General features: G+C 69.1%; 117 protein-coding genes, 3 tRNA genes and 1 other RNA gene (2 of these 121 only partly in view). 48 read left to right on the top strand and 73 right to left on the bottom strand.

Translation table 11 applies throughout. The annotated features are described in order from the left end of the window. On the bottom strand, window positions 1–494 hold the 5' portion of the coding sequence (locus EPL03_RS15120) for a BGTF surface domain-containing protein (protein ID WP_135830172.1). Its footprint begins 1,036 nt before the window's first position; 494 of the gene's 1,530 nt are visible here — the first part of the coding sequence; the start codon lies at window positions 492–494; the stop codon falls past the left edge of the window. A gap of 99 nt (window positions 495–593) precedes the next feature. Then, window positions 594–1,220 carry a J domain-containing protein gene (locus tag EPL03_RS15115; protein WP_135830171.1) on the bottom strand — a complete coding sequence of 209 codons (627 nt, stop codon included), beginning with the start codon at window positions 1,218–1,220 and terminating at the stop codon, window positions 594–596. Between the two features lie 518 nt (window positions 1,221–1,738). Between EPL03_RS15115 and EPL03_RS15110 the strand changes: the two genes are divergently transcribed. From EPL03_RS15110 to EPL03_RS15100, 3 genes are all read left to right on the top strand, one after another. After that, window positions 1,739–3,427 (top strand): DUF255 domain-containing protein, encoded by a 1,689-nt coding sequence (locus tag EPL03_RS15110; protein ID WP_135830170.1) that lies wholly within the window; start codon window positions 1,739–1,741, stop codon window positions 3,425–3,427. Between the two features lie 249 nt (window positions 3,428–3,676). Further along, complete coding sequence (locus tag EPL03_RS15105) at window positions 3,677–4,741, top strand: M23 family metallopeptidase (RefSeq protein ID WP_135830169.1); 1,065 nt, start codon at window positions 3,677–3,679, stop codon at window positions 4,739–4,741. Window positions 4,742–4,849: 108 nt separating this feature from the next. Then, window positions 4,850–5,662, top strand: coding sequence for a TrmB family transcriptional regulator (locus tag EPL03_RS15100; protein ID WP_135830168.1), 813 nt, complete (start codon window positions 4,850–4,852; stop codon window positions 5,660–5,662). 88 nt (window positions 5,663–5,750) lie between these two features. Here EPL03_RS15100 and EPL03_RS15095 read toward each other — a convergent pair whose 3' ends face one another. The 3 genes from EPL03_RS15095 to EPL03_RS15085 form a co-directional block, all read right to left on the bottom strand. Next, window positions 5,751–6,236: a hypothetical protein gene (locus EPL03_RS15095; RefSeq protein WP_210425012.1), complete on the bottom strand. Its 486-nt coding sequence runs from the start codon at window positions 6,234–6,236 to the stop codon at window positions 5,751–5,753. Between the two features lie 148 nt (window positions 6,237–6,384). Next, window positions 6,385–8,622: an amino acid permease gene (locus EPL03_RS15090; RefSeq protein ID WP_135830167.1), complete on the bottom strand. Its 2,238-nt coding sequence runs from the start codon at window positions 8,620–8,622 to the stop codon at window positions 6,385–6,387. Further along, window positions 8,619–9,053, bottom strand: a complete 435-nt coding sequence (locus EPL03_RS15085) for a universal stress protein (RefSeq protein WP_135830166.1) — start codon at window positions 9,051–9,053, stop codon at window positions 8,619–8,621. The genes EPL03_RS15090 and EPL03_RS15085 overlap by 4 nt, the downstream gene beginning before the upstream one ends. Window positions 9,054–9,307: 254 nt before the next feature. Here EPL03_RS15085 and EPL03_RS15080 point away from each other — a divergent pair, with 254 nt between their 5' ends. The 7 genes from EPL03_RS15080 to EPL03_RS15050 all read left to right on the top strand — a co-directional run bounded on the left by EPL03_RS15080 (window position 9,308) and on the right by EPL03_RS15050 (window position 16,938). Next, window positions 9,308–9,802, top strand: coding sequence for an NUDIX hydrolase (locus EPL03_RS15080; protein WP_135830165.1), 495 nt, complete (start codon window positions 9,308–9,310; stop codon window positions 9,800–9,802). Window positions 9,803–9,937: 135 nt separating this feature from the next. Then, window positions 9,938–10,381: a hypothetical protein gene (locus EPL03_RS15075; protein WP_135830164.1), complete on the top strand. Its 444-nt coding sequence runs from the start codon at window positions 9,938–9,940 to the stop codon at window positions 10,379–10,381. A 121-nt stretch (window positions 10,382–10,502) separates the two neighbouring features. Beyond that, window positions 10,503–11,768, top strand: coding sequence for an MgtC/SapB family protein (locus EPL03_RS15070; RefSeq protein ID WP_135830163.1), 1,266 nt, complete (start codon window positions 10,503–10,505; stop codon window positions 11,766–11,768). A gap of 120 nt (window positions 11,769–11,888) precedes the next feature. Continuing rightward, window positions 11,889–13,220 (top strand): aminotransferase class III-fold pyridoxal phosphate-dependent enzyme, encoded by a 1,332-nt coding sequence (locus EPL03_RS15065; protein WP_135830162.1) that lies wholly within the window; start codon window positions 11,889–11,891, stop codon window positions 13,218–13,220. 644 nt (window positions 13,221–13,864) lie between these two features. Then, a complete protein-coding gene (locus EPL03_RS15060) occupies window positions 13,865–15,067 on the top strand; it encodes an alanyl-tRNA editing protein (RefSeq protein ID WP_135830161.1) in 1,203 nt (400 codons plus the stop codon). Between the two features lie 87 nt (window positions 15,068–15,154). Beyond that, window positions 15,155–16,282, top strand: a complete 1,128-nt coding sequence (locus EPL03_RS15055; protein WP_135830160.1) for an acyl-CoA dehydrogenase family protein — start codon at window positions 15,155–15,157, stop codon at window positions 16,280–16,282. 119 nt (window positions 16,283–16,401) lie between these two features. Further along, window positions 16,402–16,938, top strand: a complete 537-nt coding sequence (locus tag EPL03_RS15050; RefSeq protein ID WP_135830159.1) for an HAD family hydrolase — start codon at window positions 16,402–16,404, stop codon at window positions 16,936–16,938. A gap of 95 nt (window positions 16,939–17,033) precedes the next feature. Here the strand turns inward: EPL03_RS15050 and EPL03_RS15045 are convergent, their stop codons facing one another. From EPL03_RS15045 to dacZ, 6 genes are all read right to left on the bottom strand, one after another. Beyond that, complete coding sequence (locus EPL03_RS15045; RefSeq protein ID WP_135830158.1) at window positions 17,034–17,297, bottom strand: hypothetical protein; 264 nt, start codon at window positions 17,295–17,297, stop codon at window positions 17,034–17,036. A gap of 461 nt (window positions 17,298–17,758) precedes the next feature. Beyond that, complete coding sequence (locus EPL03_RS15040; RefSeq protein WP_135830157.1) at window positions 17,759–18,412, bottom strand: YIP1 family protein; 654 nt, start codon at window positions 18,410–18,412, stop codon at window positions 17,759–17,761. A 7-nt stretch (window positions 18,413–18,419) separates the two neighbouring features. Then, complete coding sequence (locus EPL03_RS15035; RefSeq protein ID WP_135830156.1) at window positions 18,420–19,004, bottom strand: thymidine kinase; 585 nt, start codon at window positions 19,002–19,004, stop codon at window positions 18,420–18,422. Between the two features lie 80 nt (window positions 19,005–19,084). Then, window positions 19,085–19,603 (bottom strand): hypothetical protein, encoded by a 519-nt coding sequence (locus EPL03_RS15030; protein WP_135830155.1) that lies wholly within the window; start codon window positions 19,601–19,603, stop codon window positions 19,085–19,087. Window positions 19,604–19,607: 4 nt separating this feature from the next. Beyond that, on the bottom strand, window positions 19,608–20,384 hold the full coding sequence (locus EPL03_RS15025) for a mechanosensitive ion channel domain-containing protein (protein WP_135830342.1): 777 nt from the start codon (window positions 20,382–20,384) through the stop codon (window positions 19,608–19,610). A gap of 8 nt (window positions 20,385–20,392) precedes the next feature. Then, window positions 20,393–21,202 (bottom strand): diadenylate cyclase DacZ, encoded by an 810-nt coding sequence (gene dacZ, locus EPL03_RS15020; protein WP_135830154.1) that lies wholly within the window; start codon window positions 21,200–21,202, stop codon window positions 20,393–20,395. A gap of 185 nt (window positions 21,203–21,387) precedes the next feature. On the opposite strand from dacZ, the gene EPL03_RS15015 reads away from it, so the two are divergent. Then, entirely contained in the window at window positions 21,388–22,680 is a 1,293-nt protein-coding gene (locus tag EPL03_RS15015; protein WP_135830153.1) for an arylsulfotransferase family protein, read from the top strand. Window positions 22,681–22,769: 89 nt separating this feature from the next. On the opposite strand, the gene EPL03_RS15010 is transcribed toward EPL03_RS15015, so the two are convergent. Beyond that, a complete protein-coding gene (locus tag EPL03_RS15010) occupies window positions 22,770–24,011 on the bottom strand; it encodes a right-handed parallel beta-helix repeat-containing protein (RefSeq protein WP_135830152.1) in 1,242 nt (413 codons plus the stop codon). A gap of 189 nt (window positions 24,012–24,200) precedes the next feature. On the opposite strand from EPL03_RS15010, the gene EPL03_RS15005 reads away from it, so the two are divergent. Next, window positions 24,201–25,385 carry a type I restriction enzyme HsdR N-terminal domain-containing protein gene (locus EPL03_RS15005; protein WP_135830151.1) on the top strand — a complete coding sequence of 395 codons (1,185 nt, stop codon included), beginning with the start codon at window positions 24,201–24,203 and terminating at the stop codon, window positions 25,383–25,385. A gap of 192 nt (window positions 25,386–25,577) precedes the next feature. On the opposite strand, the gene EPL03_RS15000 is transcribed toward EPL03_RS15005, so the two are convergent. Then, window positions 25,578–25,662, bottom strand: a tRNA-Leu gene (locus tag EPL03_RS15000). A gap of 91 nt (window positions 25,663–25,753) precedes the next feature. Between EPL03_RS15000 and EPL03_RS14995 the strand changes: the two genes are divergently transcribed. Together EPL03_RS14995 and EPL03_RS14990 are read left to right on the top strand one after the other, a co-directional pair. Beyond that, the gene (locus EPL03_RS14995) at window positions 25,754–26,083 is read left to right on the top strand and encodes a cyclin family protein (protein WP_135830150.1); all 330 of its coding nucleotides are present in this window, start codon (window positions 25,754–25,756) and stop codon (window positions 26,081–26,083) included. A gap of 94 nt (window positions 26,084–26,177) precedes the next feature. After that, the gene (locus EPL03_RS14990; protein ID WP_135830149.1) at window positions 26,178–26,483 is read left to right on the top strand and encodes a putative quinol monooxygenase; all 306 of its coding nucleotides are present in this window, start codon (window positions 26,178–26,180) and stop codon (window positions 26,481–26,483) included. A gap of 7 nt (window positions 26,484–26,490) precedes the next feature. On the opposite strand, the gene EPL03_RS14985 is transcribed toward EPL03_RS14990, so the two are convergent. The 5 genes from EPL03_RS14985 to EPL03_RS14965 all read right to left on the bottom strand — a co-directional run bounded on the left by EPL03_RS14985 (window position 26,491) and on the right by EPL03_RS14965 (window position 30,570). Next, the gene (locus tag EPL03_RS14985; protein WP_135830148.1) at window positions 26,491–26,979 is read right to left on the bottom strand and encodes a phosphopantetheine adenylyltransferase; all 489 of its coding nucleotides are present in this window, start codon (window positions 26,977–26,979) and stop codon (window positions 26,491–26,493) included. A gap of 51 nt (window positions 26,980–27,030) precedes the next feature. Next, complete coding sequence (locus tag EPL03_RS14980; RefSeq protein WP_244605290.1) at window positions 27,031–27,543, bottom strand: winged helix-turn-helix domain-containing protein; 513 nt, start codon at window positions 27,541–27,543, stop codon at window positions 27,031–27,033. A 339-nt stretch (window positions 27,544–27,882) separates the two neighbouring features. Continuing rightward, window positions 27,883–28,968 (bottom strand): glutamate--cysteine ligase, encoded by a 1,086-nt coding sequence (locus EPL03_RS14975; protein ID WP_135830146.1) that lies wholly within the window; start codon window positions 28,966–28,968, stop codon window positions 27,883–27,885. Window positions 28,969–29,056: 88 nt separating this feature from the next. Next, entirely contained in the window at window positions 29,057–29,692 is a 636-nt protein-coding gene (locus EPL03_RS14970; RefSeq protein ID WP_135830145.1) for a fibrillarin-like rRNA/tRNA 2'-O-methyltransferase, read from the bottom strand. Then, the gene (locus EPL03_RS14965; protein ID WP_135830144.1) at window positions 29,689–30,570 is read right to left on the bottom strand and encodes an NOP5/NOP56 family protein; all 882 of its coding nucleotides are present in this window, start codon (window positions 30,568–30,570) and stop codon (window positions 29,689–29,691) included. Before EPL03_RS14965 ends, EPL03_RS14970 begins: the two co-directional genes overlap by 4 nt. Before the next feature lie 680 nt (window positions 30,571–31,250). Between EPL03_RS14965 and EPL03_RS14960 the strand changes: the two genes are divergently transcribed. Further along, entirely contained in the window at window positions 31,251–31,682 is a 432-nt protein-coding gene (locus EPL03_RS14960) for a methylated-DNA--[protein]-cysteine S-methyltransferase (protein ID WP_135830143.1), read from the top strand. 222 nt (window positions 31,683–31,904) lie between these two features. On the opposite strand, the gene paaE is transcribed toward EPL03_RS14960, so the two are convergent. From paaE to paaA, 5 genes are read right to left on the bottom strand one after another with little or no spacing between them, the layout of a single operon-like run. Further along, window positions 31,905–32,072, bottom strand: a complete 168-nt coding sequence (gene paaE / locus EPL03_RS20135) for a 1,2-phenylacetyl-CoA epoxidase subunit PaaE (protein WP_303646407.1) — start codon at window positions 32,070–32,072, stop codon at window positions 31,905–31,907. Between the two features lie 2 nt (window positions 32,073–32,074). Next, the gene (gene paaD, locus EPL03_RS14955; protein ID WP_135830142.1) at window positions 32,075–32,593 is read right to left on the bottom strand and encodes a 1,2-phenylacetyl-CoA epoxidase subunit PaaD; all 519 of its coding nucleotides are present in this window, start codon (window positions 32,591–32,593) and stop codon (window positions 32,075–32,077) included. Further along, window positions 32,586–33,458, bottom strand: coding sequence for a 1,2-phenylacetyl-CoA epoxidase subunit PaaC (gene paaC, locus EPL03_RS14950; RefSeq protein ID WP_135830141.1), 873 nt, complete (start codon window positions 33,456–33,458; stop codon window positions 32,586–32,588). Before paaC ends, paaD begins: the two co-directional genes overlap by 8 nt. Next, complete coding sequence (gene paaB / locus EPL03_RS14945) at window positions 33,458–33,787, bottom strand: 1,2-phenylacetyl-CoA epoxidase subunit PaaB (RefSeq protein WP_135830140.1); 330 nt, start codon at window positions 33,785–33,787, stop codon at window positions 33,458–33,460. Before paaB ends, paaC begins: the two co-directional genes overlap by 1 nt. A 2-nt stretch (window positions 33,788–33,789) precedes the next feature. Then, window positions 33,790–34,731 carry a 1,2-phenylacetyl-CoA epoxidase subunit PaaA gene (paaA, locus tag EPL03_RS14940; protein ID WP_135830341.1) on the bottom strand — a complete coding sequence of 314 codons (942 nt, stop codon included), beginning with the start codon at window positions 34,729–34,731 and terminating at the stop codon, window positions 33,790–33,792. Between the two features lie 477 nt (window positions 34,732–35,208). On the opposite strand from paaA, the gene EPL03_RS14935 reads away from it, so the two are divergent. Then, complete coding sequence (locus EPL03_RS14935) at window positions 35,209–35,847, top strand: helix-turn-helix domain-containing protein (RefSeq protein ID WP_135830139.1); 639 nt, start codon at window positions 35,209–35,211, stop codon at window positions 35,845–35,847. A 109-nt stretch (window positions 35,848–35,956) separates the two neighbouring features. Then, a complete protein-coding gene (locus EPL03_RS14930) occupies window positions 35,957–36,208 on the top strand; it encodes a hypothetical protein (RefSeq protein ID WP_135830138.1) in 252 nt (83 codons plus the stop codon). A gap of 9 nt (window positions 36,209–36,217) precedes the next feature. Here EPL03_RS14930 and EPL03_RS14925 read toward each other — a convergent pair whose 3' ends face one another. Continuing rightward, complete coding sequence (locus tag EPL03_RS14925) at window positions 36,218–36,646, bottom strand: PaaI family thioesterase (protein ID WP_135830137.1); 429 nt, start codon at window positions 36,644–36,646, stop codon at window positions 36,218–36,220. Between the two features lie 53 nt (window positions 36,647–36,699). Then, window positions 36,700–37,008 carry a hypothetical protein gene (locus tag EPL03_RS14920; RefSeq protein ID WP_135830136.1) on the bottom strand — a complete coding sequence of 103 codons (309 nt, stop codon included), beginning with the start codon at window positions 37,006–37,008 and terminating at the stop codon, window positions 36,700–36,702. A 137-nt stretch (window positions 37,009–37,145) separates the two neighbouring features. Between EPL03_RS14920 and EPL03_RS14915 the strand changes: the two genes are divergently transcribed. Together EPL03_RS14915 and EPL03_RS14910 are read left to right on the top strand one after the other, a co-directional pair. Further along, entirely contained in the window at window positions 37,146–37,907 is a 762-nt protein-coding gene (locus EPL03_RS14915) for an enoyl-CoA hydratase/isomerase family protein (RefSeq protein ID WP_135830135.1), read from the top strand. Between the two features lie 93 nt (window positions 37,908–38,000). Further along, window positions 38,001–38,339 (top strand): hypothetical protein, encoded by a 339-nt coding sequence (locus EPL03_RS14910; protein ID WP_135830134.1) that lies wholly within the window; start codon window positions 38,001–38,003, stop codon window positions 38,337–38,339. Window positions 38,340–38,524: 185 nt separating this feature from the next. Here EPL03_RS14910 and EPL03_RS14905 read toward each other — a convergent pair whose 3' ends face one another. Further along, window positions 38,525–39,406 (bottom strand): amidohydrolase family protein, encoded by an 882-nt coding sequence (locus tag EPL03_RS14905; RefSeq protein WP_135830133.1) that lies wholly within the window; start codon window positions 39,404–39,406, stop codon window positions 38,525–38,527. Between the two features lie 461 nt (window positions 39,407–39,867). Between EPL03_RS14905 and EPL03_RS14900 the strand changes: the two genes are divergently transcribed. Further along, a complete protein-coding gene (locus tag EPL03_RS14900; protein ID WP_135830132.1) occupies window positions 39,868–40,755 on the top strand; it encodes a CPBP family intramembrane glutamic endopeptidase in 888 nt (295 codons plus the stop codon). A gap of 571 nt (window positions 40,756–41,326) precedes the next feature. Here the strand turns inward: EPL03_RS14900 and EPL03_RS14895 are convergent. Next, window positions 41,327–41,797 carry a MaoC/PaaZ C-terminal domain-containing protein gene (locus EPL03_RS14895; RefSeq protein WP_135830131.1) on the bottom strand — a complete coding sequence of 157 codons (471 nt, stop codon included), beginning with the start codon at window positions 41,795–41,797 and terminating at the stop codon, window positions 41,327–41,329. Between the two features lie 169 nt (window positions 41,798–41,966). Between EPL03_RS14895 and EPL03_RS14890 the strand changes: the two genes are divergently transcribed. Further along, entirely contained in the window at window positions 41,967–43,037 is a 1,071-nt protein-coding gene (locus EPL03_RS14890) for a M20/M25/M40 family metallo-hydrolase (protein ID WP_135830130.1), read from the top strand. Between the two features lie 250 nt (window positions 43,038–43,287). Next, complete coding sequence (locus EPL03_RS14885; protein WP_135830129.1) at window positions 43,288–44,616, top strand: methyl-accepting chemotaxis protein; 1,329 nt, start codon at window positions 43,288–43,290, stop codon at window positions 44,614–44,616. Window positions 44,617–44,909: 293 nt separating this feature from the next. Here the strand turns inward: EPL03_RS14885 and EPL03_RS14880 are convergent, their stop codons facing one another. From EPL03_RS14880 to EPL03_RS14860, 5 genes are all read right to left on the bottom strand, one after another. Next, window positions 44,910–45,686: a helix-turn-helix transcriptional regulator gene (locus tag EPL03_RS14880; RefSeq protein WP_135830128.1), complete on the bottom strand. Its 777-nt coding sequence runs from the start codon at window positions 45,684–45,686 to the stop codon at window positions 44,910–44,912. Window positions 45,687–45,756: 70 nt separating this feature from the next. After that, window positions 45,757–48,513 carry an ATP-dependent helicase gene (locus EPL03_RS14875; RefSeq protein WP_135830127.1) on the bottom strand — a complete coding sequence of 919 codons (2,757 nt, stop codon included), beginning with the start codon at window positions 48,511–48,513 and terminating at the stop codon, window positions 45,757–45,759. 692 nt (window positions 48,514–49,205) lie between these two features. Then, window positions 49,206–49,877: an alpha/beta hydrolase gene (locus EPL03_RS14870; protein WP_135830126.1), complete on the bottom strand. Its 672-nt coding sequence runs from the start codon at window positions 49,875–49,877 to the stop codon at window positions 49,206–49,208. A gap of 157 nt (window positions 49,878–50,034) precedes the next feature. Further along, entirely contained in the window at window positions 50,035–50,874 is an 840-nt protein-coding gene (locus EPL03_RS14865) for a beta-keto acid cleavage family enzyme (RefSeq protein WP_135830125.1), read from the bottom strand. Beyond that, window positions 50,871–51,086, bottom strand: a complete 216-nt coding sequence (locus EPL03_RS14860; RefSeq protein WP_135830124.1) for a hypothetical protein — start codon at window positions 51,084–51,086, stop codon at window positions 50,871–50,873. Before EPL03_RS14860 ends, EPL03_RS14865 begins: the two co-directional genes overlap by 4 nt. A gap of 159 nt (window positions 51,087–51,245) precedes the next feature. On the opposite strand from EPL03_RS14860, the gene EPL03_RS14855 reads away from it, so the two are divergent. Continuing rightward, window positions 51,246–52,853 (top strand): glycoside hydrolase 5 family protein, encoded by a 1,608-nt coding sequence (locus tag EPL03_RS14855; RefSeq protein WP_135830123.1) that lies wholly within the window; start codon window positions 51,246–51,248, stop codon window positions 52,851–52,853. 23 nt (window positions 52,854–52,876) lie between these two features. Here EPL03_RS14855 and EPL03_RS14850 read toward each other — a convergent pair whose 3' ends face one another. Both EPL03_RS14850 and EPL03_RS14845 read right to left on the bottom strand, forming a co-directional pair. Then, complete coding sequence (locus EPL03_RS14850) at window positions 52,877–53,620, bottom strand: MBL fold metallo-hydrolase (protein WP_135830122.1); 744 nt, start codon at window positions 53,618–53,620, stop codon at window positions 52,877–52,879. Window positions 53,621–54,214: 594 nt separating this feature from the next. Next, the gene (locus EPL03_RS14845) at window positions 54,215–55,282 is read right to left on the bottom strand and encodes an mRNA surveillance protein pelota (protein ID WP_135830121.1); all 1,068 of its coding nucleotides are present in this window, start codon (window positions 55,280–55,282) and stop codon (window positions 54,215–54,217) included. Between the two features lie 137 nt (window positions 55,283–55,419). Between EPL03_RS14845 and EPL03_RS14840 the strand changes: the two genes are divergently transcribed. Further along, the gene (locus EPL03_RS14840) at window positions 55,420–56,118 is read left to right on the top strand and encodes a DUF4013 domain-containing protein (RefSeq protein ID WP_135830120.1); all 699 of its coding nucleotides are present in this window, start codon (window positions 55,420–55,422) and stop codon (window positions 56,116–56,118) included. 113 nt (window positions 56,119–56,231) lie between these two features. Continuing rightward, window positions 56,232–57,218, top strand: coding sequence for an extracellular catalytic domain type 1 short-chain-length polyhydroxyalkanoate depolymerase (locus tag EPL03_RS14835; protein ID WP_135830119.1), 987 nt, complete (start codon window positions 56,232–56,234; stop codon window positions 57,216–57,218). 39 nt (window positions 57,219–57,257) lie between these two features. On the opposite strand, the gene EPL03_RS14830 is transcribed toward EPL03_RS14835, so the two are convergent. Beyond that, window positions 57,258–57,794, bottom strand: coding sequence for a hypothetical protein (locus EPL03_RS14830; protein ID WP_135830118.1), 537 nt, complete (start codon window positions 57,792–57,794; stop codon window positions 57,258–57,260). Between the two features lie 70 nt (window positions 57,795–57,864). After that, a complete protein-coding gene (locus EPL03_RS14825) occupies window positions 57,865–58,101 on the bottom strand; it encodes a DUF5816 domain-containing protein (protein ID WP_135830117.1) in 237 nt (78 codons plus the stop codon). 87 nt (window positions 58,102–58,188) lie between these two features. Between EPL03_RS14825 and EPL03_RS14820 the strand changes: the two genes are divergently transcribed. Further along, window positions 58,189–59,565: a bifunctional metallophosphatase/5'-nucleotidase gene (locus EPL03_RS14820; RefSeq protein WP_135830116.1), complete on the top strand. Its 1,377-nt coding sequence runs from the start codon at window positions 58,189–58,191 to the stop codon at window positions 59,563–59,565. Window positions 59,566–59,656: 91 nt separating this feature from the next. Further along, window positions 59,657–60,061, top strand: a complete 405-nt coding sequence (locus EPL03_RS14815) for a universal stress protein (RefSeq protein ID WP_135830115.1) — start codon at window positions 59,657–59,659, stop codon at window positions 60,059–60,061. On the opposite strand, the gene EPL03_RS14810 is transcribed toward EPL03_RS14815, so the two are convergent. Next, window positions 60,058–61,008 carry a mechanosensitive ion channel family protein gene (locus tag EPL03_RS14810; protein WP_135830114.1) on the bottom strand — a complete coding sequence of 317 codons (951 nt, stop codon included), beginning with the start codon at window positions 61,006–61,008 and terminating at the stop codon, window positions 60,058–60,060. The genes EPL03_RS14815 and EPL03_RS14810 overlap by 4 nt on opposite strands. 160 nt (window positions 61,009–61,168) lie before the next feature. Between EPL03_RS14810 and trmB the strand changes: the two genes are divergently transcribed. From trmB to EPL03_RS14795, 3 genes are all read left to right on the top strand, one after another. Beyond that, the gene (gene trmB / locus EPL03_RS14805) at window positions 61,169–62,224 is read left to right on the top strand and encodes an HTH-type sugar sensing transcriptional regulator TrmB (protein ID WP_135830113.1); all 1,056 of its coding nucleotides are present in this window, start codon (window positions 61,169–61,171) and stop codon (window positions 62,222–62,224) included. A 183-nt stretch (window positions 62,225–62,407) separates the two neighbouring features. Continuing rightward, window positions 62,408–62,818, top strand: a complete 411-nt coding sequence (locus EPL03_RS14800) for a CoA-binding protein (RefSeq protein ID WP_135830112.1) — start codon at window positions 62,408–62,410, stop codon at window positions 62,816–62,818. Window positions 62,819–62,884: 66 nt separating this feature from the next. After that, window positions 62,885–63,568, top strand: a complete 684-nt coding sequence (locus EPL03_RS14795) for an HAD family hydrolase (RefSeq protein WP_135830111.1) — start codon at window positions 62,885–62,887, stop codon at window positions 63,566–63,568. A gap of 507 nt (window positions 63,569–64,075) precedes the next feature. On the opposite strand, the gene EPL03_RS14790 is transcribed toward EPL03_RS14795, so the two are convergent. Together EPL03_RS14790 and EPL03_RS14785 are read right to left on the bottom strand one after the other, a co-directional pair. Next, complete coding sequence (locus tag EPL03_RS14790) at window positions 64,076–65,056, bottom strand: PLP-dependent cysteine synthase family protein (RefSeq protein ID WP_135830110.1); 981 nt, start codon at window positions 65,054–65,056, stop codon at window positions 64,076–64,078. A 102-nt stretch (window positions 65,057–65,158) separates the two neighbouring features. Then, entirely contained in the window at window positions 65,159–65,437 is a 279-nt protein-coding gene (locus EPL03_RS14785; protein ID WP_135830109.1) for a DUF5798 family protein, read from the bottom strand. Between the two features lie 81 nt (window positions 65,438–65,518). Here EPL03_RS14785 and EPL03_RS14780 point away from each other — a divergent pair, with 81 nt between their 5' ends. From EPL03_RS14780 to ffs, 3 genes are all read left to right on the top strand, one after another. Further along, window positions 65,519–65,938, top strand: coding sequence for a DUF7548 family protein (locus EPL03_RS14780; protein WP_135830108.1), 420 nt, complete (start codon window positions 65,519–65,521; stop codon window positions 65,936–65,938). A 94-nt stretch (window positions 65,939–66,032) separates the two neighbouring features. Further along, on the top strand, window positions 66,033–66,452 hold the full coding sequence (locus tag EPL03_RS20505; RefSeq protein WP_244605281.1) for a DUF5658 family protein: 420 nt from the start codon (window positions 66,033–66,035) through the stop codon (window positions 66,450–66,452). Window positions 66,453–66,543: 91 nt separating this feature from the next. Continuing rightward, window positions 66,544–66,856: signal recognition particle sRNA (gene ffs, locus EPL03_RS14770), an RNA gene on the top strand. Between the two features lie 137 nt (window positions 66,857–66,993). On the opposite strand, the gene EPL03_RS14765 is transcribed toward ffs, so the two are convergent. The 3 genes from EPL03_RS14765 to EPL03_RS14755 all read right to left on the bottom strand — a co-directional run bounded on the left by EPL03_RS14765 (window position 66,994) and on the right by EPL03_RS14755 (window position 68,585). Continuing rightward, entirely contained in the window at window positions 66,994–67,875 is an 882-nt protein-coding gene (locus EPL03_RS14765) for a mechanosensitive ion channel family protein (RefSeq protein WP_135830107.1), read from the bottom strand. A 98-nt stretch (window positions 67,876–67,973) separates the two neighbouring features. Further along, on the bottom strand, window positions 67,974–68,219 hold the full coding sequence (locus EPL03_RS14760; RefSeq protein WP_135830106.1) for a YhbY family RNA-binding protein: 246 nt from the start codon (window positions 68,217–68,219) through the stop codon (window positions 67,974–67,976). An 87-nt stretch (window positions 68,220–68,306) separates the two neighbouring features. Next, the gene (locus EPL03_RS14755; protein WP_135830105.1) at window positions 68,307–68,585 is read right to left on the bottom strand and encodes a ribonuclease P protein component 4; all 279 of its coding nucleotides are present in this window, start codon (window positions 68,583–68,585) and stop codon (window positions 68,307–68,309) included. Between the two features lie 307 nt (window positions 68,586–68,892). On the opposite strand from EPL03_RS14755, the gene EPL03_RS14750 reads away from it, so the two are divergent. From EPL03_RS14750 to EPL03_RS14740, 3 genes are all read left to right on the top strand, one after another. Then, window positions 68,893–69,897 carry a glycosyltransferase family 4 protein gene (locus EPL03_RS14750; protein WP_135830104.1) on the top strand — a complete coding sequence of 335 codons (1,005 nt, stop codon included), beginning with the start codon at window positions 68,893–68,895 and terminating at the stop codon, window positions 69,895–69,897. Between the two features lie 99 nt (window positions 69,898–69,996). After that, the gene (locus tag EPL03_RS14745; protein WP_135830103.1) at window positions 69,997–71,100 is read left to right on the top strand and encodes a glycosyltransferase; all 1,104 of its coding nucleotides are present in this window, start codon (window positions 69,997–69,999) and stop codon (window positions 71,098–71,100) included. A gap of 58 nt (window positions 71,101–71,158) precedes the next feature. Continuing rightward, complete coding sequence (locus EPL03_RS14740; protein WP_135830102.1) at window positions 71,159–72,208, top strand: ATP-binding protein; 1,050 nt, start codon at window positions 71,159–71,161, stop codon at window positions 72,206–72,208. Here EPL03_RS14740 and EPL03_RS14735 read toward each other — a convergent pair. Next, the gene (locus EPL03_RS14735; protein ID WP_135830101.1) at window positions 72,205–73,035 is read right to left on the bottom strand and encodes an HD domain-containing protein; all 831 of its coding nucleotides are present in this window, start codon (window positions 73,033–73,035) and stop codon (window positions 72,205–72,207) included. The genes EPL03_RS14740 and EPL03_RS14735 overlap by 4 nt on opposite strands. Window positions 73,036–73,544: 509 nt before the next feature. Between EPL03_RS14735 and EPL03_RS14730 the strand changes: the two genes are divergently transcribed. Both EPL03_RS14730 and EPL03_RS14725 read left to right on the top strand, forming a co-directional pair. Then, window positions 73,545–73,841 (top strand): twin-arginine translocase TatA/TatE family subunit, encoded by a 297-nt coding sequence (locus EPL03_RS14730; RefSeq protein ID WP_210425010.1) that lies wholly within the window; start codon window positions 73,545–73,547, stop codon window positions 73,839–73,841. 18 nt (window positions 73,842–73,859) lie between these two features. Continuing rightward, window positions 73,860–73,932: transfer RNA gene (locus EPL03_RS14725), tRNA-Arg, on the top strand. A gap of 299 nt (window positions 73,933–74,231) precedes the next feature. On the opposite strand, the gene EPL03_RS14720 is transcribed toward EPL03_RS14725, so the two are convergent. The 12 genes from EPL03_RS14720 to EPL03_RS14665 form a co-directional block, all read right to left on the bottom strand. Further along, on the bottom strand, window positions 74,232–75,014 hold the full coding sequence (locus tag EPL03_RS14720; RefSeq protein ID WP_135830100.1) for a nucleoside phosphorylase: 783 nt from the start codon (window positions 75,012–75,014) through the stop codon (window positions 74,232–74,234). A gap of 239 nt (window positions 75,015–75,253) precedes the next feature. After that, the gene (gene hpt, locus EPL03_RS14715; RefSeq protein ID WP_135830099.1) at window positions 75,254–75,820 is read right to left on the bottom strand and encodes a hypoxanthine/guanine phosphoribosyltransferase; all 567 of its coding nucleotides are present in this window, start codon (window positions 75,818–75,820) and stop codon (window positions 75,254–75,256) included. A gap of 55 nt (window positions 75,821–75,875) precedes the next feature. Further along, window positions 75,876–77,639 carry a Na(+)/H(+) antiporter subunit D gene (locus EPL03_RS14710; RefSeq protein WP_135830098.1) on the bottom strand — a complete coding sequence of 588 codons (1,764 nt, stop codon included), beginning with the start codon at window positions 77,637–77,639 and terminating at the stop codon, window positions 75,876–75,878. Then, window positions 77,639–79,387 carry a cation:proton antiporter gene (locus tag EPL03_RS14705; RefSeq protein WP_135830097.1) on the bottom strand — a complete coding sequence of 583 codons (1,749 nt, stop codon included), beginning with the start codon at window positions 79,385–79,387 and terminating at the stop codon, window positions 77,639–77,641. Before EPL03_RS14705 ends, EPL03_RS14710 begins: the two co-directional genes overlap by 1 nt. 3 nt (window positions 79,388–79,390) lie before the next feature. Beyond that, a complete protein-coding gene (locus tag EPL03_RS14700; RefSeq protein ID WP_135830096.1) occupies window positions 79,391–80,941 on the bottom strand; it encodes a monovalent cation/H+ antiporter subunit D family protein in 1,551 nt (516 codons plus the stop codon). Next, window positions 80,934–81,290 carry a cation:proton antiporter subunit C gene (locus tag EPL03_RS14695; RefSeq protein WP_135830095.1) on the bottom strand — a complete coding sequence of 119 codons (357 nt, stop codon included), beginning with the start codon at window positions 81,288–81,290 and terminating at the stop codon, window positions 80,934–80,936. The genes EPL03_RS14700 and EPL03_RS14695 overlap by 8 nt, the downstream gene beginning before the upstream one ends. Then, window positions 81,287–81,823: an MnhB domain-containing protein gene (locus EPL03_RS14690; protein ID WP_135830094.1), complete on the bottom strand. Its 537-nt coding sequence runs from the start codon at window positions 81,821–81,823 to the stop codon at window positions 81,287–81,289. Before EPL03_RS14690 ends, EPL03_RS14695 begins: the two co-directional genes overlap by 4 nt. Continuing rightward, the gene (locus EPL03_RS14685) at window positions 81,820–82,353 is read right to left on the bottom strand and encodes a DUF4040 domain-containing protein (protein ID WP_135830093.1); all 534 of its coding nucleotides are present in this window, start codon (window positions 82,351–82,353) and stop codon (window positions 81,820–81,822) included. The genes EPL03_RS14690 and EPL03_RS14685 overlap by 4 nt, the downstream gene beginning before the upstream one ends. After that, a complete protein-coding gene (mnhG, locus tag EPL03_RS14680) occupies window positions 82,350–82,664 on the bottom strand; it encodes a monovalent cation/H(+) antiporter subunit G (RefSeq protein WP_135830092.1) in 315 nt (104 codons plus the stop codon). The genes EPL03_RS14685 and mnhG overlap by 4 nt, the downstream gene beginning before the upstream one ends. Then, window positions 82,661–82,936, bottom strand: coding sequence for a cation:proton antiporter (locus tag EPL03_RS14675; RefSeq protein ID WP_135830091.1), 276 nt, complete (start codon window positions 82,934–82,936; stop codon window positions 82,661–82,663). Before EPL03_RS14675 ends, mnhG begins: the two co-directional genes overlap by 4 nt. Further along, a complete protein-coding gene (locus EPL03_RS14670) occupies window positions 82,933–84,051 on the bottom strand; it encodes a monovalent cation/H+ antiporter subunit E (RefSeq protein WP_135830090.1) in 1,119 nt (372 codons plus the stop codon). Before EPL03_RS14670 ends, EPL03_RS14675 begins: the two co-directional genes overlap by 4 nt. A 193-nt stretch (window positions 84,052–84,244) precedes the next feature. Continuing rightward, window positions 84,245–84,964: a hypothetical protein gene (locus EPL03_RS14665; protein ID WP_135830089.1), complete on the bottom strand. Its 720-nt coding sequence runs from the start codon at window positions 84,962–84,964 to the stop codon at window positions 84,245–84,247. 253 nt (window positions 84,965–85,217) lie between these two features. Here EPL03_RS14665 and EPL03_RS14660 point away from each other — a divergent pair, with 253 nt between their 5' ends. Further along, window positions 85,218–86,204 carry an ABC transporter ATP-binding protein gene (locus tag EPL03_RS14660; protein WP_135830088.1) on the top strand — a complete coding sequence of 329 codons (987 nt, stop codon included), beginning with the start codon at window positions 85,218–85,220 and terminating at the stop codon, window positions 86,202–86,204. After that, a complete protein-coding gene (locus EPL03_RS14655; protein ID WP_135830087.1) occupies window positions 86,201–87,088 on the top strand; it encodes an ABC transporter permease in 888 nt (295 codons plus the stop codon). The genes EPL03_RS14660 and EPL03_RS14655 overlap by 4 nt, the downstream gene beginning before the upstream one ends. Window positions 87,089–87,149: 61 nt before the next feature. On the opposite strand, the gene coaBC is transcribed toward EPL03_RS14655, so the two are convergent. Then, window positions 87,150–88,307, bottom strand: coding sequence for a bifunctional phosphopantothenoylcysteine decarboxylase/phosphopantothenate--cysteine ligase CoaBC (gene coaBC / locus EPL03_RS14650; protein ID WP_135830086.1), 1,158 nt, complete (start codon window positions 88,305–88,307; stop codon window positions 87,150–87,152). Between the two features lie 200 nt (window positions 88,308–88,507). Between coaBC and EPL03_RS14645 the strand changes: the two genes are divergently transcribed. After that, window positions 88,508–88,885, top strand: coding sequence for a DUF7344 domain-containing protein (locus tag EPL03_RS14645; RefSeq protein ID WP_135830085.1), 378 nt, complete (start codon window positions 88,508–88,510; stop codon window positions 88,883–88,885). A gap of 29 nt (window positions 88,886–88,914) precedes the next feature. On the opposite strand, the gene EPL03_RS14640 is transcribed toward EPL03_RS14645, so the two are convergent. From EPL03_RS14640 to EPL03_RS14610, 7 genes are all read right to left on the bottom strand, one after another. Then, window positions 88,915–90,810 carry an ABC transporter ATP-binding protein gene (locus tag EPL03_RS14640; RefSeq protein WP_135830084.1) on the bottom strand — a complete coding sequence of 632 codons (1,896 nt, stop codon included), beginning with the start codon at window positions 90,808–90,810 and terminating at the stop codon, window positions 88,915–88,917. A 54-nt stretch (window positions 90,811–90,864) separates the two neighbouring features. Continuing rightward, complete coding sequence (locus EPL03_RS14635) at window positions 90,865–91,623, bottom strand: FAD-dependent oxidoreductase (protein ID WP_135830083.1); 759 nt, start codon at window positions 91,621–91,623, stop codon at window positions 90,865–90,867. Window positions 91,624–92,037: 414 nt separating this feature from the next. Beyond that, window positions 92,038–92,253: a hypothetical protein gene (locus EPL03_RS14630; RefSeq protein WP_135830082.1), complete on the bottom strand. Its 216-nt coding sequence runs from the start codon at window positions 92,251–92,253 to the stop codon at window positions 92,038–92,040. Between the two features lie 79 nt (window positions 92,254–92,332). Then, window positions 92,333–92,653, bottom strand: a complete 321-nt coding sequence (locus EPL03_RS14625; protein WP_135830081.1) for a DUF7126 family protein — start codon at window positions 92,651–92,653, stop codon at window positions 92,333–92,335. 2 nt (window positions 92,654–92,655) lie between these two features. Next, window positions 92,656–93,573 carry a glutamine-hydrolyzing GMP synthase gene (gene guaA, locus EPL03_RS14620; RefSeq protein WP_135830080.1) on the bottom strand — a complete coding sequence of 306 codons (918 nt, stop codon included), beginning with the start codon at window positions 93,571–93,573 and terminating at the stop codon, window positions 92,656–92,658. Next, window positions 93,573–95,225, bottom strand: a complete 1,653-nt coding sequence (pyrG, locus tag EPL03_RS14615) for a glutamine hydrolyzing CTP synthase (RefSeq protein ID WP_135830079.1) — start codon at window positions 95,223–95,225, stop codon at window positions 93,573–93,575. The genes guaA and pyrG overlap by 1 nt, the downstream gene beginning before the upstream one ends. An 88-nt stretch (window positions 95,226–95,313) precedes the next feature. Next, window positions 95,314–95,925, bottom strand: a complete 612-nt coding sequence (locus EPL03_RS14610; protein WP_135830078.1) for an alpha/beta hydrolase — start codon at window positions 95,923–95,925, stop codon at window positions 95,314–95,316. Between the two features lie 53 nt (window positions 95,926–95,978). Between EPL03_RS14610 and EPL03_RS14605 the strand changes: the two genes are divergently transcribed. Further along, entirely contained in the window at window positions 95,979–96,839 is an 861-nt protein-coding gene (locus EPL03_RS14605; RefSeq protein WP_135830077.1) for a PspA/IM30 family protein, read from the top strand. A gap of 20 nt (window positions 96,840–96,859) precedes the next feature. Further along, window positions 96,860–97,318, top strand: coding sequence for a desampylase (locus EPL03_RS14600; RefSeq protein WP_244605280.1), 459 nt, complete (start codon window positions 96,860–96,862; stop codon window positions 97,316–97,318). A 34-nt stretch (window positions 97,319–97,352) separates the two neighbouring features. On the opposite strand, the gene EPL03_RS20355 is transcribed toward EPL03_RS14600, so the two are convergent. Both EPL03_RS20355 and EPL03_RS14590 read right to left on the bottom strand, forming a co-directional pair. Then, window positions 97,353–98,045: a hypothetical protein gene (locus EPL03_RS20355; protein ID WP_210425009.1), complete on the bottom strand. Its 693-nt coding sequence runs from the start codon at window positions 98,043–98,045 to the stop codon at window positions 97,353–97,355. After that, entirely contained in the window at window positions 98,042–98,974 is a 933-nt protein-coding gene (locus EPL03_RS14590; protein ID WP_135830076.1) for an Mce/MlaD family protein, read from the bottom strand. The genes EPL03_RS20355 and EPL03_RS14590 overlap by 4 nt, the downstream gene beginning before the upstream one ends. Window positions 98,975–99,147: 173 nt before the next feature. Here EPL03_RS14590 and EPL03_RS14585 point away from each other — a divergent pair, with 173 nt between their 5' ends. From EPL03_RS14585 to EPL03_RS14570, 4 genes are all read left to right on the top strand, one after another. Further along, window positions 99,148–99,564, top strand: a complete 417-nt coding sequence (locus EPL03_RS14585; RefSeq protein ID WP_135830075.1) for a hypothetical protein — start codon at window positions 99,148–99,150, stop codon at window positions 99,562–99,564. A 70-nt stretch (window positions 99,565–99,634) separates the two neighbouring features. Beyond that, window positions 99,635–100,312, top strand: a complete 678-nt coding sequence (locus EPL03_RS14580; RefSeq protein ID WP_135830074.1) for an HAD family hydrolase — start codon at window positions 99,635–99,637, stop codon at window positions 100,310–100,312. A 100-nt stretch (window positions 100,313–100,412) separates the two neighbouring features. Beyond that, a complete protein-coding gene (locus EPL03_RS14575; protein ID WP_135830073.1) occupies window positions 100,413–100,796 on the top strand; it encodes a MarR family transcriptional regulator in 384 nt (127 codons plus the stop codon). Next, window positions 100,793–101,146, top strand: a complete 354-nt coding sequence (locus EPL03_RS14570) for a type II toxin-antitoxin system PemK/MazF family toxin (protein ID WP_210425008.1) — start codon at window positions 100,793–100,795, stop codon at window positions 101,144–101,146. The genes EPL03_RS14575 and EPL03_RS14570 overlap by 4 nt, the downstream gene beginning before the upstream one ends. Window positions 101,147–101,171: 25 nt before the next feature. Here the strand turns inward: EPL03_RS14570 and EPL03_RS14565 are convergent, their stop codons facing one another. The 4 genes from EPL03_RS14565 to EPL03_RS14550 all read right to left on the bottom strand — a co-directional run bounded on the left by EPL03_RS14565 (window position 101,172) and on the right by EPL03_RS14550 (window position 105,461). Then, the gene (locus tag EPL03_RS14565) at window positions 101,172–101,492 is read right to left on the bottom strand and encodes a hypothetical protein (RefSeq protein ID WP_135830072.1); all 321 of its coding nucleotides are present in this window, start codon (window positions 101,490–101,492) and stop codon (window positions 101,172–101,174) included. 38 nt (window positions 101,493–101,530) lie between these two features. Then, entirely contained in the window at window positions 101,531–103,165 is a 1,635-nt protein-coding gene (locus EPL03_RS14560) for a GTPBP1 family GTP-binding protein (protein WP_135830071.1), read from the bottom strand. Window positions 103,166–103,440: 275 nt separating this feature from the next. Then, entirely contained in the window at window positions 103,441–104,430 is a 990-nt protein-coding gene (locus tag EPL03_RS14555; RefSeq protein ID WP_135830070.1) for a beta-ribofuranosylaminobenzene 5'-phosphate synthase family protein, read from the bottom strand. Between the two features lie 68 nt (window positions 104,431–104,498). Continuing rightward, window positions 104,499–105,461: a glycosyltransferase gene (locus EPL03_RS14550; protein ID WP_135830069.1), complete on the bottom strand. Its 963-nt coding sequence runs from the start codon at window positions 105,459–105,461 to the stop codon at window positions 104,499–104,501. A 218-nt stretch (window positions 105,462–105,679) separates the two neighbouring features. Between EPL03_RS14550 and ilvD the strand changes: the two genes are divergently transcribed. Continuing rightward, window positions 105,680–107,404, top strand: a complete 1,725-nt coding sequence (ilvD, locus tag EPL03_RS14545; protein ID WP_135830068.1) for a dihydroxy-acid dehydratase — start codon at window positions 105,680–105,682, stop codon at window positions 107,402–107,404. Window positions 107,405–107,675: 271 nt separating this feature from the next. On the opposite strand, the gene EPL03_RS14540 is transcribed toward ilvD, so the two are convergent. The 4 genes from EPL03_RS14540 to EPL03_RS14530 form a co-directional block, all read right to left on the bottom strand. Further along, window positions 107,676–108,389 carry a class I SAM-dependent methyltransferase gene (locus EPL03_RS14540; protein ID WP_135830067.1) on the bottom strand — a complete coding sequence of 238 codons (714 nt, stop codon included), beginning with the start codon at window positions 108,387–108,389 and terminating at the stop codon, window positions 107,676–107,678. A 31-nt stretch (window positions 108,390–108,420) separates the two neighbouring features. After that, window positions 108,421–108,558 (bottom strand): hypothetical protein, encoded by a 138-nt coding sequence (locus EPL03_RS20130; protein WP_168216277.1) that lies wholly within the window; start codon window positions 108,556–108,558, stop codon window positions 108,421–108,423. Window positions 108,559–108,673: 115 nt separating this feature from the next. Then, window positions 108,674–108,744: transfer RNA gene (locus tag EPL03_RS14535), tRNA-Pro, on the bottom strand. A 69-nt stretch (window positions 108,745–108,813) separates the two neighbouring features. After that, window positions 108,814–109,733: the 3' portion of a succinylglutamate desuccinylase/aspartoacylase family protein gene (locus EPL03_RS14530; RefSeq protein ID WP_135830066.1), read on the bottom strand. 202 nt of this gene lie beyond the right edge of the window; 920 of the gene's 1,122 nt are visible here — the last part of the coding sequence; the start codon falls outside the window, past its right edge; it ends in the stop codon at window positions 108,814–108,816.

The raw sequence follows: 109,733 nt of genomic DNA, 5'->3' as shown, positions 1-109,733 counted from the left end.
GACCGTGGCGCGATGCGGGCCGTGATGCCGGTGGTCGCCCGCTCCCGAATCGCGAGGTTGGCGAGGTCCTGCTCGACGCCGCCGACCGTCACGTTCAGGTCGTACTGAGCGACGTCGAGCGGCGCGTCGATGGAGTCCGAGAGCAGCGTACGGCTCCTGACCGAGCCGTCGGCCGCCCACACCATCTCGCCGAGCGAGTAGTTGCTCGCCTCCCCGGCCTTGTAGGTGTTGAGCCGCAGCTTCGTGGTGCCCGAGCCCACGCCGACCCGGAGGACGAACGCGCCGTTTCGGGACTTGATGTTCACGGTCGCGGCCGAGTCGGCGTCGACGGTGATGTTTGCGACGTCGCCGCGCTCCTCGTAGAACACGCCCTCCTGGAACGAGGCACCCGACTGGGCTGCGGCCGGGCTCGTGGCGACCCACGGCGCGACTGCCGCCGCGAGCACGACCGCGGCGAGGGCGACGACACACCACTGCCGGAGGTTCGCTGACATGGCGGGGTGAAAGTAATCGGGGTTTGTGAGCCATCCGTAATAAATCCGTCTGGTGACGGATGCGCCCGAGCGCGGTCGGACGACGAGCCCCGGCGCGGTTCACCCGCGCTCGCGGAGGACCTCGTAGGCCTCGTTCACGCGCTTGAACTCGTCCTCGTCGCCGCCCTCGCGGTCGGGGTGGACCGACTTGACCCGCTCGCGGTAGGCCCGCCGCACGGCGTCGGCGTCGGCGTCCGGGTCGAGGCCGAGCCGTCGGTAGGCCTCGGTCGGGCTCGGACCGTCCTCCCGCCGGACGCCGGGCGCGCGTCCCGAACGCCCAGCCCTACCTCGGCTCTCGGTCGCGCCCGCCCCCGCGGTGGGTCCGCCGGCGGTCCGCCGCCGCTCGCGCCCGTCGACCCCCGACCGTGCGCGGGCACCGAACCCCCGGTCGGGACCGCCCGCGAACCGGGAGCGAGCGTCGGCGTCGTCGCGCTCGCGCGGACCGTCGTCGCGGGGGCCGGAAGCGAGCCCGCCGAGCCCGAGCCCGCGATACGCGCTCGCGTCGCCCCGCTCGGCGCGCTCGCGGAGCCGCCCGCTGGCCTGATACCAGAGGAAGTAGGCCGCCGCCCCGAACGGCACCGCTACCGCGAGCAGCGCCGGGCTGTAGACGAACGCGAGGACGAACTCGACGGTGGCGAGTCCGGCGAACACCGCCGCCAGTCCGAACAGGATCGTTTCCTGCTTCACACTCCCACGTCGCGTTCCGGGACCGTAAGCGTCCCGCTATCGGTGATGCGGTCACGGTTTCGGCGGTGACGTTTGCGGTGGTGAGTGCGGTCGCGGTGGCGGCTCTCACTGGCTCAAGGATAGATGCGGTCGCCGTTGTGGTTGCTGTCGCGGTAGCGGTCCGGAGCAGTGCCGCGCGGTGCTGTGCAGTTCTCCTCGGCTCAAGCAGGAGCTAGCTTCGCCGTCTTCCAGCTGGGAAACTGCATCGCGAAGCGAGCTTCTGCCTCGACGACGTACTGGCACTCGTAGCGTGAGAAGCGCTCGATGCACCGGAGGCTAGCTTCTGCCTCGACCGATGAGGGACCGCACGGCGTAAGCCTCACGCCTCCCCAGCCTCGGGGCGCATGAACGCGCCCCTCCCTCGCGCGCGTTACTCGCGCGCGCCGAGAACTCGGGTAACAGATAATCCCACTCCGATGCCGGCCGCGTCCCCCGACATAGCAAGACCCATCCCGTCGTACCTCCAATCCGGACGTATCATGGACGAGAGCGCCGAGGAGACCAAAGTCGAGTGGCGCGAGTGGGGCGAGGCCGCTTTCGAGGAGGCCCGAGCCGAGGACAAACCCGTCCTGCTCTCGCTGTCGGCGACGTGGTGTGCGTGGTGTCACGAGATGGACCGCGAGGCGTACAGCAACCCGATGGTGGCCGCGAACGTCAACGACTCGTTCGTCCCCGTCCGGGTCGACGTCGACCGCCAGCCCCGCGTCCGCGAGCGGTACAACGTCGGCGGGTTCCCCTCGACCGTGTTCTGCACGCCCGACGGCGACCTCCTGACCGGCGCGACCTACCTCGGCGTCGACGGGATGCGGCAGGTCGTCCAGCGGGTGCGGGACCTCTGGAGCCACAAGGGCGAGGACGCCGCCCGAATCCCGCGAAGCCTCCGCGAGGACCCGCCGGCCGGCGAGCTCTCGCCCGAAATCGAGCGGCTCGTCGCGGGCCAACTCGACGACAAGTTCGACGACAGCTACGGCGGGTGGGGCGACAGCGAGAAGTTCCCGCTGCCCCGGACCGTGGAGTTCGCGCTCAAGCGCGAGCAGGCGCTGGCCACGCTGTCGGCGGTCAGCCAGCACCTGTTCGACACCTACGAGGGCGGGTTCTTCCGGTTCGCCGACGGACGCGACTGGAGCGGCGTCCACCACGAGAAGCTGCTCTCGACCAACGCCGGGCTGGTCCGGGCGTTCGCCAACGCCTACCTCCACACCGGCGACGAGACGTATCGGGAGCCCGCCGAGCGGACCGTCGAGTACCTGACCACGACGCTGTGGCGTAGCGCGAGCGACAGTTCGGACGCGCCGAACGCCTTCGCGGGGAGTCAGGCCCCCGGCGCGAGCGACGACGACCCGGACGTCAGCGACTACTACTCGCTCGACCCCAGCGACCGCGAGGCCGCCGACCCGCCCGCCGTCGACCCCACGGCGTTCGCCGACGGCAACGCGATGGCGGTCGACGCGCTCCTGACCTTCCACGCGTACACCGACGGCGAGCGCGCCCGCACCTACGCCGAGCGCGCGCTCGAGTACCTGCTGTCCGAACTGGTCGAAGACGGCCACGTCTGCCACTTCGCCGGGGACGCCGCGGAGACCGACCTGCTGGCCGACCACGCACACCTCCTCTCGGCGCTGACGACCGCGTATCAGGTGCTGGGCGACGACGCCTCCCTCGACGCCGCGCGCGGGGTGGCCGACGTCGCGCTCGACGAACTGCGGACGGGCGACCCCGACGGGGCCGAGCCATCGCCGTTCGTGGACGGTCCCCGCGAGGGGCCGGGCCTGCTCGACCGGCCGCTTCGACCGCTCGACCACAACGCCGAGATGGCCGACGCGCTGGTCGACCTCGCGCTGTTGACCGGCGAGGACCGCTACCGCGAGGCCGCCGAGCGCGCGGTCGCGGCGTTCGCCGACGCTGCCGACCGGTTCGGCGTGCAGGTCGCGGCCTACGCCACCGCCGCCGCGCGACTCTGCCGGGACCCGCTCGTGGTCGAGGTGGCCGACGAGGCCGGGTCGGACCTCCACCGGGCCGCGCTCCGGGTGGCCGACCACGAGAAGGTCGTCGTGCCGGACGCCGACCTCGAACCGGGGACCGCCGCCCTGCTCGTCGAGGGCGAGCGCTCCGACCCTGCCGCGACGCCCGAGGAGCTGAACGAGCGCGTCGCCGAGCGCTGGGACTGAGCCGGTCGACGCGCTCGCCGGACCGTCCGCCACGACGGGGGCGGTCGGGGCCATCGTGGGATGCGTGCGGCCCCACGTATCAAAAATAATATTACCGAACGGCCGACAGTATCTCCCGATGGACCCACGGACAGCCTCGCGCGACGACGTTGCGGGCCGAACCGGCCGACGAACCGGGGACCGGCGCTCTCCGGACCGACTGCGACGGGCGGACGCGCGCGCCGCCGAGTCGCAGTCTTCCCAACGGCCATGACCGAGCAGGTCGCCCACCCGTTCGGGAGGGCCTACTCGAGGAGCGAGCGGGTCGTCGAGCGCGTGAACCGCGCCAGCAATCGGCTGGGTCTGCTCGGGTTCTTCGGCTCGCTGGAGCACCTGCGGTTCGTCTCGCCCGTCTTCGAGCTCGCACAGCTGTTCTACCTGTTCTTCCCGCTCCTTTTCGTCCCGTTCGTTCTCGGCGCGGTCCGGTTTTTCGCGACCCGAGTGCGAACGGCGGTCTCGGGCGGCGAGTCCCCGGACGACGACTCCCACGAGCGCCCCGAAGGGTGGGTCGAGTCGGGGTACGAACGGAGCATCTTCAAGCGACTCCAGTTCCTGTGGCTGCTCGTCCACCCCAACATCGCCGTCCGCGGACTGTTCCAACTCCTCGGCAACCTGCTGATCCTGCTCCGGCGTCGGGGCGACGTCGTCGACGCCGACGGCTACGAGAGCGACGTCGACTACCGGCTCCCGTTCGACGGCGACTGGACGGTACTCAACGGGAGCCCCGACCCGCAGTACTCACACTCATGGTCGCTCCTCCAGCAGCGGTACGCCTACGACTTCGTCAAGACCAACGAGCAGGGACGCACCCACGACGGGAGCGGCGGCGTCGAGTCGTTCTACTGCTTCGACGAGCCCGTACTGGCTCCGGCCGACGGCACCGTCGTCACCGTCAGGGACGGTCATCGCGATTACCACCGCACGTCCGGCTGGTTCGACCCGTTACAGTACCGACTCGTGGGCAACTGCGTCGTCATCCGACACGCCACCGACGAGTACAGCGTCCTGGCGCACCTCAAGAACGGCAGCGTCCGCGTCTCGGAGGGCGACACCGTCGAGCGCGGGGAACAAATCGGACGCTGTGGCCATTCGGGCAACTCGACCGAGCCACACCTCCACTTCCAGGTGCAGGACCGTGCGAACCTCTACCTCGGGATGGGACTGCCCGTCGCGTTCTCCCGCGTCACGACCGACCACCCCGACGGCGAGCGGACCCGTCACGACCGGACGTACGTCCACAACGGGCAGGTCGTGTCCCACGACACCGAGGCGTGAGGCCGGTACGGTCGTCGGCTCGTGCGCGCGACGCTCGCCCGACCCCGCGTTCGCGCCGCCGGATACAACGGTCCGAGAGTTTATAGTTCCCGAGCGTCATGCCCGCACATGGCCAGTCTACGAGACCTCGGACTCTCCGAGTACGAGGCGCGAGCGTACCGGTCGCTTCTCGACGCGGGTCCGACAACCGCAAAGGAGTTGTCGCGGGCCAGCGACGTGCCGATGGGCCGCATCTACGACGTGCTGAGCAGTCTGGAGACCCACAGCCTCGCTCGCTCCCAGAGCGCGAGCCGACCCAAGAAGTACGTCGCGGTCGAACCCGACACCGCCCTCAACCGCCTGCTGGACGACAAGCTCTCCGAACTGGAGGAGCAGGCCGAGCAGTACGAGAGCATCGTCGGCGACCTCACCGACGAACTCGACGCGGCCGAGCCGGTCGAGGAGGGGTTCTGGACCGCGGCGGTCGGCTCCGAGGAGTCGGTCGATTTGCTGGTCGAGCGCCTCGACGCCGCGGACGACCGCATCGTGATGGTCGCCACCGATTCGACCGCCCAGTTCGACATCGGCGACGTGGGCGACCTCGTGGCCCGTCACCTCGAGGCCGCGCTCGACCGCGGCGTCGAGGTCTCGCTGCTGATGTCGCCCCACCTCGTCGACACCCTCCCGCCGAGCGTGGGGGAGCGTTACATCGACACCATGGCCGGCCACCCCGCCTTCGCGGTCCGGACGGCCGACGACCTCCGGGGAACGTTCAACCTCATCGACGACGCGGAGGTGTGCATCGAGGTGGCCCACCCGCTCGACCCCGACGAGGCCTTCGCCATGATAGACATGAAAGACCCCGAGTTCGCGGCCGACGTCCGCGAGGAGTTCGAACCCCGGTGGGAGGCGGCCGAGCCGCTGTCCATCGGCCGGCCGTAGGAGGGGCGTCGGCGGCGCGCTCGGTAATTCGGCTTCGCTATCGGAAGCGCGTAACGGTATGCGACTTTATCGAACGTCGGTCGTCGAGCTATATCGAAGCTGTGACAGCGATGAAGAGCACGAGCAGGACGAACGGGGCGACGAGTGCGCTTACGACGGTTCGTCGGGGGCGTTCACGCCGGAACTTCCCGGCGACACCGTAGGGGAGACCCAGCCCGAGCGCAACCGAAACGAACATCGCGATATTCCGGAGGAGTTCGACTCCAGCACCCGGATAGCTGCCGGGCGTGTCCATCGTCGCCAGAAATCCGACGAAGGCCGTAGCGGCGATACCGAGCACTCCCCAGACGGCTAACAGGGCGACCTCCCACCGGACGAGCGGTTCTGCGAATCGGACGTACGCAACCAGCGAGATCACGAGCGGGAGCGCGAAGATAGTGAACAGCTCGAGGGTTCCGCTCCGAAGTGGGGAACGAGGTATATTTGCGACCAGGAGAACGATTCCGAGGACCGAGAGCCCGACGATGACACCCGAAAGCGTCCGGGCGTCACGCGTTCGCGTGGAAGCGGCCATGTCGACGTGTAACCTTCGTGTCAGCAAGTATCTTCCGGTGCCCCGCTCCCCACTGAATTATCGAACCGCCCGATTCGATTTCGCGTCAATCCCCGATACCGAGTCCGTGCTGCTATCGAGTGGCGGGGAAGCGATGTGCGAGCGGCCGCTACCGACCGAACAGCCGGTCCCGGAGCGACCGGGTCCGGGACCGCTCGGCGAGCAGCACCGAGGCGTCGAGCGCGTCCACCGCGTCGAGGGCCGGCGACCCCCGGACCAGCCGCGAGAGCATCCCGCGCTCGGTCGCGCCCAGCACGACCAGCGAGTTCTCGCGCGCGCCGACCCGGATGGCGTCCTCGACGTCGCCGGTCTCGACTCGGAGGGTCGCGTCGCCGAGTCCGTGGTCGTCGGCCCACTCGCGGAGGAAGCGCTCGGCGGCGTCCCGGTCGCCGTCGGTCGCGACGTGGAGCAGCGTGACCGCCGAGCCGTACTCCGCCCGGAGGTCGGTCGCGATCTCGGCGCTGAGCTCGGAGTCCGGGCCGCCGGCGGTCGGCACCAGAATCCTGTCGGGGTCGAAGTCCCGGTCTCGCAACACGAGGAAGTCACACGGGAGGTCGGCGGTGAGTTCGTCGAGCCGCCCCTCGATGCGGCCGGGTACGCCGTGGGAGTCGGGACCCCAGCCCATGACCACGAGGTCGGCGTCGTGAGTCCCGGCCACGTCGAATATCTTCTCGAAGCTCTCGTGGGAGACGACGGCGTGGGTCTCGACGGGGACGCCGAACGTCTCGGCGTCCGCCCGGGCGTCGGCCAGGAGTTGTTCGGAGTCGGCGTCGATGTCGTCGAGGTGTTGGGCCCCGTACTCCAGCGTGGTCTGGTCGGGGACTTTCACCACGTGGACCGCGTCGACCCGCCCGCCGCGCTGCTTGGCGATGGCGCTGGCCAGCGTGATGAGCCCCCGTTCGTGTTCGGGGTTCGCCAGCGGCACCAGCACCCGGAACGAGCCGCCGTCGGGCGCGACGGTCTCGGCGGCCGACACCGCGCTGTCGGGCAGCCGCTCGGAGCGCCGGAGGACGTACTGGCTCAGGACGCCCTGCTTGTCCGTTCGCGACCGGGCGTAGACGAAGTACCACACCACCGCGCCGGCCACCAGCGCGAAGCTCAGCCCGATGATGACCTCGCTGATGAACGCGATGAGCGCGAACGAGGTCACCATCCCCGCGATGGGCGTGAGCGGGTAGAGGGGGACGCGGTAGTCCGGGTCGTAGTCGGCCACGTCGGCCTCGCGCATCACGATGAGCGCGACGTTCAGCAGGCCGTAGATGACGAGGTGGAGGACGCTTCCCATCGTCGACAGCGTCTCGATTCCGCCGACGGCGATGAACGCCAGGATGAGCCCGCCCGTGACCGCGATGGAGCGATAGGGCGTCGAGAACCGGGGGTGTATCTTGTTGAGGTCGGGCGTGACGATGTTGTCCCGGCCCATGGCGAAGTTGATGCGTGAGGACGCCAGAATCGAGGCGTTCGCGCTCGACGCGGTGGCGAGCAGGCCGCCGAACAGCATCGCGATCGCGCCGGCGGGACCGAGAATGAGTCGGGCCACCTCGACGACCGCGATCTGGTCGGTGCCGAGCGCGTCGATGTACCCCGGCTCGACGACCGCGCTCATCACGAACAACACGAGCGCGTAGATAACCGTCACGAGCAGGACGCTCCCGATGACCGCTCGGGGCAGGTTCTTGCCGGGGTCCTTTATCTCCTCGGCGACGCTGGTTATCTGGACGAACCCGAGGTAGGAGACGAAGATGATGCCGGTCGTGTTGAACATCGCGCCGAAGCCCTTGCTTTCGGGGAGGTTGGTCGGGTCGGCCTGTAGCCCGCCGACGACCGTGAACACGCCGAGGATGGCCACGAGGACGACGACGATGATGTTCTGCAGGCGGCCGGTCTCCTTCGCGCCGACGTAGTTGACCACGACGAACAGCGCCGCGCCCGCGAGCGCGACCAGTTTGACCGACGAGAGCGTAATCGGTCCGAGCACGAACCCGTCGGGCAGCGAGAGGATGTTGGCGACGTACTGGCCGAACCCGACCATGTAGAACGCCGAGGCGAACGCCAGCCCGAGCCAGTTCGACCAGCCGGCGATAGAGCCGAACAGCGGCCCGAGCGCGTGGTTGACGTAGTAGTACGCCCCGCCGGACTTGGGCATCGCGGTGCCGAGTTCGCTGGCCGACAGCGCGGTCAACAGCGCGATGCCGCCGCCGACCAGAAACGCGCCGACCGCCAGCGACCCGGCCTTAGAGATGGCCTGCCGGGGCAACACGAAGATGCCCGCGCCGATCATCGTCCCCACGCCGATGGTGAGCGCCGCCAGCGGGCCGAGGTCCTTGGCGAGTTCCTCGTCGGTCATCCACCTACCTCCGGGGTCGGGAGCGACACCACGGGACGGTCGCTGTCGGTGGCCAGCGACAGCGCCACGTCGCCGGTCAGGAACCGGGCGAGCCGGCCTCCCTCCCGCGGGACGAACACGATGGCGTCGGCGTCGACGTCGGCCGCGACCCCCCGGATGCCGTCGGCGACGTCCGTGGCGTAGGTGATCTCGGTCCCCACCTCGACGCCCGTGAGTTCGGCGCGAGCGGCCTCGAACGCGTCTTCGGCGACCGCCTCGCGCTGCTCGACGCCCGCCTTGTCGGGGACGCCGCCGGCCTTCTCGACGACGAACGCGAACGTCACGTCGGTCCCCGAGAGGTCGAAGTGCTCGCGGAGCGCGCGAGCGGTCGTTCGGGCGTCGTCGGACGATGCGACCGGGACGAGTATCGCGTCGAACGTGGGCGTAGACATGGGAGCGTTAGGTTCGGCGTCGGTTACGACTGTGGCGTCCGCGAACGGTCGCTCGGCTCTCCAACGATTCCGCAAACGAAGTTGGTCATCGTTCGGGGAGACCGAACGAACGGACTTAGTTCGTTCGGAACCCGGAACGAGGCGTCCGCGCGGCCGCGACGGGCCGAATCGGGGAGTACGACGCCGACACCTTAGCCTCCTTAATATTCCTTCCAGAAAGCGTTTTACCGGACGGCGTCGTCGAACGTGGAACGATGAGCACGGAACCGGCCACGACCGTCGACGAGACGACCTACGTCCCCAAGGCGTGCGCGTACATCACCCGCGACGGGAGCGACAGTCGGGGCGACGCCGGCGGACCCCGGACGGACGGGGGCGACGCCCGGAGCGGCCGCGAGCTCCTCGTGTTCGAGGGGCCGGGCCACGACGGCCTCCAGATACCGAAGGGAACCATCGAACCCGGCGAACGCCCCCGCGAGGCGGTGTTCCGGGAGGTCGTCGAGGAGAGCGGACTCGGCGCGCTGGGCGACGCCCGGCACCTCACGACCGACGTGTGGACCCGACGGCGGGCCCGCCGGTACGTCCGGCACTTCTTCCACGCGACGGTCCACGACCCGCGCGACCGCTGGACCCACACCGTGACCGGCGAGGGCGAGGAGGTCGGCGCTGAGTTCGAGTTCTCGTGGGTCGACCTGCCGCCGAGCCGGGAGTTCGCGCTGTCGCTCGACGACTACGTCCACCTGCTCTGATTCCCCGATATCACTCGCCGGCAATGCGCTCGCGGCGCGAGACGGGGGCCGACGCGCCCGGGCCGCGCCGCGGGGCGACTGACGCGCCGTGGCCGACGGACGGGGTTTTTAAGGGTACAGCGAAACGGTGCCGGCATGTCCCTCTCGCCGCAGCGATTCGTCGTGGAGACCGTCCCCGTCGTCGTGATACTGCTGTTCTGGAACCTGCTGGCGTGGGCCGCCGCCTTCCAGAACGTCGGCAGCCCCGTCCGCACGGCCGGGTTCGTGATGGCCGCGCTCTACGTCGCGGTCCGGGGGGTCTCGCTCTCGGCGACGGTGTCACCGCCCGCGACCCTCGACGTGGCGTCGATTCTCCGCGAGAACGCCCGAATCGCGGTCCCCGCCGGCGCGTGGTTCGTCGCCGCGATGGCGGTCTCGCTGGTCGGGTCGTACGTCGTCGAACTGCCGCGCGTACTCGCTCCCGTCGCGGAGTCGCTGGCGGGCGCGGGACTCGGCGTCGTCGGTCTGTACGCGGTGGCGGCCGGCACGACGGCGGTCCGGGGCCGAGCGCGGACGGACGACACGACCGCCGACCGCTGACCGACGCGCGTCTCGAACGGTTCGACAGTCGGTCCCCACGCCCCCGAACTGTCGAGTCATCTGAAGGTCCCCGCCCGAACAGGGGAGAGATATTTATACCTACATAGTAATAGGTAGAAGAGTGCCGAGCATCGTCGACGCCCTCGCGCAAGCGCCGCTGAACAGTGACGTCGTCCGAGTCGCGCTCGCCGCCGCGCTCGGGTTGTTCCTCGGGCTGGAGCGCGAGTGGTCACACAAGGCCGCGGGCATCCGCACGTTCACGCTCATCAGCCTGCTGGGAGCCGTGTTCACCCTGCTCGACCACGAGGTGTTGCTGTTGCTGGGCGGGTTGCTCGTCATCGTGCAGGGGCTCATGCTGGGCGTGCGCGGGCTGCTGGCCGACGACGAGGCCGACGAGGGGCTGTCGCTGACGACCTCCGTGACGATGCTGGTCGCGTTCGGCGTCGGCGCGCTCGTGATGGACGGGTTCATCCTCGTCGGCATCACGGTGGCCGTGCTGTCGTCGCTGCTGCTCGTGCTCAAGCGCGAACTCCACAGTTTCGCGTGGGGGATGTCCCGCGAGGAACTGCGGTCGGCGGTCGAGTTCGCCATCCTCGCGTTCGTCATCTATCCGCTCCTCCCCAACGAGGAGTTCGCGTACGGCATCCAGCCCCGGACCGTGTGGCTGATGGTGGTCACGGTGGCCGCCATCGGCATCGTCAACTACGCGGTCGTGAAGACCTACGGCGGCCGGGGTATCGCGGTCACGGGCTTTTTCGGCGGGCTGGCGTCCTCGACCGCCGTGGTCGGCACCATGCTCGACCACGTCAAACAGCGCCCCGAGGCGGCCTCCTACGGCGTGGCGGCCATCCTGCTGGCCGACGCCGCGATGGCGGTTCGGAACCTCGCCATCGCGCTGGCGTTCACGGTCGGGGGCGACGCGCCCGTCCTCTACGGGGCGGTGTTGCCCCTCGGGGCGGTCATCCTCGGGAGCGTCGCCATCGCGGCCTACACGGCCGACTGGTCCGAGCAGGTCGACATCGACCTCGAGAGCCCGTTCTCGCTCCGGAACGCGCTGAGCTTCGGGGCCATCTTCCTGCTGGTCATCGTGGCCGGCGCGGTCGCCCAACAGCAGTTCGGCTCGGCCGGGTTCTACGTGACCGCGCTCCTCTCCGGGCTGGTCTCCAGCGCTGGCGTGACCTCCTCGGCGGTCCTGCTGTACATCGGGGGCAACCTCGCCCACGAGACCGCCGTGTTCGGCATCCTGCTGGCGACCGCCTCCTCCATCGCGGTCAAGGCCGCGCTCACCCTCGCCGCGCCCGACAGGTCGTTCGCCTACCGGGTCACGGCGTGGAGCGGCGTCCTGCTCGCGGCGTCGGCGGTCGCGGCGGTGGTGGCGACGCTCTGAGTTGGGTCGCGGCGGTGGTGGCGTCCGTCGACGGGGGGAGGACACGAACTCGAGGACGACTCGTCGGGAATGGCGCTTTACCTCGCAATAATTAAAAGCCGGCTGGCCATATCCCGTGCCATGGACCGAGAGGCCGCGGAGCCGACCGTCGAGGAGATGCCCGGCAAACGGGCCGAGGAGTGGGCCGACTACCACCACCAGTTCTCGGCTCCGAGCACGTACGTCTACGACTTCGTCTGGGACTTCACCGAGGACGCCGAGGGACCGTTCTGCACCGACGTCGACGGCAACGTCCTGCTGGACTTCACGTCCCACGTCGCGTCAGCGCCGCTGGGGTACAACAACCCGAAGGTGATGGAGAAGTTCGACGAGTTCGGCCTGATAGACCCGACCAAGATCGCCGGCCAGGACTTCTACGCCGCCGGCGGCTGGCCGCCCGAGGAGCCCGAGTTCCCCGGTCCGACCCAGTTGATGGAGCGAATCACCGACCTCACGAGCCACTACGACATGGATACCGTCTTCCTGTCGAACTCGGGCGCGGAGGCGGTCGAGAACGCCATCAAAATCTGCTACGCGCAGGGCGGCCACCGCGCGTTCACGTTCGACGGCGCGTTCCACGGTCGGACGCTCGGTGCGCTCTCGCTCAACCGCTCGAAGCGCAACCACCGCAAGGGCTACCCCGAGGTCGGCGGCGTGATGTCGGTGCCCTACCCCGCGACCGACGAGGAGTACGAGCGCGCGTGGCTGACCGACGGCCCCGGCGGCAACGTCGTCGCCGACAAACTCCACGCCGAGCGGGGCGTCGTCGACCCCGCAGAGGTCGCCTACCTCATCCTCGAACCCGTGCAGGGCGAGGGCGGCTATCGAGTGCCCCACGAGGGGTTCGTCGCCGACCTCGCGGCCATCCGCGAGGAGTTCGGCGTCCGCATCATCGCCGACGAGATTCAGTCCGGGCTGGGTCGGACGGGCGAGATGTGGGGCGTCGACCACCTCGACCTCGAACCCGACGTCATCACCTCGGCGAAGGGGCTGCGCGCCGGCGCGACGGTGGCCAACCGCGACCTGTTCCCCGACGAGAAGGCGCGGCTCTCCTCGACGTGGGGCGCGGGCAAGATAGTCGACGCGATGCAGGGCGTGTTCACCGTCGACGCCATCGAGGAGTACGACCTGCTCGACAACGTCACCGAGCGGGGCCGCCAGCTGCGGGAACTCCTCGAAGACGCCGACCTGCCCAATGCGGTCGACGTGCGCGGGCGCGGCCTGATGCTCGCGGTCGAGTTCGACACCAAAGAGCGCCGCGAGGCGGTCGTCGAGGCGGCGCTCAAGCGCGGCCTGCTGGTCCTGGGCTGTGGGTACAAGACGGTCCGCATCCTGCCGCCGCTCGACGTGACCGAGCGCGAGATCGAACTCGGCTTCGACGTGTTCCGCGAGTCGGTCGAAGCGGTGGCCTGACCGGGCGAAGGTCGTTTTCGATTACTAGTTCGCGGGCGTTCTCGACTACTTTAACCTCGACTACTGTACCTTCGTCGGCGCGCGCTGGTGGGGTCCTCGTGAGCGCGCCCAAGCGCGCGAGGTCCTCGTGAGCGGACGCGAGCGAGGGCTCGTCAGCGCTCGCCTCTGACGGTGGCGGGGCGCGTTCGTGCGCCCCGAGGCTGGGGAGGTGTGAGGCTCCCGCTGTGCGGTCGCGGTGCGGGGCGGTTGGAGTTGCGGTCACTCATTTGTCGAGGCAGTAGCTAGCTCGGATGCACTTGGGCCGGAGTACGATGCGGTCGGGAAGCGAGCTACTGCTCGAGCCTCTGAGTACCGCACCGCAACCGCAACCACACAGCACCGCAACCGCGACGGCGGACCTCACGCCGCCCAGCCTCGGGGCGCACGAACGCGCACCGCCGCCGTCAGCGCCGAGCGCTGGCGAGCCTTGCCTCGCTCAGGAAAGCGCCACCGCGCGCCGAGTCGTCCGGTCGCCGGAGCGTCACGTCATCGACCAACGCGGGCAATCGTTGAATCGAATCGAACCGAAAGAACGCCATCGAGTACCGCGACGCGAGACACTCGGTAACGTGACCCTTTAGTCGCCCGGCCGACTCTCCCCGCGTATGAGCCAACTCGCGGCGCGCGACCCCGCCGTGCGGAGCTTCGAGGCGACCGTCGAATCGGTCGACGGCCGGCGGGTCACGCTCGACCGAACGTACTTCTACGCCGAGAGCGGCGGCCAGCCCGCCGACCGGGGCACCGTCGGCGGCGCGGTCGTCGAGGACGTCCAGCGGGACGGCGACCGAGTCGTCCACCGCCTCGGCGACGACCCCGACTTCGAGGCGGGCGAGACCGTGCAGGCCGAGGTCGACGACGAGTTCCGGACCTACTGCGAGCGCGCCCACACCGCGAGCCACGTCCTCTACGGCGCGGGCCGCCGCCTGCTCGACGACCTCGGCTACGGCGGGTTCGACATCGGCCAGCGCAAGATTCGGGTCGACTTCACCACCAGCACCGACGTCGACGACGAGGTGCTGGCCGAGCTAGAGCGACTCACGAACCGCGCGGTCTGGGACTCCCTGCCCGTCTCGTGGGCCGAGATTCCCCAGCAGGAGGCCCGCGAGCGCGACGACGTGGCGTTCAACACCAAGACCGAGGAGGGCGTGATGAGCGACGCCGACACCGTCCGCGTCGTGACCGTCGCCGAGTGGGACTGGGCGGCCTGCGGCGGCACGCACGTCTCGAACACCCGCGAAATCGGCCCCGTGACCGTCCTCGACCGCTCGAACCCCGGCGAGGGGCTGACCCGCGTGGAGTTCGCGGTCGGCCCGACCGCCATCCGCGAGCGCGCCGAGAGCGTCCGGGCCGCCCGCGAGGCCGCCCGAAGCCTCGACGTGGGCGTGGCCGACCTGCCCGAGGCCGCCCAGCGAGTCAGCCGCGAGGTCGAGACGCTGGAGGCCGACCTGCGCCACGCCAGAGAAGAACTGCTGGCGGCCCGCCTCGACGACCTGCGCGAGGACGCAATCGAGCGCGACGGCGGCGAGTGGGTGGTGGGAACGGTCCCGGAGTTCGGTCCGAACGAGGTCGCCGACCGCGCGAAGGAACTGGCCGGCGAGAGCGCGGACGCGCCGGACGCGGTGGTGCTGTCGGGCGCGGACGGCGCGACCTTCGTCGTGGCCGCGACCGGCGGCGACCCCGACGCGGGCGACGTGGTCGACGAAGTGACCGCGGCGTTCGGCGGCGGTGGCGGCGGCGGCCCGACGTTCGCGCAGGGCGGCGGTCTCGACGCGACTCCCGAGGAGGTCGCAGCGTTCGTGCGCGAGTGATCGCGGGCGGTCCGCGCGGTCGTCGCGGCGTCGGGGCTCGAACCCCGAACAGGCAACTTTTTCCACGCACCGTCCGTCACTCCGGGTATGAACCTCTCCGAGGAACAGCGGGCGATGCGCGACGTGGTGCGGGAGTTCGCGGTCGAGGAGATTCGACCGGTCGCGCGCGAGTCCGACGAGAACCAGACGTTCCCCGAGGACGTGTGGGACGGGCTCGCCGACCTCGACATGACCAGCCTCACCGTCCCCGAGGCGTACGGCGGTCTCGACGTGGACCGGCTCACGTACAGCGTCGTCAACGAGGAAGTCGCGTACGGAATGCTGTCGGTCGCGACCGCGCTGTCGGTCCACTCGCTGGCGACCTCCTGCATCGCGGAGTTCGGCGACGACGACCAGAAGGAGCGCTGGCTGCCCGACATGGCCGAGGGCCGACCCGTGGGGGCGTTCGCGCTCTCGGAGCCACAGGCCGGCTCGAACCCGGCCGAGATGACGACCGAGGCCAGACGCGAGGGCGACGAGTACGTGATAAACGGCAAGAAGCAGTGGATAACCAACGGCGAGCGCAGCGGCGTGGTCGTGTTGTTCGCCAAGACCGACCGCGAGGACCCCCGGTCGGTGACCCAGTTCGTCGTGCCGAAGGACGCCGACGGACTGGCGGTCGGCAAGAAGGAGGACAAACTCGGCCTCCGGGCGAGCGACACCACCTCGCTCGTCTTCGACGACGTGCGGATTCCCGCCGAGAACCGTCTGACAGAGGAGGGGAAGGGTCTGTCGGCGGCGTTCCACATCCTCACGGGCGGACGCATCGGCATCGCGAGCCAGTCGGTCGGGCTGGCCCAGTCGGCCCTCGACGAGGCCGTGGCGTACGCCACCGAGCGCGAGCAGTTCGACCGGCCCATCGCCGACATCCAGACCATCCGGCACAAGCTCGCGGACATGAAGACCCAACTGGAGGCCGCCCGCCTGCTCACCCGCGACGCCGCCCGGCGCGAGGACGCGGGCGAGAACGTCGAACTGGCGGCGAGCATGGCCAAGTACTTCGCCAGCGAGGCGGCGGTCGACGTGACCAACGAGGCGGTCCAGATACACGGCGGCTACGGCTACACCACCGACTTCGACGTCGAGCGCCTCTACCGGGACTCGAAGATAACCACCATCTACGAGGGGACCAGCGAGATACAGAAGAAGGTCATCGCCCGCAACCTGCTGGACTGACCGACCGCCGCCTGCCGACCGGGACCGGCGGTCCCGGTCCGACGCACCGAATCGCGACGACCCGACGGACGACCCGGACGACCGATACCTCTTTTTCGGTGCTGGGCCTACCGCGTGGCGTGCCCCGAAACGACGCCGGTCCCGACCCCCGAGCGGTAGTGTACGACCTCGACGGCACGCTGGTCCGGCTCGCGGTCGACTGGGAGCGAGTCGAGCGCGAGGTGAGCGAGCTGCTCGAACGCGAGGGCGTCGACGCCGAGCCGCTGAGCGCGTGGACGCTGCTCGACGCCGCCGAGGACGCGGGCGTCGGCGCGGCGGCCGACGAACTCATCGCGGCGGCCGAGCGCGAGGGCGCGCGGGCCTCCCGACGACTCGCGCTCGCCGACGAACTGGTCGACCGCGAGATACCGGTCGGGGTCTGCTCGCTCAACCACCACGAGGCGGTCCGGCTCGCGCTCGCCGAACACGACCTCGCCGAACACGTCGATTCGGTCGTGGGCAGGGGGACCGTCCCCGAGCGGAAACCGCATCCGAGGCCGCTGCTGGCCGCGGTCGAGGAACTGGACGTGCCCCCCGAATCGGTGCTGTTCGTCGGCGACTCGGCCAGCGACGGGGAGACCGCCGAGCGCGCCGGAACGATGTTCCAGCGGGTGTGAACCGCCGCGGTCCCGGGACGCGCTCGGCGACTCGCGAGGGGGGTTTCGGAACTGCCCGTTGTGGCGGTTCCCCGGCGGCCCCGACGAGTCCCCGGCTACTCGAACACCGGACTGTCGTCCTCCAGCGCCTCGATGTCGTCGGCTATCTCGCGGACCTGCTCGGGGAACAGCGCGACCTGGACCTCGTTGCCGTCGTCGTCCTCGCAGACGACCTTCACGCGCTTGTCGCCGAACTCCCGGGCTTCGGCCGACTCGACGTCGAACAGCTTCGCGGTGCCGGACTTGTTCGAGGGACCGACGTTCCGGATGGTTCCGTCCGTGAGTTCGACCATGAAATCGTCGAGTATCAGGTTGAGCACGGACTCGGGTTCGGCGCGGACGGTCTTATAAGTGAGCGGGTCGGGGGGAACACCGGCACGTCGAAAACGGAATCGGCTGTGAACCGTAGGGAACGGAGTCGACAGCGAGACGCGGAGGACGAGCCGGCGACGAGACGCTAGCGACTGCTAGCGCCAACGAGTCACCGCAACGGCACCGCCACCGCGACTGCGACGCCACTGGTACCGCACGGCACCGCCATCGCGCAGCGAGAGCCTCACGCCTCCCCAGCCTCCTCGTTCGCTTCGCACAGTCGTCGCTCGCGCCAATGATGGCGCGACACGAAGCCGCGTCGCGGGAGCCACGCGGCCACGAGCCGTGCCTCGCGTCGTTCGGCAAGACGCCAGTGTGCGCCGAGTGAGAAAGATGGGTAGCGTACGCACCGCGAAAAGGGCGAGTTATCGCACGCAAACCCCGACGCTCGAATCGACGGACTCGACGGTCATCCGACCGTGAAACAGACGGTGGCGTCGAGTTCCACGAGTCGGATACACACCTCGTCCGCGTGCGCGACGACCAGTTCGTCCAGCGCCGCGAACCCCCGGAAGGCGTAGCCGAACACCAGCGCGGCCGGGACGGCCCCCGCGACCAGCGCTCGGAGCGTCGAAGTGCCGTGGACCGTCCGGAGCCCGACCACGAACAGCACTGCGCCGTAGGTGGCACAGAGCGCCCGCAGGGTCGGGCTCGGAATCCCCGCGAGCGCGCACGGCGCGGTGGCGTACGCGACGGTCTGGACCGTCTCGCTGATACCGGCCCGGTCGGGGACCGCTACCATCAGGACGAGCGTCTGGACGGCGGCGATGAGGTGGAGCGCGGCGGGCGCGACGAACAGCGCGGCCACCGCGACCCCGAACGCTGCCGAGAGGCCGGGTCGCCCGCCGAGCGTCGGGGCCGCGCCGGGGACCAGCGCGAACCGGGTGGCCTCCTCGACGACCACGACGGCTATCACGAACACCAGCCCCGGAGCCTGGTCGCCGGGCGCGACCCCGCGCTCGAAGAACCGCCGAGGCCGGACCAGCACCTCGACCCACGCGCGGGCCAGCGCCGCGGGACCGCGCTCGCGTCCGCCCGAGGGATTCTCGACCCACTGCGTCACGGCTGGACTAGTCGGCCCGAAGGATATGACAGTTCCGACATCGGGCCTCGTAGGACTCCTCGGCTCCGACGAGGACGGTCGGGTCGTCGACGTGGGCCGGTTGGCCGTCGATGAGCCGCTGGGTTCGGGTCGCGGGCTCGCCACACGCCGCGCAGATGGCGCGGTACTTGTCGACGTACTCGGCCAGCGATATCAGTTCGGGCACCGGCTCGAACGGTTCGGCCCGGAACGTCTGGTCGAGTCCGGAGACGACGACCCGGCGGTCCCGGTCCGCGAGGTGCTCGCAGACGTCGACGAGTTCGGTCGAGAAGAAGTTGGCCTCGTCTATCGCCACCACGTCCTCGCCGTCGAGTTCGTCGACGACCTCCCAGACGCCCTCGTCGGGGTCGACCACGGTGGCGTCCCACTGGCGACCGTCGTGCGAGCCCACGGTCTCCTCGCCGTAGCGGTCGTCGACCGACGGCTTGAACGCCGCCACGTCCTGCCCGGCGATCTCGGCCCGCCGGAGCCGCCGGAGCAGCTCCTCGGTCTTGCCCGAGAACATGCAGCCGGTGACCACCTCTATCCACCCGCTGTTGGTTATCTTGTGCACGTCCCGAGTCCGCGCAAGCGACCGGCAAAAGGGTTGCCGATTCCGGGTCGTGGCCGGGACCGAGTCGGGCGGCCGGCGAGTCAGACACCGCCCAGCACGTACCGCCGGACGCCGAACTCCGCGAGCGCGAGGACGCAGGTCCCGGCCGCGACAGCCGGCCCGAAAAACAGCGCGTAGAGCGCGAGCGGGTCGGACTCGCCCCGAACGCCGAGGAACGCGACCAGCACGAGGACGGTCGCGCCGAACAGCGCCGCCAGCGGGACGACGAGTCCCCAGCGCGCGTAGCAGTAGTACGGAACGGCTGCCTGCGCGCCGAGCGCGAGGACGCCCGCCAGCGTCCACCCGACGAGAGTGAGCGGGTCCGCGACCATGCCCGAAACGAACGCGTCGGCGGCGAGTCGCGCGCCGGCCCACGCGCCGACGCAGACCAGCGCGTACGCCAGTCCGCCGCCGACCGCTACCAGTTCCGGCCGGTGGGTCGAGTCGCCGAGCGCCCGCGACAGGACGACCGGCGCGAGCGCGGCGGCGAGGCCGACCACGCCCGCGACGCCGAACGTGAGGAGCCTGCTGCCGAGGACTGGGTCGGGCGTTCCCGGCATCGAATCACTTCCGGATGCGGACCACGCCGTCCTCGAACACCCGGCTGTTCGGGACGATGTACTCCTCGTCGTTGCTCTCGATGCGCGTGACGAACACGTCGACCTCCTGGACGACGCCCCGGTCGTCGCCCACCCGGACCTCGTCGCCGATGCCGTAGGGCTGGTTCAACAGGAGGTAGACCCCGGCCGCGCTCGACCGCAGGAGGTCCCGGAACGCGACGGCCGCGAACAGGATGGCCGCGAACGCGTACGCCGCCAGCAGGATGAGCAACGCGCCGACCGCGACGCCGATCTGGGCGAACGCGACCAGCGCCGCGAGGAAGACGATGGTGTACTTGACGAGCCGCGGGAGGAGACCGACCTCCGGGAGCTTGACCGACCGGAGGCGCTCGCCCACCACGAGTTCGGCCTTGTCGGCCACGACGAACCCGGCGATGAACACGAGGATGGCGATGAACAGGTCCGGGATGAAGGTGAGCACGCCGCTCCAGAACAGCTGGGCGTTCAGCAGGTCGGCGACGTTGAGCGCGATGAGCACCACCACGCCGTAGATGAACCACGAGCTCAGCCTGGCGACCAGCGTGACCGTGTCGGTGCCCAGACTCTGGGCCGTGCGCTCGAACGGCGTCCGCTCGACCGCCTCGGGGACGCCGGCGGCGGTCAGCAGCCGCTCGTTGAGCTGGCCGATGACGTACCCGGCGAGGCTCCCCACGAACAGGATGAGCACCGCGAGCACGTACTGGAACTCCTCGCGGAGGAGTACGGTCCACTCGGGCTGCATCGGCGTCATCAGTACGCCTCCGGGTCGAGTTCGAGTATCAGGTCACCGCCCTTGAACGCTCGAACGAGGCCGTCGCTCTCGCTGAGTACGATGGCGGTGGCGTTGGTCTCGCGGGTGACGCCGGCGGCCGCCATGTGGCGAGTGCCCAGCCCCTTCGGGATGTCGACGCCCTCGGCGGATGGTTCGAGGTAGCGGTACGCCGAGACGATTTTGCCCGCGTCCGAGATGACGAAGGCCCCGTCGAGCCGCGAGAACTCCTTGAGCATCACGTTCACGATGGGGTCGCCGACGTGGACGTGGGACTTCTCGAAGGGGTTGTAGGATAGCGGGCGGGACTTGTTCATGACCTTGCCGGCGTCGCCGACGACGAACAGCGCGCCCACGGGCTCGCCCTTCTGACCCTTCCGGCCGAGTTCGATGGCCACCTCGAAGACGTCCCGGATGACCCCAGAGTCGGCCCGCGAGTTGGCGAACAGGTCGTAGACCCCCGAGTGCATCGAGTCGCTGGCCCGCGCCCGGGTCACGGTGTCGGTCTCGCCGTCGAAGACGCTCAGCGCGCAGACGACCACGTCGCCGTCGTCGACCAGCCCCTGTTCCAATCCGCCCTCGATGCCGAACTCCACGCGTTCGCGGACGTCGTCGAACGACAGCGGCAGTTCGACGAACGCCTCGGCTCCCACCGCGTTCTCGGGCGCGACCACGACCAGTTCGGCGTCGAGTTCGGTACAGCGTTCGTAGTAGGACCCGCTTGGCGAAAACAGGAAGAGCGCGTCGGCATCGTCGGTGACGTCCGTCAGGAGTTCGTCCACGTCGGCCATTGGGCGAAACCACTCAGCGGCCGGAGAAAAGGTTTGTGGGGGAGCGGACCGGTCGATTCGCTGTCCAGTCACCTCGTCGAGTCGACTCGGCGTGTCGATTCGAGGCTCTGTCCGTAGTCGCTCGGACGCCGGCGTGCGTCGTGACTTCGAAGCCTTTTCACTCGGACCACCGCCACCGATTCCGCATGGATAGACGGACGCTCGGTACGGTGTTTGCGGTTCTCGGGGTCGCCCTCCTCGCCTCGACGCTCACGGTCAGCGCGCTCGTCGCGCCCGACCGGAGCGTCGACGCCGGGAGTGAGAACCAGACGCGCGAGACGCTCGTCGGCGTGCAGGGCGGCGGTCCGGGGTGGCACGACCACGGCAGCGTCGAACTCTTCGAGGGCGACGACGTGGCGTGGCGCGCCGGCGACACCGACAGCTACTTCGACGTGACGATGCTCGACAACGGGAGCGTGATGGCCGGGTTCATGCAGGGCGGCTACGAGGACTGCGGTCCCTACGAGTCGCCGTGTACCCGGACCGGGTTCCGCGTCATCGACCCCGAACCCTCGCCCGAGGTCGTCACCGAGCGCTCGTTTCCCGTGAGGTCCCCGACGAACAGCGAGGTCCACGACGTCGAGCGGGTCGGCGACGGCCAGTTCCTGATGACCGACATGGAGAACGAGCGAATCGCCATAATCGAGGACGGCGAGACAGTCTGGGAGTGGCGCGGCGAGTCGTTCTACGACGCGCCCGACGACCCCACGACCACGGACTGGCTTCACATCAACGACGTCGACGCCATCGACGAGGGCCGGTATCTCGTCTCGGTTCGCAACGCCAACCAGATTCTCGTGGTCGAGCGCGGCGAGGGCGTCGTCGAGGTCGTCAACGAGGACGACGGCGACGACTCCTCGTGCACCCAGAGCAACCAGTTGCGTGACGCCGACGGCGACGGCGACGTGCGGTGTGGCGACCCCGACGTGCTGTACCACCAGCACAACCCCCAGTGGCTCGGCGACGGCGCGATTCTGGTCGCGGACAGCGACAACAACCGCGTGGTCGAACTCCACCGCAACGCGAGCACCGACGAGTGGGAGGTCGCGTGGGAACTCGACTCGGCCGGCGGCATCCCGTTCGACTGGCCCCGCGACGCCGACCGGCTCGCGAACGGCCACACCCTCGTCACCGACACGCTGAACAAGCGCCTCGTCGAGGTCGACGAAAACGGGACGGTCCTCTGGAGCGCGCCCGTCGACCGGATTCCCTACGAGGCCGAGCGGCTCCCCGAGGGCGAGCGACCAACCGGCGAGCGCTACGGCGAGGTCAACACCGCGACGGCCGCCCGGCTTCCCGTGCTGGACCCCGCGGTGAGCCTCGCACGCGGCGCGGTGCCCGGGCTGCCCTACTGGTTCGCCGGCCTGCAACTGGGACTGTCGCTGGTCGCGGTCGCGTTGGTCGGCGGGGGAGGGTACCTCCGGCGGACGGCGGAGTAGTCGCGTTCGATTCGGCGGGCGGCGGAGTAGTCGCGTTCGATTCGGCGGGCGGCGGAGTAGTCGCGTGCGCTCGGATGGCCGTTCGCGAGCTACCGACCCGCGGTGTGGCCGATGCCGGCGGCGTCCGCGTCGGCCCCCTCGCACTCGCCGGTCGCGTACGCGTACTCGTCGGCGTCCACGCCGACGAGGCGGTTGTCACAGAGGAGCCGCTGGGCCTCGGGGGTGGTGTCGTGAAACGCGAACGCGTCCCGGGAGACGCCCTGGAGACGGTTGGTGTAGACGTCGTTGTTCCGGGCCCAGTCGGCGGCGTCGGCCATCTCGGTCGGCGACCACGCGCCCAGCGAGATGCCGTACCGGCAGTCGCCGACGTCGTTGCCCCTGACCACGCAGTTGTTCCCGCCGAGGTCGACCGCGGGCACGTGGTTCTGGCCGCTGGTCTCGTTGCCGGAGTTGCGGTCGGTGCAGTACTCGACCGTGACGTTCTCCGAGCCGACGCGGACGGACGCGAACGTCGAGTGGTGATAGCCCGCGCTGTTGTCGACGTGGTGGATGCGGACGTCCCGAGTCCTGTCCAGCGAGTCCCACGGCTTGTACTCCTCGATGGTCGGCGGCGACGTCCCGACGTAGAAGACGTGCGAGGAGTGGGCCTCGTCGGGGTCGTCCATCTCCGGGTGGAAGCTCGCGCCGGCGGGGCCGACCACCTCGAAGTCGCCCAGCGAGGCGTTCCGCGTGCGCTCGATCTGGACCAGATTGCCGGCGGCGTTGCCGACCGCGTGGGGCTCGAACACCACGTCTTCGAGGTAATCGACGCCCTCGTCCTCGTAGCGCGGCCCCGGCGAGACGACGACGATGTCCGACGCCCACGCGCTCGCGTCGCTCCACTTGCGCTCGGGGTCGGCCAGCCCGTCGAAGGTCAGCCCCGTGACGTGGACGTGGCTGTGGATGATGCCCAGCAGCGTCGACCCGCCCTCGGCCGCCCGGACGACGGCGTCGGGCGGGCCGGTCAGCGTGATGGGGTCGCCGGGGTCGCCCCCGCCGGTCGTGTTGACGTTCGCGCGGTACTCGCCCGACTGCAGGCGAACCACGCTCCCCGGTTCGGCGACCGCGAGCGCGTGCTGGAGGTCCCGGAACGGGTTCGACTCGGTGCCCTCGCCGAACTCGCCGTCGTCCGGCCCGACCCAGATGACGTTCTCGGCCGACGCGTCCCCGGAGCGGCCGTCCGTCCCGCTCGACGACGCTCCTGCCGTCGTCGTACTGCCGTTGCCCGTCCCCTCCCCGGCGGTCAGCCGGAGGCACCCGGAGACCGAGCCGGCCGCGAGTGCAGAGATCATGGTACGCCGTCGCATCGCTCGTGGGGTTGCTAACGAGGTCAATTAGTTCTTCCCATAAAGGATTCGACGTGATACGTCGGACGAAAGCTTCGTCGGCGTTCGTGCTCGAACTCGGACCCCGAGATAGCGTGGTCGGGATTCCGCTCTTTCAGCATGATATATGTGTCCTGGTTTCTCAATATTTCCCTAATGGACCGAAACGGGGTTAACGAATACGTCAAGCGGTGTCAACAACTCATCGAGTCGTCACCGCAGATGGACGAGGAAAACACGAAAGTCAAACTCGTCCAACCGTTTCTCGAACTGCTGGGTTGGGATCTCTACTCGACCGAAGTTTCTTTGGAATACACCGTCCCAATGGCCTCCGGCAGTACCCATGTCGATTACGCACTACTCGTAGGGGACGCTCCCGTCGTATTTGTGGAGGTCAAACCCGTTCGCTCCACACTCACTGATGGAGAAGTCAAGCAGTTACAGAGTTACATGAGACAGGAACTCGACGTGGATTGGGGGATTCTAACCAATGGAAAATCGTTCGAAGTACTGACAAAGAGCCGCCATCAGAATAGCGGTGAGGAAGTATCCGTCGTTCAGTTCGATCTCGATGATCTCGCAGAGAATCCGGATATGCTGGAATTACTCTCTAAAGAGTCTATACGCTCGGGGAGGTCCGACGAGATAGCTGAGCAGGTTGCAGAGACGAATCAAGCTATTCAGCACCTTCAGGAGAACGAGGACAGCGTCACCGAGTCCGTCACCGAAGCGGTGGGAAATGAAATCGGGGAAGTCACGATTGACCTCGAAGAACAGTCCCGCGAGTTCGTTCAGAACCTCGTCTCGGTGCTCCGCGAACAGCGCCAGTTCGTCAGCGAGGATTCATCTAGAAAGGTAGAAGATGAGGAAAAAGCGGAAACAGATAATCCCCCCGATGAGATTGAACCCCTTAAGAACTGCGTAGTGGATAGGATTTCCCGGCAAGAAATTGAAGGTGATGCAAACGCTCGCGTAGCCGTCTTCCCAACCAAAGAGTCTGGGCTTCCGTTCCTTAAGGAGAACGAAGCGTGGGGATTCGTCCGCGTCGGAAGCGAGTTTGACTACGTAGCGATGTACGTCACCGGTGATGTTCGAGAGGTGAAATACTTCGCGAAGGTGAGCGATGTAGTTGAGCCCGACGAGGCGGAGTTGATGCGCGAACCGTTGGATTACAAAGACAGGGCGAAAATCGCTGATGGAAAGAAAGTGATCGAATTTGAGCCGGAATCACTCTACGAACTTGAAGACCCCGTCGCTTACGAGTCGAAGTACCCGCAAGGATTAAGATACACTACTCTCGGCGAGTTACGTAACGCGAAGACGACAGATGATATGCTCTGACTCGGTATCTGGCGTAGAGCATTTCAAGGAAGGCACCGCTCGTGGTACGGTGGAATAAAGCGTAATTCGCAGGACCGGATTCGAACCGGAGCCAGAGGTTCCTGCTCGCTCCGCTGTGCGGGCTGCCTCTGGCAGGGTTCAATCCGTCCTGCTCCGTCACTCGTTTCTCGCTTCGCTCGAAAACTCGGTCAGTGCGCGGGACCGGATTCGAACCGGCGGACCCCTACGGGATAGCGTCCTAAGCGCTACGCCGTTGGCCTGGCTTGGCAACCCGCGCGCACTCCCCAGTTCCGGCGAGGGCGACAAGAACCTGTCGCTCCCCGCGAGTTCCCGCGAGGTTTAAGCCGGCCCCGTCGCAAGGAATCGGCGTGTACCGAGCGCGCGACCACGTCGAGAACGAGCGCTGGCTGGCCGAGCTCCAGCAGGCGGCCGACCGACTGGAACTGGGCACCGCCGCGCGGTCGCGGGCGACCGACCTCTTCCTCTCGACCGTCTCGGAGTGGGACGACCCCAGCGACAGGGACGCCGACTCCCGGCAGGCGGTGGTCGCGGCCAGCCTCTACGCCGGCGCGCTCATCGAGAGCGACCAGCGCTCCCAGAGCGAGGTCGCCGAGGCCGCCGGCGTCGCTCGGCTGACCGTCCAGCAACGCTGGAAGGACCTGCTCGACGAGGCGGGGCTCGAACCGCCGACGTGGTAACGGGACGGTCGCGCCACCGACGACGGGCCGCCGGCCGGAACGTCTCGCCGGAGAACGTACGCTTACGTGGGTCCCGCACGACCGACGAGACGCCATGCTAGTCGTCCACGCGAGCTTCCCGATCGCCCCCGAGCGACGCGAGGAGGCCCTCGAACTCGTCGACGACCTCGTCGACCAGTCCCAGCAGGAGGACGGCACCATCGAGTACCGCGCGACGACAGACGTGCAGAACCCGAACGTCGTCCGCTTTCTCGAGCGCTACGAGGACGAAGCGGCGTTCGAGTCCCACACGCGGACTGACCACTTCCAGGAGTTCGATGCGGCGCTGGCCGAACTACTGGACGGCGAGCCCGAGATTCTCCGGTTCGAAGTCGACGACGCGACGGAACTCGACCACTGAGTCGGCCTCACTGCTCGGCGTCCCGGCCGTCGCGCTCGGGGGTCAGCCGGCCGTGCTCGTCTATCTCGCCCCGGACGATGCGGGTGCTCGAGATGATGTCGTCGTCCTCGGCCTCGACGTGGGGGACGACCGCGACTTCGAGCGGGTCGAGCCCGCGCTCGGCGCGAATCTCGTTGATGCGGTCGGCACCGTCCCTGGTCTCGGGCGAGACGACCAGTACGTCGAACCCCGGCTCGGTGGCGATGCCGGTCGGCTCGTGGAGCGTCCGGACCTCGAACTCGCGGTCGTGCTCGTCGGCGAGCCCCGCCAGTTCCTCGGCCAGGTCGGCCTTCCGCTCCGCGAACGGGCGGACGTACCGGTCCTCGTGGCGCGTCTTCGGCGCGAGGTCGTCGCTCGTCAGCCCGACCGTCACGTCGCCGAGTTCGAACGCGCGCTCGAACAGCGCGCGGTGGCCGTCGTGGACCGGGTCGAACGTCCCGCCCAGCGCAACCTCCATACCCCCGCGAATGGGTCCCCGTGGCTTAGTGGCTTCGGAATGGCGACCGCGTCACTCGTCGTCGTCGGTCGCGTCGCCGGCCCCCGATTCGACGTCCCCGGTTCGGTCGTCGTCGGTCGCTCCGTCGTCGGACCCGTCCTCGACTCGGATGCGAACCGGCTCGCTGTCCCCGTCGACCGTCTCGGTGTCGAGGTGGTCGTCGAGGTTGAACACCGTGTTGAGTTCGTCCTGAATCTGGCCGACGACGCCCGAGACCAGGTCGCTGGGCGCGATGGCGGTGTACTCGTAGGGGTTGTTGCCCGCGCCCTCGCTCTGGCGCTTGCGGCGCTCGACCGTCCCTTCCTCGTGGAGTTCGGCCAGCGACTCCCGGACCGTACTCGGGTACAGCCCGGTCCCCTCGGCGATCTCCTCGCTGGTGCTGTGGGGTTGCTGGCGGAGGTAGACGTAGATGCGGGCCCGAGTCTCGGTGTCGAGCACCCACGACAGCAGGTCCACGATGCCCTCGTCGAACTGGTCGACCGCCCTGTCGGCCTCCTCTTCGAGGCGCTCGCGGCCCGTGGCGATGCGCTCGCGGCCCGTCTGCTCGTCGGCCGCCGCCTCGCTCGCGACCTCCTCCTCGAACGCGACCGTCTCCTCGCCGGTCGCCTCGTCCTCGACGGTCACCTCCTCGGTGACGTCGCCCTCCTCGTCGACGTCCAGTTCCTCCTCGACCGTCGCGTCGTCGGCGACGTCGTCTATTTCGGCTTCCTCGACTGTGTCGTCCTCGACGCTGACGTCTTCTGGGTCGTCTGTGTTCTCCCCGGACATGTCCTCTCACCGAGGACAAAAGCCGCCGACGCGTAAAAACCTTGCTTACGGGCGGTCGCACCTCCGATTCGGGCCCGCGTTCGGCGTCGGGCGTCCTCACGCTCGGCCGCCGAGGACCAGCGACTCGAAGAGCGCCTCGACGTCCCCGGCCTCGCGGAGTCGGCGCTGTCGGGCCGCGCCGCTCTCGGAGTCGTACAGCTCTCGGATGCCCGAGACGCCGAGGCGGTCGCACTCGCGGTCGACCACCTCGCCGAGCCCGACCTCGCCGTCGCCGTCCCGGCCGATGAACGCCGCGTCGTGGCCGTACCGCATCGCGCGCCACTTGTTCTCGTCGAGCAGTTCCCGGCGGTGGCGGAAGCCCGATTCCCCGTCCTCGTACCTCGCGGCGAGGTCCTCAACCAGCGCGTGGACGTACTCCACGAACGCAAGCACCCGGTCGGGGTCGGCCTGCCCGTCGGGAGTCCGGACCTCGACCGTGCCGTGGCCGGTGTGGGGTCGGACGTCGTACCAGAGTTCGCCCCGGTCGTTGATGGACTCGGTCCGCAACATCGTCTCCTCGAACCGAGCGAAGTCGTCGTAGGAGTCGAAGTCGGTGGGCATCCCGGTGTTGGGCAGCGCCTCGAATATCCTCGCGCGGGCCGACTGGAGGCCGGTGTCGAAGCCGTTCCAGTACGGCGAGTTGGCAGACAGCGCGAGCATCACGGGCAGGTACCAGCGTATCTCGTTGGCGACCCAGACCGCCTTGTCGGCGTCGTCGACCCCGACGTGGACGTGGAGCCCGGCGGTGGTGTTGCGGTGTTGCGGGTACTGGATGCGGTCGAGTTGCGCGCGGTAGCGCTCCTTCTCGGCGTGTTCGAGTTCCCGCCACCTGGCTCCGGGGTGGAGCCCCGCGGCCGCGACGCGATACCCGCCGGCCTCGGCGTGGTCGACCAGCGCCGACCGGACCGCGAGCAACTGGTCGCGAGCGTCGGCGAGGTCGTCTATCTTCGGGGTCTGGGTCTCGATGACGCACTTGAACAGCTCGTGGTCGAGCCGTCCGTCGAGTATCTCGGGCGGGTCGCGCTCGTAGACGAGGGCGTCGGTGCCCGAGGTCGGGCGGCCCCGGTCGTCGACGACGTAGAACTCCTCCTCGACGCCAAGCGTCCCCATCTCCGCGAAGCTCTCGGCAGACCCGGAGTCCATTTTTCGGGGCTTCGGAAGCCGACGTATAAACAGTTCCGAACCCGGCGAGTCCGGGCGGTGGCCGGACCGGCGAGGAGCGAAGCCGGCTCTACCGTGGTCTGGCCACCACGCCGAGGTGGTCGTCGTGGTACGGCTCCAGCCGCGCGGTCCCCACCACCTCGTAGGCCTCCCTGAGGTCGGCGAGCGCGTCCTCGAACACGTCCTCGGGGTCGCGGGTCACGTCCTCGCTCCGGGCCTTGATGGCCGCGAGCAACCGGCCGTCGTCCGCGAGGAACCTGCGGTTCTCGACCGCGACCCGGGCCTGTCCGCGCGTCGCCACGTCCTGTACGAGTGCGTCGACGTCAGACTCCACGACGTGGGCGTACGTCTCGGGCTCGCGGGCGTCCTTCAGCAGCGGGACGAGGTTCGCCCGAGCCTCGGCGACGCCCACGAGGTCCCGGACCGGTCGGGGCGCGAACTCCACGGCGTAGGTCGGGCCGGCGAAGTCGGCGACGTGGCTGGCCGTCGTCCCGCTGGCCGCGCCGAGATACAGCACCGTCTCGCCGCCCGCCAGCCCGGTCGACAGTCCGGCCGCCATCATCGCGGCGAGCTTCGACCGGCCGGCGTCCCACAGCCGCCAGCCCTCGTCGGTGGGTTCGCCGTACACCGGCTGGCCGCGAGTCGCCAGTCGGGGGTCGCCGTCGAAGGAGCGGCGGTCGACGCCCTCGGGGAGCGGCTCGCTCATTCGCTCTCACCGCCCGCCCGCCCTCGGATGCGCTCGATTCGCTCGCGGAGTTCGGCGTCGAGTTCGGGCCGGCGCTCGCCCGAGTAGTGGTCGACCCGGGCGGCGATGGCGAGTTTGCCGGCGAGCGCACGCGCCGCCGACCCCCGCTCGTCCCGGTCAGTTCCCCGGACGTACTCGTGGGTGAAGATGGCCCCGTGTTTGGGCGAGGACGCCCGGCCCCGGAGGTGAGCGAACAGCGCGTCCTCCGCGCCCAGCACCTGCACGGTTCCGGCGGGTTTCTTCGCCAGCGGTTCGAGCCCGCCCGCCAGCGATATCAGCCGGGCCGCCAGCGCCGGGCCGGCCATCGACGCGAGGTTGGGCGCGACCTCGGGGGTCTCGCGCTCGATGAACGCCCGGAGCCGGTCGGCCTCGTCGGCGAGGCCGGCGGTCCGGCCCGCGAGCGCGACGAGTCGCTCGTCGGTCGGCGATTCGGGCTCGCGCTCGGCGAGTTCGCGGGCGTAGTCGACCCCGGTGCCGGCGTCGGGGTAGCGACTCCCGGCCCACTCGGCCACGCGCTCGGCCAACTCGTTGGCCTGCTCGGTCGCGTCGTCCATCGCCCGGACCGCGTGGACGAGTTGCTGGTCGTCGGCGCGCTCGCGCTCGCTGGCCGCCTCGCGGGCGGCCCTGACGGCGGCGTCGTGGAGCGTCGCGTAGTAGTCGGCCTCGTCGTCGGCGAAGCCCGATTCGACTGCTCGTCCGGGCCAGTCGTCGGGCGCGTCGGCCCGCCCCGCGCGAATCCGGGCCGCGCCGGCCGCCGGGTCGTCCCGGTCGACCCCCTCGAACCAGCCGCCAGCACCCTCGGCCGACGCGTCGGCCGGCCGGGTTCCGTCGTCGGTCATACCCGGTGGTTGCGCGCCATCGCGTTTAAACCTACGTCACTGGCGTCGGCGAGCGAACGCGACGAACGTTCCGGCGTTCGCTATTGACCCTTTCCGACGTGGCGTGCTGATGGTAACTGCTGATGGTAACGTTCCAAGTTGGCGCGTGCTGGCGCGACCCGAAAGTGGTCGCGCCAAAACGCGCGAGGGACGACCGAACGCAGTGAGGGAGGAGGCTGGGGAGGCGTGAGGCTCTCGCGATGCGGTGGCGGTGCGGATGCGGTGGCGGTGCAGTGGCGGTGCGGATGCGGTCGCGGTGCAGTGGCGGTGCGGATGCGGTCGCGGTGCTGGGCGGTCGCGGTGCAGTGCCGTGCAGGTGCTGTGCGGTCTCTCATCGGTCGAGGCAGCAGCTAGCTCGGACTCCGCACGACGAACCATGACGGTAACGAGAAGCTAGCTCGGACCCCTACGACGAACGATGACGATAGCGAGAAGCTAGCTGCTGCCGATACAAATGAGAACCGCGACCGCACAGCACTGCGACTGCATCCGCACCGCGACCGCCCAGCACCGCGACCACCCAGCACCGCGACCGCATCCGTACCACGACCGCCCAGCACCGCAACCACACGCCTCCCTAGAGTCGAAACCGCCAAGCCCCCGCAGCCCGTCGTCAGACCGATGAACGTTGAGGCAGACGGATGAACGTCGACGTGTTCGGCCGACCGATGGAACTCGACGCGGCGCGAATCGACGCCTCCGAGGACGACATTCGCGGCCAAATCGCCGAGTACGCGGCGGGCCAGCGCCGGGCGTTCGACCTCGCGGTCGACTGTCCGGAGGGGTTCACCGGCGACGTGATGGCCGCGATGCGCGACATTCCCTACGGCGAGACCCGGACGTACGGCGACCTCGCGGCCGCGCTCGACACCGCGCCGGTGGCGGTCGGGAGCGCGTGCGGGACGAATCCGGTGCCGCTGGTCGTCCCCTGTCACCGGGTCGTGGGGCGCGACTCGCTGGGCGGTTACTCGGCCGGCGACGGGACCGCGCTGAAAGAGCGACTGCTCGCGCTGGAGGGCGCACCGCGCGTCGAGGACGATTCGGGGCGTCGGCGAGAACAGTCCACTTCGTGACCTGTCCGCGTTCGGCCACAATTCCTAAGCTGGTACTGTGAGACGGACGAAACGCCGTCGCGTCGGTTGCGCCGTGGCTGCCGTGACCACGCCGCCCGGCCCCGCTGGCGTCGAGGCGCTGGCCGCGACTCGGCGCAGTCGGGTTACCCTCCGTTTCGACGCTCGCCCGAGCCACTGGTGGGACTCGGACCGCGCGAGCGAAAGCGAGCCGAAACGACCGGCTCACTCGAACTTCTCGAACGGTTGTTCGCACGCGTTGCAAAAGTGCATCGACCGGCACAGCGACGGCCCCTTCGGGTGTTCGCGCTCGGTGTCGGTCGACCCGCAGTAGGGGCACTCCGCGCCCTCGGTCTCGCCGGTCGTGTCCACGCTGGGGTCGAGTCCTCGCATGGTCACACGCTCAGTCCGAACTCGCGCAGGTCGTCTTTTCCGTCGTCGGTCACCATCTCGATGGACCACTCCGGGCTCCAGACCAGTCGGAGGTCGACCGACTCGACGCCCGCGACGCCGACGACCGCTTGCTCGACCTCGTCGGTCAGCATGTTCCGGGCGGGACAGCCGGTGTAGGTCAGGGTCATCCGGACCTCGGCGTGGACGCCCTCGTCGACCCGCTCGGTCACGTCGACGCCGTATATCAGCCCAAGGTCCACGATGGAGACGGGCATCTCGGGGTCCTCGACCCCGTAGAGGGCGTCCCACACCTCGGCTTCGACGCCGGTCGCGCCCTCGCCGGTCGCCGGCAGGTCCTCGGGGTCCGCGCCGCCCGCGGCGTAGTCGGTGTACGCGCAGGCCGTAGGCTCGGCCCCGACCCCGGCGGGGTCCTCACAGACCGCGGGGTCCGGGTCGCTCGCGTCGAGGTCGGCGTCGACGTCGTACTCCGCGACGTCGAACTCCTCGGGGTCGCTACTCATCGGCCTCGTCCGGGTCGGGCATAATCTGGTGGGCCTCGTCGCGGCCCAACTCCCGGTACGTGTGGGTCATCTCCTCGTGGAGCGCGGGCCAGTCGTCGGTGTGGTCGCCGTCCCGACCCACGTGGTCGGGCAGGAACGACTCGGGGTCCTCGCGGATGCCCTCGGGCGTGTCGAGGCCCAGCGACCGGAGGAACGGCAACACGGTGTCGAACCACTGCTCGCGCATCTCGTCGAGCGAGTCGGTCCGGACGCCGAGGTCGTCGATGCGCGCTTCGATTTCGTCGTCGACCGGCTCCCAGAGGGTCAGCGCGGCCGGGAGCAGTCGGTCGACCGCGTCCTGTAGCCGCGACAGGCTCTCCTCGTCGGCGGCCAGTCGCTCCAGCCAGTTGCGGGCGTGTTCGCGGTGGTAGTCCTCCTCGCTGACGACCTTGCCCACGCGGTCGGCGATGCGGGGGTAGGCGGTGTCGGCCAGCGCCTCCAGTCGGAGCGCCTCGGCCTCGTCGTAGAGGTACGTCCGCACGACGGCGTCTGCCCAGTCGCCGTCCTCGAACGGTCGTTCCACGAGCGCGGCGTGGCGGAAGTCGCCGGGGTCGCGCTCGAAGATGAGGTCGGCCTCGGTCGCGCCGAAGTCCTCCAGCAGGTCGTACCAGAGGCGGGCGTGGCCGAGTTCGTCCTGCGCGATGTTGGCGAGCGCGAGGTCGGATTCGAGCGTTGGCGACCGGACCTGCCACTCGGTGTAGCGCTCGGCGGCGACGAGTTCGTCGTCGGCGAGCCGGGAGAGCAGGGCCTCGACCGCCTCGCGCTCCTCGTCGCGCAGGTCGGCGGGCGCGCCGAGACCGGACCGCTCGGCTTCCTCTGCGGCCATCAGTCGTCACCTCCCGCGCGCTTGGCGCGGTCGGCGTCCTCCTGCTCGCTCTGGGACTCGGCGACCTCCTCGGCGTACGCCGCGTCGAGGTCCTTGTACCCCATCACCCACCGGTAGGACTTGTCGGTCGTGCCGCCGAACTCGGCCTCCTCGGCGTCGACCTCGCCGATTTCCTCTTTCGGAGCGACCCAGAGGCTGTTGGTCGGCTTCCGACGACCGTGCTGAATCTGGGCGAACAGCTTCGCCATCTCGCGGTCGGGCGCGTGGACGTTGCCACAGTGGGTGTGATACTCCCCGGACTCCTCCTGTCGGAACACTTCCCAAATCATGGTTAGTCGGCCGCCTGCGGGGCGGCGTTGTTGGCTCCCGCTTCCCAGTCGTCGAGCGATTCGCGGACCCACTCGACCGCCTCCTGGGTGCGGCTGCGCTTGCCGATCTGTTCGTGGCTACCCTCCGAGTCGTTCTTGGCGATGGTGAAGAACTCCTCCCAGTCGAGGTCGTCCTCGACGACCTCGTAGGTGCCGTCGCCGTTGTCCCGGATGCGGGGCTCGTCGGGGATTTCGAGGCCGTACTTCTCGGCCTTCGGCACGTAGGCGTTGAGGAAGGCGTTGCGGAGTTCGTCGTTGGTCATCGTCTTCAGCCCCACGTCGGCCGAGAAGTCGTGGTGGGTCGACTTGTCGTCGGTCGGGCCGAAGAACTGGATGATGCGGGGCCACCACTCGTCGAAGGCGTCCTGCAGCATCTCCTGTTCTTTCTTCGAGCCGGTCGCCAACTCGCGCATGATGTCCTCGCCGTGCTTGACGTGGAACCCCTCCTCGAAGCACACCTTGTCCATCGCGTGAGCGTACGGCTCCCAGCTCGTGCGCTTGAGCGTGGCCTGCCGGCGCATGGCCGCGCCGTCCACGAAGAAGGCTATCATCGGCACCTCCGCCCACGAGTCCATCGGGTAGTGGAAGCAGTTGAGGAACTTCCCCTCCCCGTCGGCCAACTCGTCGAGCATCTCGTCGCGGGTCTTGATTCCCAGCGACTCGGCCGCCCGGTAGAGCAGTTGGCCGTGGCCGATTTCGTCCTGCACCTTCGCCGAGAAGGCCAGCTTCCGGTCGAGGCTCGGAGCCTGCCGGATGAACGGGCGTTCGAGGTACGCCCCCATTATCTCGCTGTTGGCGTGGAACTGAATCATCCGGGTGGCGGCCTTCCGGTACTCCTCCGGGAGGTCGTCCTTCGGACTGAATTCGCGCGGTCCGGCGCGCTCTTTGACCTCGTCGATGTCCATGTGGGCGAGTTCGGTCCCGACTGGCATACCAATTGACCCGCCTATAGACTGCTTTTATATGTATCGCGCGCAAACGACCGTTATGAATCCGAGCCGAAACGCTCCGCTGAACCCGCGTCGCTCAGCTACACGGACCACGCCGGGCGGGACTGAAAGGGGCCGGGCGCTCGGGGACGGCGGCCGATGCAAGCACCGCAGCGAAGCGAGGAGCGCAGCGAGGCCCCCGACCCGAGCGCCCGGGGGCTTTCGAGGCGTCGTTCTCTCCAGTTGTGGCTGTCGTGATAAAGCCAACAACGACGGAGAACGAGCGGGCGGGGGCTTTCGAGTCGTCGTTCTCTCCAGTTGTGGCTGTCGTGATAAAGCCAACAACGACGGAGAACGAGCGGGCGGGGGCTTTCGAGTCGTCGTTCTCCCCGAGTCCACCGCACGCTTCCACGCCACGCACGACGTAGCAGGACCGATTGGAGGTGTGGCGTATTGATAGACGAGTGTCTCGTCGTCGAGTTCAGCGTCACGGGCGACGACTGCCCACTCGCGGACGCCTCGCGCGAGACCGACGCCGCCGTCGAGGCGCGACCGCCACAGCTCCGGACCGACGACAACGCCCTGCTCCGATTCTCCGCGACCGAGGGGGCCGACGACCTCGCCCGCGTTCTCGACGCCGACGAGCGCATCCGGTATCTCCACGCCTCGCGGACCGACAGCCGGACCAACTTCCGGTGCCTGTCGAAACACCCCTGCGTGGTCCACCGGCTCACCGACGAGGGATTCATGGCCGAGAGCCTGCAGTACCGCGCGGGGACCGAGCGCTACACCGGCGCGGTCGTCGGCCACGACGTGCTACAGGGCGTGCTGGCGGCCGCCGCCGACACGGTGGGCGTCTCGCTCGAACGCGTCTTCCCGCTCGGGAGCGAGGACGACGAGGCGGTCGCCAAGCGGTGGGACCTCACGCCCGCACAGGAGGCCGCGCTTCGGGTCGCGCTGGAGCTGGGTTACTTCTCGGTTCCGCGGGAATCGACCGCGAGCGAGGTGGCGGCGGAACTCGGCATCAGCAAGTCGGCGTTTCTGGAGCGCCTGCGTCGGGGGCAGGCCACGCTGTTCGCGCAGGTGCTGTGAGGGCCGCCCGTACCGCCGGCCGAACCACACTCCCCGCGCCGCCGGTCGACCGAGCCGCGCCGCCGGCCGAACCGCATCGCATTTGGGACCGGGCCGAATCGGGTGCGGTATGACCGACGCCGACGACGCCACCGCCGACCCTGAGGGCGTCACGAGCGCGGCCGACGACGCCACCGCCGACTCCGTGGCGTCTGACCCCGAAATCGCCAGACAGCTCTCGAACATTCACCGGACGCTCGAACTTATCGCCCTCCTGTTGGCGGTCCTGCTCGCTGGCTCCGGCGGCGTCGGGACCGTCGCCGGCGCGTGCGCAGTCGTCCTGCTGGTGGGCAACGCCATCGGGCGGGCCGTCGTCGGCTGACGGGGTTCGCTATCCCGTCTTGTACACGCCGCGCGCGTCGGCGACTTGCGCTCCGACGGTTTCACCGTCTCCATGAGACCCCTCCGGGGCCTCTCCGTCGTCGACCGAATAGACCGCCACGTCCACCACGCCCACGTCGCTCCCACACCGGACGACGTCGGCCTCCGCGCGGAGGTCGCCGGTCCCGGCTTCGAGGTAGTCGATTCGCATGTCGATGGTCGGCACGGGCTGGTCGACCAGCGACACCAGCGCCGCGCCGCCCACGGTGTCCGCGAGGGTGAAGGTGACCCCGCCGTGGGCCATCATGCGGTCGGCGTTCCACGACAGGTCCTCGCGCATCTCGACGCGGCCCTCGGCGTGGCCGTCCTCGACTTCGGTCACTTCGACCCCGAGCAGGTCGGCGAACGGCATCTCCTCGAAGAAGTTCTCGACGTCCATGGGACGAGTTGTTCTTGCGAACGGCTTAAGCGTGATTCTTCGAGGCGCAGCGCTCACTCGACGCTGAAATTGACGCGGGCACGGCCGCCGAGTATCTCCTCGACCACCGCGCGCTCGCCGTCGACCGTAACGAAGTCACCGGGAGTCGGCGACGGCCGGTCGATGTCGTCGACCGAGCAGGTGTCGACGTTCGCGTCGTCGTGGGTCGCTCGGACGCCAGTGTTGACGCGGGCGCGGCCGCCCACTATCGTCTCGACGACGGCGGGTTCGCCGTCTATCTCGACGTAGTCGCCCGGACTCGGGTCGTCCAGCGCGAACTCGTCGAGCGAGCAAGTTCGTGTCGAATCCCCGTCCGAAGCCATGTCGGTTCGTACGTCCCGAGCGAATCCACTTAGTTCTGTATCCGTGGCGGTTCGGGGTACGCGACGGCCGGTTCCGTACAGCATCGACACGGCACGAGTCAGCTATCGTTATCCGACTGGCCCGAGACCGTATGCGCATGGACGTCACCGACGACGACGGCGTACGCACCGTCACCTTCGACCGCCCCGAGGCAATGAACGCCTTCACGCCCGAGATCGCCGGGGAACTGGCCGACGTGTTCGCCGACGCCCACCCGGACGACCACGACGCCGTGGTCCTGACCGGCGAGGGCGAGGCGTTCAGTGCGGGCGGGGACATCGAGTCGATGGCCGACCGCGAGGAGACCCCCGAGGAGGCCTACGAGCGCGTGACCGAGACCTTCGGCCGAGTGGTCGAGGAGGCCCTCTCGACGCGGGTGCCCATCGTCGCGAAGGTGAACGGCGACGCGGTGGGTGCGGGGCTGGCGGTCGCGGCGGTGTCTGACTTCGCCATCGCGGCCGAGTCGGCGACCTTCAGTTGCGCGTTCGTCCGCGTGGGGCTGATTCCCGACACCGGGGGAAGCTTCCTGTTGCCCCGGCTGGTCGGGCTCCGGACCGCCAAGCGACTCGCATTCACGGGCGAGTTCTTCGGCGCGCGCGAGGCCGCCGAGATGGGACTGGTGAACGAGGCGGTCCCCGACGACGACCTCGATTCGACGGTCGCGGACCTGCTCGAGACGCTGGGCGAGCGCCCGACGCGGACCATCGGTCTCGCCAAGCGCGCGATTCACGAGAATCTGGGGAGCGGCTGGCGCGAGGCCCAGGACTACGAGAATATGGTCCAGTCCCAAGCGTACGCCACGCCCGAACACGAGGAGGGCGTCGCGGCGTTTCTGGAGGGCCGGGAGCCGGAGTTCTGAATCGGGTCGCGGTGGCCGTGAGACGGACGGTCGACCTCTTCGCGTCGGCGGTCGACGACGCAATTGAAATACTCGCGACGAGTAGTCCGACGCGTGCCCGACCACGATCCGACGGACGACTTCGACGAGGCTCCGACCATCGCGTGCAGCCGGTGCGGCCGGGAGTGGGACCTCGACGAGGAACTCGCGGACCTCGGCGCGGGCAACCACGCGGTCGAGCAGTTCGCGCTGGACCACCGCCGGCACACGGGGCACTTCCCGGACAGCGTTTCGACGTGGCGCGCGACGTGTCGGAACTGCCCGGAGGAGACCGAACACCTCTCGCGGGACGGCGCGACCCGGTGGGCCGAGACCCACGCGCGACACACCCGCCATCGAATCGAACTTCACCACGCCCGCGACCAGGGGACGACCGTCGTCGACCCGGAGTAGCGAGGCCGTTCACCTCGACTGAGACAGACAATTTGTAATATCTACTGGAGGGAAAATTGCCGGAAGTGAAGACAGTATGTTGCAGTTCGGCGTGACGCGGCTGTGCACGTGCGAGGAGTTCTCGTTCGTCCCGTGGTGAGACGGGCCGGCGGTCGAATCGCTCGCGAACGACCTCCGACGGCCGGCTACAGGTCGAGGAACTGTTCGGCGTTCTCCCAGAGTATCTTGCGCTGGACCTCGGGTGGGAACTCCAGCTCGGCGAACTGCTCGAGCCACGGGCCGGGTTCTATCATGGGGTAGTCCGTACCGAACATCACCTTGTCCTGCAGCAGCGTCTTCGCGTAGTGGAGCACCTGGTCGTCGATGTACCGGGGCATCCACCCCGAGAGGTCCATGTAGACGTTGCCCTTCTGCTGGCAGATGGCGAGTTGCTCTTTCTCCCACGGGAACGCCGGGTGGGCGAGCAGAATCTGGAGGTCGGGATGCTCCGCCGCGACGTCGTCTATCAGCATCGGATTGCCGTGCTTGACCTTCAGCCCCCGGCCGCCGGGCGCGCCCGCGCCCAGAGTCGAGTTACCGCCGTGGAACACGACCGGGACGTCGAGGTCCTCGATGGTCGCCCAGAGGTCGTCGTGGGCGGGGTCGCTCGGGTCGAACCCCTGTGCTATCTGCTGGAACTTGAACCCCGAGAGGTCGAGGTCCTTCACCGCGCGCTCGGCCTCCGCGACGCAGTCGTCCTTGAGCGGGTCGACGCTGGCGAACCCGACGAAGAAGTCGTCGTACTCGTCGCGGACCTCGGCCACGTAGTCGTTCGGGACGGGCGGGTTGCCGGTGTTGGTCTCTGCGTCCCACCCGAGCAGGACGGTCCGGCCGATGCCGGCCTCGTGGTACTCCTCGATGAGGTTGTCGTAGGTGTCGGTCTCGATGCTCGCGCCGAACTTCTCGGCGGCGTCCTCCATCATCAGCCCGCCCGCGTCGTGGAGGAACTCCTCGGTGGGCTGGTGGCAGTGGGTGTCGATGATGGGGTACTCGTCGGGGTGGTCGTCGACGACGTCGAGCGTGGGCATGCGCCGGTCTTCGTGGAGTGTCGTGAAAAATCGTGCGAAGAGGCGTCAGAGTCGGAAGAACGGAGGGCGCCTGTGAGTTCGCGGGTCGTTCTCGCGATACAGGGGCTGGTGGTCGCGGTGACGGGCGGTTACCAGGAGATAATAGCACGATTCCGTTATTCAGGCTTGAACGTGAAACGGCTGTTACGTTTGGGTGAACGGGCTAACGCCGGCGCGCCGTGTTCGCTCTCCTGAATAGCAAGAGAGCAGTACACCGCTTAGAGGACCAACTCAGCGACTGTACAGTATTCAACTCCGGCCGGATTTGGTTAACGAACTGGGCGGATGAACCGGACACTCACAGTGGGGACTCTTCCGAATAGGGCTGTTTTCACCTCCTCCGGTGCTACCTCCCGCTCGGACTTTCGGAAGACTACCCCAAATATAAAAGCCTATTACGAGAGTAATTCCACTTTCCGGACATGTACACGGGTAGGCAGGTTGGAGATATAGTGCCCTCTGAAAACGCCTCCTTGCTCTCCCTCGTCGCATGGGGAGTGCTGTTTTTGACGACCGGTCCGCTAATACTGACGGCGACTTTCGGGGGAACTCGCCCTTCGTGGGTTATTCCCGCACAGTTCGCCACTGCCGTCTGCTTCCTGCTGTTGACGACAATGGAACGCTTTCGACCGCTGCAGTCCTTCGCTCTCGCAGTTCTTGCTGCCATTTGTACGTTCCAAGTCCGACTGTCGTGGGTGTCCATAATCGGGCTCACAGTGCCGTCCGGGATATGGTCACAACTCGCCACGAACCTCCTTCAGCACGCGTTTGTCCTCGGACTGATAGTTATACTGCTTCTTACAGGAAAGACTCGGGAACGGCTATTTCTCCGCTTGGGAGACCCGGCGTCCACTGTCAGTCGGTCGGTTATTCCTGGACTCCGGCGTGACCGCAAGTGGTGGGAGGCCGCTCTCTTGTGGGGCGGTATTCCTGGAGCCCTGTTGTTCGTTTTCTCTGCGGCCACAGGGCAGTACTCCCTTCCAGGAGGGATTCAAGAATTCGGATATCTGCTTATACTTGTTTCACTCGCTGTGATAGTGAATGCATTTAACGAGGAGGTCATCTTTCGTGCAGCACCGCTTGCTGACCTCGTCGAGGCAATTGGCAAAACCCAAGCTCTTCTTCTATTAGGTGCATACTTCGGGCTGTTTCACTACTTCGGCTCACCGGGTGGTGTCGTCGGCGTCCTGATGACGGGATTTTATGCGTGGATACTGGCGAAATGTATCTTTGAGACTCGGGGGCTGCTGATAGCATTGGTCATACACTTCACTGCGGACTTTCTCATCTACTGGACGTACATATCCTGATCTTGCGTTCGCACTCTCCGCATGAGGCTCGCAACGGAACGTAGCCACCTCGGCCGCTGGAAACCTGCTTCTCCATCGAACGCGACTCAAACTTTGCCCGGCCACGAGACGCACACTCTGAACGCGTACCAACTACTATTACTCACATGTTCCGGCGCTACCGAGCCAGACGGGGCTATCTCTACACCTGATGACACTACCACGACGCTATCGTCTGCCGAAACCGACGAAACCACCGCACAGCAGCCCAATCGCCGTCCGCGAATCGGGCGATGACAACCAGTCTCGTTCACCGCGCCAACGACCGACATGCGTGAGAATTCACCCCATGAGGCCGTCTATCGGAGAATTTTCATATACCCCCGGGACGAAATGTACGAATACAGATGTACGTAGCGAGCCAAATCCGAACCGGACGCACAGCAGCCGACGTGAAAAACGACCCCTCGAAGCGACGCCGGACGCAGTTCGCGTTCCTGTAAGCGAGGCGCTCGCCTCGCTCCGATTGGGGCCGGACCGACTTCCCGATTTTCCCGGAGAAGAAGCACCCAGGTAGCCGGCGGCGACGGCGCTACTCGTCGGCGTCCGCCTTCTTGATGAGGAACTTCATGTCCCCTTCGAACACCACGTCGTCTTCCTGATTGGTCATCGTGGTGTCGATGACGACCAGTCCGGCGTCGTCCCGACTGGATATCTCGGTCGTCTCGGTGACCGTCATGTCCAGCGAGATGGTGTCGTCCATGTACACCGGGTTCGGGATGTCCATGTAGTTCATCCCGAGGAACGCCAGCACCGTCCGCTCCAGGATGCCCGTGCGATAGACGAACCCGGTCGCCAGCGTGAACGTCATCGGACCGTGTGCCACGCGCTCGCCGAAGTGTTCGTCCTCGGCGTACTCCTTGTTGGTGTGGAGTTCGGTCCAGTCGCCCGCGAACGCCGAGTGCTGGACGAAATCGTACTCGGTGACCGTCCGGCCGACGCTCTCGAAGGTCTGTCCCTCCTCGAAGTCCTCGAAGTGGTGGGGTCGGTAGCTGTAGGGCACGCGAGGCAGTTCTCCCGTGAGCGATAAAATTCTATGGAATCCTCCGGACGCGGGCCGTCCCGACCGCCGCGGGCGACTCGGCCGACGCGTCCCCGACCGACGAATCGTGATAGCCATCCGACGGTTCGGGTTCCGTGACGTTCTTTACCACGCGCTCGCTCGTCACGATATGGACCAGACGCGCCGCGACTTCCTGGACCGACTGCTGACGACGCCGAGCCCGTCCGGATTCGAGACCGACGTCCAGCGCCACTGGGTCGAGTACGTCTCCGAGTTCGCCGACGAAGTACGGACCGACGAGTACGGCAACGCCGTGGCGCGGGTCGACGGGGGCGACGACGCCCCCGCGCTCGCGTTCACGGGCCACGCCGACGAGATCGGCCTGATGGTCAACAGCGTCGACGAGAACGGGTTCGTCCACCCCTCGCGGGTCGGCGGCTCGGACCGCACGGTCACGAAGGGCCAGCACGTCGACGTGCACACCGACGAGGGCGTGGTTCCGGGCGTGGTCGGCCAGACCGCCATCCACCTGCGGGACACGGCCGAGGACGAAATCGAGGACGTGACCGAACAGCACGTCGACGTGGGAGCCGACAGCGAGGCGGAGGCCCGCGACCTGGTGGACGTTGGCGATCCAATCACCTTCGAGACGCCGGTCCGCGAACTCGCGGGCACCCGGATGGCCGCCCGCGGGATGGACAACCGCGTGGGCATCTGGGTCGCGGCCGAGGCGGCCCGACGCGCGGCCGAGCGCGACGCCGACGCGACCGTCTACGCGGTCAGCACCGTCCAGGAGGAACTCGGCAAGCAGGGCGCGAAGATGGTCGGGTTCGACCTGCCGGTCGACGCCGCGCTCGCCGTGGACGTGACCCACGCGGTCGACTCCCCGGACCTCAACGACGAGACGAACCAGCACGGCGAGGTCGACCTCGGCGCTGGCCCCGTGGTCGCGCGCGGTTCCTCGAACCACCCCGAGGTGGTCCGCGCGGTCCGCGAGGCCGCCGAGGAAGCCGACCTGCCGGTCCAGTTGCAGGCCTCGGGGCGCTCGACCGGCACCGACGCCGACGCGTTCTACACCGCCCAGGGCGGCATCCCGTCGCTGAACGTCGGCATTCCGAACCGCTACATGCACACGCCCGCCGAGGTCGTCGACGTCGAGGACCTCGACGCGGCGGCCGACCTGCTCGCGGCGTTCGCGGCCCGGTCGGCGGGCCGCGACGACTTCGCCGTGGACGTGTAGCCGCGACCGACCGCAGATTTCGCCCGGTCGTCGCTCGTCGACCGCGGACGGGGGTCGAACGGCCCAACTATCAGTCGTTGAAATCACACCAACAAATTTACGTGTGAGTGATTAGCAAGCCATCGTAGGACCCGAAATCCGTCGGTCGGTTCCACCGCCCCCAGCGCGGGCGCTCGACGCTCCGCGCGGAATCGACGACGGCTCGGACCGAGCGGGAACCACGATCGAATCGAGACACCGAACTACACAGATGGCCACGGAGAACACCCACCGAAGCATCGAACCGGAGACCGACGCGGAGCCGGGCGAGTTCTGGCGTCTCGCCTTCGAGCAGTTGATAGCCCAGCTCCCGAATCCCGCGTTCGTCGTCGACGACGCCGGCCACATCACGCGCTGGAACGCCGGCGCGGAGGAGTTGACGGGGTACGACGCCGACGACGCGGTCGGCCGCCACGCCTACGAACTGTTCGGGACCGACGGGCAGGACGAGACGCTCGCCGAGTCGGTCGTCCGGACGGGCGAACCCGTCCGCGAGGAGAACGTTCGCTCGGCGGAGTCGGCCGACGGCGAGACGTTCCACGGGCGCGCGCTCGGCGTACCGATAACCGCTCCGGGCGGGGCGGTCGTCGGGGCGGTCGAGATCATCACCCGGCTCACCGAACTCGTCGAACAGCGCCGGCGGATGCGGGACCTCCAGGAGCAGATGACCGACGAGGTCGACGCCGCCGTGGGCGAGCTCCACGAATCGACCGCCGACGTCTCCGCGGACTCCCAGCGGGTCACCGACCTCGCCCGCGAACAGGAGGACAACCTCCGGGAAGTGCAGTCGGAGGTGTCGTCGCTAAGCGCCACGGTCGAGGAGATCGCGTCGAGCGCCAGCGAGGTCAGCGACCAGAGCGCCGAGGCCAAGTCCTCCGCCGAGGCCTCGGTCGAGAACGCCGAGCGAACGCTCGACACCATCGACACCGTCGCCACGGACTCCGACTCGGTCGTCGACGACGCCCGGAGCCTCCAGGACCGCGTCGACGACATCGGCGAGGTGGTGAACGTAATCGACGACATCGCCGACCAGACCAACCTGCTGGCGTTGAACGCCAACATCGAAGCGGCCCGGGCTGACGGCGACGGCTCCGGGTTCACCGTGGTCGCCAACGAGATAAAGGAACTCGCCGAGCGCTCGAAGGAGCGCGCCGACGAGATAGAGGCCATCGTCGAGGAGGTCGAGGAGACCACCCACGACACGGTCGAGAAGATAGAGGCCAACAACCGCCGACTCGACGAGGTCACCGACGACGTCCAGTCGGTGGTCGAGAACCAGCAGGCCATCGTGGCGGCCGTCCAGCAGACCGACGCGGGCGTGACCCAGATCGCCGACACCACCGAGGAGCAGGCCGCCAGCACCGAGGAGATAGCGAGCATGACCGACACGGTGGTCGCGCGGGCCGAGGAGGTGTCGTCGGCGGTCGCGGACATCGCGTCCGCCAACGAGGAGCAGGCGACGAGGGTTCGGAACATCGCCGAGAGCATCGAGTCGCTCGAGGCGTCCATCGAGGACCTGATGGCCCAGTCGGAGTCGTAGCGCCCGGTCCGAGCGTACCGCTCCGCGAGCGCGGGACGTCCGACGCTCGAAGAGCGAACGAGCAGCGAAAGCGCCGAGCGGGGACCCCGGCTCGGGGCGGGCGAACGGGTATCGGAGACGGCTCGTCTCGGACACCACAGAAGGGGAAGTACGGGCTTCGAGGCGCACTTCCAGCTACGACCCACGGGGACGAGTATTCATCGCCCGAGACCGTTTCGCGTCGCGTAACGCTCCCGGGTCCGTTTCAGGTGGTGAAACATCGGGGCCGCGACGTCGGGTCGAGTCCCCGACGGTCACGCCTTCGGGGCCGATTCGACGGTCTCGGCCTCGTCGCGGAACGTCCGGAACACCGACAGCGCCCACTCCCGGAGGTCGTCGTCGGTCGAGCGCAGACACACCTCCAGGTGGCCGCCGTCGTCGTAGCCGCCGAGGAACACGGTCTCGTCGAACACCGAGAGGCCGAACGTGAACGTCTCGGGCGATATCGACAGCGAGAGGCTGTCGAGCGCCAGCGCCTGCTCGAAGTTCTCGGGATACGACTCCCGAGAGGTCTCGGCGGCCGACTGCGAGAGCACCAACTGCACCGAGGCCCCGCGCTCGACGAGCGGTTCGCACGCCCGGTCGAACGCCGGGACCACGGTGGGCAACAGCGCGCGCAACCGGTCGGCGTCGGTCGGGACCCCGCTCACGAAGTGCTCGGCGGCGGCGTAGGGGTCGGTCGGCGTCGACGCGACGACGTCGTACTCATCGAGGGGCAGCGGGAGGTCGTGGGCCAACTCGAACTCCGAGAGGAACTCGCTCAGCGAGTCGACCGCCGCGACGGTCTCGCGGACGTCGTCGAACCGTCGGAGGACGATTCGGCCCGCAGCGGTCGCCCGATAGCCGTCGTCGCCGCGTCTGACCCAGCCGAACTCCTCGAACGAGTCGAGGATTCGATGTACGGTCGCGCGCGACACGTCGAGGTCCTCGCGCAACTGGGCGGGCGACAGCGGCGACGAACCGAGGGCCCCGAGCGCCGCTACGCGGTGTTCGGACGCCGCCAGGAATCGGACTTGCTCTATCGCGGTCATTGGCGGAACGCAGTCGGACGAGGGGGAAGATACTTTTGTCACTTTCCGTACGTTCGTCGGCTCCGGCGGCTCACTTCGCGGCCGACGCACCAGCACTCCCGTACTCGTCGCCGATCTCGTCGAGGACGCGCTCGTGGAACTCCTGCAACACCGCGCTCTCGTCCTCGGCCAGCACGACGTCGCTGGCCATCAGCGTGGCGAGCCCGAACGCCTTGGGCGAGGGCGTGTCGACGCGGTTGCTGGTCACCGCGACGTCGCCGGACTGGACGGCCCCCAGCACGTCCTCGACGGCCGAGACGGCCAGTTTGTCCTCGAGTATCTCCCGGTAGGTCTCCTCGACCACCGCGAAGTCGTCGAGGTCCTCGGCGAACCCGAGCAGCATCTCGCTGGAGACCTGCTGCTCGCTGGCGGACTTCTCGTAGCCCTTGTAGCGTTTGAGTATCATCAGCGACCGGGTGGCGTCGATGCGGAAGTACCGCTGGAGCAGTTCCGTCCCGTCGAGCGCGGCCCGGAGGTCCTCGCGGACCGCCTCGGGGCGGACGTCGCGAAGAATCTCGGCCACGTCGACCTTCCGGTTCAGCGGCATCGAGACGGTGAACCCGTGGTCGGCGACCGCGACCGAGACGTTGGTGTTGGCGGCGTTGGCACACCGATACGCCACCAGCCGCGAGAGCCCGTCGTTGAATCGCCGGCCGTAGTTCGAGTGGACGTAGTAGTGGCGCTCGTACTCGTCGCGGTCGAGTTCGACCTCGACCGCGAGTCGGTCGTCGGTGCTGACGCTGTCGGGGCCGGCGTACCGAATCTGCTCGTCGAACATCCGGGCGATGGCCAGAACGCTGTTCTCGTCCAGCGGGAACTCCCGGAGCCACACCCTGACGGCGGGCTTGCCCCGCTTCTGGAACCGGTCGAGGAGTTCGCCCTGAAAGTCGAGGACCGCCCGCCCGAGGTCGTACGAGAGTGGCAGGCGCTCGGAGAACCACGAGGGAACCGTCGGGCGCGCGCTCGTCCGGTCGGCGTACACCTTCGACCCCCGGCGGTAGCGGAACTCGAAGCGGTCGCCGCCCAGCACGAACACGTCGCCGGGTTCGAGCGTGTCGAGGTACGCCTCGTCGAGGGTGCCCACCCACTCGTCGTCGGCGCGGGTGAACACGTCGCAGGTAAACGAATCCGGGATGGTGCCGATGTTGGTCATGTAGATGACCCGCGCGAGCTTGCCGCGCTTGCCCACCAGCGGCTCGCCCACCTCGAACTCGGGGTAGTGGTACTCGCCGTCGGGCGGGTCGTTCTCGTCGCGCCAGATCTTGGCGTAGACGTTCTTGTCCTCCAGCCCCTCGTAGTCGGAGGTGAGATAGCGGAACAGCGTCTCGAACTGCTCGTCGGAGAAGTTCCGGTAGGGGTAGGCCCGCCGGAGGGTCGCCCGGACCTCGCGCTCGGGCCGCACGGCGTTGATGGCCATGCCGTAGACGTGCTGGGCCGCCACGTCGTAGGCCTCCTCGGGCACGAACACGCGGTCGACGAACCCCTCCTCGGCCTTCTTGAGCATCACGGCACACTCCACGAGTTCGTCGCGGTCGAGCGCGATGACCCGTCCCGTCACGGTCTGGCCGAGCTGGTGGCCCGCCCGGCCCACCCGCTGGAGCAGGGCCGCGACCGACTTGGGCGAGCCGACCTGCACCACCAGATCGACGTGGGGCATGTCGATGCCGAGTTCGAGGCTCGTGGAGGTCGTCACCACGTCTAGGCTGCCGGCCTTCAGGTCCGCCTCGATGGACTGGCGGGCGTCCTTCGAGAGGCTGCCGTGGTGACACCCCGAGTTGTCCTCGTCGTAGGCGTCGAACCGCCGGCGGAGCTCGTGGAGGACGCGCTCGGCACCCGACCGCGTGTTGGTGAATACGAGCGTGTTGGTGTGGTCGCCGACCAGGTCGTGCAACTGGTCGTAGAACCGCTCGTTGACCACGTCCCGCGGCGTGTCGATGAGGTCGTCGGTCGGACACCGCAACTCGACGTCGAGGTCCCGGACGAACCGGGTGTCCACGATTTCACAGTCGCGGGGCGTCGAGTCGCCGGTCGAGGCGTTCACGTCACACCCGACGAGAAACTCCGCGATTCGGTCGAGGGGTTCGACCGTCGCCGAGCAGCCGATGCGGGTGGGCGACGACTCGGCCATGTTCTCCAGTCGCTCCAGACTCACCGCGAGGTGGGTTCCCCGCTTGCCGTCCGCGAGGCTGTGTATCTCGTCGACCACGACGTACTCGACCGTTTCCAGCTTCTCCTTGAACTTGGGCGAGTTGAGCAGAATCGCCAGCGTCTCTGGCGTCGTGTTGAGGATGTGGGGCGTCTCGTCGAGCATCTTCTGGCGCTCGCTCGAATCGGTGTCGCCGTGCCGGATGGCGTGGCGAATCTCGGGGTCGCCGTCGGCCCGCGCCGCGATGCCCTCCAGCGGCACCGCCAGATTCCGGTGGATGTCGTTGGCCAGCGACTTGAGCGGCGAGACGTACAGGCAGTACACCGAGTTGTCGAGGCCGTCGTCGGTCTCGCGCTCGCGCCGGAACAGCTCGTTGATGATGGCGGTGAACGACGCCAGCGTCTTGCCCGACCCGGTGGGCGAGGCGACGAGCGCGTTCTCGCCCTCCCGGACCAGCGGGACGGCCTCCTTCTGTGGCGGCGTGAAGAAGCCGCCGTTGTCGGGGACGTACTCGCCGAACTGGTCGACCCACCACTCCCGCACCGCCGGCTCCAGCGACGCCAGCACGTCGGCGTCGTCGACGTCGACCGACTCGGCGTCGTAGTCGAACGCCCCCCGCGCCAGCAACTCGCGCGCCTCCATTCTGGCGGTCGCTTGGGGCCGGGGACGTAAGACGGTTCGGCCTCCGGAGTGAAAGTGAAATCCGGACGGAAGCGGCGTCGAATATCACTTAAAGGTCTTTTCCACGAGGTGGAGGTGTAATACCAGCATACAGGCCCTCTATCATCCAAGAGAATCCTCGGCTCCGATTCCGAGGAGACAAAAGTAGACCGTGGAACCGGCGCGTGCGAGTGACGCGCGCGAGGGAGGAGCGAACGAAGTGAGCGACGAGGCTGGGGAGGCGTGAGGGCCGTGCTGTGCGGTGCGGTCGTGGTGTGGTCGTGGTGTGGTCGTGGTGTGGTCGCGGTGCGGTCGCGGTGTCTCATCGGTTGAGGCAGTAGCTAGCTGAATCGAATCGGAGACCGCCGAAGTCAGGCGGCGACCTACTGCTTGAGTCCAGGAGACGCTGCCACCGCACTGCGCCCCACACGTTGCAGTCCACGCACCGACCCCCTACAACCCACGCACCGACCCCCTACAACCCACACACCGACCCCCTACAACCCACACACCGACCCCCTACAACCCACACACCGACCCCCTACAACCCACCGAAACCGCTCTCCCCGACCACTTGGTCGATTGGTCGAGCGACCCCGCCGGTTGGCGCGTTCGGCGGCCAGCCGCGATGCCGAAACCGCAACAAGTCCGCTGACCGAGCCAGTTTCGCCGACTCACTCCCCGTCCGTCAGTCCCACGACCAGTTTCGCCACGTACTCCAACTCCTCCTCGTTCACGCCGTGGCCCATCCCCTCGTAGATGCGCTCGGTCACGTCCGCGCCCAGCTCGTCCAGCACGTCGCGGGTCTCGTGGACCCGCTCGACCGGGATATGGGGGTCGACGTCGCTACAGCCGAGGAAGACGGGCGTGCCCGCGAGGTCGCCGTCGTACTCTCGCGGCGTCCCCTCGGGGCCGATGAGGCCGCCACTCAGCGCCGCCAGCCCGCCGTAGCGGTCGGCGTTCCGGGCGACGTACTCGCTCGACAGGCAGGCTCCTTGCGAGAAGCCCACGAGCGCGGTCCGGTCGGTCGGAACCCCGGCGTTGCGCACGCGGCCCAGCACGTCCTCGACCAGCGCCAGCGCCGACGACAGGCTCGGCTCGTTGGTCTCGATGGCTTCGAGGAAGGAGTTGGGGTACCACGTCCGGCCCTTGGCCTGGGGCGCGAGGTACGCCACGCCGTCGGCCGCGAACTCGCCGGCCATCTCCAGCATGCTCTCGGCCGTTGCGCCGCGACCGTGGACCAGCACGACCGCCGCGTCGGCGTCGTCGAGGGCCGCGCCCGCAGTCCCGACTGGCTGTCCCGCGTGGGGGTCGTCCTCGCCCCGATGTGGATTGTGTCCAGCCATCGTTACCTCTCGTCCTCCGCGAACTCGGCGTTCGTCATGGCCGAACGTAGCCGGTCCGCATCCTTGAGCGTTGCCGGGGCCTCGATGAAATCAGGTTACTAGACGTAACCCGGTGTGGCGTCGCCGGCGTCGGCGTTCGACCCGCCGACGGACCGACTCACAGCCCGAGTATCTCGCGGGCCTCGTCGGGCGTCGCCACCGGCCGGCCGAGCGTCTCGGCCAGTTCGGCGGCCCGGACGACCAGTTGGGCGTTGCTCTCGGCGAGGTCGCCGTCGCCGTAGTAGACGTTGTCCTCCAGTCCGACCCGGACGTGGCCGCCGAGCAGGATTCCCATCGTGGTGAGCGGAAGCTGGTGGCGACCGAATCCGAGCGTGTTGAACAGCGCGCCGTCGGGCAGGTTCTCGACCGCGTTGAGCAGGTTCCGGGGCGAGGGAGGCGAGGTGGTTCCCCCGCCGAAGATGAGCGTGGCGTACACCGGGTCGTCGAGGTCCCGACGCTCCAGCAACCCCCGGACCTCGTTGAGGTGGCCGTCGTTGAACGCCTCCAGTTCGGGCTTGATGCCCCGGTCGGCCATCTCGTCGTACAGCGAGTCGACGGTGCCGCGAGTGTTCTCGCTGGTGAGGTGGCGATACCGGTTCAGCGGCCCCATGTCGAGGCTGGCCATCTCCGGCGGCGGGTCGGTCCGGAGCGACTGGCGGCGGGCCTCGACGGACGCGCCGGTCCCGCCGGTCGAGTGCTGGACCACGAGGTTCGTCCGCGACCGGACCTCGTCGGTGATGGCCTGAAATCGCTCGCGGTCGAACGACCGCTCGCCCGACTCGCGGCGGGCGTGGAGGTGGACGACCGCGGCCCCGGCCGCCTCGCACGCCGCCGCCGCGCGGCCGATCTCCTCGGGCGTCTCGGGCAGGTTCGGGTTGGCCTCCCTGCCGTGAACCCCGCCGGTCAGCGCCGCCGTCACGATTACGGGCTCGCCCGCGAGGTAGTCGTCGTAGCTCATTCGCCGTCCGCTCCCGGAATCGCTGGGAGTCCCTCGTGGTCGCGGTATATCTCGCAGTCGGTCGCGTGGTCGAGGTCGTACCGGTCGTTGCAGACGTCGGCGCGCATCGCCTGCACGAACTCCTCGGCGGCGGTGCAGTAGGCGCGGGCGTCGGCGTCGTCCCCGGCGTCGGCGAGGGGCCGGTAGTCGAGGTGCGGGCAGCCGTCGGTCATGCGTCACGGGACGGACCGAGGAGTGAAAACAGTTCGGCGTCGGTCGGCGGTAGCACGGTTCGCAGGTGCCCTCGGCGGCCCCGTCGCAGGTCTCGGCCCGGGGATTCGTTCGGGCAGTCGACCCGTGGATTTTTTACGCTGCAATCGGACCGATTGGCCGTGACGAACGGACGCGACCACCCGGAGGACGCCGAGGACGAGTCGTCCGCTCGAAACGGACTGGGACGGCGGGCCTGTCTCGGGAGCGTCGTCGCGGCGATGGCCAGCATCGCCGGTTGCTCGTCGGGGAGCGGCGAGGGTTCGACGACGACCGGGAACGCCACGCCGACGGTCACCGCGACCGCGACGAGCGAGACGACCGTGACCGAAACGAGCGCGCCGTCGGCCCCCGACCTCGCGGTCTCGGAACTCCGCGTGGAGGCCGACGCGGTCCGACAGACCCGGCCGGCCACCGTGGCCGTCGACGTGGCGAATCAGGGGGACGCGTCGGCGGAGGCGACCGTCACGCTCGCCCTCTCGGGGGAGTCGACGGGGTCGACCTCCGTTTCGCTGGCCCCCGGCGGCGCACGAACGGCCGAGTTCGAGATACGACAGCCACGGGTCGGTGACCGGACCGTCGAAGCCACGCTCTCGGTCGACGGCGAACGCCGGGACGCCGCGACCGCGTCGGTGACTGTCGAACGGTACCCGCCGTCGTTCGTCGGTCGGGACGGCACGAACTTCGTCCTCGACGGGTCGCGGTTCCGGTACGTCGGCGTGAACAACAACCACCTGCCCGTGCGACCGTGGGGCCGCCAGTACGTCGACCGCCTGTTCGAGTACCTGTCGAACCACGGGGTCTCGGTGGTCCGAACCTGGGGATTCCCGCCAGCGTGGACCGACTCCGACGTCCATCCCGAACCGGGGACCTTCCGGGACGACTGGTTCGAGCACTTCGACTACGTTCTTCTGGCGGCTAAACGCCACGACGTCCGGCTGGTCGTCCCGCTGTTGAACAACTGGTTCGGTGCAGACCACGCGCCGAGTCCGGCCGCCTACGCCGACTGGTCGGACACCGCCGAGACGACGAACGACTTCTTCGGCGACGAGCAGGCCAACGAGTACTACCGGAACTACGTCGAACACGTCCTGACTCGCACGAACCAGTTGACCGGCGTCGAGTATCGGAACGACCCGACCGTCCTGATGTGGGAGGTGGGCAACGAGATAGAGTACCACGACGAGCGGCGCGGCGAACCCCTCACGGACTGGTACGACGCCGCCGCCAGCCACGTCAAGTCCGTCGACGACTCGCATCTCGTCGGCAGCGGCATGCACGGTGCGACCGGAGCGGTCTACGAGTCGTGGAACGTCCGGAACGCCTACGTCGAGACCCACGAGTCCGACGCAATCGACGCGTGTTCGTTCCACGACTACCCCGTCGAGCGCTACGCCGGTGACACCACGGTCCGCGACCAAGAAGCGTTCGCCGAGTACGTCCGCACCCACGTCCGTAACGCCCACGAGGAGGTCGGGAAGCCCGCGTACTTCGGCGAGTTCGGCGCGGTGGTCGACCCCGAGGAGGACCTGCCGGTCTCGCTGCGAAACGAGTTCTTCCGGACGGCGACCCGGGTCGCCCGCGAGGAGGGACTCGACGGCGTCCAGTTCTGGTTCGCGGAACTGCGCGACCCGAAGAACGACGGGTTCACTCGCACCCACGAGGACAACCCCTTGGCCATCTTCCCGGACGAGACGTCGGCGTGGGACGTCGTCGACGACTTGGAGTAGGTTCCTCCGCGTGCTGGCCCGCCCTACAACTCGACGGTCCGCAAGTCGTCAGCGAACCGCACGTCGCCGTCGTACACCGCCTCGATGCTGTCGAGCATCTCCTCGTGGCGGCCCTCGGTGTGGGGGTAGAGATGGGTCAGATAGACCCGACCGATGTCCGCGCCCGACCCGGCCAGCGCCTCGCCGAGCTGGGTCGGCGTGGGGTGGTTGTCCACGTCCACGTCGTCGGGGAACGAGCAGTCGTGAGCCAGCACGTCACAGCCGTCGGCGAAGTTGGGCAGGCCCTCGAACGCCTCGCTGTCGCCGCCGTAGGTGAACTCGTCGCCGAAGCGGTAGGCCAGACACGGCAGCGAGTGGCGCGTCTCGAACGCCTCGACCTCGAAGCCCGCGACCTCGAACCCGTGTGCGCCGACCTCCCGGACTCGGAGGTCGACCCGCCCGTCGAGGTAGTCGTATATCTCGACGAGGTCGTCGACGAGTCGCTTGGTCCCGGCCGGGCCGACGATTTCGAGATGCTCCTCGCCCGCCAGCCAGCGCGCCTTGAGCAACGAGAGCAGGTCGGCGGTGTGGTCGAGGTGATGGTGGGTCAGCAGGACGGTCGAGACGTTCTCGTAGCCCACGCCCGACTGCTGGAGCCGGTGGAGGACGCCGCTGCCGCAGTCGACGAGAACGTTGCGGTCGGCCTCCTCGTCCGCGACGAGGATGCCGGTCTGGTAGCGCTCGCCGGTCGGCATGGCGCTTCCCGTGCCGAGAAAGGTGACCTTCATGGTAGGGACGGGGGCCGGGAACGGTGATAATGGCTTCGGGACTGGGTCGATTTGGGCGGCGGGTCGAATCGTGACGTGGTCGGCTGGTGAGCTGCGAGGGGCCGAACGGGAGCGAGAGAGACGAGATGTTCGGACGAAACAGAACGGGGGTGAGGGGAACGAGACGTTTTGAACCCGGCGCGCGCGAGCAACGCGCGCGAGGGAGGGGCGCGTTCATGCGCCCCGAGGCTGGGGAGGCCTGAGGCTTTCGCCGTGCGGTCGCGGGTGCGGGGCGGTGCGGTCACTCATTTGCCTCGGCAGTAGCTAGCTCAGATGTACTTGAGGCAGAATACGATGTACTCAGGTAGCTAGCTACTTCCTCGACCGATGACTGACCGCACGACACCGCAACCGCACGGCACCGCGCCTCGTCCTCCCCAGCCGCCTGCGTTGCTCACTACGTTGCGCTACTCGGCCCTCGCACGAAATGGCGCGACCACTGACGGGTCGTGCCAGCGCGCGCCGAGTGAAAAGTCAAGTCAGCGTGCGCCGAACGAAGGGACAGTCCGCACCGAACGAAAAACGAATCAGCGCACCTGAAACCCCACACCGACGTTACTCCAGTCGATACCGCAGTAACGCCGCGATGCCGCCGAAGCCCGCCAGCTGGTCCCCCGGCGCGAACTCGCTGGAGAACACCGTCACGTCCCCGCCTTTCTGCTCGGTCGCCGTGATGAGGTCGTTCACGTCGAAATCCCACTCGCCCGCGCCGTCGCGCTCCTCGCGCAGGCGCTCGTCCAGAATCAGGAGGTGCTCGATGGCTCCGTAGTCGGCCGCCTTCTGGACCTGCTCGGCGCCGTAGGCCGCACGCGCGCCCTCGCCGATTCGCCTGGTGAGGTCGTCGATGAGCTCGGCCTCCTCGGCGATGCGGGTCTCCTTTTGAACCTCCTCGACCGCGCCGCGCTTGAGCACCTCGTGGACGCCCCGGTCGCCGACCGCGCTGGTGTCGACCGTCGTTATCTTCTCGGTCAGGTCGGGTTCGTTCTCCGCGACGTAGTCGAGGGCGTCCTGCTTGGTGAACCCCGGCCCCGCCAGCACGATGGCGTCGACGTCCATCCGCGCGAGCGCGTCGGACAGTTCCGCGAACAGTCCGTCCCGGCTCTCGGCGTACTCGCCCTTGCCGGTCGTCCCCGAGAACTCGCCTTTCTCCTCGGCACCGTACTGAGTGACGGTGTGGACGTGCGCTTTCCCCTCCTCGACCGTGGCGATGGCGACGTCGGGGTTGTCGGTCGCCGCCTCGGCCTCTTCGAGCCGGTCGAGCTGGTCGGGCTTCCACACCTTCTCTATCTCTATCTCCTTGGTCTCCTCGACGTTGAGGGTGTGGTGTTGGCCCAACTGGTCCTCCCGCGAGCAGTCCGCGATGGCCCCGCCGACGCGGAGCCGGTTGGCGAACTTGTGGAACTCGACCGACTCGACCTCGATTTCGACCCACATGTGTTCGCGCTCGCCGCCGGTGTCGCGCATCTGGTCGTCGTTGCGCTGGATGCGCCGGGTGGTGTCGCCCGAGACGCGGTCGCCGGGTTCGAGGACGTACGAGAGGTGCCAGAGGTCGTCGAGGCTCTCGGGGACGAGCGCGATGCGCTCGCGCCCGCCCTCGACGCGCTGGCGGCTCTGGATTCGCATGGTTCGAGGTCGACCGCGTGCGGATAAGTCACCTGCGGTCGACGGCGTCCGCCGAGCGTCCCCTCGCGGCGACGGCTTCGACGGCGGCTCGCCGTCTCAAGAACGTTTAAGTGCCGGTGCTAGTTCATGTGTAGTGTATGTTAGAAGATGCGTTATCTTACCCCACCAACGGGGAGAGTGGACTGGTCCGCATCCTGATCGGCGGCGTGTTCGGAGTGTTGTCGGTGTTGGTGTTGCCGGCGTTCGTCGTTGCGGGCTACATGCTCCGCGCGATGGCGGGAGCGTCGCGGGGCGACCCCGAACCGCCCGCGTTCGAAGATTGGGGCGGACTGTTCGTCGACGGCCTCAAAGCGACGGCCGCCAGCCTCGCGTACGCGTTCGGACCGATACTCCTCATGGTAGTCTTCGTCGTCGTCATCGGCGCGGGAGCGAGCGCCGGCAGCGAGTCGACGGCCGGCGCGCTGGCGGGACTCGGCATCCTCACCATCCTCCTCCTGGTGGTGTTGCTGTTCGTCATCCAGTACGCGGTCCCGGCGGCACTCACCAACCTCGGGCGCGAGGGGAGCCTCGGTGCCGCCTTCGACTTCGAGACGCTGAAGCCGGTCCTCACCAGCGGCGAGTACCTCAAGGCCGTGCTCCTCGTGTTCGGCATCTCGATGGTGGGCGGGATGGCGCTGAGCGTGTTCACGACCGTCACGTTCGGCGTCGGCCTCGTCGTCACGCCGTTCTTCTACTTCTGGCTCTACCTCGCCGGAAGCTACATGTTCGGGACCGCGTTCGGCCACGCCGTCGACGCGAGCGGCGGGCGGGCGGACCCGCAGGGCCCGGCGGTCTGACCCCGCGAGCACGCCGAGCCCAGCGCCGACGTAGCTACTCGTCGCCCGAGCGAACCATTTTACATATTAACCCGCCGTTAGATTTTACCGTTAATGGTATGTATTGGCACGCCATGGCCTACGACAGACGAACCCTCATCACGTCGGTCGGCAGTGCGGTCGCAACGGGCGCGGTCCTCGGAGGCGTCGGAACGGCGGCCGCGGACGGGTCGTACACGAACCACACCTACAGCGGGTTCGACTACTACCGGTACGTCCCCGAGGGCGTCGGCGCGGGCGACCCGCTGGTGGTGATGCTCCACGGCTGTTCGCAGGACGCCGACCAGTTCCGCGAGGAGACGCGGATGAACGACGTGGCCGACGACGAGGGCTTTGCGGTCGTCTACCCCGACCAGTACAACGCCCGCAACGCCCTGCGATGTTGGAACTGGTACTACGACTACAACACGACCCGAAACAGCGGCGAGGCCGACATCATCGCGGACATGACCGAAGAGACCGTCGACGCCGAGGACCTGGACGACTCGCGGGTCTACGTCGCGGGGCTGTCGGCCGGGGCGGCGATGGCGTCGAACCTGCTCGCGGAGTACGCCGACGTGTACGCGGCGGCTGGGATTCACTCCGGGCTGGAGTACGACGCGGCCGACACCTCCTACGGCGGCACGCTCGCGATGTCGTCGGGCGGGCCGGACCCCCAGGAGAAGGCCGAGGACGCCTACGACGCGATGGAGGAGTACGGCGTCACGAGCCCGGTCCCGACCGTGGTGTTCCACGGTACCGACGACGCGACGGTCGACCCGACAAACGCCCATCAGGCCGCCGAGCAGGCCGTCCGGACCACCGACCTCGTCGAGAACGACGGCGACGGCGACACCGACGCCGACCCCGACGAGACGACCGAGGGGTCGGCCGACGAGTACGACTACACCACCGACGAGTACCACGACGGGGACGGCGACACCGTGGTCGAGAAGTGGCTGGTCGAGGGCATGGGTCACGCGTGGTCGGGCGGCGCGCCGGGCGGCGAGTACGCCGCGCCGGGCGGGCCGGACGCCAGCCAGCGCATGTGGGACTTCTTCGAGGGGCGAACGCAGGGGTAGCGGACCCAAAGCGCCGAGCCGGCGACCCGCGGCGACGCGCTACCGCGACTCCTCGCCGAGTTGGATGCGCGGGTCCCGGACGGTCGGGTCCCACGTTATCTCGCCGGCGTCCGAGAGGTCGTCGAGTCGGGACTGGACTGCCTCCCTGTCGATGCCCGCCGCGACTCTGGCCATCCGGTAGAGTTTGACCTCGGGGACGCCCTCCTCGGTGACCGCCTCGAACTGGGTCCCCTCGGACTCGGTCACCTGCGTCTCGATGGTCGCGACGAGGTCGAGCAGGTCGTCGAGCCCGTCGAACGCCTCGTGCCAGCTCGGCGGATACGTGCTGATTCGGCCCTCGCCGAGGTGGTACAGCTTCTTGCCGGGGACCCACTCGTCGCTGTCGACGAGGTCGTCGTCGAGCGCCGACATGTCCACGTCGAAGGCCGCCGCCTCGGCGTAGGCCGCCAGCAGGTCCCGGTCCACGCCGGGTGGCCCGTCGTGGTGGTGCTCCTCGACGTACCGGACGAAGTCGTTGACCAGCAACGACTCGTGGCTGTCGATCTGGTCGAGCGCGTCCTCGCGTACCTCGGCCATGCCGGGCGTACGCCGAACGGGCGCAAAAGCCGACTGGCCGGCGAGGCGGTCCCGCGGGCGAGCGTCCGACTCACTCGTGGGCGGCGTCCCACTCGGTCGGCTTGCGGACGTTGCCACAGACGTTGCACTCGATGCGGCCCATCGGGTCCATCGCGTTGTCCACTCGCTCGCAGTTGCCACAGACGTAGCCGTAGCGGTCCCGGCCGTCCTCGTCGCCGTAGACGACGAAGAAGGGACCCTTCGAGCCGCGGTCGCCCTCCTCGCGGGAGACGAACACCGTCCGCCCGTCGGTCGTGATGGCCTCCATCGTCCCGTCGTAGGCCCCGGAGGGTGTTAGGCGTGCCGTCTCGGCGATTCCGAACGCCTTTCTCCCCGCCGCCGAAACGCGGATTCGATGGCTCCTCGTCTCCTCCACTACTCGGACGTCGAGAACGTCTACGACACCCCCGAGCGCGCCGGTCGGCTCGCCGGTCTGCTCCGGGCGCTCCGGGCCGACTCGCCGACGGACGCGATTCTGGCCGGCTCGGGCGACGACACCTCGCCGGGCGTGCTCGCGCTGGTGACCGAGGGCGCGCAGGCGCTGGACTTCTTCCGCGCGGTCGAGCCCGACGTCGAGACCTTCGGCAATCACGAGTTCGACCACGGGCGGGCGGCGCTCGGCCGACTCGTCGACGAGTCGCCCCAGCGGTGGGTCAGCGCCAACGTCTGGGCCGACCGCGAGGCCGGCGAGCGATTCGGGAGCGACGTCGGGGTCGGCCCGACCGCCGTCGTCGAGGCCGGGGACGCGAGCGTGGGCTTCGTCGGCGTCACGACCGCGCGGACGCCCTCCATCAACCCCGCCGCGTCGGACCTCGATTTCACCGACCCGGTCGCCGCGGCCCGCGACGCGCTCGCGGACCTCGACGCCGACTACCGGGTCGTCCTCTCGCACCTCGGCCGGGGCGACGAGGAACTCGCCCGCGCGGTCGACGCCGACGTCATCCTCGGCGGGCACGTCCCGACCGAGCGGTGCGAGCGAATCGACGGAACCGTGCTCACCCGGCCCGGCGACGGGGGTTCGGTCGTCCTCGAAGTCGACCTCGACGCCGGCGACGACGCCCACGGGGTCACCCGCCACCCGGTCGCGGATGCGCCGGTCCACGAGGGAGTCGCGGCGGCCATGCGCGACCGACTCGCCGAGACCGGGCTGAACGAGGTGGTCGGTCGGGTCGAGCCGCCGATAGACCGGACCGAGACCACGCTGTTCGGCGGCGAGTGTCGGCTCGGCAACTTCGTGGCCGACGCCTACCGATGGGAGACCGACGCCGAGGTCGGCCTCCAGAACAGCGGCGGGGTCCGGACCGGCGACGCCCTCGACGGCGAGGTCACGGCGGCCGACCTCGTGAGCGTGACGCCGTTCGACGAGCGGGTCGTGGTCGCCGAGGTGCCGGGCGACGCGCTCCGCGCCGCGTTCGAGTGGGCCGCCAGCCCCGACCTCGGGTTCGCGGAGGCGGGCTGGTGGCACGCGCAGGTCAGCGGTGCCGAAATCGCGTGGGACCCCGACGCCCGGACCGTCGAGTCGGTCCGGGTCGGCGGCGAGCCGCTCGACCCCGCCCGGACGTACTCGGTCGCGCTCTCGGACTACGTCCTCCACACCGACGACGAGTTCCCCTCGCTCCGGGAGGCCCACCGGGTGGCCGAGGCGGGCATCCAGTACGAGGTGCTGGTCGAGTACGCCCGCGAGGCGGGGCTCGCGCCCGAGCTAGAGGGTCGCATCGTCGAGGTCGAGTAGCGCCCACCGAGGAGCCACGGGGCGTCCCGACGGCGGACGCCCCGGACCGAAGCCGGGAGTTAGAAGGGGGTCTGGCGCGTCCGAGGAGACGATGACGCAGGTCGTCGTTCCGGTTCGGTACCCGCTCACGGGACACTCCAAGCGCACGCTCGCAGAGGCCGTCCGCATCGCCGAGGAGCGCGACGCGGCACTCACGGTGCTCCACGTCAACGTCTACCAGCGGGGCCGGGAGGTGACGCGGACGACCCTCCGACGCGCGGTCGAGGCCGAGTTCGGCCGGCTGGCGAACGCCCGGTACGTGGTCCGCGAGGGGTTCCTGGTCGAGGAGACCATCCTCGACGAGGTGGCGGCCGAGGACGCCGACGTCGTGGTCATCGGCCACAAGCAGGCGAGTCGGTGGCGGCGCGCGCTCCGACGGCTCAGCTCCGACCCCGACGTCGAGACGTACCTCCGCCGGAAGCTCGACGCCGAAATCGTCACGGTTGGCGCGAGCTAGACGTCGGGGCCCTGCGAGTCGAACTCCTCGGACCGTGGTCGGTGCGTGCGACCGTCCTCGACCGTCACCCGCGCGGTGCCGCTGGTCTCGTCGAAGACGTGGTGCCTGTGGGGGTAGGCGATCTCCACGTCGGCGTCGTCGAGTTGGCTCCAGATGCGGTCCTGTATCTTCGACCGGACGCGCGCCAGGTAGTAGGGGTCTTTGACCCAGTAGCGCAGGTCGAGCAGGACGCCGTGGTCGGCGAACTCCTTGACGTAGGTGACCGGCGCGGCGGGGTAGCGCGCGCTCCCCACGCGGATGTCCGGACCGCCCTCGACGACCTCGGGCGTCTCGCGGGCCGCCCGCTCCATGATGGCCCGACCCCGCTCGACGTCGCTCTCGTAGGTCACCAGCACCTCCAGCGAGAGCCGCGACCGGGTGTCCTCGGCCGAGTAGTTGATGACGTCCCGGTCGCGCATGTTGGAGTTCGGGACGACGAGGAAGGTGTTCTCGAGCGTGAATATCTTGGTGTACCGGAGCGTGATGTCCTCGACGTAGCCCCGCTTGTTCTGGTCGACGAGCTCTATCATGTCGCCGATCTCGTAGGGCTGGTCGGCCAGCAGGAACAGGCCGTTGATGACGCTCCCGATGATGGGCGCGAGCACCAGCCCCAGCACCGCCGAGAAGACGGTGACGGACAGCAGAATCTGGCCGGGCTCGAACCCGACGCGGTTGGCCGCGACCGACGCCGCGATCAGCAACACGATGGCTCGGACGCCGCCGAGGACGGTCTTGGTCAGGCTCGGTCGCCCGAACCGGCGCGCCACCGGCCGGCCGAGAAACCGGACCAGCAGCTTCGAGGCGTACCAGCCGACCACCAACACCAGCGCGGCCTCGACGAACTCCCAACCCGGAAGCGACTGGAGGGTCCGAATCACTTCCGTCACGGCGTCTGCGGACGCGGGCATAGGCCCAACCTCCGGCGGAGCCGGCAAAACCCTTTTCCCACGCGAAGAGCCGTCCGGGTCGCGAGCGCCGGAACTACGCCCCTGATGAAACTCGTTTTCGGAACCGGGTGCTACTCGAAACCGGATAAATCATTTATCCCCGAAGCGAATGGTGCCGTACATGGCTTCCGACGACCTGCGCGCGACCATGGAGCAGGTGGGCGAGCGGTTCGACCTCGGGGAGTACGAGATCGACGCCTACCTCACCGTCCTCGAACACGGGGACCTCACCGCCAGCGAGATCGCCGACCGGACCGACATTCCCCAACCGCGGGTGTACGACACGGTCCGCAGCCTCAGCGACCGGGGACTGGTCGAACTCCGGGAGTCACGGCCGATGAAGGTCATCGCGGTCGACCCCGACGAGGCGTTCTCGGGCGTCCAGTCGTCGCTGGTCGAACTGGTCGCGGAGCTGGAGGCGCGCTACACCGCGCCCGCCCGGGACACGGAAGCCGTCTCGCTGGTCAAGTCGCGCTCGACCATCCTGCGCTACCTCGAAGACGTCGTCGCCGAGGCGGAGTACGAACTCGTGCTGTCGCTGACGCCCAGCCTGCTGGAGCGGTTCGAGGACGACCTTCGGGACGCCACCGACGAGGGCGTCAGCGTCGAGCTGCTGGTCACGCCCGCCGCCGAGGCACCCGACCCCGAGCGCTTCGACTACCTCGACGTGGCGACGACCGCCCGCGCCCGGCGGGGCATCACCACGCCCGTCATCGCGGTCGCGGACGGCGAATACTCCATCTACGCCACCCAGGACGCGCTCCGGGACGACAAGGACCGCTACGGCGTCATCTTCAACCGGTCGGCGCTGGGCTTTCTGGTGTCGGGCTTTTTCGGCACGGTGCTGTGGACCACGGCCGAGCGCACCCTCGCGGCCGACGGCGAGGACCGACCGTTCCCCCGGCGGTACGCCTCCATCCGACGGTGCGTCAAGGAGTTGCAGGAACTCGACGGCGACTTCCACGCCACGGTCGAGGGCCGTGACATCGAGACGGGCGCGTCCCGCGTCGTGGAGGGGAAGGTCGTCGGCTTCTCGTTCGAGGGGGGCGAGCGCGTCGCGGGCATGACGATCGACACCGGGGACGGCGAGGTCACGGTCGGCGGGCAGGTCGCCGCGCTGGAGGACGTCGAGGCCCACGAGATTCGCGTGGGTCGGGACAGTCCGCCGGGACGGTAGGTCGGCGTTGGTCGAGTGGGACCTGACGCGGGACGAGAGGCCCCGGACCCGCCGTGGTCGTGTTCCGATTAGCGCGACCACCGACCGAGGGCTTTCGAAGACCTGTCGCTACGACAACTCGCGCATCTGTACACGACCGCCGCCACCTGAACGCTTTTGCCTGACGGTCGCCTCTTCTCTATTATGCCCGTAGACAGCGACGCCGAACTCCGCGAGATTCTGAGCGCGGACCGCATCGCGGTCGTCGGCTGCTCGACCACGCCCGGCAAGGCCGCCCACGACGTGCCCGAGTACCTGCGCGAGCACGGCTACGAGGTGATTCCGGTCAACCCCTACGCCGACGAGATATTCGGCCGGGAGGCCCACGACTCGCTGGCCGAGGTCGAGGCGGAAGTCGACGTGGTGGACGTGTTCCGACCCAGCGAGGAGGTCGCGGGCATCGTCGAGCAGGCAATCGAGCGCGACGACGCCGAGGTCGTCTGGACCCAACTCGGCATCGCCGACGACGAGTCGGCCGCCCGCGCGGAAGCGGCCGGCAAGCGAGTCGTGCAGGACCGGTGCATGAAGGTCGAACACGAGCGGCTGGTCGGGTGACGACCACGGACTCCCGGCTGGTCGACTGACGAGCCACTTTTCACGCCGGGGTGCCTATCCCCGGCCATGACTCGCGCGGACGGGTCGAGCGTTGCGGTCTCGACCGTCTTCCTCGACCTCGACGACACCATCTGTCGCCACCCCACCTCCGGGGCCGACCGGCTCGCCGACGCCTTCGACGCGGCGGGCGTCGAGCCGTTCTTCGACGGTAGCGACGTCCGGCGGTGGCTCCCGGAGGTCAGCGCCGACACGCTGCTCGGACTTCGGGAGAACTGCTTCGGAGCCATCGCCGACGAACGGGGTCGGGAGCGAGCCGACGCGCTGGCGGTCGCCCGCGCCTACGAGGACCCCGACCCGACCGACGTCGAGTTCCTGCCGGGGGCGGAAGCCGCGCTCGACCGCCTCGGGGCGACCCACGACCTCGCGCTGGTGACCAACGGCGGCCGCGGGACCCAGACCGCCAAGCTCCGGGCGCTGGACATCGCGGACCACTTCGGGGCGTTCGCGTTCGCCGGGTCGGACCACGCGGTCAAGCCCGACCCCGAGCCGTTCGACCACGCGCTCGCCGCGATGGGGGCAACTCCCGCCGAGACGGTTCACGTCGGGAACTCGCTTCGCTCGGACGTGGCGGGCGCGCACGCGGCGGGTCTGCGGTCGGTGTGGCTCGAAGAATCGGGCACGGTTGGCGAGTACGACCCCCACCACACCATCGGGTCGATGCGCGATCTGTGCGACCCACCGTGGGTCTGAGTTGTGGACGTTGATAGCTCCTTTCGGCTAGTCGCGCGACTGGGACCTTAGCCAGTAGCGCGATGGAGAGCCTCTATCTCGGCGCGTGCTGGCGCGACCTCGTGTCGCGTCGAAACGCGCGAGGGCTGAGGACCGCAGCAACGCGAGGACCGCAAGCGGTTGGGGAGGACGAGGTGTGGTGCCGTGCGGTCGCGGTGCTGTGCGGGGCGGTACTCATTTGTCTCGGCAGAAGCTAGCTTCTTCGACGCTCACATCACAAATTTCGTGCGAGAGAGGCTAGCTACTGCCTCAACCTGTGAGAACCGCACCCGCACCCGCACCCGCACCGCGACGGCAGGCCTCACACCTCCCCAGCCTCGGCGAGCGCCTGAACGCGCTCGCCTCCCTCGCGCATGTTGGCGCGACCACTTGCGGGTCGCGCCAGCGCGCGCCGACGTGGGACGTGAAAATCGCCAACGTCGTAGCGGCTTCGACGTGGTGTGGAACTGAAACTCGAAGTCCGTGTCGTCACCCCTCCCACTCCTCGAACGACCGGTAGATGCCCTTCGAGAGGTAGCGCTCGCTGGAGTCCGGGAACACCGTCACCACGCTGTCGTGGGGCGCGTCGATCTCGCCGTCCCGGATGCCCTCTGCGACGTGGCGGGCCACCGCGCTGGCCGCGCCTGCGCTCGACGCCACGAGGTGGCCCTCCTCGTCGGCGAGTCGCGTCAGTTCCTCGTGAGCGCGTCGGTCGGGCACCTGATAGATTTCGTCGACCAGTTCGGGGTCGAACAGTTCGTTCGTACTCGGGTCGTGCGTGCCGATGCCCTCTATCTTGTAGGGGGCCTCCGCGGGGTCCTCGCCCTTGGTTTCGCCGTACAGCGACCCCTCGGGTTCGACCGCCGCGACGTAGGTGTCCGAGTCCCGTTCGAGCGCGTACTCGGCGATGCCCATGAGCGTGCCCGCCGTGCCACAGCCGGCCACGACCGCCCCAACCTCGCCGTCGAGCGCGTCGAAGATTTCCGGCGCGGTGGTCTCGTAGTGGGCCTCGACGTTGAGCGGGTTGGAGAACTGCTGGGGCACCACGGCGTCGTCCAGTTCGCCGGCGAGTTCGTGGGCGCGGTCGATGGCACCGCCCATCCCCTCGTCGGTCGGCGTGTTGATGACGTCCGCGCCGAGTGCGGCCATCAACTGCTGTTTCTCGACGCTGAACCGCTCGGGGACGACGAACACGGCGTCGACGCCCAACTGGCGCGCCGCGAGGGCGAACCCGATGCCGGTGTTGCCGGCGGTGGGTTCGACGACGGTGCCGCCGGGGTCCAGATCGCCCCGGTCGAGCATCGCCTCGACCATGTACTTCCCGATGCGGTCCTTGACGCTCGCGCCGGGGTTGAACGTCTCCAGCTTGGCGTACACCGGCACCTCCTCGGGTGCCGCCTGCACGGCGACGAGGGGCGTCTCTCCGACGGCGTCGAGCACCGAGTCGAGCGGGGTCCGGTGGTCGGTCATCGGGTAGGCAAAAGTTGGGACTGCGGATAATCTTTTTTGTGTGGAGCCGTCCACCCAGTGGGTCGGAATCGATTTCGGACCGGCGCGTCGACGTCGACGAGCTCAGGCTTCGGCGTCCGCGCTCTCGCCGGCGTCGGTCTCGGCGTCGAGGTCCCCCACCTCGACGCTGTCGGGGTCGATGCCCTGCTCGTCGGCGATGGCTTCGAGGAGGGCGCGCTGTTCGGCGGCCTGTCGTTCGAGGGTCTCGACGCGCTCGCTGGTGGAGTCGAGCTTGTCGCGCATCTCCGCGACCTGCTCGCGGAGGTCGTTGAGCTTGCTGTACAGCTTCTCGGCGGTGTCGGCCAGCTTCTGGACCTTCTTGGCCGTGCTTCCGAATCCCATGCCCCGGATTTGTTTGGCCGGACACGTGACTGTTCCGACTCGACCGTCGCGCTTTTCCACCCGCCCCGAAAAGTATCGCGCATGGCGCACGAACAGCTGCCCGACACGCCGGCACCCACGGTCGGCGTGGTCGCCGCGCTCGCAGTGCTGGCCGCCGTCGCCGTCCCGTACTTCGTCATCGACGCCGCCGAGGCGGGCGTCTACTACGACGCGCCGACGGCCGTCCCGATTCACCTCGTGGTGGGCCTGTTCGCGCTCGTCGCGGTCGTGGTGTTCGCGGCGGGCCGGAACGGCCGGACCGACCCACAGACGGCCGCCGGCGCGACGGTCGTGCTGGGCGGGTTCATGGCGCTTTTGGTCCTCTGGTGGGCGATAGCAGTCGGCGACCTCGTGGGGAGTCTGACCCAGCGGGCCGCGTTCGGCTACCACCGGTGGCTGCTGTTGGTCGCCGCCGCGAGCGTGGCGGCGAGCGCGGGCTGGTACGCCCGCGAGGTCCTCTGACGGGGGCCAGCCGGGGCGAGCCCCCGGCTCACGCGGTGCGTACCCGGGGTTCAGCCGGCGCATAACGAAGGTGTCGGTCCTCGCAGTCCCGAGCGTGTCCGAACGAGACGCGACCGACCCCGCCGAGCGGTGGATGCGCCGGGACGACGAGTTCCTGCTGGAGGAGGACCGCGAGTACGTCGTCCGCGACGACGGGCGCTCGTGGTGGGGGTACGTCTCGCCCGCGCTGTTCGGCGCGGTGCTGGCCGTGATGGTCGGCGACGTCGTGACGACCGGCGTCGGGATGGCGATGGGGCTGTCGGAGCTCAATCCCGTCGCGTCGGCGGTGATACGCGAGGCGGGCATCGGTGGGCTCGTGGTGCTGAAAGCGACTGCGGCCGCCGTCCTCGTGCTCCTGCCGGGCGTGACCGGCGACGCCCGCCAGACGTTCCGGGCCGGCAGCGCGCTCTATCTCTTCGTCGGGCTGGTGGTCGTGGCCGCGAACGCGTGGACGCTCCTCGCGGTCGCGGGCTGATAGTCGTCGCGGGCCACCGCGGGCTCGACCGAATCCCCCGACGGCGGGGCGAGGAGACGAAAGGTCCTTAAGTCCGAGGTGCCTTACGTCGAGATGGACTAGGTCGGGCAGTTAGGCCCTGCTCTCCACCCGCACTACGGTCTTCAGCGGGGACCGAACCCCGGAGGCGTCCGGTCAGACCGCGCCGGGCCCCGGAAGCCGACTTCGAAGCCTCGTCCTGCGGGGACAGCGGTCCTCGGCGGGCACTCGCAGGAGTGTCGCAGTCGTGGTTTGCCGGTGGCAATCCGTCAGGCGCGGAAGCGAGCAGCGGACCACTGGACACCTGTCGCTCGCAGGGTCGCGGGGTGGAGGACGCGACCGGGATTCCCCGGCCCGGAACGCCGGGCCAATCCGGGCGTCCGCATTCATACGTCGCTTGGCTACGAGTTCGGAAGCCGGCCGCATCTCCGTTGTCACTCGCGGCAAGCCGCCGTCCGACTCCTGTTCGTCCGTAGCTGGGGCTGGTCGCGCGCTCGTACGAGGAGCCTCACTGTGGGAGTGGTCAGTCGCCGTCGACCGCCCGCTCGAGTTCCGCAGCGTCCGCCAGTTCCAGTCCGCCCTCCAGCGTCCGGGTCGGGTACGGGAACTCGACGCCCGCCTCGTCGAACCGGGCTTTCACGTCGGTCACGAACTCCCCGCGCGTCTTCACGAAGTCGCCACGGCTGGGGTCGTCGATCCAGATGCGGGCCTGCAGCCCCACGGAGGAGTCGCCCAGTTCGGTGAGTCGAACCGAGGGCGCGGGCTCGTCCATGATTTCGGGGTGGTCCTGGGCCGCCTCGACGATGAGGTCGGTCGCGCGCTCGACGTCGTCGTCGTAGCCGATGCCGAACGCGACCTTGAGCCGGAGCCGGTCGCCCTCGACCGGGTTCTTGATGACGCCGTCGGTGAGCTGGGAGTTGGGCACCGTCAACAGCTCGTTGTCGAACGTCCGCACGCGGGTCACCCGCAGGCCGATGTCCTCGACGACGCCGGAGTAGCTGCCGCCGTCCCACTCGATCCAGTCGCCGATGCGGAACGGCTTGTCGGTGTAGATGAACAGCCCCGCCACGAAGTTGGCGATGACGTCCTGCATCGCGAACCCGATGGCGAGCGTGGCCGCCGCCGCGATGGTCGCCAGCGCGGTCAGGAAGTTGCCGTACTCCGCGAACCCGAACGCGACCGAGACGCCGACGAACACCACGCCGAACCGGACGAGCTTGAGGAGCGGTCGCTTGGCGTGGCTGTCGAGGTCCCGCCGGTCGAGGAAGCGACTCGCCAGCGGGACGACCGCGAGTCGGCCAGCGACGTACACCGCGAGAAAGGAGACGACGAAGTAGACGAGTTGCGTGAGAGCGACGGCGTAGCTACCGAGGACGTCCTCGAGTATCGGGAGTGGTTCGACCATACCGACATGGAGGACCGGCGGGATGAAAAGCTACCGGCGTACTGATAGGCGGCTGGTCGACGAGGCGATTCACGGCCCCGGACAGCGGTGGCGGCGAATCAGTGGTAGACTGCCGTGTTGCCCCGGGTCTCGACGAGGTCGGCGCTCGCGCGGTCGGCGAGGTCGTCGGCCAGTTCGTCGGTCGAGGTGCCCCCGCGTGCGGCCCGCAGGAACTTGACCTTCACGAGGTCGCGGTCGTCGAGCTGGTCGCGGAGCTCGTCGGTGACTGGGTCGAGCCCGGACTTGCCCACCCAGACGGTCACGTCGAGGTCGTGGGCGCGCTGCCGGAGGTCGTCGTCGGTCATACCCGCCTCTCGGGCCGGCGCGACCTTAAAGGGCGTGAACGGAGCCGGGCGACGGGTTCGGTCCCGTCGGGAACGACTGTGGCCGGCTCAGGCGTCGTACGGGTACCGCGCCTGTTCCCCGCAGTCGCAGGTCACGACCACGTGGCCGTCCTGAAGCCTGACGCGCGCGTTCTTCCCGGGTCGGCGGTAGCGGTCGCAGGCGTCGCAGGCGAACCGCTCCAGTTCCGTCGGCAGCGACAGCCGGTTGCGCTCGGCGAGCCTGCGCGCGAGCCGGACGTACCGACGGGCGCGGTCGTCGCGGCACTCGCTGGCCGCCTCGCGGGCCAGCGACGCGAGCCGTTCGATGCGCTCCTCGGCGATGCTCATGGGTGGACGTTGCTCACGGGTATCGGGTTCTCGCGCGTCGCGACACTTATCACCGCGGAATCCGCGGGAATGGGGGAATGGGGGGTGGGGGTTTCCGGGGCGAGACAGGACAAGGATAGAAGCTGCCTGTGTTGCCCCATGGGGGAGATTCCACGAATGGGTAAAGTAAGTTTTGGTTTTCGGCCGAGACGTGCGCTCGGCGGCCGACGCTACCGGCGCGTTCCGGTAGGATTTTGTCCCGGCCGGGTCTTCGCTCCCACAACGTGAGCGCGCGACCGAACCACGGGACTGGCCGGCCAGCGACGCCATGAAGGTGAGCCACTACTTCGAGTGGGAGAAGTACATCACGGGCGGGCACGTCCAGTCGGTCGACAACCAGCGGGCCATCATGGACCGCCACGACATCGCGTACACCACCGAAGCCACGCTCGACGCCGACCTGCTCCACCTCAACAACATGGGGCCGAAGTCGGTGTACTACGCCCGGAAGGCCCGCGACGCCGACGTGCCCGTCCTCGTCCACACCCACCAGACCGCCGAGGACTTCCGGGAGAGCTTCGCGCTCTCGAACGTCATCTCGAAGCCGATGAAGCCGTACCTCCGGTACGCCTACTCGCTGGCCGACCATCTGGTCTGTCCGTCCGAGTACAACCGCCGGACGATAGAGGAGTACTCGGACGCCCCGAAGACGGTCATCAGCAACGGGTTCGACCCCGCGAAGGTCGAGGGATTCGACGACGCGGGGCTTCGCGCCGAGTATCTGGACCGCTACGAGCTGGAGCCGCCGGTCGTGTTCAACGTCGGACACGTCATCAAGCGCAAGGGGCTGGCGGCGTTCGTCGAGACCGCCCGCCGGATGCCCGAATTGGACTTCGTCTGGTTCGGCTACCTCAACCCGACCGGCGGGGAACTCGACCGACTGCTCAAGAGCCGCGACACCAGGCGGCTGGTCGAGAGCGCCCCCGACAACTGCCAGTTCACGGGCTACGTCGAGGACATCCGGGGAGCCTACGCCGCCGGCGACGTGTTCTTCTGGCCGAGCAAAAACGAGAACGAGGGCATCGCGCTGCTGGAAGCGATGGCGTGTGGCAAGCCGCCGGTCATCCGCGACATCTCGACCTACGACTGGCTCGACGACGAAACCCACTGCCTGAAGGCCGACGACGAGGCCGGGTTCGTCGACGCGCTCGACCGCCTCCGGGACCCCGACCTGCGCGACCGGCTGGGGGCCAACGCCGCCGACGAGAGCGAGGCGTTCGAACTCGACGCGGTGGGCGAGGACCTCGTGGCGCTGTACCGGCGGTTGGTCTGACCGGCGTCGCGAGGCCGCCAACCCGTACCGTTCCGGGGTGGACGGCCGCCCGACCTAACTTCACAAGGATTTAACTATCGGTTCGCAAAGACCGAACAAATGGAACGGGTCGCCGCGTTCACGGACACGTACCTGCCCACCGTCAACGGCGTGACCTACACCATCGCGTCGTGGCGCGACCGCTGGGAGCGGGCGGGCGGCCGGATGGACGTCGTGTACCCGAAGGCCGACGGCCACCGACCGGCCGACGGCGAGCACCCCGTGGGGAGCCTCCCCTTTCCGTTCTACGACGGGTTCCGACTCGGCACGCCCTCGGTCCCGGACGCGGTCCGGAACGCCGAGGTGGTCCACGCCCACACGCCGTTCAGTCTCGGGCTCGGCGGGCTGCGACTCGCCCGCGACCGCGACATCCCGATGGTGGCGTCCTACCACACGCCGACCAGCGAGTACGCCGACTACGTCTCGCCGACCGACGCCGTGGCCTCGCTGGTCGGCCGAGTGTCCGAAGCCTACGAGCGGTGGTTCTTCGGGCACGTCGACGCTGTGCTGGCCCCGAGCGCGGCGACCCGCGACCACCTGACCGAGGACGTCGGCGTCGACACTCCGGTCGAGGTGGTGCCCAACGGCGTGGACACCGAGCGGTTCCGCCCGGTCGACGCCGAGCCGTTCCGCGACCGTCACGACCTCCCCGACGACCGGCCGCTCGTCGGCTACACCGGCCGACACGGCTACGAGAAGCGCCTCTCGGAGCTCGTGGCCGCGGCCGCAGGCATGGACGTTACCGTCGTGTTCGGCGGCGACGGTCCCGCGCGCGAGGACCTCGAAGCGAAGGCCGAGTCGCTCGGCGCGAACGCCCGATTCCTCGGCTTCCTCGACCGCGAGGAGCTGCCCGCGTTCTACTCCGCCCTCGACGCCTTCGCGTTCCCCAGCCCGGTCGAGACGCAGGGCCTGGTGGCGCTGGAGGCCAACGCCTGTGGCACGCCCGTCGTCGGCGCGAACGCGGGCGCGCTCGCCGACACCGTCGTCGACGGCGAGACGGGGTATCACTACGAGAGCGGGGACGTAGATGGCTTCCGGCGAGCCATCGACCGGGCGCTCGACGACCGCGACGACCTCCGGGAGACGTGTCTGGCCCGGCGCGACGCCGTCAGCCTCGAACACGCGGTCGAGAAGCTCCGGAACGTGTACGACGGCCTCGCCTGAGTATCAGCCGAGATACGTGTCCGGTTAGTATAAGTCCGTCCGGCCCCTCCCAGTGAGCATGACTCGTTCGGACGTGCCCATCGAGGCGGCCTTCGACGCGCTCCCCGGGCAGGTGGCGGTGCTCGACGAGGACGGCCACATCGTGCTCACGAATCGCGCGTGGCGGAGGTTCGCGGCGGCCAACGACGGCGGGCGCGACCACGTCGGAGCCGACTACCTCGCGGTCTGTGACGGGGCGGACGACGAGCGGGCCGCCCGGACCGCGGCGGGAATCCGGCGACTGCTCGCGGGCGGGAAGGACGCGGTCGCGGTCGAGTACCCCTGTCACGCGCCCGACCGCGAGCGCTGGTTCACGATGCGGGCGATCCGGTTCGACCACGGCGGCGAGCGGTACGTGCTGGTCATGCACGTCGACATCACCGAGCGCAAGCGGGCCGAACTCGCGGTCCGCGCCCAGAACGACCGGCTGGAGACCGTCTCGAGCGTGCTGAGCCACGACCTCCGGAACCCGCTGAACGTGGCGCTCGGCCGAGCCGAGATGGTCGACTCCGAACACGCCGACGCGGTGGTCCAGTCGCTCGAACGGATGGAGGCCATCGTCGAGGACGCGCTCGTGTTGGCCCGCCACGACGACCCGGCGGAGACGAGCCGGGTCGAGCTGGCCGACGCCGCCGAGCGAGCGTGGGGCTACGTCGAGACCGGGGAGGCCGAGCTCTCTATCGTCGACTCCTCGTCGTTCGAGGCCGACCCCGACCTGCTGTCGCACGTCTTCGAGAACCTCTATCGGAACGCGATAGAACACGGCGCGAGCACGGTGACCGTCGGGGCGTTCGACCGGGGGTTCTACGTCGAGGACGACGGCCCAGGCATCCCGACCGCGGACCGCGACGCGGTGTTCGACTCGGACTTCTCGACGACGGACGGCGGGACGGGGCTCGGCCTCGCCATCGTCGAGCACGTCGCGGAGGCCCACGGCTGGACGGTACGTGCGACCGAGGCGTCCCTGGACGGCGACGCCCGCGCTCCGCATCCGATAACGTCCGACGGCGGGCCGGTGAAGGGCGAGCCGACGCCCTCCCGGGGCGCACGGTTCGAGGTCGCGTTCTAGAGCTCGACGCGCTCGACCAACTGGTTGCCGTCCTCGCGGACGTTGACCGCGACGATTCGCACGTCGTCTTCAAGCCCCGAGTCCCGGAGCTTGGCCTTCAGCAGGTTGTCGACCTGATACACGCCGGCGGCGTTCAGCATCTCTATCTCGACGAGCACGGGCACCGCGTCGCCCTCCATCAGCGTGACTCGACGGATGGCCTGACTCGACACGGTGTCGATGCCCCGGCCGCCCTTCTCGTAGGGCATCCGCGAGCGGCCCTCCTCCATGTCGAGCGCGTCGGCGATGCGGACGACGCCGGCCTCGGTCGTCAGCGGGTCCTCCTCGGTGTGGTGACACAGGATGGCGTGGAGTATCTCGCCTTTCACCCGGACGGCCGACGCGGTGTCGTAGAAGTCGAACTGCGGGAGGACGCGGTCGAGCAGGTCGGCCGCGAGCGGAATCGACCAGTAGGCGTGGTCGTCGCGGTGGACGACGTGGCCGATGTCGTGGATGGTCGCGGCCAGCGCCACGACGACGGCCTCGTCGGCCTCGTCCAGTCCCTGCTGGGACGCGCCGTTGAACTCGACGTCGCCGCGCTTGAGCAGGTCGTAGAGGCTCAGCGCCCGATTGCGGACGATCTCGATGTGTTTGCTGCCGTGGTCGTTGTACCCCTTCCGGAGCACGGGGTTGACGTTCTGGGCGCGGAGATAGGTCTGTATCTCGGGGTCCTCGGCCACGAACGCCAGCACCTCGTTGACTCGCTCGTCCGGAAACGCGTGGTCGGCGTCCGGGTCGTACGCCCGGGTCGGGTCGTCGGTGGCCGTCAGCTCGTCGGAATCGCTCATGGCCGGGACGTAGTCGCTCCAGCGGAAAAAGCCCTCGGCCGGCCGGAACCCGCCGACACGCGCCGGATGCAGTCGGCCGCCTGCGCCGCCGACTCGCGACCACCGAGAGCCGGGTCGACTCGACGTCCGCCTTGACCGCGGGGGAGGCAGTGTCGACTCTCCGGCGGTCGGGCGCGAAGGAATGGGAGGAATCGGGCGGCAGGGGAACGTGACGGTGGGGTCCGACGTAGTGTAGGTTACAGGGGAGGACCTGCCGCCACGCCGAACTGGTAGGCCGACGGTCATAAGATATTCGATATATTATTTCCCCAGAACCAAGGACAAAATATCGGGAGACGAACCCGTGGACCGTCGAGCCCGGCCGAACGAACCACCGTTGGCCGAGCCGGGCGTTCGCCCGAGTGAGAATCGGGCTCGTTCGGACGCCTGCACCGCGTTCGGGCGGGGTCGCCCGTCGACTGAACGAGGCAAAAAGCCTATAGTCGGCAATCAGCTATCCTCAGGTAGAGATGGTACAGATGATTCCACTGTTCGGACCCGTGCCCGGCGGGATGGAGATGATGGTAATCCTCCTCATCGCCGTCCTGCTGTTCGGCGCGAACAAGATTCCGAAGCTCGCGCGCTCGACCGGCGAGGCCATGGGCGAGTTCAAGAAGGGTCGCGAGGAGGTAGAGCAGGAGCTCCAGGAGATGCAGGACGACACCGTCGGCGACATCGACTCCTCGACCGACGCCGGCACCGAGCCCGCGACCGAGACGAGCACCGAACCCGCGACCGAGACCGAGACCGACACCAGCACCCAGTAACCGACTTTTTTCGACTCTGGGCGTGTGGCCTAGTGGACAGGGCAGGAGGTTCCTAACCTTCTGATCGCGGGTTCGAATCCCGTCACGCCCGCTACTGGCTCCGTTAGCGGAGCCGCCAAGCGGGCGCGACCCACCCCCTGCGAACGAACTCCTCGCACCGACGCCGCGGGACCACACGGTGCGGTCCCGCCCGGGACCAGCCGCCCGTCGGCCGGCATCGGCTTCGTCTGCGCCGCGAGCTTCTACACGACGGGGACGACGTTCTCGGCGACCGGGTCGCTGGCGACCGGCGTGCTGTGGGCGGCCGTCGCCGCGCTTCGTTCGCCCGAGTCGTCGCTGTTGCCCGGGTTGGGTCGCTCGAGCGAGTGCGGCGCGTCCGACCGACCCCCGCTACGTTTCGCCCACGTAGCCGGTGAGAATCTCCTTCGCGGTGTCGCCGAGCCGGTGCATGTCTTCGGCGGTCAGGTGGAACTTCGGCTCCCAGTCCGAGAGCCCGAGGTAGTCGCTGACGACGAACATCGCGCCCGCGTCGACGCCGCGATGAGCCGCGACCGCGAACACCGCCGCCGCCTCCATCTCCACGGTGAGGACGCCCTCGCTGGCGTACCGTTCGACCTCCAGTTTCGTCTCCCGGTAGACGGCGTCGGTGGTCCACGTCGGGCCGACGTGGAACGGCTCCTCGCGGCGCTCCAGGAGTCGTTTCGTCTCGCCGACGAGCGACTCGCTGGCGCGGGCGTACGTCTCCGGTTCGACGTAGTGGTGGGACGTGCCCTCGTCGCGAATGGCTCGCTCGGGCACGATGAACTCCCCCATCTCGATGTCGTCGTCGAGACAGCCCGCGTAGCCGACCGAGAGGAACGCCTCCACGCCGTCGACCGCGAGTTCCTCCATCAGCATCGCGGCGGTGGGTGCGCCGATATCGAAGTTGCCGAGGACGCCCACCGAGCGGTCGGCGTCGTCGAAGACGTAGAGGTCGCCGTAGTAGTGGTCTACCTCCCGGCCGTCGTACGCCTCCGTGAGGTAGTCCATCAGGCCGCGACTGTAGCAGAGGACGACCGCCTCGGGGGGCTCCACCGGGTCGCCGTCGACTCGCTCGGCCCTGTACTCGGCCTCCTTCTCGGGCGTGATGAGCGGCTGCGCGTCGAACTTCTCGGGGAGGTTCGGAATCGGCATCGAACCGGACGTTCCACCGGTCGGTTGAAATACGTTTTGCGGGTGTGAGAACGAATGGCGAGTTCCGTCGCGGGGGTGAAATATCGCACAGCCCTGCCCTTATCCGTCGCCGCTCTCGTCGACGATGACGACTTCGCCATCCACCCTTCTGCTGCGCTCGCGTTTGCGCGGCGCTCCGCGCCGCGCTCTCGCTCGCTTGCAAAACGTTGATGAAAAGACCCCACGGCCTCGCAGTCGTCCTATCCGTCGCCGTTCTCGTCCACGATGACGACCTCACCGTCCTCGACGTCGACGTTGATGAGCGTCTTGACGTCGTAGTCGGTGTCGTCGAGTTCGTTCGGGCCGACCTTCTTGATGACCGCCAGCACGTCGGCGACGTCCGCGCCGATGTGTTCGAGCGCCTCCGTGATGGCCTTCATCGTCCCGCCCGTGCTGAGCACGTCGTCGAGCAGGAGGACCCGGTCGCCCTCCACGACGTTGTTGATGTACATCTCGTTCTCGGAGTAGCCGGTCTGCTGGGAGAGCGCGACCTCGCCGTCGAGTCCGTACTCGCGCTTGCGGATGACCACCACCGGGATGTCGGTCATCAGCGACACCGCCGTCGAGATGTGGATGCCCATCGCTGCGGGGGTGACGATTTTGTCCACGTCCTCCAGCTCCGCCTTTCTGATTATCTGGATGACGATCTCGCGGAGGAGACCCGGCTCCAGCACCGGGATGCCGTCGCTGATGGGATGGACGAAGTAATGGTAGCCGTCTTTCTCGATGATGGGGGCGTCGAGCAACGACCGCTTGAGCTTCTCCATGTTGGGGGTACTCGACACGACAATAAAAGGTGACGGAATCGCGCCGGCGGGCCGCTCACAGCACCACGGCCAGCGCGACGACGAGCGCGACCGCCACCAGCAACACGCCGTTTCGGACGTCGGTCCGGAACTCGACCTCGCGTCCGCCGCCCAGCGCGACGACGCCCCGGCCGAGCCGGTGGACGCCGCGCGTCGAGGTCCGGGCCAGCCCGACCGCGACCCGGTCGACGGCGGCGTACAGCTCGGTGACGCCCACGACCAGCGCCCGCGTACCGTAGAACGAGGCCGGGCTGTAGATGGCGTCGACGTCGGGAACGTCGCCGCCGTACCGCTCCAGGGGCTTCTTGACGAGGACGAACCCGACGAAGCCGATGGCCGCCAGCGCCAGCCCCTCGACGACGTGGTCGAAGGTGTAGGTCTCGTAGACGTGCGAGACGGCCGCGTCGCTGGTCACGTCGAACGGCAAGAGTGCGAACAGCGCGCCGTCGAAGACGCCGTAGAAGACACACAGCGCGGCGACGCTGAGCATCGCGACGGTCTGGCCGCGGTTGGCGTCGGCGACGCTGCCGCCGTACTCGCCGTGGAGGAACGCGTAGTAGCCGAACTTGATGAACGAGAGGAAGGTGCCGACGCCCCCGACGAGGAGGAGGAGTTCGAGGGTGTGGAAGTCACCGACGGCGACGGGTCCGGCCGGGAAGTCGTAGTGGCTGGCGGAGATGACGATGCCCTTGCTGACGAAACCGTTGAACAGCGGGAACCCGGCGATGGAGAGGGCGGCGACGGTGAACGCGCCGGCGGTAATCGGCATCTCCCGGCCGAGTCCGCCCAGCCTCTTCAGGTTCTCCGTCCCGGTCCGGTAGACGATCACGCCCGCCGTCATGAACAGCAGGCCCTTGTAGAGGATGTGGTTGAACACGTGGGCCATCGCGCCGGCCTGACCCAGCGCCGTCCCGATGCCGACGCCGGCCACCATGTAGCCGACCTGCGACTGGATGTGATACGAGAGCAGGCGGCGCATGTCGTTCTGGAACAGGGCGTACGTGGCTCCGAACACGGCCATGACCCCGCCCATGTAGGCGACCGCGACGTTGCCGTCCTCGGGGAACACGCGGTACATCCCGTACACGCCGGTCTTGGTGGTGAACACGCAGAGGAACACGCTGGCCGCGATGTGCGGTCGCGGGTAGGTGTCGGGTAGCCACGCGTGCAGGCCGACGAACCCGACGTTGACCCCGATGCCGAGCGCCGCGAGGGTCGCCGGGATGCCGGGCGCGATGCCGTCGGCCGCCGTGAACAGGAACGACCCCACCTCGACGTAGTGCCAGATGATGCCCGCCATCAGCAGGCTCCCGCCGATGCCGTGGAGGAGGGCGTACCGGAAGCCCGCCCGGACCGCCTTGCCGCCGTAGTCCCACACCAGCAGGGTCGAGGTGATGGCCATCAGCTCCCAGAAGAACAGGAGCGTGAGCCAGTCGCCCGCGAACACCGCGCCGAGGCTGGTGCCGACGTACGAGAGCGCGTAGGCGGTCTGGGCGTTGTCGGCGTCGCTGGCGTACGAGTACACCACGGCGACGGTGCCGATGAGCCCGAAGATGAGACCCATCAGCCGCGAGAACTCGTCGACGTTGAACAGGACGGCCCTGAACCCGAGGAACTGGGTTTCGAGGTACGCGCCCTCGGGGACCGCGTACGACCACGCCGCGACGACGGCGGCCGAGAGCGCGCCCACCGCGTGACCGGAGCGGCGCGAGAGCAGCGGCACGACCAGCGCGGCCGCGAGGACGAGGACGGCCGGCGGAATCGCCGTGAACTCGACCATCAGACGTTCACCCCCGTCGCGCCCGCGACTATCATCTCGACCAGTCGCAGGAACACCGCCTGATGCGGGACGATGCCCAGCAGGACGGCCCCGGCCGCGGCCGAGAGGATGGGTCCGAGCATGAACCACGTCGTCTCGCCCGCGACCGACCGGCGCTCCCATCCGCCGGCCGGCGGCCCCCCGTGGTGGTCGCCGTGGTGGTCGTCGGACAGGTGGTCGTAGTGTTCGGGCGGGTCGGACTCCGCAGACGACCCGTGGTCGTCGGGCCGAACGTGGTCGCTGGGGTTGCGGTCGACCGCGTACTCGCCCTCGTCGGGGTCGGCGGCGTCCGAATCGGCCGACTCGCGGCCGCCGTCGGTCGCCATCCCGCGCCGACCGCCGAAGGGGTTCTCTATCAGCGGTTTCGAGTCGGCGGCGTCCTCGCTCTCGAAGAACGCCTGATACACGATGGGCCAGAAGTACGCGACGTTGAGCACGCCCGAGACCAGCAGCGCGACCGCGAAGAGGGTCTGGTCGGCGCTCACGCTCCCGATGAGCAGGTACCACTTGCTCACGAACCCGGCCAAAAGCGGGATGCCCGCCATCCCGAGCGAGGCGACTCCGAACGCCGCCATCGTGCCCGGCATGCGCTTGCCGATGCCCGCCATCTCGGAGATGTCGTCGGTGTGAGTCTCGACGTGGATGGCTCCCGCGCAGAAGAACAGGGTGAGCTTCATGAACGCGTGGGCGGGGATGTGGAGCAGGCCGCCGACCAGCGACATGGGGTGGAGTATCGCCAGCCCCAACACGATGTAGGAAAGCTGGCTCACCGTCGAGAACGCGAGCCGGCGCTTGAGGTTGTCCTGCCGGAGCGCGATGACGCTGGCGGCCAGCAGCGTGAACGCCGCGACCGCCGCGAGTGGCAGCCCCATCCCGAGGTCCCGAATCGCCTCCGGGCCGAACACGTCGAGGACGACCCGCGCGATGCCGAACACGCCCGACTTCACGACCGCGACCGCGTGGAGCAGCCCGGAGACGGGCGTGGGCGCGACCATCGCGTCCGGGAGCCACGAGTGCATCGGCATCAGCGCGGCCTTCACGCCGAAGCCGGCCACCAGCAGCGCGAACGCCGCCCGCGCCAGCGCGGGGTCGGCGGTCGCCAGCGCGGCGATGCCGCCGGCGGTGAACTCGGCCGTGCCGGTGAGCCAGACGACCAGCAGGGTGCCCGCCAGCACCGCGACCCCGCCGCCGAACGTGTACGCGAGGTACTTTCGGCCGGCCGCGCGGGCCTCCTCGGTCTCGTCGTGGGCGACTAGCGGGTAGGTCGCCACGGTCAGGAGTTCGTAGAACACGTAGAGGACGACCAGGTTGTGGGCAAAGGCGACGCCGACCGCCGACGACACGCTGGCCGCGAACGCCGCGAAGTACCGGCTCTGGTCGGTCTCGTCGAGCCCGCGCATGTAGCCGATGCTGTAGAGACTCGTGATTATCCAGAGCGTGCTGGCGAGCAGCGCGAACAGCACGCCCAGCGCGTCGGCCCGGAGCGCGAACTCGACGCCCGGGACGAACGTGCCGAAGTCGGTGACGTACGTGTCGCCGGCCAGCACGCCGGGCACCATGCTCGCCACCACGCCGAACGTGCCCAGCGCCGCCAGCATGGTCCACGACTCCCGGAGGTTGGGCCGCCGCCTGGAGGCGAGAATGGGCGCGGTCGCGACGAGCGAAATCAACACCGCTACGACCGGTCGGATGGAAGTAATCTCGGTCATTGGTCAGGAGAGCAGGCGCGTCACGGTCGGTTCGACGAACTGTTCGTACTCGATGGCGGCCGCGCCGAGCGCCACCGCCAGCACGGCCGCCGCGACGACGACCGCGTACATGCCCAGCGACGGGCCGCGAGCGGGCGAGGCGTCGTTCCCGCCGTCGACGGCGGCCCCGTCGGCCACGACCTCGGCGTTCCCGGACGCGACCTCGGCGTCCTCTGGCGCGGCCGAGTCGGCGGGTGCGGGCGCGTCGCGGAAGAACATCCGCTCGACCAGTCGGGCGAAGTACGCCAGCGTGAGTAGCGTGCTGGCGACGATGACGCCGGTCAGCGCCCACGCGCCCGACTCGACCGCGCCCAGTGCGACGTACCACTTGCCGACGAAGCCGACGGTCGGCGGGATGCCCACCATCGAGAACGCGAGGACCGCGAACAGCACGGCCCCGGCGGGGAGCCGGTCGACCAGCCCCTCGTAGTCGTCGACGGTTCGTGCGCCCGTGCTGACCGCGACCAGCCCCGCCGCGAGGAAGAGCCCGCCCTTCATCACGGCGTGGCCGACGAGGTGGACGAACGCGCCCACCATCGCGGTCTCGCTGGCGAGCGCCATCCCGGCGACCACGAGGCCGAACTGGGCCACCGACGAGTACGCGAGCATGCGCTTGACCTCGGTCTGGGCGACCGCGAGCGCGCTCCCAGCGAGGATGCTCACCGAAGCGGCCGCCAGGAGCAGGTTCTGCGCGAGGGGGTTGGCGTCGAGGAACGCCGGCGTGAACACGGTGTAGACCACCCGAATCAGCGCGTACGCCGAGACGGTCGAGACCAGCGCGGAGATGAGTCCCGACACCGAGTCGGGCGAGGCCGCGTACGCCTCGGGCTGCCAGACGTGGAGCGGGAACACCGCGACCTTGATGAACAGCCCGACCACGACGAACGCGAACGCGGCCCGGGCCAGCGTCGCGGTGTGGCCCACGTCCTCGGCCAGCAGGGTCGCCAGATGCTCCATGTTGAGCGTCCCCGTCCCGATGTAGGCGTAGCCCGCGCCCAGCAGGAACAGCGACGCACCCACCGTGCCGATCAGCAGGTAGCGGAACGCCGCGACCGCCGACCGGCCGCCGTCGTCGCTGGCGACCAGCACGTACGCCGCCAGTCCCGTGATTTCCAGGAAGACGTACATGTTGAACAGGTCGCCGGTGATGCTCATCCCCGTCAGGCCCGCCACCAGCAGGAGGTAGGCCGCGTAGAACGGATTCGAGCGCGGCCCGCCGACGCGGGCGTAGCTGAGCACGCCCAGCGCGGCGACCGCCACGAGGAGTATCATCGTGGCCGACAGGCCGTCTATCACGAGTTCGATGCCGTAGGGCACCTCGAACCCGCCGACGACGTAGGTTATCCGGCCGTCGACGAACGCCCGCCGGGCGAGTTCGGCGACCAGTCCGAGCTGCGCGAGCGAGGCGACCAGCGCGACGGGCCACCCGCTCTCGGAGCGGACCAGTCCCGCCAGCAGCGCGAGGACCGACCCCAGGATGGGGACCGCGACCGCGAACGGGACGAGGTCACTCATCGTGGCGCACCTCCCAGAGCACGTCGGCGTCGAGCGTGCCGTACTCGTCGTAGATGCGCACCAGCAGGCCGAGCGCGACCGCGGTCAGCGCCACCCCGACCACGATGGCGGTCAGGATGAGGACGTGGGGCAGCGGACTGACGTGCGGGGCTTCGGCGGTCAGCACGGGCGGGTTCGCGCCCTCGACGTACGCCGACGCGATGAAGAACAGGAAGATGCCCGTCTGGAACAGGTTCATGCCGATCACCTTCTTGACGAGGTTGCGGTTGCCGATCATCATGTACGCGCCGACCCCCAACAGCAGGAACGTCCCGAGGTAGTAGTAGCGGGCAGCGAGCGCTTCGATCACGCCGAGTCACCTCCGCGAACGCCCGACGCGATGGCGAAAAACAGCCCGGTGATGATGCCCGCGACGATGACGCCGATTATCAGCTCGACCAGCTCGATGCCGTACTTGCTGGCGTGGTGGATGCCGACCGCTCCGTAGTCGAGGAACGCGCCGTCGGCGACGACGGTGAGGACGCCGACGGCGACGAACGCCGCGACGCCCGACCCGACCAGCGCGACCACGGCGGCGGGCGAGAGCCACTCGCGGATGGGTTCGATGCCGAACGCGATGCCGAGCATCAGGATGACCGTCCCCACGATGACGCCGCCCTGGAAGCCCCCGCCCGACGAGTCCGCGCCGTGGAACATGATGAACAGTCCGAACGTGAACACGAACGGCGCGACCACGCGGACGGTCGCCATGATGATGGGGCTCTCGACGTAGGGCTGGACCGACTCGTCGTCGTCGGGTCCGATGTCGAGGTCGATGCCGCCGTCGGTCGCCGTCTCGGCGGTTCCCGAGACCGACTCGGAGTCTACAGCGCGGTCGCTCATTCGAACACCTCCTTGCCGAGCACGACGAGAATGCCGACGCCCGCCGAGTACACCACCACGGCCTCGCCGAGGGTGTCGAACCCGCGATACGACGCCAGGACGGCGGTGACGGCGTTCTCGACCCCGGCCTCCTCGTAGGCGTAGTCGAGGTAGTAGGCGGTCACGTCCGAGGTGGCGATCGGGGTGTCGGCGGCTCCGACCGGCGGGAGCGCGCCCAGCGTGGTCGCCAGGACGGCCACCAGCGCGAGTGCGACCCCGAGCGCCGGCAGGTCGACGCGCTCGAAGGTGCGCCCGTCGCCGGGCCGGACCGTCTTCGCGATGGTCAGCAAGAAGAGGACGGTCGTCACGCCCGCGCCCACGGCCGCCTCGGTGAGGCCAACGTCGGGCGCGCGCAACACGACCCAGATGACCGCGATGCCGAGGCTGTAGGCGGCGAACGCGATGATCGAGCCCAGTACGTCCCGGAGGACGGCGGTCACGAGCGCGCAGGCCAGCACGAACGCCAGCAGGGCGAACTCTATCGGGCTCATTCCTCGCCCTCCTCGTCAGTCCACGGTTCGATGCCCTCCTCCGCGGCCGCCCGCGCGATGGCGTGGGCGGCGGTCGGGTTCGTGATGAACATGAACACCAGCAGCAGTACCGCCTTGATGGTCGAGACGTCGGACCCGAACGCGAGCGCCACGGCCGCCAGCGACAGGCCGGCCGCCAGCGTGTCGCTCTTCGAGGCGCTGTGCGACCGGGTGTAGAGGTCGGGCATCCGCAACATCCCGACCGCCGCGACGAACGCGAAGAAGACGCCCCCGGCGGCCAGCACCGCGATGGCTATCTCGCGGGGCGTCACAGCACACCACCCCGCTCGACCGTGAACTTCGAGATGGCGATGCTCATCAGGAAGTTCAACAGCGCGTACACGATGGCGATGTCGAGCGCGCCGGGCTCGCCGAGCGCGGCGGCGACCAGCGCGATGACGACCACCGTGTTCGAACCGACGACGTTGACCGCCATGACCCGGTCTTGCATCGTCGGTCCCCGGACCAGCCGGTAGACGACGACCAGCGAGATGACGACGAACGCGGCGGCCGCCCCCAGCAACACGTCGGCGACGACCGTCACGGTCGATCACCCTCCGTGGCGGGCTCGTCGGTCGCGGGCTCGTCGGCGTCCGCGTCGGGCCCTTCGCCGGAGGTCGCACCGGGCGCACGCTCGGTGGACTCGGCGTCCGGTGCCCGCTCGGCCGGGCTGGCGATGCGGGCGGCCGACCGGCCGTAGAACACGAACCGGACCGCCCGCTCCAGCGTCCCGGCGAGGAGCTCCTCGCGCGCGTCGGTCGTCAGCGCGTGGACCGTGAAGTGCTGGCGGCTCACGTCGACCGTGAGCGTCCCCGGCGTGAGCGTGATGCTGTTGGCCAGCGTCGTCACCGGGAGCTCCGACCAGACGGCGGCGTCGAACTCCACGACCTCGGGGTCGATGGGGAGGCTCGGGTGGAGCACGACGTACGCTATCTCGACGTTGGCCTTCGTTATCTCCCAGAGCAAGAAGGGGGCGTACAGCACCAGCCGGGCGAGTCGGCCCGCGAGCTGGCGCACGTTCACGAAGCCGCTGAGCGAGATGCGCCACAGCAGGCTCGCGACGACGAGCGCGCTGATCGCGCCCGTCGCGAGGTCGAACGTCGAGAGCGTCCCGCCCACCAGCAGGTAGAAGCCGAAGGCCCAGCCGAACAGCACGACGAACTGGCCGAGGCCGGCCCGACGGAGGACCGGAAATCGGCGGGTCGGCCGCTCGACCGGCGCGACCTCGGCGTCGAGACCCGCGCGTTCGAGTTCGGCCTCCAGGGGCGGCAACAGCGGCGTCATCCCGGAGGGGTTGAACTCGGGGTCGAGCAGGACCGAGTCGACGTCGTTGGCGCGGGCGTAGCGAGTCAACACGGCGCTGTAATCGCCGGGATTGAACAGGTACTCGTCCTGGCCGACGACCGCCGTCTCCACGGCGACGCGGTCGCCGTTCTCGCCGAGGTCCTCCCCGGCCCACGTCGCGACCCGGTCGAGGAAGTCCTCGGCCGCCTCGACCCCGGCGGTCGACCCGCCCGACGGCACCCGCCGGGAGAGCAGGAAGACGAAGTGGACGGTCGAGTCCGACCCGGATTCGACCGCGCGGTCGAGCGCGTACGCCACCGTGTTCCGGAGCGTGACGGACTCGCGGACCGGCACGAGGACGTTCGCGCCCGTCATCGCCACGCTCTCCCGCTGGCTCGCTCGTCACGACTGTTCGTCGGCGCGTGTCCGCCCATGGGAATCCTACCTGAAAGGCGCGGCCAGTGACTAAAGATTGCTTCGGTTTCTCGGCATTCGCGGGGGCTGACGGTCGCTCGGCCGCACGGGACGTGGGCGGTCGGGCCCGAACGGCGACGTCGGCGCTGTCCGGTCAGCCCGATTCCTCGTCGTCGCTCGCAGTCGCCGAACCGCCGGCCGGTCCGACCGGCGACGCCCCCGCGAAGGGGTCGTCCGGGACGTACCCCCGGTCGGCGGCGCGCCGGCCCAGCCCGCCCGCGATTCGCGCGAGGCCGGTCGCGACGCCGACGAGCGCCCCGCCGGCGAGCGCGAGCAGTCCGAGCAGGTCGACCAGCCCGACGCCGACGCCCAGCGAGAGGAGTCGGTCCTCGAACAGGCCGGGCGTCGGCGCGGCGAGCACCACCAGCGCGACCGCTACCAGCGTGACCACGTCGTCGGCCCGACCGTCGCTCCAGTCGTACAGTCGCTCCCAGAACGTCTCGGGCGGGCCGAACTCCGGGAGTCGCTCGGTCGCTATCTCGCGGGCGAGTTCCGGCGGCACGTCGTGAGGGTCGACCTCGCCGACGTCGAACGGTCGGTCGAGCGCCGCCGGGTCGACGTGGCCGCCCTCCCCGTCCGGGAGCCACCAGATGCGGCCCTGTCCGGTCGCGAGCGACGCGATTCGCCCCTCGTCGGCGAGGTCGTCGAGCCGTCGCTTGACGGTCTGGCGGGCGATCGGAAGTTCGGCCGCGACCTGCGACGTGGGGACCGCCGGGGCGTCAAGCCCGCGAGAGACGCGCTCGACCGCCGCCAGCACCTCCTCGTCGGTGGCCTTCTGGGCGGGCGGGTCGCTGCTCGCTGAGTCGGACGCCATGTGAGTCGCCTCGCCGGTCGTTCGACCGGCCCCGTAATCAGTGGTGCGGTCCGACGGAGACGCCGGCTCGAACGCGACCGCACGCCCGTCGGCACTCCGACTCCGACGCCGGGGCCGAATTACGGCCGGCGGTTCCGGCTCGCGACCGAACGACCGCCGGCCGTATTACGCCTAAACGGCGTGACCGATTGATACGCGCGGCCCGAGTCGACTCGGACGAGGCGGTCGGCCGACACCGACCGCAGGTGAAACCATGACCGACGACGCGATTCGAACCGACGACCTGACGAAACGCTACGGGGACGTGCTCGCGCTCGACGGCCTCGACCTCCGGGTCGAGACCGGCGAAGCGTTCGGGTTCCTCGGGCCGAACGGCGCGGGCAAGACCACGGCCATCGACGTGCTGTTCGACTTCGCGCGGCCCACCGCCGGACGAGCGACCGTGCTGGGCCACGACGCGCAGGCCGAGCCGATGGCGGTCCGTCGGCGCGCGAGCATCCTCCCGCAGGGGTACGACCTGTACGCCCGACGGACCGGCCGCCAGCACGTCCGGTTCGCGCTCGACTCGACGGGCGGCGACGCCTCGGTCGCCGGCCTGCTGGACCGCGTCGGGCTCGACCCCGCGGACGCCGACCGTCCCGCGGGCGAGTACTCGACCGGGATGGCCCAGCGGCTCGCGCTGGCGATGGCGTTGGCGGGCGACCCCGACCTGCTGGTCCTCGACGAGCCGGCCGCGGGGCTGGACCCGACGGGCATCCGGGAGCTGCAGGCGCTCGTGCGCGAGGAGGTCGAGCGCGGGACCACCGTGTTCTTCTCCTCGCACGTGCTGGCCCACGTGGAGGCGGTCTGCGACCGGGTGGGCATCCTCCGCGACGGCGAGCTGGTCGCGGTCGACACCGTGTCCAACCTCCGGGAGACGACCGGGCTCGGCACGCGGCTGACCCTCGACCTCGACCGGGTTCCCGACGTCGACCTGACCCGCATCGAGGGCGTGCTCGGGGTCGACGCGACCGACGCCCGGCTGGAGGTTCGGTGTAGTCGGCCCGCGGCGAAGGCCGCAATCATCGAGCGCGTCCTCGACGCGGGCGCGACGATTCGGGACCTCGCCACCAGCGAGCCCACGCTCGGGGACGTGTTCGCGGCCTACACCGGCCAGGACCCCGCCGCCGTCGAGGGTCGTCGCCCCGACCGCGAGGGCGAGCGCCCGGACGGAGGGACCGACGCGGAGGTGGTGGCGTGAGCCTCCCGCTGGTCGTCCGCGAGGACCTCGCGGACGCGGTCCGCTCGAAGATGGTGTGGGGGCTGGTCGGCGCGTTCGTCCTCGTGATGGCGGTGCTCGGGGTCGGACTCAGCGCGGGCGGGCAGGCCGACGCCGAGCGGTTCATGGTGTTCTTCGCCAGCGTCGGCGGGGAACTGGTCATCCCCGTGGCCGCGCTGGTCGTCGGCTACCTCGCGGTGACCGGCGACCGCCAGTCCGGCCGGCTCCGGGTGCTCCACGGGCTGCCACACAGCCGTCGGGACATCGTACTCGGGAAGGCACTCAGTCGGGGCGTCGTCGTCGTCCTCGCGACGCTGGCGTCGTTCGCGGCCGGCGGGGTCGTCGTCGCGGCAGTGTACGCCGAACTGGCGCTGGAGACGTTCGTCGGGTTCGCGCTATTGACGACCCTGCTCGGCCTGTCGTTCGCGGGCGTCGCGGTGGGCGTCTCGGCCAGCACCGCGACCCGCGGCCGGGCGATGGCCGGCGCTATCGGCTCGTACGTCATGTTCACCCTGCTGTGGGAGCCCGCGGTCGCGGGCGTCCACTACGCGGTCGAGGGGTCGCTCGCCGGCCTCGACGCCCCCGCGTGGTACCTCGGGCTCAAGGGCCTGTCGCCCATCGCGGCCTACTCGCGGGTCGCCGACAGCCTGTTCGGCCAGCACGTCTCGGGGCTGGTCGGCTGGTCGCGGATGGTCGAGGACGTGCCCCGGACGGCGTTGCAGGGCGACGCGCTCGCCGTCTCGAATCGGGTCGCCGGTGAGGTGCCGTTCTACCTGACGGACGCGGCGGCGGTCGCAGTCCTGCTGGCGTGGGCGGTCGTCCCCGTCGCGCTGGGCTACCGGCGGTTCGAGACGGCCGACCTCTGAGACGGGGCGTCGGCCCTCTTCGGCGGTCGTGCCACTCCCCTCAGTCGAGTCGGTCGACCGGTCAGCCGAGTTCGTCGGCCAACTCCTCTGCCACCCGTCGACCGAGTTCCGCCTTGCTCCCGCGGTACTCCCTGACGCTGTTGGGCCGGACGAACAGCGTCCGGGTCTCGGAGTCGCCCATCACGCTCGCGTCGTTGGCGACCACGAACGCGAGGTCGGCCCGCCGGAGCGTCTCGCGGGCCCGCTCGACCATCGCCGCGTCGTCGCCGCCGGTCTCGGCCTTGAACCCGACGATGGGGAGGTCGCTTTCGGCCCGCACCGACTCGATGAGCTTCGGCGTCGGCGAGAGGTCGAGCGTCAGGTCCTGTCCCGACCGAATCTTCTCGTCGGCGGCCTCGACCGCGTAGTCGGCGATGGCGGCGGCCGAGACCAGCGCGTCCGCGCGGCCGGCCTCGACGCGGTCGAGTACCGCCTCGCGCATCTCGGTGGCCGTCTCGACCTGCTCGACCTCGGCGTAGGGGACCTCCCCGCCGTCGTGGACGAGCGTGACGTCCGCTCCGAGAACGTAGCAGGCCCGCGCGACCGCTCGGCCGGTCCGGCCCGACGACCGGTTGGTCAGCACGCGGATGGGGTCGACCGGTTCGCTGGTCGCGCCGCTAGTGACGACTACGCGCTCGCCCGCGAGGTCGTCGGGCGCGGTCGCCCGCGCGACCGCGAGCGCGATGGCGTCCTCGGTGGCGATCTTGGCCTTCCCCTCCTCGATTCGGGGGCCGACGAACTCCACGCCCCACGACTCGACGCGCTCGATGGCGTCGAGCACGCCCGGGTGGTCGTACATCGGCTCGTGCATCGCCGGCGCGACCACCACGGGGACGTCCGCGCCCAGCGCGGTGGTCGCCGTCGTGGTCACGGGCGAGTCGTCGACGGCTGCCGCGACCTTCCCGACCGTGTTCGCGGTCGCCGGCGCGACCAGCAACACGTCGGCCCAGCCGTCCCGGCCACAGAGCTCGACGTGCTCGACCGCGCCGGTTATCTCGGTCACCACCGGTTCGTCGGTGGCGAACTCGACAGCCCACGGGTGGACGATGTTGCGCGCGCCGTCGGTCATCACGGCCCGGACCGACGCGCCCCGTCGCCGGAGTTCGTGGGCCAACTCGACCACCTTCACCGCAGCGATGCTGCCGGTCACGCCCAGCGCGACGTTGACTCCCGCGAGCATTGGCGGGCGTTCGGAGCGTGCGCGGTTAACTTGTCGGGGTTCCGCGCGAGGGCAGCGTCCCGGGCCGTTGCGGGACGGAGAGAAAGTATTAAAAATAGAAATCATACATTGAAACAGTCGGGACGGCCGGGACGGCCGCGTCGAACGCGGCGGGACGGAGACCCCGGTTGATATGCCCTCGGGTCGGAAGACCGGATGCAATGACCGAACCGACCCTCGCCGACGAGAACGCAGCGGACGTGAGTGCCACATTCGACCTGCTGTCGAACGCGCGCCGGCGGGGCGTGCTGTACGCCGTCGGTCGCGACGGTGCGGTCACCGTCGAGACGCTCGCCGACCGCATCGCGTCGTGGCAGCGCGACGGCGGCGACGCGCCCGACGCGGACGCGGTCCGGACGTCGCTCGTCCACGCCCACCTCCCCAAGCTCGACGAGGCGAACGCGGTCGACTACGACCGCGGACGCGGGACCGTCGAACCGGCCGCCCGCGCGTCGACCCTCGACTCGTACCTCGAACTCACGCGGGACTCCGAACCGTTCCCGTCGGGCGCGAGCCGCCGCCCCGGACTCGCGGACTGAGCCGCCGGTCGCCCCGCCGACGACTCCCGTCAGGCATCGTCGGCCGCCCGCCGCCGGGCGTCGGCCACGAACTCGTCGGGGAGTTCGTCTATCTCGCCGGCCTGCACCCGCCAGAGGTTGGCGTACAGGCCGTCCTCGGCCAGCAGTTGCTCGTGGGGGCCGCGCTCGACTATCTCGCCGTCCTCGACGACGAGGATGGTGTCGGCGTCCCGGACCGTCGACAGCCGGTGGGCGATGACGAAGGTGGTCCGGTCCTCGGTCACCCGGTCGAGGCTGCGCTGGATGAGCAGTTCCGTCTCGGTGTCGACCGCGCTGGTGGCCTCGTCGAACACCACGACCGCCGGGTCCGCGAGCACGGTCCGGGCGATGGCGACCCGCTGGCGCTGGCCGCCCGAGAGCTTCACGCCGCGCTCGCCGACCTCGGTGTCGTAGCCCTCGGGGAGATTCTGGATGAACTCGTGGGCTTCGGCCACCCTCGCTGCCTCGACTATCTCCTCGCGGTCGGCGTCGAACGTGCCGTACGCGATGTTCTCGGCGACCGTCCCGTCGAACAGGAAGGTGTCCTGGCTCACGTACCCCACCGCGTCGCGCAGGCTGGACAGGGTCACGTCGCGGACGTCCCGGCCGTCGAGCCGGACCGCGCCGTCGGTCACGTCGTAGAGCCGGACGAGCAGCTTCAGGACGGTGGTCTTGCCCGCGCCGGTCGGCCCGACCAGTCCGACCGTCTCGCCGGGCTCGGCCGTGAAGTCGACGCCCCTCAGCACGGGCTCGTCCTCGTAGGCGAAGTCGACGTCGTCGTACTCGACCCGGCCCCGGACCGGGTCGAGGTCCTCGGCGTCGGGCGCGTCGGTGATGTCGGGTTCGACGTCCATCAGCGCGAGGATGCGGGTCGCGGAGGCCTTGGCGTCCTCGTAGCGGTCGACGATTTCGCTCATCTGGGTCAGCGGCTCGACCATGCGCTGGACCAACAGGAGGAACGTGACCAGCGACCCGACGCGGAGCGTGCCCGAGAAACCCAGCGGCGGGCCGTTCAGCAGCCAGAGGCCACCGACCGTGAACGTGGCGACGAACGCCACGGAGGTCAACAACTGCATCCCCGGACGGTAGACGAAGTTGAGCCGGAGCGAGAGCCAGTCGCGCCGGAAGTACTCGTAGGAGGCGTCGGTGATGCGGTCGTCCTCGTGGTCCTCGGCGTTGGCGGTCTTGATGACCTGCATCCCCGCGAGGTTGTTCTCCAGCCGGGTGTTGAGGTCGCCGACCGACGAGCGGACGTTCGCGTACCGCTCCTCGACCGCCTGCATGAACCAGTAGGTGAACACGGCCGCGACCGGAATCGCCGCGAGCGTGATGACCGCGAGCTGCGGGTTGAGCCAGAGCAGGACGCCGCCGATGCCCAGCAGGAGCACCCCGAGCTGGATGGCCGACGACATCATGTCGTCGAGGAACAGTTCGAGCCGGTTGGCGTCGTTGCTCAGGACCGACATGAGCTCGCCGGTCTGCTTCTCGTCGAAAAAGTCCATGTCGAGGTGCTGCATCTTGCGGTAGGTCGCGGTCCGGACCTCGTGTTTGACCCGGTGGGAGAACAGGTTGAGCGACGACTGGCGCGCGAAGTTGCACACCGCGCCGCCCGCCATCGCGACGCCCATGATTCCGGCCGACAGCCAGAACTCCGCCATCGGACCGTCGGGGAGCCGGGCCGCCGGCACCAGCGGCAGGTCGAACGGGACGTCGTTCCGGAACACCGAGTCGATGGCGATGCCCAGCACCACGGGCGGCACCAGCGCCAGCGCCCGGGCGGCGATGCTGGTCACCAGCCCGAGCGCGAACCAGCGACGCTGGCCCTCGCCGTACTCCGTGAACAGCCGGTACATCGGGTGGTCGATGCGCTCGCGGAGTTCCTCCATGTCGGCGACGTCCCCTGCCATCGGGTCCGGGGTTTGACCCTCTCCCTGAAATGTGTGTGCGTTCCGGAAGTCGGGTCACTCCTCGTCGGCCACGCTGGGGTGTTGTTCCGGGTCCTCGGGATGGGGCGCGTCGAAGTGGTCGCGCATCACTGCCAGCGACTCCCGCTCGCGCCGCCGGCGCTCTTCGTCGCCGAGTTCCTCACAGCCCGGCGGGACGTCGCGGCCGCGCCCGGTGAAGTAGCCCTCGGGCGCGACCCAGTCGTGGTAGAACGGCCGGTCGTCGTCCTCCAGCAGCGTCACCGCCACCTCCGCGCCGTGGCCGGCCGCCACGGCGGTCTGGTGGGGCTTGCCCGCGAGCCGACCGGCCGCGTAGAGGCCCTCGACACCGGTTCGGCCGCGCTCGTCGGCGTCCACGTAGGTCTTGCCCCGGTCCACGAGGTCGACGCCCTCGACGCCGTCGAGGTAACTGGTCTCGTTTTTGGTCGCGGCCACGACGTACCGAGCGCGGACCGTCGCGCCGTCGCCGGTCTCGACCGCGAATCCGTCGTCGGTCGTCCGGACGCGCTCGACCGCGGCGTCGCGTCGCTCGCAGCCGGCGCGGTCGGCCTGCGACGAGAGCAGGTCGAGGAACAGCCGCGCGTTCACGCCCGCCGGGAAGCCGGGGACGTTTTCGAGGTGGGCGTTGCGCCGGAGGATAGACTCCCCGTCGTCGACCACGAGCGCGTCGAGTTCGTGGCGCGCGAGGTACGTGCCCGCGGTCAGTCCCGCGACGCCGCCGCCGACGACGACGGCGTCGAACTCGCTTCCGTCCGCGTCGAACTCGTTTCCGTCCATGCGGGTGGGTATCGGCCCGGCGAGTATAACGACGGGGGTTGTTCGACTCGCGGAAGGCGGTAGCCAGAGTGGTCGGGACGGCCGGGCGTCCCGACCGGACGCCCCGAGAAAAGCGGGGCGCGTGCGGTCGACGGCTGCTCGGGTGCGGCGGGCGACGGCGCGAGGTGCTGGGCTGTCGCGGCGGCGGAGACCGGGTCGCGGGCTCGACCCGGCCGGTGCGGTCGCCGTCCCCCGCCGCGTCGGGACGTTCGGGTGCGGTCGGGCGCGCGCTGTCGGAGCGCGTCGTTCGGAACGACCGCAGCCGTTCGTAGGGACGCCGACCACTTCAACCGGGCGACCGTCCAGACGATTCGACGCAGTTCACGGTCGATGAACGGTTCTGAACGGTTCGGCCCGGGTGCGTGGTCGCCCCGGTCAGGTCCGGTGTTCGCCGAGGAAGTCCGTCGAGAAGGCGATCCACGCCAGCGCACTCACGAACAGGATGGGCGGTAGGATGGCGAACCCCCACAGCGGGTCGATGCCCCACTGGAGGAGCAACACCACGTCGGCGAGTCCGAGCGCGAGGAACGGCAGTACGGCCAGCACTGCCCGTCTGCGGTCGCCGGACGTCGACGGGAACCGGTCGTCCATACGCGAGGTAGGGAGCGAATCGTCAAAAAGCGTCCGTTCGGACGGCGGCCCGCCCGGGCGACCCGGGGACGGGACGCCGTCAGCCCGCGAGCTCCTCGGCCACGGCCTCGACCGACAGGAGTCGTGGGTCGACGATGAGGTCGGCCTGCCCGCGCGCGAAGTCCGGGAGGTCGTCGTCGGCGTACACCACGACGCGAACGTCCTCGTTGAGGTCCCTGGCGATGGGGATGGCGGTCGCGCCCGCCGCCTCGGTGAGGACGAGCGCGTCGGCCTCGGTGACGCCGGCCTCTTCGAGCGCGGGTCGCGTCCCGTACGCCTCGATGCGCGTCAGTTCGACGCCCTCGGCTTCGAGGGCCTCGCCCAGTCCGCCCGGGTCGGGTCCGACGACGATAGCCTTCATGGTCACTCGTACTCGATGGTGGCGGGCGGCTTGTGGGTCACGTCGTACAGCACCCGCGCCACGTTCTCGTTCTCGCCGGTGATGCGACTTTGGACGCGCTGGAGGGTCTCCCAGCCTATCTCCTGGGCCCGGGCGGTCATGCCGTCGCGGCTCTCGACCGACCGGACCGCGACGACCCAGCCGTGGACGCGGTTGTCGCCCTTGACCCCGGTGGCCTTGCCGAGGACGGCCGCGAACGCCTGCCACGGGTCGTACTCGTCGAGTTCCTCCTCGACGACGTGGGTGGCCTCGCGGGCCACGTCCAGTTTCTCCTCGGTCACTTCGCCCACGATTCGCACGGCGAGGCCGGGACCGGGGAACGGCATGCGCTCGGCGATTATCGCTTCGAGGTCGAGTTCGCGGGCGACCTCCCGGACCTCGTCCTTGTAGAGGTCCCGCATCGGCTCGACGATGCCCTCGAAGTCGACGACCTCGGGCAGCCCGCCGACGTTGTGGTGGGACTTGATGGTGCCCTCGCTCTCGATGCGGTCGGGGTAGATGGTCCCCTGGACGAGGTAGTCGGCACCGACCTCCTCGGCCACGGTCTCGAACTCCCGGATGAACTGCTCGCCGATGGCGTGGCGTTTTTCCTCCGGGTCGGTGACGCCCGCCAGCGCGTCGAGGAACCGCTCGCGGGCGTCCACGACGCGGAGCGAGTCCATGTAGGCGAAGGTCTCGCGTATCTCGTCGGTCTCGCCCTTCCGCATCAGCCCGGTGTCGACGTAGACGGGCGTGAGCTGGTCGCCGACCGCCTCGTAGGCCAGCGCGGCCGCCGTCGAGGAGTCGACTCCGCCCGACAGCGCGATGATGGCGTCGGCGTCGCCGAGTTCCGCGCGGATTTCGTCGACCTTCTCGTCGATGAACGCCCCGGGGTCGACCATCAGGCCTCGACCTCCTCGCGCGCGTCGGCCTCCGTTTCGGCCAGCACCGCGTCGAGCAGCCCGACGAACGGCGGGCTGGCGCGGGTCGGCCGCGACCGGAACTCGGGGTGGAACTGGGTGCCGACGAAGTACGGGTGGTCGTCGAGTTCCAGAATCTCCATCCGGTTGCCCGACCGCCCCGAGAAGGTCAGCCCCGCGTCCTCGAACGCGTCGAAGTACTCGGGGTTGACCTCGTACCGGTGGCGGTGGCGCTCGGTGCAGGTGGTCGCGCCGTACACCTCGGCCGCGAGCGTGTCCGGTTCGATGTCGGTCTCGTGTGCGCCCAGCCGCATCGTGCCCCCGAGGTCTTCGAGGTCGTACTGCTCGGGCAGCAGGTCGATGACCGGGTGGGGCGTGTCCTCGTCTATCTCGGCCGAGTGTGCGCCCTCCAATCCCAGGACGTTGCGGGCGTACTCCACGACCGCCAGCTGGAAGCCCAGACACAGCCCGAGGTAGGGCACGCCGTTCTCGCGGGCGTACCGGACCGCGTCTATCTTGCCGGCGGTCCCGCGCGAGCCGAACCCGCCCGGAACGACGATGCCGTCGGCCTCGCGGAGGCGCTGCTCGTGGTCGTCGTCCATCTCCTCGGAGTCGACCCACCGGACGTTCACGTCCACGTTCTTCTCCAGTCCGGCGTGCTTGAGCGCCTCGTTGACCGAGATGTAGGCGTCTTCGAGGTCGTACTTGCCCACGAGCGCGACGTCGACCTCGCCGTGAGTCTCCTGAGTCGCGAGGTCGCGCCACTCGTTGTCCCGCTCGGCCTCGGGGAGCGCGTCGTCCGCGAGGTCGAGTCGCTCCATCACGTACTCGTCGAGTCCCTCCTCCTCGACCATCAGCGGGACGTGGTAGATGTCCTCCACGTCGGGGTTCGAGAAGACGGCGTCGGTCGGCACGTCGCAGAACAGCGCGATTTTCTCGCGGGTCGAAGGGTCGAGTTTGTCCTCGCACCGACCGACGAGGATGTCGGGCTGTAGGCCGATGGAGCGGAGTTCCTTCACGGAGTGTTGGGTGGGCTTGGTCTTCTGCTCGCCGTTCTTCGAGTAGGGGACCAGCGTGACGTGGGTCAAGAGGAAGTCCTCGTCGTCTTCCTCGTGGGCGAACTGGCGGAGGGCCTCCAGAAAGGGCATCCCCTCGATGTCGCCCACGGTGCCGCCGACCTCCACGAGACAGACGTCGTGGCCCTCGGCGGCCTCGCGGATGCGGCGCTTGATGTCGTCGGTGACGTGGGGAATTATCTGGACGGTCTTGCCCAGATAATCGCCCGCCCGCTCCTTTTCGATGACGTGCTGGTAGGTCTTGCCCGTGGTGACGTTGTGGTCGAACGTCATGTCCACGTCGAGGAAGCGCTCGTAGTTCCCGAGGTCAAGGTCGACCTCGCCACCGTCCTTGAGGACGTACACCTCCCCGTGCTGGAAGGGGTTCATCGTCCCCGCATCGACGTTGAGGTACGGGTCTATCTTGACTGCCGTCACGTCGAACCCGGCGTTGGCGAGCAACCGGCCCGTGGAGGCGGCGGTGATGCCCTTCCCGAGGCCGGACATGACGCCCCCGGTGACGAAGATGAACTTGTTCCCGAGGGAGGGGTCGTAGTCGGTCTCCGGTTCCGTCGGCATACCGACTGTCGGCGACCCCGATTCAAAACGATTTCGGAGCGCGCGAGCGACGGCGGAGGGTGGCACGGGAACGCGCCGACGAGTCGGCTCAGCGCCCCAACGAGTCGACGAAGAACGCCCCGACCCGCTCGCCGATTCGGTCGTGGCGGCCGATGAAGAAGTGGTCGGCTTCGAGTTCGACGACCTCGCCGCCAATATCGCGCACCGCTTCGACGGCCGGCTCCCAGTCGGCGGTGTCGTCGCGGGTCCCGTAGAACACCTGCACCGGGACGTCGAGGTCGCCGAGCGCCTCGGCGGCGTCGAGGTCGTCGGCCAGCCGCGAGGCGGGCGCGAGCAGCGAGACGGCGTCGGGACGGGGGTCGACCGACGCCGACGCGAGCGCCGCCATCGCGCCGCCGAAGCTGAAGCCGAACGCGCCCACGCGGTCGTACCGGTCGCGCGCCCACCGAACGGCGTTGCGGGCGTCCTCGCGCTCGCCGTACCCCTCGTCCCAGTCGCCGTAGTCGAACCGGAGGCAGGCGACGCCCTGCGCGGTCAGGGCCTCGCTCGCCGCGACCAGTCGCTGGTCGCCGCGGTGGCCGCCGTGCTGTGGGTGTGGCGGGCACGCGACCACTATCGCCGTCGGGTCGGTGTCTTCCGGTTCGTCCAGCGTCGCGCGCACGTCCCGACCGCCGGGGACGAGCAGGTCCGTCGAGTCCATACAGGCTGTTGTCGAAGTGAGGATTTTAAGGGTCGGGTCACGAAAGGCAGGGTATGGGAGTGCTCTCACGCCTGTCGTACGTCGTCCGCTCGAAGATCAACGCCGTCCTGAATCGAGCCGAGGACCCGGCCGAGACGCTCGACTACTCCTACGAGCAGATGCGCGACGAGCTACAGGAGGTCAAGCAGGGCATCGCCGACCTGACGACCCAGAAGAAGCGCCTCGAAATGCAAAAGCGGAAGCTCGAAGAGAACGTCGAGAAGCACAACGAGCAGGCCCGGCAGGCCGTCTCGCAGGACCGCGAGGACCTCGCCCGGCGCGCGCTGGAGAAGAAGAAGACCAAGATGACCCAGATCGAGGAGCTTGAGGGTCAGATCGCCGACCTCCAGAACACGCAGGACAACCTCGTCGAGAAGAAAAACGAGCTCCAGAACCGCATCGAGGAGTTCCGCACCAAGAAGGAGTCGATGAAGGCGCGCTACGAGGCCGCCGAGGCCCAGAGCCGCGTCTCTGAGGCCATGACGGGTGCGGGCGACGAGATGGAGGACGTGGGCCGGGCCATCGAGCGCGCCGAGGAGCGCACCGAGGACATGGAGGCCCGCGCCGAGGCGATGGACGAACTCCAGGAGTCGGGCACGTTCGACGACGCGCTCTCGGACAAGGACAGCCTCGACCGCGAGCTCGAGGAGGTCCGGACCACGGGCGAGGTCGACGCGGAACTGGAGACCCTCAAGTCGGAGATGGGCAAGGGCTCGACGACCACAGAGTCCGCCGACGCCGAGGCCGAGACCGAGACCGGCGGCGAGACCGACATCGAAGCCGAACTCGACACCGACGTCGACGTCGAGACCGAACTCGCCGACTCGGAGGTCGAACAGGAGCTCGAAGAGCTCCGCGACGAGGAGGAGAACTGACGCCGCGGCGCGGCCGAACCGTGCGACGACTCCTCGTCCCGCGCTCTATCCGCGACGCGATGGTCGCCCGCGCTCGCGCGAGCGCACCCGAAGAAACGTGTGGTATCCTCGCCGGAACTCTCGCCGACGGCCAGCGCCGCGTCGAGGCCCACCACTCGGTCGAGAACGTCGCCGACCGACCCCGGTCGCGCTACGAGTTCGACCCCCGTGAGCAGCTCGAACGCCTGGAGGCCGTCGAGGCCGCCGGCCACGAGGTCGTCGGATTCTACCACTCGCATCCGCGCGGGCCGGCCGAGCCCAGCGCGACCGACGCGGCGCTGGCGACCTGGCCCGACCGGTCGTACGTCGTCGTCTCCCTCGGCGATGACGACGAACACGCGCTCGCCGGCGAGACACCCGAGGGTGCGTCGGTGACGGCGTGGCGCTGGACCGGCCGGGCGTTCGAGCGCGAAGCCCTCGGAGTCGTGGACTCGGCGTGAGAATCCGGGGCGCGCGAGTCAACTCCCGCCAGCCTCACCCCGCGTCGTCGGCCCCGTTGTGGGCGTCGTCCGCGCTCCCGTCGACGGCGGCCGCCTGCGACGGGACCTCGGACGCCGGCTCCGACCGGTCGGCGACCTCACCCCGGGCCGACGCGTCGGGCTGGTCGGCCTCGTCGGGGTCAGGGGTGAGACCGCTTATCTCCTCGTCCTCGTCGATCACCATCGGACAGTCGGCGACCCGGAAGTGGTCGACGTCCGGCATCGCGAGGATGTCCGTCCCCTCGTGAGTGCAGGCCAGCTCCGGCGGCTCGCCGAAGTTGGGACAGCCGTGGCAGGTCCCCTTGGGGATGGTGCGGACGTCCCGGTCGTCGCCCCACACGTCGTCCTCGACCTCGACGCTCTCGCCGACCGGGACCGACACGCTGGACTCCTCGCCGTCCTCGTCCGCCAGTCGCTCCCAGAGCTTCTCGCCGTCGAGTTCGCCGACGTCGACCGACTCGAAGGCGTCCGAGCCGCCACGGTCCCGGCGGCGGCGCTCGTCGACCTGCGTCGCCACGTCCGCCAGCGGCCCGGTCCGGGCCGGCGCGTCCGGGTCGGTGCCCTCGCGGGCATCGCCGGTTCGCTCGTTGACCCGTTCGGCGACGCCGCCGAGCGGTTCGTCGGGTATCTCCCGGCCCCCGTCGTCCGACCGGTCGCGCCCGTCGGCGTCGGGGTCCTCGTCGCTCATTCCTCGTCCTCCGCGAGGATGTCGTCGAGGTCCTCGGCCGCCGCGTCCGCGTCGGCATCGAAGGCCTCGCCGACGTCCCAGTCGGCGCGCTCGCCTTCGAGCGCCGGCGGGTCGCCGACGACGAGTCGGGCCGAGCCGAAAAAGCCCTGCTTTGGCTCGACGTCGTTGAAGGTGCTGGCACAGTGGGGACACGTCGGCTCGGCGAGCAGGCCGACGTGGACCGTCTCGTCGCAGTGGCTGCACTTGGCCGTCGAGACGCCCCTGCGGTTGGCGAGGTGGGCGAGTTCGTCGGCGGCGGCCCGGGCGGCGTTGCGGGCCGCCAGCGCCCGGGTCTGGTCGCGGAGGCTCACGGCCACCTCCGCGAGCGTCGTGAGCTTCGAGTCGAGGTCGTCGGTCGCGTCGGTCAGGTACTCGAGCACGTCCTCGAAGTTCTCGAAGCCGGCGTCGACCCGGTCGTCGAGCTCCTCGACTTCCGCCAAGAGTTCGTCGAGTTCGTCCGCGAGCCGGTCGGCCCGGTCGGCGACGGCCTCGGTGCGCTGGGCGAGGTCGGGATGGTCGTGGTCGGCGGACGCCTTGCCGTCGGTCTCGCGCTTGACCTGAATCACCCGCTCGCGCACGTCCTCTATCTTCTCGTCGAAGTCGCGCTCGACCTCCGCGACGTCGTCGCGGAGGTCGTCGAGGTCCGACCGCAGGTCGGCGAGGTCGGCTTCGACCGCCTCGCCGGTCGCTCCCACCCGCTCGGCGAGTTCCGGGTCGAGCGCCACCGCTTCCCCGCCGGCGGAGCCGCCGCCGTTCGACTCGCCCTCCGTCCGGAGCCGCGCGAGCAGTTGCTCGCGGGTCAGGTCGAGTTCCTCGGCTTTGGCGTCGAGCCACCCCTCCAGCGAGGCGTCGCGGGCCCCGGACGGCTCGCTGACATCTTCGCCAGCCATTCGATTTTACTTATCACACCCTCGCCTTAATGGTTGGCCTCTCGTCCGTCGAACTTCGGTTCGTCGACAACAGGGCCACGGGGGCTCGGGGTGCCGGTTGCGGGAACGACGGGGCGTCCGGAGACCGGGAGTTGAGCGAAAAGCTCTTGCGCGCTCCGTTCGGACGCGAGGTCATGACGAGGAGTTTGGCTGCCCTTCGGCGGGGGCTGTCGATCAGCGTCGTTCTCGCCGGCGTCGCGGTGTTCGTCTGGGGGCTTCTCTGGATTCGCTCGCCGACGAACGCTCCGACGACGCTCCGACCGGTCGACGCCGCGCTCGGCACCGCCTCGGAGTACGTGTGGTTGCCGGCGCTGGGTGCGTTCGGCGTCGTCGTCGGGAGCGTCCCGGCCCTGCGGACGTGGACTCGGCGGAGCCGGGCGGTGCGCGCCGGAACGGCGGCGGGCGGGCTCGCGCTCGTCGGTGTCGGTGGGCTGCTCGCCTCGCTGGCCCGCTACTCGCTCGCCGGCGCGGTGTACGTCTCGCCGTCGCTCGCCGCGGGCGCGGCCGCCATCTGGACGTGCCGGTCGGCTCCGCCGCCGACCGAAGAGTAGGACGGTTGCGAGTCGACGGCCGCGACCGACACGATTTTTCGACCGGCCTGCGAATCCCCGGCCACGACCGATGGCCGCTATCGACGCCGTGCTGTTCGACCTCGACGGGACGCTCGTGGAGTACGAACGCTCGACCGGACAACTGCTCGACCTCGCGTTCGAGTCGGCCGGGGTCGAGCCGTTCTTCGAGGTCGAGGCGTACCTCGACCGGTACAACGACCACCTCGGTCCCGACACGTCGGTCGCCGAGGGTCGGGCCGACTGCTTCGCCGCCATCGCCGACGAGCGCGGCCGCGACCCCGACCTCGGACGACGAATCGCCGAGGCGTTCGCCGACGAGCGCGACCACTCCCGGGTCGAACGCGTCCCCGGGGCGCGGGACGTCGTCGACGCGCTCGCCGAGGACCACGCGGTCGGCGTCGTCACCAACGGCCCGCCGGAGATGCAGACCACCAAACTGGCGGCCGCCGGGCTGGCCGACCGATTCGAGACGGTGGTGTTCGCGGGCCACGACTGCTCGGCCAAGCCCGACCCCGAGCCGTTCGAGGTGGCGCTCTCGGACCTCGGGGCGGCGGCCGACCGCGCGGTCCACGTCGGCAACTCGGTTCCCTCGGACGTGGCGGGCGCGCACGCCGCTGGCCTGCGGTCGACGTGGGTGCCCGCGGAGGCCGGGGTCCAGCCGGACCCGGAGCCACACCACGCGGTCCCCTCGCTGGCGGACCTCGCGGAACCGCCGTGGCGGTCGTGAGCTACCGAACGCGTCCCGGGGCTACGTCGGTTACGTCGAGTATATGCTTTACGCTGGTTACATGGTAATGTTGATTACGTCGGGTACGCTACGTACTCGCGTGTCCATCGACATCGACGACTTCGAGGAGAAAAGCGAGAGCGAACTCGCCGACCTGACCAACGGCGAGCGCGTCCTCCGCTTTCTGTCGACCAACGACGACCGCGCGTTCAAGCCCGCCGAGATAGCCGACCGGACGGGCGTGAACGACAACTCCATCGGGAACGTTCTGGCTCGCCTCGAAGACCGGAACCTCGTCCGGCACAAGGGGCCGTACTGGGCGATCACCGACGACACCGAGCGGCTCCGGTCGTTCAGCGACTACTTCCGGACCACCTCGTCACTCACCGAGCGGTTGGGCGAGGAGGACCCCGACGAGTGGGCCGCTCACGCTCCGGACGACCCGCATCCGAACGCCGATGGAACCGACGAGGAAGTGAGATGAAGTACGATAGAGGCGACGTCGCGTTCGGCGTCGACCCGTTCGGCAACGGCAAGAACGCTCGCCCGTGGGTGATAGTCTCCGACGACACCCATCCGTTCTACGGGGAGCAGTACGTGGCGCTCACGCTCACCTCGAAGACGTGGTACGACGACGGGGTCGAGTTACGCGACGACCACTGGGTTCGCGGCGGCATGCCCGAGGACAGCAAGGTCGTCACGTGGGGGCTCGGTTCGCTGGCCCACGACGACCTGGACCCGGACCGCTGGCAGGGAACGCTCCGGCCGACCGCCGTCGATACCTGCGTCGAGCGCGCCGTCGGTTACATGGGCTTGGACCGCCAGCACGAGTGAAATCGATTTCCGCAAGTCGCGGGAGTCACCCCGAATCGAATCCGGCGACGAGGACCATCACGACCGCGACCCCCGCGAGCAACAGCGCGAAGACCTCGCCTGCGGTCGCGTACTCGTAGCCGCCCCAGACCGCGACGCCGGCGAAGAAGGCCAGTTGCCAGCGCGGCGTGTCCATCGTGCCCCGGAGGACGCCCGCGAGCAGGAGCCCGGTGAGGTAGACGCTCAGAATCGGCGTGACGAGACCTTCGCCCTCCCGAAGCGCGAAGTACGCCGCGAGAACGCTCACGGCGAACAGCGCCACCGCGAGCGCGACCGTCGCGGCCGTGACCACGCGGTCTCGGTTCATACTCGTCGGTTCACAGGTCGCGTAGAAAGTCCCTGTGGTCAGGGATTCACGTCGGTCACCGTGCCGACGCCCTTGCTCTGGCCCTCGCGGAACACGAACCGCTGGCCCTCCTCGACGAGGTAGGGCTTGAACTTGAACCGGACCGTGGTGGTCCCCGAATCGCCGGGCAACAGCTGGCCCCCGCGGGGGTGGAACTCCACGGCCTCGCTGATGGTCTCGAGGTGGACCACCGGCTCGTAGCCGTCGCCGATGCGGGTCGGATGGTTGAGCACGACCACCTCGGCCTCGAACTCCCGGACCGGGTCGGGGTCGGCGTCGGCCGGCAGCAGGACCATCCCGCGCTCGACGTCCGCCTCGCGGACGCCCTTCAGAGCGATGCCGACGATGCGGCCCGCCTCCGCCCGGTCGACTCGGTGGTAGTGCATCTCGATCGACCGGACCTCGACCTCGCGGAACGCCCCGTCGGCCATCGGGCCGAGCAGGAGCTCGTCGCCCGCCTCGACCGCGCCCGACATCACGGTGCCCGACGCGACCGCGCCCACGCCCGTCACCGAGTACGTCCGGTCGACGTACATCCGGAACGGTCCGGACTGGGCGGTAGTCTTGGGCAGGCGCTCGAACAGCTCGTCGAGGGTGTCGAGGCCGTCCATCGTGACCGCGCTGGTCGACACCACCGGCACGACGTCCTCGCTTATCTCCTCGACCGCCGCGTCGACGCCGTGGCGCTCGACCAGCAGGGGCGTCTTGTCGACGTCTCTGAGCAGGCGCTCGACCTCGCGCTCGACCTCGGCCACGCGCTCGTCGCTCACCGCGTCGACCTTGGTGATTGCGACGATGGTGGGGAGTTCGGTCGCGAGCAGGACGCCGAGGTGTTCGCGGGTGGTCTTGGTCGGGCCGTCGTCGGCCGCCACCGTCAGCAGGCCGTAGTCGAGCTTCTGGCCCACGAGGCCCCGAATCGTCGTGCGAAGCCACGGCTCGTGGCCGACCGTATCCACGAACGAGACGAGCTGGTCGCTCTCTTCGACCACCCGCGCCCGGTCGGACTTGCGGTGGGGGTTGTCCATCCGTACCGAGCCCTCCCCGTCGAAGCCGTAGACCGCGTACGAGAGGTCCGCGGAGAGGCCGCGCTCGACCTCGTGGGGTTGGACGTCGAGGTACGCCCGCGTGACGCCCTCGCCGTCGTCGGGCTCGCCGGTCACCAGCGAGCCGACGAGCGTGGACTTGCCGTGGTCGACGTGGCCCGCCGTCCCGACGACGATGTGCTCGCCATCGGTGTCGAGCATCGCGCCCTCCCGGATGGTCGCCACGCCGACGAGACCGTCCGCGTCGCGGTCGCCGGTCGTCGCTACCGCTCCGTCGGCGTCGATGCCCCACGTCTGGACGTCCTCGATGTGCGCGCCGGCTTCCTCGGCCAGCAGGCTGAGCACGTCCATCGACTCCGAGAAGGCGTCTTGAGCGATTCCCGCGATGCCGCCGTCGTCGGTCACGCCCACAACGTAAGTGGCCTCGCCGTCGCCCGAGAGCACCCGATGGCGGAGTTGGGCCGCGAGGCTCTCCATCCGGCCCTCGGCGAGGTGGAGGTCCCGCGTGAGTCGTTCCTTGAACTCGACGCTGCCGCCTTCCCGTTCGCCGCGGTCGAGGGCGCGCTGTAACGCCGCCCTGTCGGCGCTCATGCGCCCGGATTGGGGCGGTGTCGTGAAAAGCTTGCCGCCCGGTAGCATGAACCGACTCGCTGGGACGCGCCGGGCGTCAGTCCGCGACCCGAGCCGGCGACTCCGAGCCGTCGGAGCGCACGCGAAGCTTCAAATACGAGGACGGGACCAGACCGGCCCGGACGCTTCGCGCGGTCGCGGGCAGCACGTCGGCGAGTCAGTCGACGCAGGCGTTCGGTCGCGGCGTCGCCGCTGTGACGGCGGCGCCGCGACTCCACCCGCGACCGCCAGTCCGCTTATCCCGAGAGGGCTTCGCCATCACCGTCTCCGACTCGAGCACCCCGGTTTCGCGGCTCGGCGACCACCACCTCGCCGCCGACGTCGGTCGCCGACAGCGCCTCCCGGGCCGCCTCGCGGGCGGTCGCCGCCCGGTCCGCAGTGGTCACGCCGTACACTGCCGGCCCCCACGACGACTGGCCAGCGCCTGCTATCGCCGGCGACTCCGACAGCGCCGACACCAGCCGACCCACCGGCGGTCGGTAGACGCCGCCCTGCTCGTCGGCGTACCACGCGCCGTTGAGCCGGCCAACCTCCGCGACCGCCGCCCCGAACGCCTCCGGGTCGCCGGTCGCCACCGCGGGGAGGACGCGCCGAGTGACGACCGTCGCGATTTCGTCGGCCAGCGCGGGGTCGGCGCGCTCGACCACCGACCGCATGCTCGCGTCCTCGCCGTCGCCGCTCCGCCCCGGCTCGGCGTCGGGGAGCGCGATTACGAACCGCCAGTCGTCGGGCACCTCGTGGCGGGCCGCGACTGGCGGGACCGACCACTCGCCCTCGGGCGGCCGGTCGGCGGTGAACCGCTCGGTGGGATGGCCGGCGTCGAGGACGAACCCACCCGACGAAAACGCCGCGACGCCGACGCCGCTCCGCCCGCCACGGCCGAGTTCGGGCGCTCGCTCGCGGACCCGCGGCTCGCGGCCGTGCGCGCGAGCCACCGACGCGAGGACGGCGAGCGCGAGCTGGGTCCCGCTCCCGAGCCCGACGTGGCGGGGCAGGGTTCGCTCGACGGTCACGTCGGCGCCCCGGACGTCGAGCAGTTCGACCGCGCGCCGGGCGTACTCGCGGCCGGTCTCGTGGTCGCACCGAACCGCCTCGGCGGGGTCGGCAGTCACGACCGCGAGCGGCTCGTCGAGCGCGACCCCGAGCGAGCCGTAGAGGCGCTCGTGGGCCAGCGAGAGGTTCAGGAATCCGAAGTGGAGCCGCCCGCCGGCCGCGACCCGTGTCATGGCCGCGATTTCGTCCCGTTCGGGGTTCGCGGTTCCGATAGTGGCAACACTGTCGAGCGACAGCGTCGCTATCCGACGAGCGCCGAGAGGACTCGGTCGGCGACCCGTCCGACGCCGTTGTCGTAGTCGGGCGCTCGGGGCGGATGCCGGACCGCGCGGGCGACGTGCGCGGTGGAGTGTTCGACCTGAAAGCCCCGGACGCCCCGGCGTTCGAGTACCCGCGTGACGCCGTGTTGCTCGTCGGTGAACGGGTAGACCACGCACGGCGTTTTGCCGACGGCGGCCTCCATCACGGTCGAGTAGCCCGAACAGACCACCACGTCGGCGGCCCGAATCCACGGCAGGAGCGCGGGAACCGGGTCCCACCCGTCACAGCCCACGAGCGTCACGTCGTGGCCTTCGGTCCGGAGCGTCTCCGCCAGCACGTCGAAGTTCGTCGAGTAGACGCTCGGGACGACCAGCACGCCGACGTCGCCGTCGGGCGGCGGACAGCCGTCGGGGTCGAGCGCGATGGGCGGGACGTGGGTCACTCCCGGCGGGTCGCCCTCGTCGGGCGGCCAGACCGCGGGGTAGAGGAACGACTCGGCCGCACCCAACTGGTACCGGTTGAGGAGCCACGTGAACGCCTGCTCGACCGCCGCGTCGTAGTAGGAGGCCGCGTTGTGGGTGACGACGTACAGCGGCGTCCCGGTCAGCGACGCCGCCATCGCGCCGAACATGTCGTCGGTGACCAGCGCGTCGGGGTCCTCTCGGCGAAGCCACCCCGCGAGGTCGACCACGCGCTTGCCGCTGTAGGGGAGACTCCGGGTCAGGACGCGGCCCACCGACCCCCGCTGGTAGTCGCCGATGTAGTCGACCGGCGCGGCCCGGAACACGTCGTAGCCGTTGTGTTCGACGAACCGCGACCCCGGGCCGCCCCCGGCGAGGACGACCCTCGCGCCCTCGGCCTCGAACGCCTGGGCGACCGCGAGCATCCGCGTGGCGTGGCCAGCGCCCTCCGGGTAGTGGGCGACTGCGACCGTCAGGTCCATGCAAGTCATTCGACCGCCATCCTGAAAGTATGTCCTCGTTACGCGGTCGTATCGGGAAAGTAACGTCGCGTCGAGCGGCGGGCCCGAGGCGTGGGGCCGAGTCGTACGACGAGACACGATGTGGAGCCTCCAAATGGTTGTGGCCGGCCAAGCGCCGATTCGACAGCAACGCTTGTTGGAGTGTGGCAACTTAAGCCGCTCCGGTTCGATTCCCGGGTATGGCGGGAAAACCGGACGACTACCCGAGCAACGAGGTCACCGACGGGGTCGAGCGCGCGCCCCACCGAGCGATGTTCCGTGCGATGGGTTACGACGACGAGGACCTCTCCTCGCCGATGGTGGCCGTGGCGAACCCGGCGGCCGACGTGACGCCGTGCAACGTCCACCTCGACGACGTGGCCGACGCCGCCTACGAGGGCGTCGACGACGCCGACGGGATGCCCATCGAGTTCGGGACCATCACCATCTCGGACGCCATCTCGATGGGGACCGAGGGGATGAAGGCGTCGCTCATCTCGCGGGAGGTCATCGCCGACTCGGTGGAGTTGGTGGCCTTCGGCGAGCACGTGGACGGACTCGTCACGGTCGCGGGGTGTGACAAGAACCTCCCCGGCATGATGATGGCCGCGATACGGACGGACCTGCCCTCGGTGTTCCTGTACGGCGGGTCCATCATGCCCGGCGAACACGACGGCCGGGAGGTCACCGTCCAGCACGTCTTCGAGGGCGTCGGCGCGGTCGCGGACGGCGACATGTCCGAAGGCGAACTCGACGACCTCGAACGGCAGGCCTGCCCCGGGGCGGGGTCGTGTGGCGGGATGTTCACCGCCAACACCATGGCCTCGATATCGGAGGCGCTCGGGTTCGCGCCGCTGGGGAGCGCGAGCCCGCTCGCCGAGAGCGAGGAGCGGTACGAGGTGGCCGAGCGCGCGGGCGAACTCGCGGTCGAGGCGATCCGGGAACGTCGCAAGCCCTCGGAATTTCTCTCGGTCGAATCGTTCGAGAACGCCATCGCGCTGCAGGTCGCGGTCGGCGGGTCGACCAACGCCGTGCTCCACCTGCCCGCGCTGGCGGCCGAGGCCGGCATCGACCTCCCGTTAGAGCGGTTCAACGAGATCAGCAAGCGGACGCCCAAGATCGCCGACCTCCAGCCCGGCGGGACGCGCGTGATGAAGGACCTCCACGAAATCGGCGGCGTCCCGGTCGTGATTCGCCGCCTGCTCGACGCGGGGCTGTTCCACGGCGACGCCGGGACCGTGACCGGCAACACCATCGCCGAGGAGATAGAGCGGTTGGAAGCGGCGGGCGAGCTCGCGCCCGACGACGAGATAGACGCCGACTTCCTCTACACCGTCGACGAGCCCAAAAACGAGGAGGGAGCCATCCGCGTGCTGACCGGCAACCTCGCGCCCGACGGCGCGGTGCTGAAGGTGACGGGCGACGAGGACCTCCGCCACGAGGGGCCGGTCAGGGTGTTCGAGAACGAGGAGAACGCCATGAAGTACGTCCAGGAGGGCAACGTCGAGAGCGGCGACGTCATCTGCATCCGCAACGAGGGCCCGCGCGGCGGACCGGGAATGCGCGAGATGCTCGGGGTCACCTCGGCGGTCGCGGGACAGGGCCACGCCGAGGACGTCGCGCTGTTCACCGACGGCCGGTTCTCGGGCGCGACGCGCGGGTTCTCCATCGGCCACGTCGCCCCGGAAGCGGCGGTCGGCGGTCCCATCGGTCTGCTCGAAGACGGCGACGTCGTGACCATCGACGTGCCGAACCTCGAACTGTCGGTCGACGTCTCGGAGTCGGAACTGGCCGAGCGCCGCGAGCAGTGGGAGCCGCCGGAACCGAACTACACGTCGGGCGTGCTGGCGAAGTACGGCGCGGCCTTCGGGTCGGCCGCGAACGGCGCGGTGACGAATCCGGGCGTGAAGCGGAACGGGGAGTAGCCACGCAATCGCGGTTGCGGATGCGGATGCGGATGCGGTCGCGGTTGTGGATGCGGTCGCGGTTGTGGATGCGGTCGCGGTCGCAGTTGCGGTAGCGGTGCTGTTTTCACTGGCTCAAGGTGTCGCGGCGGTCACGGTCGCGGTTGCGGGTGCGGATGCGGTCACGGTTGCGGCGGCGGTCACGATTGCAGTTCCCATCGATTCACGGCCGAGAACCCTCGCAGTTGGACCGAACCGCGATTGCGAACACGACCACTATCGGCGACCGCTCTCAGAACGCGCCGGACGACACCTCGACCACCAGCATCTCGGGGGCCTCTCGGAGGAACTCGAACGAGACGGGTCGAACCTCGGTCGCGTAGCCCGCGTCAGCGAGCGTCGCGCGCAACTCGTCCAGTCGCGGATATCGCTTCCCGTCGAATCGCGCGAGCGGATACACTCGGACCTCCTCGCGGGCCACGCGGGCGAGTTCGAGCAGCGACGCCTCGTGGAACTCGTGGTCGAGTTTGTCCACGTAGAGGAACAGGAGGTGCGCGGACAGCACCAGCGAGAACGAGTCGTCGTCGAACGGGAGGTCGGGGAGTTGCGCCTGCACGTACCGGTCGGTGTCGTAGTGGTCGGCGTAATCGGCGGCGAACTGTCGGTACGCGGTGGTCCAGTGGTCGCGCACGTCCGGGACGCCGTCGTAGAACTCCCAGACGAACTGGTCCTCCACGCCGTCGAAGCCCGCGATGGCGGTGTCGACGTCGCGCCGGCACTTCGCGCGGAGTTCGTCGGGCGGCACGTCGTATAGCAGGTCCGCACCGACCGCGTCGAGGCCGCGAGCGTTCGCCCCGGCCACGAACGCGCACGCGCCGCCCGGACAGTCGAGTACCGGCTCGCCCGCCCACGACGAGAGGTCGAGGTCGAACATCGCTTCGTACTCCCCCACCGTGCGCCCGACGAATGCGACGTCGTCTATCGCGTACCTGTCCGAACTACCCATGCCCTTTAATTTCTATATCTACATTATAAAATTAATCCAGCTCCCATCGATATGCCCGCCCGCGACGGGCCAGCGGAATACAGCCCAGCGCGAGTGTTGACGCGGCGTGAGCGTCGCAGAACTCGCAGGTGTGACGGTCACCGCCGGCGTCGGGGAGCCGAACCGCCATCAGCCCCACACCTCCGACCACTTAAAACCGCGATTCGTTCCACTATTCCTTAAGAAGTAATTTGTAGTGTTAGAGCCTGAACTTCCAGAACATGAGATGCTTGTTGGAAGGTTGATGGGACCGCCGAGATTCGAACTCAGGTCCAACGCACCCCATGCGCTGAGGATACCGCTACCCCACGGTCCCGCTTGCACGTTGACGTGCAACTGGACGAAGGCACGTCCCCGAGTTAAGCGCTTCGTTTCGGTCCGGCAGTTAGGTCCGGCCGTTGCTGGCGTCGGGCTCGCTCGCGTTCCCGGTAGACGACTGCTCGGAGTCGCGGGCGACGACGAGGTCGCCGTCGTCGCGGACCGCCAGACTCGCGAGCGCGTCGTTCTCGTAGGCCGCGACCCCGGGCGTCCGGCCGAGGACGTAGCCGTCGTGGTCGGTCTGGACCGACGTCTTCCGGTCGCCGTGGGGCGTGCACACGTCGGCGATTACGTCGCCCTCCGCCACGACGTCGCCGGCCTCGACGCGGTGGCGCACGACGCCGGGGGCGTCCGTGTGTGGGTGGACGGCGCGCTTGACCGGGAAGTCGACGGGTGGCTCGAAGCCGACCGCGTCCGAGGCGGGGTCGCCGGCCAGCACGCCGAGTTCTCGCATGACGTTCCGGAGCCCCGCGACGCCCGCCTCGCGGACGCGCTCCTCGACGACTTCGTGGCCGCCGAGTTCCGCGGTGAACGCCGGGATGCCGGCCTCGTTCAGGGCCGCGCCCGCAGTCGAGCGCTGGAGACGCTGTTCGGTGTACTCCTCGGCGGCGTACTCGTTGACCACGGGCAGGCCGAACGCCGTCACGAGCGCTTGGAGGTCGTCGGCGAGGTCGCGGGCTTCGTCCTCGCTGCGGCGCTCGCCGTACAGGACCCTGTCGCGGATGAGGAACGGCACCGACCCGACGTGGGCGGTGTGGAGGTCGACGAGCGCGTCGGCCGAATCGGCGAACGCCTCGTATATCCGCTCGTCTATCAACTGCTGGACGCTGGGCGGGCGCGCGCTCTCGTCGTCGGCGTCGGGAAAGTAGCGGTTGGGGTCCTCGTCGTCGTAGTAGGAGGTGCGGGCGTTGCGGCGCAGTCCGGCGGGGTTGAGCGTCGGGAGACAGACCACCGTTCCGCGAATCTCGCTCGGTAGGTCGTCGGTCA

The organism is Halorussus halobius, from assembly GCF_004765805.1.
GTDB lineage: Archaea > Halobacteriota > Halobacteria > Halobacteriales > Haladaptataceae > Halorussus > Halorussus halobius.
The sequence above is the reverse complement of the archived record's forward strand: the minus strand, read 5'-3'. Positions and strand labels throughout refer to the sequence as shown.

Bases quoted from the DNA above. Each gene is read 5' to 3' on its own strand.
- EPL03_RS15065 (WP_135830162.1), top strand. From the start codon at position 11,889: ATGGACCGAGAGGCCGCGGAGCCGACCGTCGAGGAGATGCCCGGCAAA.
- paaB (WP_135830140.1), bottom strand. From the start codon at position 33,787: ATGATTTGGGAAGTGTTCCGACAGGAGGAGTCCGGGGAGTATCACACC.
- EPL03_RS14540 (WP_135830067.1), bottom strand. From the start codon at position 108,389: ATGGGTAGTTCGGACAGGTACGCGATAGACGACGTCGCATTCGTCGGG.
- EPL03_RS14865 (WP_135830125.1), bottom strand. From the start codon at position 50,874: ATGAGCTACGACGACTACCTCGCGGGCGAGCCCGTAATCGTGACGGCG.
- EPL03_RS14785 (WP_135830109.1), bottom strand. From the start codon at position 65,437: ATGGGATTCGGAAGCACGGCCAAGAAGGTCCAGAAGCTGGCCGACACC.
- ilvD (WP_135830068.1), top strand. From the start codon at position 105,680: ATGGCGGGAAAACCGGACGACTACCCGAGCAACGAGGTCACCGACGGG.
- EPL03_RS14815 (WP_135830115.1), top strand. From the start codon at position 59,657: ATGACGCAGGTCGTCGTTCCGGTTCGGTACCCGCTCACGGGACACTCC.
- EPL03_RS14810 (WP_135830114.1), bottom strand. From the start codon at position 61,008: ATGCCCGCGTCCGCAGACGCCGTGACGGAAGTGATTCGGACCCTCCAG.
- EPL03_RS14835 (WP_135830119.1), top strand. From the start codon at position 56,232: ATGGCCTACGACAGACGAACCCTCATCACGTCGGTCGGCAGTGCGGTC.
- EPL03_RS14870 (WP_135830126.1), bottom strand. From the start codon at position 49,877: ATGGCTGGACACAATCCACATCGGGGCGAGGACGACCCCCACGCGGGA.
- EPL03_RS14740 (WP_135830102.1), top strand. From the start codon at position 71,159: ATGACTCGTTCGGACGTGCCCATCGAGGCGGCCTTCGACGCGCTCCCC.
- EPL03_RS20130 (WP_168216277.1), bottom strand. From the start codon at position 108,558: ATGGCGGTTCGGCTCCCCGACGCCGGCGGTGACCGTCACACCTGCGAG.
- EPL03_RS14890 (WP_135830130.1), top strand. From the start codon at position 41,967: ATGGACCAGACGCGCCGCGACTTCCTGGACCGACTGCTGACGACGCCG.
- EPL03_RS14555 (WP_135830070.1), bottom strand. From the start codon at position 104,430: ATGACACGGGTCGCGGCCGGCGGGCGGCTCCACTTCGGATTCCTGAAC.
- paaD (WP_135830142.1), bottom strand. From the start codon at position 32,593: ATGAGTAGCGACCCCGAGGAGTTCGACGTCGCGGAGTACGACGTCGAC.
- EPL03_RS14925 (WP_135830137.1), bottom strand. From the start codon at position 36,646: ATGGACGTCGAGAACTTCTTCGAGGAGATGCCGTTCGCCGACCTGCTC.
- EPL03_RS14580 (WP_135830074.1), top strand. From the start codon at position 99,635: ATGGCCGCTATCGACGCCGTGCTGTTCGACCTCGACGGGACGCTCGTG.
- EPL03_RS14830 (WP_135830118.1), bottom strand. From the start codon at position 57,794: ATGGCCGAGGTACGCGAGGACGCGCTCGACCAGATCGACAGCCACGAG.
- EPL03_RS14860 (WP_135830124.1), bottom strand. From the start codon at position 51,086: ATGACCGACGGCTGCCCGCACCTCGACTACCGGCCCCTCGCCGACGCC.
- coaBC (WP_135830086.1), bottom strand. From the start codon at position 88,307: ATGCTCGCGGGAGTCAACGTCGCGCTGGGCGTGACCGGCAGCATCGCT.
- EPL03_RS14800 (WP_135830112.1), top strand. From the start codon at position 62,408: ATGCCCGTAGACAGCGACGCCGAACTCCGCGAGATTCTGAGCGCGGAC.
- EPL03_RS14975 (WP_135830146.1), bottom strand. From the start codon at position 28,968: ATGGACTCCGGGTCTGCCGAGAGCTTCGCGGAGATGGGGACGCTTGGC.
- EPL03_RS14885 (WP_135830129.1), top strand. From the start codon at position 43,288: ATGGCCACGGAGAACACCCACCGAAGCATCGAACCGGAGACCGACGCG.
- EPL03_RS15090 (WP_135830167.1), bottom strand. From the start codon at position 8,622: ATGACCGACGAGGAACTCGCCAAGGACCTCGGCCCGCTGGCGGCGCTC.
- EPL03_RS20355 (WP_210425009.1), bottom strand. From the start codon at position 98,045: ATGAGCGACGAGGACCCCGACGCCGACGGGCGCGACCGGTCGGACGAC.
- EPL03_RS14760 (WP_135830106.1), bottom strand. From the start codon at position 68,219: ATGACCGACGACGACCTCCGGCAGCGCGCCCACGACCTCGACGTGACC.
- EPL03_RS14690 (WP_135830094.1), bottom strand. From the start codon at position 81,823: ATGAGCGACCGCGCTGTAGACTCCGAGTCGGTCTCGGGAACCGCCGAG.
- EPL03_RS14970 (WP_135830145.1), bottom strand. From the start codon at position 29,692: ATGAGCGAGCCGCTCCCCGAGGGCGTCGACCGCCGCTCCTTCGACGGC.
- paaC (WP_135830141.1), bottom strand. From the start codon at position 33,458: ATGGCCGCAGAGGAAGCCGAGCGGTCCGGTCTCGGCGCGCCCGCCGAC.
- EPL03_RS14880 (WP_135830128.1), bottom strand. From the start codon at position 45,686: ATGACCGCGATAGAGCAAGTCCGATTCCTGGCGGCGTCCGAACACCGC.
- EPL03_RS14645 (WP_135830085.1), top strand. From the start codon at position 88,508: ATGACCGAACCGACCCTCGCCGACGAGAACGCAGCGGACGTGAGTGCC.
- EPL03_RS14710 (WP_135830098.1), bottom strand. From the start codon at position 77,639: ATGGTCGAGTTCACGGCGATTCCGCCGGCCGTCCTCGTCCTCGCGGCC.
- EPL03_RS14820 (WP_135830116.1), top strand. From the start codon at position 58,189: ATGGCTCCTCGTCTCCTCCACTACTCGGACGTCGAGAACGTCTACGAC.
- EPL03_RS14660 (WP_135830088.1), top strand. From the start codon at position 85,218: ATGACCGACGACGCGATTCGAACCGACGACCTGACGAAACGCTACGGG.
- EPL03_RS14845 (WP_135830121.1), bottom strand. From the start codon at position 55,282: ATGCGAATCCAGAGCCGCCAGCGCGTCGAGGGCGGGCGCGAGCGCATC.
- EPL03_RS14550 (WP_135830069.1), bottom strand. From the start codon at position 105,461: ATGGACCTGACGGTCGCAGTCGCCCACTACCCGGAGGGCGCTGGCCAC.
- EPL03_RS14610 (WP_135830078.1), bottom strand. From the start codon at position 95,925: ATGGACTCGACGGACCTGCTCGTCCCCGGCGGTCGGGACGTGCGCGCG.
- EPL03_RS14920 (WP_135830136.1), bottom strand. From the start codon at position 37,008: ATGGCTTCGGACGGGGATTCGACACGAACTTGCTCGCTCGACGAGTTC.
- guaA (WP_135830080.1), bottom strand. From the start codon at position 93,573: ATGGTCGACCCCGGGGCGTTCATCGACGAGAAGGTCGACGAAATCCGC.
- EPL03_RS14635 (WP_135830083.1), bottom strand. From the start codon at position 91,623: ATGGACGGAAACGAGTTCGACGCGGACGGAAGCGAGTTCGACGCCGTC.
- EPL03_RS14730 (WP_210425010.1), top strand. From the start codon at position 73,545: ATGGTACAGATGATTCCACTGTTCGGACCCGTGCCCGGCGGGATGGAG.
- EPL03_RS14765 (WP_135830107.1), bottom strand. From the start codon at position 67,875: ATGGTCGAACCACTCCCGATACTCGAGGACGTCCTCGGTAGCTACGCC.
- EPL03_RS14705 (WP_135830097.1), bottom strand. From the start codon at position 79,387: ATGACCGAGATTACTTCCATCCGACCGGTCGTAGCGGTGTTGATTTCG.
- EPL03_RS14780 (WP_135830108.1), top strand. From the start codon at position 65,519: ATGGCGCACGAACAGCTGCCCGACACGCCGGCACCCACGGTCGGCGTG.
- EPL03_RS15110 (WP_135830170.1), top strand. From the start codon at position 1,739: ATGGACGAGAGCGCCGAGGAGACCAAAGTCGAGTGGCGCGAGTGGGGC.
- EPL03_RS14630 (WP_135830082.1), bottom strand. From the start codon at position 92,253: ATGGACGACCGGTTCCCGTCGACGTCCGGCGACCGCAGACGGGCAGTG.
- EPL03_RS14930 (WP_135830138.1), top strand. From the start codon at position 35,957: ATGACCGACGCCGACGACGCCACCGCCGACCCTGAGGGCGTCACGAGC.
- EPL03_RS15030 (WP_135830155.1), bottom strand. From the start codon at position 19,603: ATGCCGGGAACGCCCGACCCAGTCCTCGGCAGCAGGCTCCTCACGTTC.
- EPL03_RS14565 (WP_135830072.1), bottom strand. From the start codon at position 101,492: ATGAACCGAGACCGCGTGGTCACGGCCGCGACGGTCGCGCTCGCGGTG.
- EPL03_RS14570 (WP_210425008.1), top strand. From the start codon at position 100,793: ATGAAGTACGATAGAGGCGACGTCGCGTTCGGCGTCGACCCGTTCGGC.
- EPL03_RS15025 (WP_135830342.1), bottom strand. From the start codon at position 20,384: ATGCAGCCCGAGTGGACCGTACTCCTCCGCGAGGAGTTCCAGTACGTG.
- EPL03_RS15080 (WP_135830165.1), top strand. From the start codon at position 9,308: ATGAGCACGGAACCGGCCACGACCGTCGACGAGACGACCTACGTCCCC.
- paaA (WP_135830341.1), bottom strand. From the start codon at position 34,731: ATGGACATCGACGAGGTCAAAGAGCGCGCCGGACCGCGCGAATTCAGT.
- EPL03_RS14790 (WP_135830110.1), bottom strand. From the start codon at position 65,056: ATGACCGACCACCGGACCCCGCTCGACTCGGTGCTCGACGCCGTCGGA.
- EPL03_RS14665 (WP_135830089.1), bottom strand. From the start codon at position 84,964: ATGGCGTCCGACTCAGCGAGCAGCGACCCGCCCGCCCAGAAGGCCACC.
- EPL03_RS14720 (WP_135830100.1), bottom strand. From the start codon at position 75,014: ATGCCGATTCCGAACCTCCCCGAGAAGTTCGACGCGCAGCCGCTCATC.
- EPL03_RS14985 (WP_135830148.1), bottom strand. From the start codon at position 26,979: ATGGAGGTTGCGCTGGGCGGGACGTTCGACCCGGTCCACGACGGCCAC.
- EPL03_RS14795 (WP_135830111.1), top strand. From the start codon at position 62,885: ATGACTCGCGCGGACGGGTCGAGCGTTGCGGTCTCGACCGTCTTCCTC.
- EPL03_RS14915 (WP_135830135.1), top strand. From the start codon at position 37,146: ATGGACGTCACCGACGACGACGGCGTACGCACCGTCACCTTCGACCGC.
- dacZ (WP_135830154.1), bottom strand. From the start codon at position 21,202: ATGGCCGACGTGGACGAACTCCTGACGGACGTCACCGACGATGCCGAC.
- EPL03_RS15085 (WP_135830166.1), bottom strand. From the start codon at position 9,053: ATGTCTACGCCCACGTTCGACGCGATACTCGTCCCGGTCGCATCGTCC.
- EPL03_RS14735 (WP_135830101.1), bottom strand. From the start codon at position 73,035: ATGAGCGATTCCGACGAGCTGACGGCCACCGACGACCCGACCCGGGCG.
- EPL03_RS14850 (WP_135830122.1), bottom strand. From the start codon at position 53,620: ATGAAGGTCACCTTTCTCGGCACGGGAAGCGCCATGCCGACCGGCGAG.
- trmB (WP_135830113.1), top strand. From the start codon at position 61,169: ATGGCTTCCGACGACCTGCGCGCGACCATGGAGCAGGTGGGCGAGCGG.
- EPL03_RS15005 (WP_135830151.1), top strand. From the start codon at position 24,201: ATGGACCGAAACGGGGTTAACGAATACGTCAAGCGGTGTCAACAACTC.
- EPL03_RS14900 (WP_135830132.1), top strand. From the start codon at position 39,868: ATGTACACGGGTAGGCAGGTTGGAGATATAGTGCCCTCTGAAAACGCC.
- EPL03_RS14750 (WP_135830104.1), top strand. From the start codon at position 68,893: ATGAAGGTGAGCCACTACTTCGAGTGGGAGAAGTACATCACGGGCGGG.
- EPL03_RS14825 (WP_135830117.1), bottom strand. From the start codon at position 58,101: ATGGAGGCCATCACGACCGACGGGCGGACGGTGTTCGTCTCCCGCGAG.
- EPL03_RS15075 (WP_135830164.1), top strand. From the start codon at position 9,938: ATGTCCCTCTCGCCGCAGCGATTCGTCGTGGAGACCGTCCCCGTCGTC.
- EPL03_RS14560 (WP_135830071.1), bottom strand. From the start codon at position 103,165: ATGAGCGCCGACAGGGCGGCGTTACAGCGCGCCCTCGACCGCGGCGAA.
- paaE (WP_303646407.1), bottom strand. From the start codon at position 32,072: ATGCGAGGACTCGACCCCAGCGTGGACACGACCGGCGAGACCGAGGGC.
- EPL03_RS15055 (WP_135830160.1), top strand. From the start codon at position 15,155: ATGAACCTCTCCGAGGAACAGCGGGCGATGCGCGACGTGGTGCGGGAG.
- EPL03_RS14875 (WP_135830127.1), bottom strand. From the start codon at position 48,513: ATGGAGGCGCGCGAGTTGCTGGCGCGGGGGGCGTTCGACTACGACGCC.
- EPL03_RS14965 (WP_135830144.1), bottom strand. From the start codon at position 30,570: ATGACCGACGACGGAACCCGGCCGGCCGACGCGTCGGCCGAGGGTGCT.
- EPL03_RS14685 (WP_135830093.1), bottom strand. From the start codon at position 82,353: ATGAGCCCGATAGAGTTCGCCCTGCTGGCGTTCGTGCTGGCCTGCGCG.
- EPL03_RS14670 (WP_135830090.1), bottom strand. From the start codon at position 84,051: ATGACGGGCGCGAACGTCCTCGTGCCGGTCCGCGAGTCCGTCACGCTC.
- EPL03_RS15105 (WP_135830169.1), top strand. From the start codon at position 3,677: ATGACCGAGCAGGTCGCCCACCCGTTCGGGAGGGCCTACTCGAGGAGC.
- EPL03_RS14640 (WP_135830084.1), bottom strand. From the start codon at position 90,810: ATGGCAGGGGACGTCGCCGACATGGAGGAACTCCGCGAGCGCATCGAC.
- EPL03_RS14625 (WP_135830081.1), bottom strand. From the start codon at position 92,653: ATGAAGGCTATCGTCGTCGGACCCGACCCGGGCGGACTGGGCGAGGCC.
- EPL03_RS14585 (WP_135830075.1), top strand. From the start codon at position 99,148: ATGACGAGGAGTTTGGCTGCCCTTCGGCGGGGGCTGTCGATCAGCGTC.
- EPL03_RS15015 (WP_135830153.1), top strand. From the start codon at position 21,388: ATGGATAGACGGACGCTCGGTACGGTGTTTGCGGTTCTCGGGGTCGCC.
- EPL03_RS15095 (WP_210425012.1), bottom strand. From the start codon at position 6,236: ATGGCCGCTTCCACGCGAACGCGTGACGCCCGGACGCTTTCGGGTGTC.
- hpt (WP_135830099.1), bottom strand. From the start codon at position 75,820: ATGGAGAAGCTCAAGCGGTCGTTGCTCGACGCCCCCATCATCGAGAAA.
- EPL03_RS14840 (WP_135830120.1), top strand. From the start codon at position 55,420: ATGTTAGAAGATGCGTTATCTTACCCCACCAACGGGGAGAGTGGACTG.
- EPL03_RS14590 (WP_135830076.1), bottom strand. From the start codon at position 98,974: ATGGCTGGCGAAGATGTCAGCGAGCCGTCCGGGGCCCGCGACGCCTCG.
- EPL03_RS14700 (WP_135830096.1), bottom strand. From the start codon at position 80,941: ATGAGTGACCTCGTCCCGTTCGCGGTCGCGGTCCCCATCCTGGGGTCG.
- EPL03_RS15060 (WP_135830161.1), top strand. From the start codon at position 13,865: ATGAGCCAACTCGCGGCGCGCGACCCCGCCGTGCGGAGCTTCGAGGCG.
- EPL03_RS14745 (WP_135830103.1), top strand. From the start codon at position 69,997: ATGGAACGGGTCGCCGCGTTCACGGACACGTACCTGCCCACCGTCAAC.
- EPL03_RS14755 (WP_135830105.1), bottom strand. From the start codon at position 68,585: ATGAGCATCGCCGAGGAGCGCATCGAACGGCTCGCGTCGCTGGCCCGC.
- EPL03_RS15010 (WP_135830152.1), bottom strand. From the start codon at position 24,011: ATGATCTCTGCACTCGCGGCCGGCTCGGTCTCCGGGTGCCTCCGGCTG.
- EPL03_RS14960 (WP_135830143.1), top strand. From the start codon at position 31,251: ATGAACGTCGACGTGTTCGGCCGACCGATGGAACTCGACGCGGCGCGA.
- EPL03_RS14905 (WP_135830133.1), bottom strand. From the start codon at position 39,406: ATGCCCACGCTCGACGTCGTCGACGACCACCCCGACGAGTACCCCATC.
- EPL03_RS14990 (WP_135830149.1), top strand. From the start codon at position 26,178: ATGCTAGTCGTCCACGCGAGCTTCCCGATCGCCCCCGAGCGACGCGAG.
- EPL03_RS15100 (WP_135830168.1), top strand. From the start codon at position 4,850: ATGGCCAGTCTACGAGACCTCGGACTCTCCGAGTACGAGGCGCGAGCG.
- pyrG (WP_135830079.1), bottom strand. From the start codon at position 95,225: ATGCCGACGGAACCGGAGACCGACTACGACCCCTCCCTCGGGAACAAG.
- EPL03_RS14605 (WP_135830077.1), top strand. From the start codon at position 95,979: ATGGGAGTGCTCTCACGCCTGTCGTACGTCGTCCGCTCGAAGATCAAC.